Below are 110791 nucleotides of genomic sequence, written 5' to 3' on the forward strand. Positions count from 1 at the left end.
ATCCGGCCGCGGACCGCGCCGGAGTCGGAGGAGCTGATCGCCGCGATCGAGGCCGTCCTGCCGGCCTGACGCCGCCGCACCCAGCCAGCACTGAGGGCCGCCTCCGGGCGGCCCTCAGCCGTTCCGGAGCCCTTCAGCTGTCACAGCAACAGCCGGGTGCCGGGCGGGAGTTCGCCCTCGCGGTCGGCGTCGCGCAGGTGTGCCAGCAGGGTGTCGCGGAGGGCCTCGGCGGCCCGGGTGAGCGGCACTTCGTGGCCGTGGGCGACGGCGATGGTGCGTCCCAGGCCCGGCCCGGCGAAGGGGGTGACGGACAGCCCCGAGCGGGCCGCGACCATGCCGGGCACCACCGCGGGCCCGAGCCCCGCCCGGACGAAGCCCAGCACCGCGTCCATCTCGCCGCCCTCGACGGCGAACTCCGGCTCGAAGCCGGCCGCCCGGCAGGCCGCCAGGGCCGCCTCCCGGACGTCGTAGCCCTCCCGGAACATCACCAGCGGCCGCCCGTCCAGCTCGGCCACCCGCACCGTGCGCCGGGGCCGGCGCCCGCCGCCCAGCCCCTCGGCCGAGACCAGCACCAGTTCCTCGTGGAGCAGTTCGGTGACGGCGAGGGCGGGCTCGGCCTCCCCGCTGGCCGGGGTGATGATCAGCGCGAGGTCCAGCTCCCCCGCCGCCAGCCAGCGCACCAGGTCGCGCGAGCCGCCCTCGCGCACCCCCAGCGCGACGCCCGGGTAGCGGTCCCGGAACACCCGCAGCACGTCCGGCACCAGGCTGGTGCACAGGCTCGGCGGTGCCCCCAGCCGGACCCGGCCGCGGCGCAGCTGCACCGTCTCCTGGACGGCGAGCCGGGCGCTCTCGGTGTCCGCGAGGATGCGCCGGGCGAGCGGCAGCAGGGCGTCCCCGGCGTCGGTCAGGGCGATGTTGCCGCGGGTGCGGTGGAACAGCTCGGCCCCCAACTCCCTTTCCAGTGAACGGATCTGCTGGGAGAGCGAGGGCTGGGCGACGTGCGCCGCCTCGGCCGCGCGGGTGAAGTGGCGGGTCTCGGCGACGGCCAGGAAGTAGCGGAGTTGCTGGAGCTGCACACGACCAGGCTACGCCGCGTCGATAGGCTCCGGCTATCGTCATCAGCCGCAGCATGTCTTGGACGCACCCTTGCGACCGTCCCTACCGTTGCTGCCATGACAACCGCGACTCGGACGGGCCGGCATCCGTCCACCTTGGCGACCCTGTGGCGGTCGACCGTCGGCAAGAAGGCGGTCATGGCCGTCTCCGGACTGGCGATGCTGCTGTACCTGGTCGCGCACATGCTGGGCAACCTCAAGGTCTTCTTCGGCCCCGACGACATCAACGGCTACGCGGCCTGGCTGCGCACCATCGGCCAGCCCTTCCTGGGCCACGAGTGGTTCCTGTGGATCGCCCGGGTCGGGCTGGTGGCCGCCGTCGTGCTGCACGGCGTCTCCGCGTACCAGCTCAGCCGCCGGGACCTCGCCGCCCGCCCGAGCAAGTACGTGCACCAGCGCCGCCGGGCCAGCTACGCGACCCGCACCATGCGCTGGGGCGGGGTGATCCTGGCGCTGTTCATCGTCTGGCACATCCTCGACCTCACCACGCTCACCGTGAACCCGGTCGCCGAGCACGGCCACGTCTACCAGAACGTGGTCGGCACCTTCGGCCGCTGGTACAGCGACGTGTTCTACATCCTCGCGGTGGTGGCCCTGGGCTTCCACATCCGGCACGGCTTCTGGAGCGCCGCCCAGACCCTCGGCGCCAACAACGCCCGCCGCGACAAGGCGCTGAAGCTGACGGCCAACGGCCTGGCGCTGGTGCTGACCGCGGGCTTCCTGTCCGTCCCCGTGGCCGTGATGTTCGGAGTCGTCAAATGAGTTACCTGGACTACACCGTCGGCGAGCCCGTCGCCGACACCAAGGCCCCCGCGGGGCCGATCGAACAGCGCTGGGACCAGCGGCGGTTCGACGCCAAGCTGGTCAACCCGGCCAACCGGCGCAAGCACACCGTGATCGTGGTCGGCACCGGCCTGGCCGGCGGCGCGGCCGGTGCCACCCTCGCCGAACAGGGCTACCACGTCGTCCAGTTCTGCTTCCAGGACTCCCCGCGGCGCGCCCACTCGATCGCCGCCCAGGGCGGCATCAACGCGGCCAAGAACTACCGCAACGACGGCGACTCCGTCCGCCGGCTGTTCTACGACACCGTCAAGGGCGGCGACTTCCGGGCCCGCGAGTCCAATGTGCACCGACTCGCCCAGGTGTCGGTGGAGATCATCGACCAGTGCGTGGCCCAGGGCGTGCCCTTCGCCCGCGAGTACGGCGGCCTGCTGGACACCCGCTCCTTCGGCGGCGTGCAGGTCTCCCGCACCTTCTACGCCCGCGGCCAGACCGGCCAGCAGCTGCTGCTCGGCGCCTACCAGGCGCTCTCCCGGCAGATCGCCGCCGGGAACGTGGAGCTCCACCCGCGCACCGAGATGCTCGACCTGCTGGTGGTCGACGGCCGGGCCCGCGGCATCGTCGCCCGCGACCTGGTCACCGGGGAGGTCCGCTCGTACACCGCGGACGCGGTCGTCCTCGCCACCGGCGGCTACGGCAACGTCTTCTACCTCTCCACCAACGCCAAGAACTCCAACGCCACCGCGATCTGGCGGGCCCACCGGCGCGGCGCCCACTTCGCCAACCCGTGCTTCACCCAGATCCACCCGACCTGCATCCCGCGCTCCGGCGACCACCAGTCCAAGCTCACCCTGATGAGCGAGTCGCTGCGCAACGACGGCCGGATCTGGGTGCCCAAGGCCCAGGGCGACACCCGCCCGCCCGGGCAGATCCCGGAGGAGGAGCGGGACTACTACCTGGAACGGATCTACCCCTCCTTCGGCAACCTGGTGCCCCGCGACATCGCCTCCCGGGCCGCCAAGAACGTCTGCGACGAGGGCCGCGGCGTCGGCCCCGGCGGCCAGGGCGTGTACCTGGACTTCGCCGACGCGATCCGCCGGCTGGGCCGGGACGCCGTCGAGGCCAAGTACGGCAACCTCTTCGACATGTACGAGCGGATCACCGCCGAGGACCCGTACCGGGTGCCGATGCGGATCTACCCGGCGATCCACTACACGATGGGCGGGCTCTGGGTCGACTACGACCTCCAGACCAGCGTGCCGGGCCTGTTCGCGATCGGCGAGGCCAACTTCTCCGACCACGGCGCCAACCGGCTCGGCGCCAGCGCGCTGATGCAGGGCCTCGCCGACGGCTACTTCGTCCTGCCGCCCACCATCAACGACTACCTGGCCCGCAACCCGGTGGCCGCGGTGCCCGCCGACCACCCGGTGCTCACCGAGGTCGAGGCGGAGGTCCAGGACCGGCTCCACCTGATCCTCTCCGTCGACGGCGACCGCACCCCGGACTCCTTCCACCGCGAACTCGGCGAACTGCTCTGGGACGAGTGCGGGATGGCCCGCGACGAGGCCGGGCTCAAGCGCGCCCTGGCCCGGATCCCGCAGTTGCGCGAGGAGTTCTGGCGCCGGATCAAGGTGCCCGGCACCGGCCAGGAGCTCAACCAGTCGCTGGAGAAGGCCAACCGGCTGGTCGACTACTTCGAGCTGGCCGAGCTGATGTGCCTGGACGCGCTGCACCGCGCCGAGTCCTGCGGCGGCCACTTCCGCACCGAGAGCCAGACCCCCGACGGCGAGGCCGCCCGGCGCGACGAGGACTTCAGCTACGCCGCCGCCTGGGAGTTCACCGCCACCGGCGAGGCGCCCGTCCTCCACCGCGAGCACCTCGACTTCGAGCACGTCCACCCCACCCAGCGGAGCTACGCATGAACCTCACCCTGCGCATCTGGCGCCAGGCGGGCCCGGACGCACCCGGCTCGATGACCACCTACCAGGTCAGCGGCATCAGCCCGGACATGTCCTTCCTGGAGATGCTCGACACCCTCAACGAGGAGCTGATCACCCGCGGCGACCAGCCGGTCGCCTTCGACCACGACTGCCGCGAGGGCATCTGCGGCGCCTGCGGCATGGTCATCAACGGCCAGGCGCACGGCCCCGAGCGCACCACCACCTGCCAGTTGCACATGCGGCACTTCCGGGACGGCGACACCATCGACGTCGAACCCTGGCGGGCCTCGGCGTTCCCGGTGGTCAAGGACCTCGTCGTGGACCGCTCCGCCTTCGACCGGATCATCGGCTCCGGCGGCTACATCACCGCCCCCACCGGCAGCGCCCCCGAGGCGCACGCCGCGCCCGTCCCCAAGGAGGCCGCGGACACCGCCTTCGAGCACGCCGAGTGCATCGGTTGCGGCGCCTGCGTGGCCGCCTGCCCGAACGGCTCGGCGATGCTGTTCACCTCCGCCAAGGTGGTGCACCTCAACGTGCTGCCGCAGGGCGCGCCGGAACGCTCCGCCCGGGTGCTCGACATGGTCTCCGCGATGGACGCCGAGGGCTTCGGCGGCTGCACCAACACCGGCGAGTGCGCCACCGCCTGCCCCAAGGGCATCCCGCTGCCCAGCATCGCGGCGATGAACCGGGAGTTCCTGCGGGCCGCCCGCGGCTGACACCCCTCCCCTCCCCCCGAGACGGTCGGCCCCTCGCTCTGGTGCTCAGGCGAGGGGCCGACCCCGTTCTCCGGGGCGTGCGAAGGCAGTTCACGCTCCCCGAACGAGTGGTGGAACGCCGCACGCGGTGCTTCCTGACGGAAAATCGCGCTACGGTGGTGCTCCGCTACGGGAGGTCGGCATATGCCCGAGGTTCAGTCCTGCTCCGGCTGCGGCGGGTCCGGGGGGACCCAGAAGACCGAGGCAACGGTCGAACTGGACGAGGAAGGAAGCATGGTGCCCAGCGTTCACACCTTCTGGTCGCCGTGCGGTCGGTGCCACGGATCCGGGACGGTGATCGTCGGATGAGGTTGTGCTTCGAGTGCGTCGAGTGCGGTGGGCACTACCTGCCGCCGGAGGGCATGGTCTACCCGGACGGGCCGGCCTCGCCGGTCTGGTGCTCCCCCTGCCAGACGTCCAAGCGCACGGCGGGCCTCCAGGAGGACCCGCTGCTCGCCCGGGTCGCCCTCGCCGCCGCCCGGGCCGCGCTGGCCCGGCGCACCGCCGAGGCCGTCGAACCGGTCGCCGCCGGGCGCGGCGACGTCCGGCCGTCCCGCCCCCCGCTGTCCCGACGGGCCCGCTCCGGCCCGGGCGGGGTGCGCGGCAAGCTGGGCTGAGCCCGGCTCCCGGCTGGTGTTCGTCAAGTACTGCTTCCGACAAACGACTTGTGCACGCCCGGAGCGTGCTGGTTTATTGTCGTCGCTCGCTTGACCGCCTTGGGGGAACGCTCATGCAACCGACCGAACCGACGGCGCCCGGCCCGCCGCCGATGCCCTCGTACGACCCGTCCTCCACCCGGGTAGCCGTCACCAACCGCATCCTCTGGATCGGGACGGCCGCGTACCCGCTGGCCACCATCGCCCGGGTCAGCATCACGATCATCCTTCCCGACGTCCTCGGCGCGATCAAACGGTTCCTCAAGTTCCTCGGGATCGTCGTCCTCGCCGCACTGGTCATCGCCGGGCTCGACGCCCTCGCCAACTCCTCCCGCTCCTCGGGCTTCGGCAGCGGCGACAAGAGCTCCAACACGGGCGCGATCGTGGTGATGGCCCTGCTCCTGGTGGTGTTCTACTTCCTGTTCGCCACCCTGCCGGTGCTGCTCCAGCGCCGGCTGCACGCGCTCACCGTCGACACGGCGGGCCCGCCGACCGCGCTGCTGGCCTGGAAGGACCCGAAGTACGCGTACGAGCTCCAGGCCAGGATCACCCACGCGATCGAGAACCCGCAGACCGAGTTCCAGCAGTTCGTCAGCAACGTCACGGTGGACCTTCGGCACTACCAGTTCGGCGACAACGTCAACATCTACGGCGGCCAGGGAAACACGGGGGTCATCAAATGAGCGGCAACGGATCGCAGTTCCAGTTCGGCGACAACGTCACCATGCACGGCGGACAGGGCAACGTCGGCATCCAGCACAACCACGGGCCGGCCGCCGACCAGGCCCTGCCGCCGGAGATCGCCGCGCTGTTCGCCCAGCTCACCGCCGTGGTCACCGAGTTGGCGCGGGACGCACGGCTGCCCGCGGAGGACCGGCAGAGCCTCGAGGAGACCCTGCCGGTGCTCAGCAACCCGGCCGGCCAGGAACGGCGCAGCTGGCGCAACACCCTCCACCTGCTCACCGGCCTGACCCGCGAGCTCGGCGAGGCCGCCGCGCCCGCCCTGGGCCTGGCGACCCAGCTGCTCGCGCTGATCAGCGGCCACTGACCAGCCCCGGGGACCACCGGGGTCAGCGGGTGACCGCGCTCAGAACAGCGCCTCCTGGGTGTCCGGCTCCGGCGGGCGGACCCGTTCCTCCAGGACCAGCCCCTCGGAGGCCCGGCCGGCCACCGGTGTGAGCGTCCAGCCGGTCAGCCGCCGGGTGTCCAGCAGCAGCGGGCCGGAACCGTCCGGCTGGTCCAGGAACAGGTGCCGGCCCACGGGCGGCCGCAGCGTGCCCGCGATCACCGCGCCCGCGGCCAGGCCGGCCACCTCCCGGTAGGTCTCGGGGGCGCCGCCGGCCAGGCCGTAGCGCTCCACGTGGTCCACCACCGGGCGGTCCGCGAGCAGCTCCACGGCGTGCCCGTCCAGCAGCCGGTGCGCCCGGGCCCGGGCCTCGCTGAGCACCGTACGGCGGTGCGGCACGTCGCCGTGCACCCACCAGTGGTCCGTCTTGAGCCGGGACTTGAACCGCTCGCGCGCCATCCCCGAGGCGGCGACCGTGAGTTCGGCACGGCGCACCGCGGGCAGGCCGCCGCGCGCGGTGAACGCGTAGGCCAGCGCGCCCTGTTCGAGCAGCCGACTGTCGCCGCGCTGCTCGGCGGTCAGGCCGACCTTCAACAGGCCCTCGCCGAACCAGGCGAGGTAGAGCAGGTACGTCCGGCCGTCGTCGAGGATCTGGTCCCGGGCGAGGGCCAGGCCGCGGTCCACGCTCTGGCAGGCCGGGCACTGGGTGGCACTGCCGCCCGGGTCGACCACCGCGTGGTGCGGGCAGGACGTGCGCTCCGTCGCCCCCGCCAGCCAGGCCCCCACGCAGCGGCGCGGGCCGCCGAGCAGCCAGCCCACCTCCGCACCCGGCGCGACGGCCCGCTCATGCACCCGCCCGCCGCGCACGGCCCCGAGCAGGGCCCGGCCCTCGTGCCAGCTCAGGCCGGTGGACACCCACCCGGCGGGCCGGTCCGGGTGCTGGGGTGCGGGGATCGTCACGGGCATCCCTTCCTGGGGGTCTTCGATCCGGCCAGGCTACCCGGCACCACCGACAACCCGGCCGGCCAAGGCACCGACAAGACCCGCCCGGCGCCGCCACGACGAACGGACAGCCCTGCAGCTCGCGGGCGCTTGGCCCGGCGGGGCGTCCACGTTCTATTCTGGCGGGCGCGGTCCCACGGTGTCGCCGGGAGGTGGCGCGGGGCGGCCGGGTCGGTGTGAGCGCGAAGGGGTGGCTGGTGGCGGGGCGGCGGAACAGCGGGGTGCTGACGGTCTGGGCGGAGGCGCAGCGGCAGCAGCAGCGCCGGGAGGAGGCCCGTTGGCGTGCCGAGGCGGCGGAGTTGCGCCGGCACGAGCGGGCCCAGCGCGAGGCGCAGCGGGCGGCCGCCCGGGACGAGCGGGAGGCGCAGCGCGCGTACCAGCAGTCGCGGGAGGCGGAGGCGGCCCGGCAGACGGCGGAACTGGACGCCCGGGTCGAGGAGTTGCGCGGGCTGTTGGCGGCCGGGCTGGCCGCGCCCGCGTTCGGGCCGCAGGCCTTGCTGGCGCCGCGCCCGGTGCCGCCGTTCGATCCGGGGCCGTTGGGTGAGCCGGTGCCGATGCCGGACCAGACGTCCGCCGCCTACCACGTGCCGCCGCCGGACGCGGCGCAGGCCCGCAACGCCGGGGTGCGCCGGCAGTACGAGCAGTACCTGGCGCAGGCCCGGGCCCGGTTCGAGCAGGACTGGTACGCCGCGCAGGCGCGGGAGGCGGACCGGCAGGGCCGGTTGGCCGCGTACCACCAGGAGTACCTGGTGTGGGCGGAGCGCTTCCGCCGTCAGGAGGCGGAGCGCGGGGCCGGCACCGAGGAGTTGCTGCGGCGGCTGCGGGCGGGTGAGCCGGAGGCGGTGCAGGAGTACTTCACCGCGGGTCTGTACGCCTCCTCGGCCTGGCCGGAGGGCTTCCCGCACCGGCTGGTGGCGGCCTGGGAGGTGTCGAGCCGTCAGCTGGTGGTGAACTGGGAGCTGCCGGGCCCGGACGTGGTGCCGGCGGCCGGCCGGGTGCGGTACGTGAAGGCGGACGACCGCGAGGCGGAGGTGGCCCGTCCGGCGACCGAGCGCAAGGCGCTGTACCGGGAGGTGCTGGCGCAGTCGGCGCTGCGGGTGGCGGCGGAGCTGTTCCGGGCGGACCGGGACGGGATGCTGGACTCGGTGGTGGTGAACGGCTTCGTGCTGGGCATCGACCCGGCGACGGGCCGGGAGGCCGAGCGCTTCCTGTCGACGCTGACCGCGACCCGGGCCGAGTTCGCGGGGCTGGCGCTGGACCGGGTGGCGCCGGTGGAGTGCTTCCAGGGGTTGGGCGGCAAGCTGTCGGCGCGGCCCGAGAGGCTGGACGAGGTGAAGCCGGACCGGCTGCCGGAGTCGGTGGGCGGGAGCCTGGCCGGGCACTTCGGCGAGGACGACCCGGACCTGTTCGAGATGGACCCGCTGGAGTTCGAGGACCTGATCGCCGAGCTGTTCCGGCTGCGCGGCTTCCGGGTCATGACCACGGCCCGCAGCGGTGACGTCGGGGTGGACGTGGTCGCCGAGGACCTGGACCCGGTGACCGGCGGCAAGATCGTGATCCAGGCGAAGCGGTACAAGAAGACCGTCCCGCCGACGGCCGTGCGCGACCTGGAGTCCACCGTGCGCCACCACGGCGCGATCAAGGGCATCCTGGTGACCACGGCGGGCTTCGGCAAGGGCTCGTACAGCTACATCGAGGGCAAGCCGCTGACCCTGGTGAGCGGGCCGGAGCTGGTGGGGCTGCTCGCCGAGCAGGGGCTGCGCGGCCGGCTCGGCGGCGGTACGGACGGGGCGCCCGAGCCCGCGCCGACCGCCGGGACGACCGCCGGGGCGGGCGCCGATTCCGCCGCCCCGCAGAGCAGGGTCACGGTGAGCTGGCAGAGCCGTACGGCCGGCGGGGATCCGGTGGAGCTGGACGTCACGGCGTTCCTGTGCGCCCGCGGCCGGGTGCTCAGCGACGAGCACTTCGTGTTCTTCAACAACCCGCAGGACCCGGACGGCGCCGTCCGGCTGCACCCGACCCACTCGGTGCCGGGCGAGCCCGCCCGGGCGGCCCGGCTGAGCCTGGACCTGCACCGGCTGCCGGCCGCCGTCGACGAGGTGGTGCTGGCGGTGTCCACCGAGGAGGAGGAGCACCCCGCGCTGCCGCTCGGCTACGTGTACGGGCTGGCCGTCGCGGCGGAGTACGGGCCGGGCGCGGCCGGTCCGGCCAAGTGGCCGGGGGCGAACGGCGGCGTCCCGGACTCGGCGATGCTGCTCGGGAGCTTCCGCCGGGCGGCCGCGGGCTGGCAGTTCGAGCCCTCCGCACGGGCGGTGACGAACGGTCTGGCGGGGCTGGCGACGGCCTTCGGCGTCGCGGTGGAGTGACCGCCGGGGACTTTGGTCCCCCGTGTCGCCCACCGTCTCGGCCCTCAGGGGACATGTCATACCTGAGGAGGAGAGTGCCCCCGCCGCCCCGCCGGGTCGGCGGGGGCCGGTCGTCTTCCCGGCATACGCGTCGGGCGCGAACCGCTTGGAAGGATGGATCGGTAGGAAAATCCGATTCATTCCCAGGAGCCCCCGTGACCTTCCCCGCAACCGCCGTCCGTACCGGCCTGGCGGCCGCCCGCGCCACCGGCCTGAACAAGGTCTACGGGGAGGGGGAGACCCGGGTCGTCGCCCTGGACAACGTCAGCGTCACCTTCCCCCAGGGCGAGTTCACCGCCATCATGGGCCCCTCCGGCTCCGGCAAGTCCACCCTCATGCACTGCATGGCCGGCCTGGACACCGTCTCCTCCGGCTCCACCACCATCGGCGACACCGAACTCGTCGGCCTCAAGGACAAGCAGCTCACCCAGCTGCGCCGGGACCACATCGGCTTCATCTTCCAGGCCTTCAACCTGCTCCCCACCCTGACCGCCCTGGAGAACATCACCCTCCCGATGGACATAGCCGGCCGCAAGGCCGACAAGGCCTGGCTGGACCGCGTCGTCGACACCGTCGGCCTCTCCGACCGCCTCAGCCACCGGCCCTCCCAGCTCTCCGGCGGCCAGCAGCAGCGCGTCGCCTGCGCCCGCGCCCTCGCCGGAAAGCCCGACATCATCTTCGCCGACGAACCCACCGGCAACCTCGACTCCCGCTCCGGCGCCGAGATCCTCTCCTTCCTGCGCAACTCCGTGCGCGAACTCGGCCAGACCGTCGTCATGGTCACCCACGACCCCGTCGCCGCCTCCTACGCCGACCGCGTCGTCTTCCTCGCCGACGGCAAGATCGTCGACGAACTCCACGGCCCCACCGCCGACACCGTCCTGGACCGCATGCGCCGCTTCGACGCCAAGGGCCGCACCAGCTGAGCCCGTTCGAACCCCCGACGCCACCCGCCTCCGAGTACCCCCAGGACTGACGCTCCCTCATGTTCCGCACCGCTTTGCGCAACGTACTGGCCCACAAGGGCCGACTGCTGATGACGATGCTGGCCGTCATGCTCGGCACCGCCTTCGTGGCCGGCACCCTCATCTTCACCGACACCATGGGCAACGCCCTCCGGAGCCAGAACTCCAAGAGCTACGCCGACATCGCCGTCACGGTCAGCGACGGCTCGGCCGTCAGCCGCGGCTACGACCACGGCGGCAACGGTGAAAGCGCCAACGCCCCGACCCTCACCGAGGACGCCCGCCAGAAGGTCGCCGCGCTGCCCGGCGTCGCCGACGCGCGCGGCGTGGTCAGCGGCTTCGCCGGCATCGCCGACAAGAAGGGCGCGCTGATCGGCAACGGCTTCTCCACCACCGGCACCAACTACGTGCCGGGCGCCGACGGCACCGACCCGCGCTACCCGCTGGTCGAAGGCCGCGGCCCCAAGGGCGCCGGCGAGATCGCGCTGGACACCCGGACCGCCGAGAAGGGCGGCTTCAAGCCCGGCGACACCGTCCGGGTCGCGGTCAACGGCCCGGTGATGGAGCTCAAGCTCACCGGCACCCTGCACACCAACGACCCCCGGGTGCGGGCCGGCGGCTCGCTCGCCGCCTTCGACACCGCCACCGCCCAGCAGCTCTACCTGAGCCCCGGCCGCTACGCCGAGCTGGACGTCAAGGCGAAGCCGGGCACCGACGACACCGCGCTGCTGGCGGCCGTCAAGCAGACCGTCCCCCAGGGCGACAACATCGACGCCCGGACCGGCCGCGAACTCGCCGCCAAGCAGGACGAGATGATCGCCCAGGGCACCAAGGTCCTGAACACCTTCCTGATGGGCTTCGCGGGCATCGCGCTGTTCGTCGGGATCTTCATCATCGCCAACACCTTCACCATGCTGGTCGCCCAGCGCACCAAGGAACTGGCCCTGCTGCGCGCCGTCGGCGCCACCCGCCGGCAGATCACCCGCTCGGTGAAGGTCGAGGCCGTGCTGGTCGGCCTGACCGCCTCGGTCGCCGGCCTGCTGGCCGGCATCGGGATCGCCGTCGGACTCAAGGCCCTGGTCAACGGCCCGATGGACGCCAACCTGCCGGACGGCCCGCTGGTCGTCGCCCCGACCACCGTCCTCATCGCGATCGCGGTCGGCGTGCTGGTGACCCTGGTCGCCGCCTGGCTGCCCGCCCGCCGGGCCTCCCGGATCGCGCCGGTGGCGGCGATGAGCGCCACCGAGCAGCCCGCCACCCAGAAGAGCCTGGTGGTCCGCAACACCATCGGCCTGCTGTTCACGCTGGCCGGCGCGGGCGCCCTGGCCGCCGGCGCGGCCGGCAAGGAGGTCAAGCTGGTCGGCCTCGGCGCGGGCGCGCTGCTGATCGGCGTGTTCGTGCTGACCCCGCTGCTGTCCCGACCGCTGATCTCGCTGCTCGCCCCGGTGCTGCGCGCCGTGTACGGCACCCCGGGCAAGCTGGCCCAGGAGAACGCGGTCCGCAACCCGCGCCGCACCGCCGCCACCGCCTCCGCGCTCACCATCGGCGTCACCCTGATCACCTCGCTGACCGTGATGGGCGCCTCGGTGAACAAGGCCGTGGACAAGGCCGCCGCGACCGACCTCAAGGCCGACTACACGGTCGCCATGCAGAACTTCTCGATGCTCTCCCCCGAACTCGCCGGCCAGATCGCCAAGGCGCCCGGGGTCAGCGCGATGAGCGGCGAGCGCAGCCTCCCGGTCACCGTCGGCCAGGGCGAGGACGACGAGTACCTGGTCGCGGTGGACGCGGCGACCATCGACCAGCTGGCCACCGTCAAGGTCAAGGAGGGCTCGGCGGACGCCCTCAAGCAGGGCAAGCTGCTGGTGAGTTCCGCCCGCAGCGAGCACGCCGGGTACAAGGTCGGCAGCGTCCTCGCCGTCACCTACCCGGACGGCACCAAGGGCTCCCTCACCGTCGGCGGCGTCATGGAGGCCAACACCGCGCTGGCCGGCGTGGTCGCCCCGGAGGCCGTGGTCGGCCCGCACGCGAAGCCCGGATCCGGCCTGAACAAGATCATGGTCAAGGGCGTGAACGGCCCGACCGATGAGCTCAAGCAGGCACTGCGCGACGCCACCGGCGGCAACCCGCTGATCTCGGTCAAGGGCGACAAGGACATCAAGGCGGAGAGCCGCCAGTCCGTCACCGACATGCTGAACATGATGTACGGGCTGCTCGGCATGTCCGTCGTGATCGCGGTGCTCGGCGTGGTCAACACCATGGCCATGTCGGTGTTCGAGCGGCGCCGGGAGATCGGCATGCTGCGGGCGATCGGCCTGGACCGGCTCGGCATCCGCCGGATGGTCCGGCTGGAGTCGCTGCTGATCGCGCTGTTCGGCGGGCTGGTCGGGGTCGGCCTCGGCATCCTGGTCGCCTGGGCGGGCATCCGCACGGTCGCGGACAGCTTCAAGGACATCACCACCGTGGTGCCCCCGCTCCAGGTCGCCTGCTACCTGCTCGCGGCCGCCGCGATCGGCCTGCTGGCAGCCCTCTGGCCGGCCCACCGGGCGGCCAAGCTGGACATCCTGGACTCCATCAAGAGCCAGTAGCCCCCTCCCCGCATCACCCGCATCACCCACGGAGCCCCGGACGGTCCCACCGCCCGGGGCTCCGTGCTCGCTCCGCGGGGCGGTGCGGCCGGTCGGCCACAACGGCCGGTGGCGGATTGTCAGTGGTACGTGCAAGGATCACTGACAGCTGACACGACGTCACACCACGGGGGTGGATCATGATCACCAGCCGGATCACGGGGACGGATTCGGACGGATTCACGCACACGGCGAACATCGTCTCGCGTGGCGACGAGCGTTATGTGGAGTGCGAGGGCTGCGACTACCAGCGGCGAGTGTCCTGGAGCGCGCGCGAAGCCGCGGAGTCACATCTTTGGAACGCCCACAACGCGTCCGGGTTCCACCAGCGGCTCACGGTCGGCCCGTTCGTCGCGGTCGGCCTCACGCTGCTGGTGATGTTCTTCCTGATGGCCAAGCTCCACTGACTCCGAGGCCGCTCACACGACACCGCCCCGCCCGGCGGGTGGCCGGACGGGGCGGTGCGGTCAGGTGAGGCGTGCGGGGTGAACTGCCGGGTCAGGCGGCTGGCTTGGCGGTGGCGGGCTTGGCAGGCTTGGCCTTGCCGCCGCCGAGGACGTTGAAGAAGACGGCCAGGGTGGGGACGAGGTAGGCCAGCCAGACCACCAGCTGCAGGACGGTCGGGTCCGGCTGGAAGTTGAAGACGCCCTTCAGCAGGGTGCCGTACCAGCTGTCCTTGGGGATGGTGCTGGAGATGTCGAAGGCCGTGGCGTGCAGGCCGGGCAGCCAGCCGGCCTCCTGGAGGTCGTGGACGCCGTAGGCGAGCACGCCTGCCGCGACCACGACCAGCATCGCGCCGGTCCAGGTGAAGAACTTGGCCAGGTTGATCTTCAGCGCGCCGCGGTAGAACAGCCAGCCGAGCACCACCGAGGTGAGCAGGCCGAGCGCGGCGCCGATCAGCGGGTTCCAGCCGTCGTCGGTGGCCTGCACCGCCGACCAGATGAACAGCGCGGTCTCCAGGCCCTCGCGGCCGACCGCCAGGAAGGAGGTGACCACCAGCGCGGTGGTGCCCATCGCGATCGCCGCGTCCAGCTTGCCGTGCAGCTCGGTCTTGAGGTGCCGGGCGGTGCGCCGCATCCAGAACACCATCCAGGTCACCAGCCCGACCGAGATGATCGACAGCGAGCCGCCGAGCGCCTCCTGGGCCTCGAAGGTGAGCTGCGAGGAGCCGAACTGCAGGACGGCGCCGAAGGCCATCGAGAGCACGACGGCCGAGCCGACGCCGATCCACACCGGCGGCAGCTTGTCCCGGCGGTCGGTCTTGACCAGGTAGGCGATCAGGATGCAGACGACCAGGCTGGCCTCGAGGCCTTCGCGCAGGCCGATCAGGTAGTTGCCGAACACGGCTGACTCCTCGGGGTGGTGGGGGTGGGTGGGATCAACCGAGGAGCGATTGGCCCCACCACTCACCGGGCTTGCGGACACCCGCCGGGCAGGCGAAGTGGGCGGAGCCGACGTGCTGGATGTACTCGTTGAGCTTGTCCGAGGCCGCGAGCCGCTGCTGGAGCGGGACGAAGGCCTTGCGGGTGTCGCGCTGGTAGGCGAGGAAGAACAGTCCGGCGTCCAGGCGGCCGAGGCCGTCGGTGCCGTCGGTGAAGGAGAAGCCGCGGCGCAGGATCTTCAGGCCGTTGTTGGCGTCCGGGTGGGCCAGGGCGACGTGCGAGGTCGCGGGCATCGCCTTGAGGTCGGGGGCGTCGTGCTCCTTGGCCTTGCCGTACGGGGCGCCCTCGCCCTTGGTGCGGCCGAAGGTGTCCTCCTGGTCCTTGAGCGGGGCGCGGTCCCAGGTCTCGATGTGCATCCGGATCCGCCGGGCGACCAGGTAGGAGCCGCCGGTCATCCACTCCGGGCCGTCGCCGGGGGCGGCCCAGACGTGTTCGGCGAGGTTGGCGCCGTCGCTGCCGGCGATGTTGTGGGTGCCGTCCTTGAACCCCATCAGGTTGCGCGGGGTCTGCTCGTCCGGGGTGGTCGAGGAGGTCTTGCCGAAGCCGAGTTGGGACCAGCGGATGTTGACGGTGCCCATGCCGATCCGGGCCAGGTTGCGGATCGCGTGCACGGCGACCTGCGGGTCGTCGGCGCAGGCCTGGACGCAGAGGTCGCCGCCGCTGCGCAGCGGGTCGAGCTTGTCGCCCTTGAAGGTGGGCAGTTCGATCAGGGCGTCGGGGCGCTGGGCCTTGAGGCCGAAGCGGTCCACACCCTCCTTCTCGAACAGGCTGGGCCCGAAGCCGATGGTGAGGGTGAGCCGGGAGGCGGGCAGGCCGAGGGCCTCGCCGGTGTCGTCCGGCGGCGCCTCGGCGGAGCCGGGGACGGCGCCGGTGCCCACCTCGCGGCCGCCGGTCATCGCGGCGGCCGCCTTGGTCCACTCCTTGAGCAGCTTGACCAGGGATTCCCGGGTGGCCTTCTCGGAGACGTCGAAGGCCGCGAAGTGCAGCCGGTCCTGGACGGGGGTGGCGATGCCCGACTGGTGCTCGCCGTAGAAGGGCACCTCCCCGGCGGTCGCCGCCTTGGCCGCCGGGGCGGGGTCGTCGTCCTGGCGGCTCGCCGCGGCGACCGAGCCGACGGCGGCGGCGCCGAGGGCGACGCCCGCGCCGGCCCAGCCGATGACGGCGCGGCGGCTGACCGCGCCCGGGGTGGCGGTGGCAGTGGCGGCAGCGGCCGGGGTGCCGTGCTGCTGCTCGTTCTCGGCGTCCATCGGCGGGCGGGCCCTTCTCACTCTTGCTGAACTACTGAACTACTGACCTGCTGAACTGTGGCTTGCCGCCGGTTACTTGACGACGACAGCCGCGGCCAGCTTCGACAGCGGCTCGCCCAGCGAGTTGACCGCGTCGGAGAAGGTCTTGCGCTCGGCCTCGGTGACCTTGTCGTACGGCGTGAAGGTGCCGTCGGCCTGCTTGTACTTGGCGAGCAGGGTGGTGATCGCGGCGAACTCGGAGTCGAGGGTCTTGGCCAGCTCCGGGTCCTTCTCGGCGGCGACCGGCTTCAGCAGCTCGTAGGCCTTCTGGGCGCCCTCGACGTTGGCCTGGAAGTCCGCCAGGTCGGTGTGGCTGTAGCGGTCCTCCTCGCCGGTGATCTTGTTGGTGGCGACCTCGTCGAGCAGTTCCTTGGCGCCGTTGGCCATGCTGGTCGCGGTGATCTCCGCCGAGGGGATCTTCTTCTGCCAGTCCTTGAGGTCGGTGACCAGCTGGTCGGCGAGGGTCTTCTCCTCGTCGCCGATCTTCGCGTCGGCCCAGAGGGCCTTCTCCAGCCGGTGCCAGCCGGTCCAGGCCTGGCCCTGCTCCAGCTTGTCCTCGCGGGTGTCGGTCTTGGGGTCGACGTCGCCGAAGCTCTCGGCGACCGGCTCGGTGCGCTCCCAGCCGGTGCGCGAGGGCGCGTACAGCGACTTGGCCTTCTCCAGGTCGCCGCCCTTGATCGCGGCGGCGAAGGCCTCGACGGCCGGGATGGTGGCGTCGGCCTGTTCCTGGGCGTACGTGCGGTAGGCGTCGACGGCGGTGGCCAGGCGCGGGTCGGCGGGGGCGGCGCTGCCGCTGTCGCCGGTCACGGTGATCTTCTGGCGGATGCCGTCGCCGACCATGCCGGGCTTGCAGGCGACCTCGTAGCTGCCGGCCTTGATCTCGGCGTTGATGGTGGCCTTGGTGCCGGGGCCGATGTTCTCCCGCTCGGTGACGATCTTGTCGCCGGCGGCGTAGACGTAGACCTCGGTGGTCTTGGAGCCCTTGTTGCTGATGTCGATCACCACATGACCGGCCGGGAAGCTGGTCTTGGAGACCTCGCAGGCGGTGTCGGTGGCGTTCACCTTGACCGCGTCCGCGCCGCCCGCCTTGTCGTCCTTCTTCGAGGCACAGCCGGCCAGGGCGGCGGTGGCCACGGCGAGGCTGAGCAGCGCGGCTGCGGTGGAACGGCGGCGGGCGGACATGGGGGCTCCAACGGAAAAGGGCATGGGGGTGCCAAGGCCTGGTAAAGCGCCGGCCTTGCCGGTGCCTCCTGTTTAGCTAAGGCATACCTTACGTAAGAAGTCTTTACCGTCGACACCCGGGCCCCCGCCCTGCCCGAACCGTTACCTCTCGGCGTACCCCTTCCCCGGCCCCTCCCCGGCCCTTCCCCGCCCCGGCCGCTACCTCCCCGGCGTCCGGCGGGCAGCGGCCCGGGCCGTCCAGCGGCCCTCCTGGCGGCTGATCCGGATCGGGTGGCCGAAGGTCTCGCTGATCAGCTCCGTGGTCATCACCCCGTCCACCGGTCCGGCCGCCACGCACTCGCCCTCGCGCAGCAGCAGCGCGTGGGTGGTGCTCTCCGGCAGCTCCTCCAGGTGGTGGGTGACCAGCACACTGGCCAGCTCTGGGTGCTGGTGGCGCAGCAGGTCCAGGCTGTCCAGCAGCAGTTCGCGGGCGGTGAGGTCCAGCCCGGTGGCGGGCTCGTCGAGCAGCAGCAGCCGGGGGCTGGGCATCAGCGCGCGGGCGATCAGCGCCCGGCCGCGCTCGCCCTGGGAGAGCGTGGTCCACGGGGCGTCGGCCATCGCGGTCATGCCGAGCGTCTCGATCAGCTGCTCGACCCGCTCCAGCGCCTCGGGCGCGGGCTTGCGGTGCCACTCCGGCTCGATGGTGTTGGTGTGGCCGGTGAGCACCACCTCGCGCACGCTCAGCGGCGAGCGCAGCGGGTGGCGCGGGTTGACGTGCCCGAGGTGGGCGCGCAGCTCCCGGACGTCCACCCGGCCGAGCCGGCGGCCGAGCACCTCCACCGTGCCCCGGGTGGGGTGGGAGACCGCTCCGAGCAGGGCGAGCAGGGTGGACTTGCCCGCCCCGTTGGGGCCGAGCAGCGCCCAGTGCTCGCCGGGCTGGATGTCCAGCGTGATGCCGCGCAGCAGGTGCCGGCCGTCGCGCACGACGTCCACGTCCTGGGTGCGCAGCAGCGGGCCGTCGAAGGACGGGTCCATGGTGCAGGTCTCCGATCACGGTGCCGGTCAGGGGGGCGGGGCGCCGCACCGGACCGGCCCGGCGCCGACCGTCCGTGTGCACCGTACAACCGCCGGCCGGGGCGGAGTCCTGCCGTCCGAGGACTGGACTCACCAGAACCCTGTTGCGCGGGGGGAGTTGGGAGGAACATGGTGGATTTCCGAGGGGGACGAGGGGGAGGCGTGATGGTGATGGACGAGGAGCGGCCCCAGACCTTGCACGAGCTGGTCGAGCGGCAGGCCCGCCGGGCGCCGGAGGCGGTGGCGGTGCGCTGTGGCGGCAGCGAGCTGACGTACGGGGAGCTGGACGCGCGGGCCGAGCGGCTGGCCGCCCACTTGGCGGGGCGCGGGCTCGGCCCGGGCGGTCGGGCGGCGGTCGCGCTGGGCCGGGGCACCGAGGTGTACGTCGCCCTGCTGGCGGTGCTGAAGACCGGCGCCGCCTTCGTGCCGCTGGAGCCGACCGCCCCCGACGCGCTGCTGCGGCACGTGCTGGGCGACGCCGCGCCCGAGCTGGTGGTGACGGAGCAGCGCCACCGGGTGCGGCTGGCGGACGCGGGCGGGTCGGAGCTGGTCTGCGTCGACGAACTGGCCCTGCCGCAGCGGGACTTCGTACGGCCGGAGGTCTCCTCGGGGGACGTCGCCTGCGTCTTCTACACCTCCGGCTCCACCGGCCTGCCCACCGGCGCCCTGGTCGAGCACCGCAACCTGCTGGCCGCGTACGCGGGTTGGCACGAGGTGTACGGGCTGACGGCCGAGGACCGGATCCTGCAGACGGCGAGCCTGGAGTTCGACGTCTTCACCGCCGACTGGGTGCGCGCGCTGGGCACCGGCGCCACCCTGGTGGTCACCGCGTTCAACCTCACCCTGGACCGCACCGCCGACCTGGCCGCGCTGCCCGCCCTGGTGGCGGAGGAGCGGATCACCGTCCTGGAGCTGAACGTCCGCACCGCGCGCCGGCTCACCGAGTTGCTGACCGCGACCCGCGTCCGGCTGCCCGGGGTGCGACTGCTCACCGTCGGCGCCGAGAAGTGGTACCTGGACGAGCAGTTGGGCCTCCAGCGGCTGCTCGGCGGCGACACCCGGGTGCTGAACGTCTACGGCCTGGCCGAGGCCACCGTCGACAGCACCTGGTTCGAGGTGCGCGGCGCGGCCGCCGCCGACGGCGCGGAACGGGTCTCGCTGGTCGGCCGCCCCTTCCCCGGCACCCGGGTGTACGTCCTGGGCCCGCAGGCCACCCCGGTGGCGCCCGGGCGGGTGGGCGAGATCGCGATCGCGGGCTCCGGCCTGACCCGCGGCTACCTCAACCGGCCGGTGGACACCGCCCGGCGCTTCGTCCGCGCCGACTACGACCCGGACGGTCGGGTGCTGCTCACCGGCGACCTCGGGGTGATGCGGGCCGACGGCGTGCTGGAGTTCGTCGGCCGGGCCGCCACCGTGGTCGGCCCGCTCGGCCCGAACCGGGCGACCACCGTGACCACCCGGGTCAAGGCGGCCGCCCGCGCCGAGGGCGCGCTGCGCGCCCACCCGGCGGTGCGGGAGGCCGCCGTGGTCGAGGTGCAGCCCGTGCCGGGGCGGCGGGTGCCGGTCGGCTACGTGGTGCCCGTGCAGGGCGCGCCGGGGGGAGTGGACGGCTGGTCGCTCACCCAGTACCTGCTGACGGAGCTCAACGGCTACTCGGCGCCCGCCGCGGTGGTCGTCGTCCCGGAGCTGCCGCGCACCCGCGCCGGGAAGCTGGACCGCTCCGCGCTGCCGTTGCCGGCCCCACCGCAGCACACCGCACCGCAGCACACCGCACCGCGCTCGGCCAAGGCGGGCGGCAGCCGCAAGGGCGGCGGCAAGGCCGGGGGCGGAGCAAGCCCGACGCCGGGCTCGCTGGGCTGCGGGGTGATCGCCGTCCTGCTGTTCGGCACGTTCCTCGCCTGGGTGTTCACCGCCGCCTTCTTCAGGGGCGCGACGGACCTCTCGGCGGTGCCCTCCGGCTACCACTTCTGGTTCGAACTGCTCTACCTGTGCGAGAACCTGGCCTTCGGCGCCGGGATGTCCTTCCTGTTCTTCGGCCTGCCGTCCATCCTGCGGCAGGGCCGGTCGCTCACACTGTCCCTGCTCACCTACTTCTCGGTGTTCTGGCTGCTCGCCTCCTGGTGGCCGCAGGACAACCTCTACCGGCTCACCGCCGCCACCGACTGGACCCGGGAGACGGTGCTGGTCTACCTCTTCAACATCCCGCTGATGCTGGCCGCAGTGGTGGTCGTGACCTTCCTGCTGCGAAGGCCGACCACCACGGGGAAGTAGGTCTCAGCGCAGCGCCTCGAACATCCCGGTCAGCGCGTGGTTGGCCGCCGTGAGCAGGGCCTGGGCGGCGTCCAGCGCCTCGGCGTCCGGCCCGGCCAGGGCGAGGCCGACGGCGGGCTCCGGGTCGTGGGCCGCCGTCGGGATCAGCGGCAGCAGGGTGACGCCGAGCCGGGCGCAGCGCGGGCGCAGCCGGTCGAGGTGGTCGTGCAGCGCCTCGGGGGCGAGCCGGGCGCCGAGCGGCAGCGCGTCCAGGGTGCGGACCAGGTGGCCGGGGCCGCGCACCCGGTCCAGCCGCTCGCGCAGTACGAAGGCGACGGCGGGGCCGGTGAGCCGCAGGTTGATCTCGGTGGGGGCGAGGCGGCGCTGCCGGTCGGTGACGAAGTCGACGTCGTACCAGCCGCGGTAGCCCTCGGCGGCCAGCCGCTCCCCCACCGCGAGGGCGAACCGGCGGGCGATCTCGTCGGCGGCCCGCGGGACGACGCCCGGTCCGACGGTGACGCCCTGGTAGCGGGTGCCGGCCACCTCCATGACGCCCGCCCCGACCGGGTGCACGGTGCCGTCGCGGCCGATCACGGCGTCGTAGGTGAGGTCGCGCAGCCGGGCGGCCGGGCCCGGGTCAACGTACTCCTCCAGCAGCAACTCGCCCTGGGGCGGCAGGACTTCGGTGCGCACCAGGCGGCGCAGCAGGGCGCCCCCGCCGCCCGCGGCGAACAGCTCGGCGGGCTCGACCACGACGGTGCCGTAACCGCCCACGCCGTGCGGGCTCTTGAGCACGGTGGTCAGGCCGCGGGCGGCGCGGACGGTCAGCCGCAGGGCGGCGCGGCGGCGGCCTTCGACGCGCTCCTGGCCGGGGACGACGACGCCGGGGTGCGCGGGGGCGAGGGCGGCGAACAGCCCGTGCGCGGCGGCCTTGGACTCGTAGCGGCGGACGGCGGCCAGGTCGGGCCCCTCGCCCTGGGCCGCCGTTCGGCCCCAACTGACCACCGGGTGACCGGAGTCGGCGATCCGGGCGGCCAGCGCGGGCCGGTCGGCGAGCGCCTCGGCGAGGGTCCGGCCGGCCGCCAGCCCGCTGTGCACCTCGACCGGACCCCAGGCCAACTCCCGGCCCAGCCAGTCGATCCAGGCCCGGTCGACCTCGGCGGGCAGCACCAGCACGGCCGGCTCGGGGCTGTAGCCGACGGCCAGGCAGGCGTAGTGGTGCGCGTGCCGCAGCCGCCGCTCCCGCTGCGCGGCGTCCATCCCCGGCGCGAAGAACTGCGCGTTGAAGTCCGCGACGTTGCCGATGTGCACCGCCGCCCGCCCGCCGGTCCAGGCCCCCACCCATCCGTCCATGGAGCGGAAGCGTAGGGCCTCGGGCGACCGGACCGACAGCCTCGCGCCGCGCTACCGGCGGTCGTCGTCCGGTAGTCGATCGTCACGACGGCAGTGTGGACGGCTTGTTAAGTCCCGATCATTTTTGATTGACCAGGACACAACTTGGCAAAGTTATGACCTTTCCTCTAGCTGAACCTGACTGATCGCCGTCAATCTCGGTCGCAGCTCTTCGCGCCGCAGCTCATTTCCCCGCACCTGCAGCTACCCCCACTGGAGCCAGCGTGACCCCCACCTCCTCCGCCCGCCGTGTCCGCACGGCCGGAGCGATAGCCGTCGTCGCCGCCCTCGCCGCCGTGGCCGTCCCCACCACGGCCGCCGCCGCCCCCGCCACCCGCGAGGCCGCGATCGCCCAGGCCCGCGCCAACGTCACCCACAACCCCGGGGTGTTCGGCTACGGCACGGGCCAGGACCTCGTCCTCAAGGACGCCGTCCTCGACGCCGACGGCACCTCGCACATCCGCTTCGACCGCACCTACCAGGGCCTTCCCGTGGTCGGCGGCGACCTGGTCGTCCACCAGGACGCCCGCGGCCGGCTCAAGGACACCTCCCGGGCGGCCGCCCACGACGCCGCCGTGAAGTCCACCGTCCCCAAGGTCCCCGCCCAGGCCGGCGCCGCGAACGCGCTCTCCGCCGCCCCCGGCGTCAAGGACGCCACCAGCAGCCCCGAGCTGGTCGTCTGGGCCGCCGACGGCACCCCGCGCCTGGCCTGGCGCACCGTCGTCGAGGGCACCGGCGACCACGGCCAGCCGGCCGGCAAGGTCGTCGTCACCGACGCCACCACCGGCGAGCAGATCGAGTCCTACGACGCCGAGCACCAGGCCGCCGGCACCGGGAACTCCGAGTACACCGGTCAGGTCACCATCGACACCACCGCGGCCAACGGCGGCTACACCCTCACCGACCCGGTCCGCGGCCACGTCACCAAGGACGCCGGCAACCTCTCCGCGAGCTCGATCAAGGCGAGTTCCGGCACCCCGTTCACCAGCACCACCAACGTCTGGGGCGACGGCAGGAAGTTCTCCACCGACCGCGCCACCGCCGCCGTCGACGCCCACGCCAACACCGCCTGGACGTACGACTACTACAAGAACGTGCACGGCCGGAACGGCATCAAGAACGACGGCAAGGGCGCGACCGTCTTCGTCCACGTCGGCACCAATTGGGACAACGCCCAGTGGTCCGACAGCTGCTTCTGCATGATGACCGGCGACGGCAACGGCAACACCGACCCCGAGCAGGTCGACCTCGACACCATGGGCCACGAGATGACCCACGGCGTCACCAGCGCCACCGCCAACCTGCGCTACAGCGGCGAGTCCGGCGGCCTCAACGAGTCCACCAGCGACATCTTCGGCACCATGGTCGAGTGGTACGCCAACAACAAGATCGACACCGGCGACTACCTGTTCAGCGACCAGTCCACCCCGCCGTGGCTGCGCCGCTTCGACAAGCCCTCGCTGGACGGCAAGTCGGCCGACTGCTGGAGCAGTTCGGTCGGCAGGCTCGACGTCCACAACTCCTCCGGCGTCGGCAACCACTGGTTCTACCTCGCCAGCGAGGGCAGCGGCAGCAAGAGCATCAACGGGGTCACCTACAACAGCCCCACCTGCAACAAGTCCACCGTGACCGGCATCGGCAACCAGAAGGTCGCCAAGATCTGGTACCGCGCGCTGACCGTCTACATGACCTCCACCACCAACTACAAGGGCGCCCGCGCCGCCTCGCTCAACGCCGCCCGCGACCTCTACGGCGCCGGCAGCACCGAGTACAGCGCGGTCGCCGCGGCCTGGAGCGCGGTCAGCGTCAACTAGGCTTGCGTTTACAGCAGTTCAGCTGTTGAAGCCGATGTGGACGTGATCGTGGTGAGTGTCATCGGTGAAGTACTGGTTGCCGACCCCCGCGATCGCCACCGGCCCGCCCACGTTGTACGAACCGGCCGCCGCCGCGTCCCGCATGAAGGACTCGATCAGCTGCCGGGGCGTGGCCGGGTCCACCACCGCCCGGCCGTCGATCCGCCAGACGTCGAAGGCCCGGCCCAGCGGATGGTCGCTGGGCCGGGTCGTCCCGAAGACGTCCAGGGGGTGGCCGGTGCGCACCACGCTCACCGACAGCGAGTACGGGCCGGCCAGCCGCAGCATCGCCGCCAGGACGGTGTCGTGGACCGCGCCGCTGCGCAGGTCGGCGGCCGCCTCGGGCGGCAGCTCGATCCTCGGCTCGGCCAGCACCTTCACCACCGCCGGGGCGGGCGAGGCGGCGGCCGGGCCCGGGTCGCCGGGGTTCACCGCGGTGACGTCCCAGCGCGGCGCCGCCCGGCTCAGCCGGACGTCCACCGTGATGCCGCCCGCCGCCACCGAGCCGTCCGGCTGCCTGGTCCACTGGCGGCAGACCACCAGCACGCTCGCCGAGTCGGCGAGGATCCCGCCGTACTGGGCGTCGACCACCTCCAGGCTCGCCTCCGGCGCCGCCGGGGCAAGCCGCCCGGCCTGGTCCGCCAGCCCCGGCGGCAGGCCCAGCGCGGCCACCCGGGCCCGGGCCGGCTCGGCCCCCTGGCCACCGGGCGGCCAGGCGCCGAGGGCGGCGACCAGCTCGACGGCGCGGCGCTTGACGTCGGGCTGGATCTCGCCGGGGCCGGGCTGCCAGAGCGGCGAGGCGGGCAGCGGGGGCGGGGTCGTGGGGGTCGGGGTTGTCGTGACGGGGGTCGGGTTCGTCTGTTCGGGTGAGGTGGTGCTCGAGCTCGCGCTCGAACTCGCAGGCGCCACGGCGGACTTCGCCCCACTCCCGCACCCCGCCGCCCCCAGCAGCAGTGCCGCCGCACCCGCCCGCAGCACCCCGCGTCGGCCCGTACCCCGGTCACCGTCTCCGCTCGTCATGCCGTCAGTATGCGACCGGGGGCCGTGCCGGGGGCGCGGGCGTCAGCCCAGACGGCGGATCGGCTCACCCGCCAGGAAGGCCGCGATGTCCTCCACCGCCTCGGAGAAGTACCGGCGGTAGTTGTCCTGCGAGACGTACCCCAGGTGCGGGGTGGCCAGCAGTCGGGGCGCGCGGCGCAGCGGGTGGGCGGCGGGCAGCGGCTCGGTGTCGAAGACGTCCACGGCGGCGCCCGCGATCCGGCCGCCGTTGAGCGCGGCGAGCAGCGCCTCCTGGTCGACGATCGCCGCCCGGGAGGTGTTCACCAGGTAGGCCTCCGGCTTCATCAGGGCGAGTTCGGCGGCGCCGATCAGCCCCCGGGTGCTCGCGTCGGACGCGAGGTGGATCGACACGAAGTCGCTCTCCCCGAGCAGTTGCTCCTTCGACCCGGCCCGGCGCACACCGGCCCCGGCCGCCCGCTCGTCGGTCAGGTTCCGGCTCCAGGCGAGCACGTCCATGCCGAAGGCGAGCCCCACCCGGGCGACCGCGCCGCCGATCCGGCCGAGGCCGAGCAGCCCGAGCGTCCGTCCGTGCAGGTCCGCCCCGACGGTGCTCTGCCAGGGCCCTCCCTCGCGCAGCGCGGTGTTCTCCTGGACGATGCCGCGGGCCAGGCCGAGCAGCAGCGCCCAGGTCAGCTCGACCGGCGGGGTGCCGGAGCTGGCCGTGCCGCAGACCGTGACGCCGTGCTCCTCGGCGGCCGCGAGGTCGATCACCGCGTTGCGCATGCCGGAGGCGACCAGCAGCTTGAGGCGGGGCAGCCTGGCGAACAGCGTGGCGGGGAACGGCACCCGCTCGCGCAGGGTGACCACGATGTCGAACCCGGAGAGCACGGCGGCCAGTTCGGCCTCCGAGCCGTGGTGCTCGCGGAAGGCGGTCACCTCGACCCGGTCGGCCACCGGGGACCAGTCGGCGGAGCTGGTGGCGACGCCCTGGAAGTCGTCCAGGACGGCGCAGCGAAGGAGCGGAAGCGTCATGCCCGCAGCTTCCCAGACGGCGGCGGGCCGGGGGGCCGCAGACCGTAGCGGTCCCGCTCCCGGTCCCGGACGATCCACGGGGGCTCGCCGAGCTTGGCCCGCAGGACGGCCATCGGGTGTCGCAGCTCCCGGTGGTCGAACAGGCCGTCCCAGCCGTGCAGTTGGATGTCCACCAGGTCGTGCATCCCTTCGCCCAACTCGATCAGCGTGCGCAGTGCCCGGGTGTCCTGGTGGGTGAGCCGGACCTGCCGGCCGTCCACGGTGACGATCCGGGCGTCCAGGTCGAGGACGAGGCGTCCCTCGAAGGTGGTCAGCGCGCCTCGCGGTTCGCCCACGGGCTGTTCCTGCTCCATACCCGGCAGCCTATCCAGTGCGGCTCCGCACTGAACTCCTCCTCGGGACGTAGAGCCGGCCCCGCTCGGTCCCGCTCGGCTCCGCTGGGATAGACCTGCCACCAGTCCCATATGCTCGACCGGAACGCCGAGTTGCGCTTCCCCTCCCTGGTACGACGGTGTCTCCTCCCATCCGGCCGAGGGGCCCTGAACGCCGACTACCGCCACGCCGCCCCCTGAACACCGTGCCGACCGCACCCTCAGCCGTCCGGGTTCAGCAGCGCCTCCGCGGTGGCCGTCCGGGCGTACAGCACCCAGCGCCCCGCTCGGTGGGCGCTGACCAGGCGGGCGTCCCGCAGCGCCGTCAGGTACTGGGAGACGGCCGAGGGCGACAGGCCGGTGCGGCAGGCGAGTTCGGTGGTCGAGGCTGGCGCGGCGAGTTCGGCGAGCAGCAGAGTGCGGGAGCGGCCGAGTACCGCGGCGAGTGCCGCCGTGCCGGGGGCCGTCGCCTTCGCCGCCCAAAGGCCGCCGATCCCCCTTGCCGGGTAGGCGAGTTGGGGCGGGGCCGGCGGGGAGAGCAGGGTGTACAGGCCGGGGCCGGTGAAGGCGGAGGGGATCAGCAGCAGGCCAGGCCCGGCCGTGCGGCGGGGCATCGGGCGGGGCCTGCGGCTCAGCTGCAGGGCGCCGTCGGTCCAGCGCAGTTCGGCGTGCAGGTCGTTCAGCACCCGTTCGGCGCCGTGCTCGGCGGCCTGCCGGGCCCGGTGCAGCACGTCGGCGTCGAGCACAGCGCGGATCCGCGCCCAGTACGGGGCGAGGGCCAGCTCCCAGTACGCCTCGATCGCCTCGGCGAGCCGCGCCAGCCCGGCTTCCGGGTCGGCGTGCAGGGCCCGCAGCCTCGGCCCGAGTCCGCCCCGGTCCGCCTGGTCCGCCTGGCCCGCCCGGTCTACCCGGTCCGCCCGGTCCGCCTGGTCCGCAGCCAGCCGGTCCAGGTCGCGCCGGACCTGCCCGGCGGGGGTGGCGCGGATCGCGGCGAGTTCCCCGGCGAGGGTCGGCGCGGGACCGGTCGGGGCCGGGTTGAGGAAGTCCGGCACGTAGCCGGCGGGCGGCACGAGTTCGGCGAGCAGCCCGTACGCGGGGCCGAGCGCCGCCAGCCGGGGCCGGACCTGCTCCACCCAGGGGCCGTGGACGGCGTGCGGCAGCCCCGAGCGCAGCAGGCGCAGGCTCGGCCCGACCTCCCACATCGGTGCGACGACGAACCGCATCCGTGCCAGGTCACCCGCCGTGAACAGCAGCTCCGCCAACACCCGCCCCCGTGGATTCACACATGTCCGAATCAGTGGCGCTCAGGCTAGTGCAGTGCCGATCATGATCGGCATGACCTCCGACACCACCCTCACCGCCGCCTCGGCCGGCACCTGGCAGCTCGGCGACCGCGCCGTCCACCGGATCGGCTTCGGCACGATGCGCCTGCCGCAGACCGGCCCGGCCCTCGTACCGGACGCCGTACCGCGCGACCGCGACCAGGCCCTGCGGGTGCTGCGCCGCGCGGTCGAACTGGGCGTCAACCACATCGACACCGCCGCCTTCTACTTCTCCCCGCTGCGCTCCGCCAACGAGCTGATCAACCGCGCCCTCGCCCCGTACAGCGACGACCTGGTGATCGCCACCAAGGTCGGCCCCGCCCGCGGCACCGACGGCCGGTGGACCGAGCACGCCCGCACCCCCGAGGCGCTGCGCGCCCAGGTCGAGGAGAACCTGCGCCAGCTCGGCCGCGACCACCTCGACCTGGTCAACCTGCGCATCCTCGGCACCGACTCGATCGCCGAACGCTTCGGCGCACTCGCCGAGTTGCAGCAGGCCGGGCTGATCCGCCGGCTCGGCCTCTCCAACATCCACCCGCACCAGCTCGCCGAGGCCCAGACCATCGCCCCGGTCACCTGCGTGCAGAACCCGTACGGCATCGGCGCCTCGCCCGCCCAGGACGAGCTGCTGCGGCTCTGCGGCGAGCAGGGCATCGCCTTCGTCCCCTTCTACGCCATCGCCGGCGCCGGGCGGGAAGGCGGTGTCGGCAGTGCCGGTGGCGCCGAGCCCGGCGAGGTCCGGACGGTGGCCGAGGCGCGCGGCGTCAGCACCGCCCAGATCCGGCTGGCCTGGACGCTCCACCGGGGCCCGCACGTCCTCGCCATCCCGGGCACCGGCGATGTGGCGCACCTGGAGGACAACATCGCCGCCGGCGCCCTGCGGCTGACGACGGAGGAACTGGCCCTGCTGGACCGGGCCCACGCGGGCTGACCCGGAACCACCACCCGGCGCACGGGCGTCACTCCGGGCACCGACGTCACCGAACGCCTCCCGGAGCCCGCCCGTGCCCGACACCGCCACCCGCTACCTCTACCTCGCCCGCCACGGCGAGGCCACCCGCGGCGGCCAGGACGGCCCTGGCGGCCCGAACAGCCCGGACAGCCCGGCCGGCGGCGGCCTCACCGCCGCCGGCCGCCGCCAGGCCGCCCTGCTCGGGCGCCGACTGGCGAACCGCCCCCTCACGGCCGTCCACCACGGGCCGCTCCCCCGGGCCGCCCAGACCGCCCGGCTCATCGGCGAACAGCTCGACGGGGTGCCGGTGTCGGCCTGCGAGGAGGCCGGCGACTACGTCCCGTACGTCCCGGCCGCCGACGAGCTCCCGGCCGACAGCGCAGAGTTCCTGTTGCGCTTCCTGGCCGGCGCCTCCGAGGAGGAGCGCTCCCGCGGCCCGGAACTGGCCCGCCGGGCCGTCGACCGCTTCACCGGACCGGTCGACGGCCCCGAGGACCGGCACGAACTGGTCGTCACCCATGCCTTCCTGATCGGCTGGCTGGTCCGCCACGTCCTGGACGCCCCCGCCTGGCGCTGGCTCGGCCTCAACGCCCCCAACGCCGCCCTCACCGTGCTCCGCTTCGCCCCCGGCCGTCCCTCCGCCGTCCTCCTCCTGAACGACCAGTCCCACCTGCCCGAGGACCTGCGCTGGACGGGCTTCCCACCCGAGCTGCGGGTCTGAAACCCTCCGGCGAGTCGTCTCCCGAGGTTGTCGACAGGAATATGCAGACCGGTCTACAGTCTCTTTCCATGGGAGCCAAGGGCGAGGAGACCCGGGCCCGGCTGATCGCCGGCACCCGGGAACTGATCGAGCAGCAGGGGTACTCCGGCACGGGCCTGAACCAGGTCCTGGCCGTCACCGGCGCGCCGCGCGGCTCGCTCTACTTCCACTTCCCCGGCGGCAAGGACCAACTGGTCGCCGCCGCACTGCTGCAAGCCGGCCAGGAGGTCGCGGACCTGCTGACCGGCCTGGCCGCCGACGGGGCCGACGCCGCCGCGCTCAGCCGGCACCTCACCGAGGTGTTCGCGGAGCGCCTGGCCCGGTCCGACTACACCAAGGGTTGCCCGATCGCGACCGTCGCCCTGGAGGTCGCCGGCACCAACGAGCCCCTGCGCGCCGTCTGCGCCGAGGTGTACGACGGCTGGCAGCGCATCCTGGCCGACCAGTTGACGGCCGGGGGCTTCCGACCGGCCGAGGCCGCGGTGGCCGCCGGCCAGGCGCTGGCCCTGATGGAGGGCGCGGTACTGCTCGCCTCGGTCAGGCGCAGCCGCGAGCCCCTGGACGACGCCCGCCACGCCGTCCTCCACCTCCTCGGCGCCAAGGCCCCCGGCCGTCGGTAGCCGGTGGCCGGTAGCCGGTAGCCGCCCGCGGTCGCCGCTGCGGAGCGCCGACCCCACACCGACACATATGCAGACTGGTCTATAGAGAACAATCTGCAGACCGGTCTACAGATCACTGAGCCACCTGCGCCACTCACTCCTCCACCCCGTCGACCCGGCCACCCCCAGTCACCCATAACCCCCAGAGCGCGCCACCGCCTCGGCAGAGCACCACTTCACGCCCCAAAAATATGCAGACCGGTCTACAGAAAGACAGCTACCGCCCATGCCACTCACGCCCCCACCCCCGCACACTCTCGTCCTGGGCGCCGGCGGCTTCCTCGGCCGCTGGCTACTCCTCGAACTCCTCCGCCACGGCGAGCCCGTGGCCGCCGCCGTCCGCACCGGCGAGAGCGACGCCGCCCTCCGCACCTGGCTGCGCGAGCACGATGCCGACCCGACCCCGCTGACCACCGTCACCGCCGACCTCACCCGCCCGGGCCTCGGCCTCTCCCCCGAGGACGACGCCCGGCTCGCCGAGGTGCGCGACGTCCACAACCTCGCCGCCCGCTACCGCTTCGGCCTCACCCGCGCCCAGGCCGAACCCGCCAACGTCGACGGCGCCCTGCACGCACTGCACTGGTCCGCGACCCGACCCCGGCTGCGCCGGCTGGTCCACCTCTCCGGCTACCGGGTCGGCCGCGACCCCCACCCCCGGTACCCGCTCGACCCCGGCACCACCGCTGCCCTCTACTCCCGCCTCGGCGCCTACGAGGCCTCCAAGCAACTCGGCGACGCCGCCGTCCGGGTCACGGCACCCCGGCTCGGCGTCCCGCTCACCACCGTCAACCCGAGCAGCGTGATCGGCCATTCGGCCACCGGCGAAGCCGGCCAGTACCTCGGCCTCGCCCAACTGGTACGCCAGCTCCACCGCGGCCGCCTCCCCCTGCTGCCGGGCACCCGCCGCACCTTCCTGCCCGTCGTCACCGTCGACCACCTGGCCCGGTTCCTGGCCGCCGTCCCGGCGCACGACCACGCCCCGACCGCCGCCCACACCGTCCTCGACCCCGCCACCCCCGTCCTCCCCGAGCTGATCGCCCTCCTCGCCACCCACCTCGGCGTCCGCCCACCCCGCGGCCTGGTCCCCGTCCCGCTCGTCCGCCGGCTCCCCCGCGCCCTCACCGGAGCCGACCCGGAGACCCTCACCTTCCTCTCCGAGGACCGCTACGACACCTCCTCCGCCGACGCCCTGTCCGCCGCCGCCGGCCTCACCCACCCACCCCTCGCCCCCGCCCTCCGCCACTGGGCCGACCACCTCGTCCTCGACGCCTTCGGCGACCACTGACCCCGCCCCGCCCCGCACATGAAGTCGCCCCCACCGACTTCCCGCGCAATCGCCCCTCCTGTATCGAGCAGGCGATTCGGGTTCAGCCACGGATTCCGTGAGGATGATCAGCACGCCCCTCCCGGTTCCCGCATGAACGGGGCGCTACCTTGCCACCATGTGCATCTCGACCAGTGAGGCCGCGTTCTCCGGCACGATCGTGTACTGCGGTCGGCAGCACCACCCCGAGCACGGCCTCATCCATGTCCTGGGCTACCAGAACACCGCCGTCAACCTCGCGAGCGGCCCGAACGCGCTGATGCTGCACCTGCCCACCGAGCAGCTCACCCCAGGGCAGTTCCTCTCCGTCGGGCGCAGCACCGACGTCCTGGAGCGCATGGTCGACGCCGTTCGCCCCATCGCCGTCGACATCGACGGGATCGACTGGATGAGCGCGCAACCGGCCGCCGTCCAGGTCTTCGAACACGACGTCTACACGGTGCTCCTGGCCGACGACCCCACCGCGATCCCCACCGCCCTGCACCAGGTGCCGGCCCACCGGCGCCCGTCCCTCAACCCGGACCTCCTCCGCTTCTACGCCGACCACTTCCCCGACCACACCGTCGCCGTCTGCTGCTTCGACAACGCCGACGCACAACGGGCCAAACCCCTGCTGCTGTGGTACCCGCCCCTCGACCCCGACCAGCTGACCGTGCCGGCGCTGGACAGCCACACGGGAGCAGCACCGGATCTCGACGCCCTCGTCCCCGTGGACCACTGGGTCCTGCTGTCCACCGACGAGGCCCCCTCCGACTGGGGCGAGACCGTCGACTACCCCAACGGCATGCGCCACAGCCTGCGCTCCTACCTCCCCACCACCGTCATGGGCGAGTACTACGGCGACGGAGACACCCTGCCCAACGGAGACTTCACCATCAGCCACCTCGACCTGCTCGCCGGCGACCTCGACCGCATCAAGCGCCGCCAACCGGCCCGCCGCTGATCCGGAGCGTGGTAGCGCTATCGATCCTCGAACCAACGCACCCGGTCACCGTGGTCGTCGGCTGGCTGCGGTCGGGCGAGGGCGTCGAGCCGGGCGAGCGCCTCGGGGTCGCGCTCGGGTGCGTCGAGCGGGAGCAGGACGGCGATCCCGCCGGAGCCCCGCACATAGAACTCCTAACGAAATGATCTCCGAGGTGATTGGATCACTCCGGTATCGGTGATCCGGAGGTGTGGGGTGGCGCGGCCGAAGCCGTGAGAGGTCGATGACGAGCTGTGGGTGGTGATCGAGCCGCTGTTGCCCAAGGTGGAACGTCGCACTCGGCGCCCAGGCCGCAAGCGGCATCCGGACCGGTTGGTGTTCCAGGGGATCTTGTTCGTGCTGCACACCGGAATCTCCTGGGAACACCTCCCGCAGGAACTCGGCTTCGGTTCCGGCATGACCTGCTGGCGGCGCCTGGCCGAATGGGCCGAGGCGGGTGTCTGGCCCCAGCTACACCAGGTCCTCCTCGCTCAACTCCGCAGCGCGAACGCCCTGGACTTCTCCCGCACGGCGGTCGACGGATCCCACGTCCGCGCGCTAAAAGGGGCCCCAAGACAGGACGAAGCCCTGTTGACCGGGGCAGAACGGGCAGCAAACACCATCTGATCACCGACGCCACTGGCATCCCACTCGCTGCCACTCTGACCGGCGGTAATCGCAACGACGTCACGCAGCTGATCCCACTGCTCGAGGCAGTTCCGCCGGTTCGGGGCAAGCGCGGCCGACCCCGGCGCCGCCCGGACGTGGTACTCGGCGACCTCGGCTACGACCACGACAAGTACCGCCGTCTGGTCCGGAACCTCGGCGTGAAGCCTCAGATCGCCCGACGGGGCACCGAACTCGGATCCGGACTCGGCGCCCAACGCTGGGTCGTGGAGCGTGCGTTCGCTCACCTGCACTGGTTCCGTCGCCTGCGGATCCGCTGGGAGATCCGCGACGACATCCACGAAGCCTTCCTCAGCCTCGCTTGCAGCATCATCTGCTGGCAGCGGCTGAAGAAGCTCCAACCGTGTTAACTGTCAGTGCCCTGGTCGGCCTTGAACCCGCGATCCTGGATCACGGGGAAGACATGTTGGGTGGTGGCAACCCAGGCATCGATCTCGGCATGGGACGACCTGATGGCACTGACCAGCGCTTCGATCACGTCCAGCTTCGGCTTGCCGATGTACCGGCTGAGCTCGTCCATCGACACCTCTTGGTACGACATGACCAGTTGCCACCAGAACCGCATGAGGAAGCGGCATTCCTGCGGGTCACGGTCGTCCGCGAGGCGATCATGAATGACCCTCTGGACGCGCCGCCGCTGCTCGTCATCACGAAAGCCGGTGTTGAGGTCAGTCAGGGTCACGTCTGGACACTAGCAACCGAGTTCGTTCACCTCCGGCGCGGGCCTCAAGACCAGTTGGGGCATTCCGTTAGAGGTTCATAGGCGGTGTGACGTCGGCGATCCAGTGTCGTAGCCGGCTTCCTTCGCGGTTGGTCACGATGGTCGCGAAGGTGCGGACGTGGCCGGCGGCGGCTGTGGGCTCGGGTGAGCGGGCCGGCAGGGTCTTGAGGTGCTGCCGGTCGTTCTCACGTAGGTGGTCCGGGTGGCGCATGATCCAGCCGGTGGCCTGGCGGGGCGAGGGCGGTCGAGCGATCGGCGGCGAGCTCCCGACAGCCCGACGGCCAGCACGGAGCGGTCGGACGTAGTCGCGGGCCCCGCGTTCTTGCAGCTCGTGGTGGAGCCTCGAGACGTTCGTGCAGCCCTTGGCGATGCGCTGGTCGAGGTAGGGCTCGAACCGGTCGAGCTTGCTGGTCCGGTTCTGCCACTGGCCGTGCAACATCATCTCCGGGCTGCCCGCGCGGGCGTACTTGCGGACAGTGTTGCACCCCAGGCCGAGGCGTCGGGCGATCTCGCGCAGACTCAGGCCCTGCTCGACCTGGGCGCGGACCGCGGTGTGGCTGTCGCGGAGCCGGTCGAGGAACGTCCCCTGCGGGTACGGCTCGGGCGACGCTTCGACGGCTTCGGTTGGCTCGACCGGGCCTGAACCCGTTCATCCTGCCGAAAACACTCCTCCCGGCCCAAGACCGGCCACTCCACCCTCGGAGCTCCCGGCGAACGGCAATCGCGGCCCCGCACGAAAAGTCGACCGAGCCGACTTCCCGTGCAGCCAGCCACACACGCCTGCCCTCGCCGAAGGGCTGGCTCACTCACCGCCCACGGCAACCAGCAACCACCGCCCCACACCGACCACCTCGCCCACCGCCACGCACCAGAAGTCGACCCAGCCGACTTCCTGTGCGGCTGGGGCTGGTGCTGCGATCGGAAGCGATCACCGGAATGAGTGCTCGGCGCCCAACACCCGGTCTGTGGACCATGATGAGGAGATGACTGCCAGCGCACGTGCTCGTTCATTCAACTCGGCGGCCGTCCAGTACGAGGCGAGCCGCCCGTCGTATCCGCCCGCGCTTTTCGACGCCGTCGAGGAGTTCATGGGCCGTTCGCTGGTGGGTGTCCGGGCCGCGGACATCGGTGCGGGCACTGGAATTGCGACCAGGCTGCTGCGTGAGCGGGGTGCTGAGGTGATCGCCGTCGAGCCTGGGGACGCGATGGCGGTCGAGTTTCATCGGGTGCTCCCGGATGTGCCGGTCGTCCGGGGTGACGGTAACGCCCTGCCGCTTGCCGATTCCTCGCGCGACCTCATCACGTACGCGCAGTCATGGCAGTGGACCGACACCAGCCGTTCGGTCCCCGAGGCGCTGCGCGTTCTGTGCCCGGGTGGCGCGCTGGCGATCTGGTGGAACACCACGGCCTTCGACGTGCCGTGGCTCCGTGCCCAGCACGAGCGCATCGCGCGCCACTGTGGAGTGCCTGCGCGTTCCGCGGTGCGTCCCGATGACGACGAGGCCATCCGGCTTGCGGGGCTGAGCGGATTGCGGGTCACGCGCCGACGGATCCGCTGGCAGCGGACGGTCTCCCTCGACACACACCTCGCCAATATCAGCAGTCGCTCGGCGTTCCTCGTCCTCGGCCAGGCCGCGACTCGGGCCTTTCTTGCCGAGGAGCGCGGGCTCCTGAGGGAGGCCTTCCCTGCTGAGGTCGTGGAGGAGGTCTACGTGGTTGATCTGCTGGTGGCCGCTCGTCCGTGAAGTCCGCCTGTCCGTCACGCTGCCGGGGATGTGGAACGTGTACGCGGCGCCTGGGGCGTTACCCCCGCGGCACTCCGCGCGCTGCAACGGACCATGGACAACGCCGCGGTGACCCGGATGTTGGAAGAGGAATGGCAGGAGCATGGGCGGCCGAGGGGGCGACAGGATCCATGTCCGCACGGGTGGCATCTCCATCGCGGACGGGAACCACCGCCTGGCCGCGGCTGCCCAGTTGGGCCACGCCTACGCACCCTGCAAGATCGCCTGAGCTCCGGAGGGCCAACTCCCGTGCGCTGTGGGGTGGATGGGTGCTGGCCTGGGTACCGCCCCGCGCCTACCCCCGCCCGCCCGCGGGCCGCAAGTGCCGACTGACATCGCCCACGAGGGTGATCCGGACCCGGCGCTCCACGAACCGCCACCGCCCATCGGCTCGCGCGAAGCGGTCGTGGTAGCGCCCGGCGGCGATGGGTTGCAGGGGCAGTTCGGGGAGCGCCTGGAACACGGTGACGTACGACCGCGCCGCCGCCGTGCCCGCCTGCTCGTCGACCTCGACGGCGAGGTTGGTGGTGACGTGCTGGGTGCGCGGTGTGCCGTCCTCGTGGACGATCACCGTCTCCCGGAACATCCGCTCGATCGCCTCGCGCCCGCGCACCGGCTCGCCGCTGCCGGTGAACTCGGCGTCGGCGAGGAGGTCCCCGAGCCCCGCGAAGTCCCCGTCGTCCACCAGCTCGGCGTAGCGCGCGATCAGGTTCTTGACCGCCTGGTGGCTGGGTGCCGGGTCCCCGGTCATGTGGTTCGTCATGGTCATCAGGCTCTCAGAGGACGGTACGTGGCCTGTTCTCCGTTCTGGTGACGCCTGGTTGTGTGACAGTTCCGCTCTCGATCGCCGAGACACTGCCTGGAGCGACTTGTCCGACGTGCGCCGGGCGCGCTTCGGCTAGGCGATCTCGTCAGCCGATCGGCCCGTGATCAGGGCGGTGAGCTCGTCGAGGAGCTCGGGAAGTTCCGACTGTGCCTCCAGGCCGCGCAGCGAGTCCAGGTGCTCGGCGAGCTTCGTCCAGGCCCGGCCGTCGCCGTTCAGAGCTGCCGTGGTGCGGCCCTCCAGCGTGAGTGCCGACTGGTAGCGACCGCCCTGCTCGCGCAGGATCCAGGAGGCGTGATACGCCGTGGTGAAGATGTCGATGCGGCTGTCCTGTGCCCAGGTCGCCAGGTCGTGCAGAGTCCGGTCCAACTCCTGCTGGGGCCCTGGCCGGTCGGTGTAATCGGGCAGGGTCACCCGTCCGTTCAGGTCGGACTGCAGGTACCTCCGGAACCCGGCGCGGGCTCGGGCTCCGCCCTTGAACATGGCGTCGACCTGTCGCCCCAACTGCTCCGCCCGAGCCCGATCGCGTTGGTCGGGCAGTCGGGCGCCCTCGCGGGCCGCCCAGAACAGCGTCGCCATGCTGCGGTAGAGCTCGCCGCGGACCTGCCCCGGCGTCCCGCCCGCCGCGGTCACCGCGAAGGCCTCGTCGGGATCCTGGTTGCCGCACGTGCGGCAGAAGATCAGGACCCTCCCCGTCTCACCCGCCAAGGTGGACAGGGGTGTCCGCGGGTCCAGGTGGTAGCGCAGCTCGCCCGATTCACGGGCGATGACCGCGACCGCCGTGGTCGTTATCGCCTCCCGACCGGAGGGGAAGCCCTCGGACGGATGCTCGGCGCCGAGCACTTGGTACACCGCCCAGGTACTGCGGGTCGGCACGAAGCGGGGATACGGCAGCCACTCGACGAGATCCCCCAGCGTCAGGTGACCCTGCATGGGGAACTCCTGCCAGTGTCGTTGCCCGTCGTCGCCGGCGTGGACGCTGTCGCGGTCCACGATCACTCGGATGTCCATGTCCCTTACCACCAGAGGGGTTGTCGGCGCGAAGGCCGAGGCCGGTTCGTCGTGACGAGCCTAGCCCACTTTTCGTCAAAGTGACGACAACGCCCTCGGGTGCCGGCAACCACGCACGGAACCGGCCTGCACTCCGGCAGTTGACCTCAAGTCGGCTTGAGCTTCTACCTTGGGGGCCATGAACGTCGCCGACGCCGAACTGGCGTGTGGCGTCGGAGTCGTCGTCACCCAGACAGGAGAGTGATCAGCATGCGAATGGTGCAGGCGGTGCGTTTCGGGGGTCCGGAGGTTCTGGTTCCGGGCGAGGCGCCGGAGCCGGTCGTCGGACCGGGGCAGGTGATGGTGGAGGTGTCCGTCGTGGGCATCACGTTCGTCGAGACGCGGATTCGCCAGGGCGTCGACGAGTGGCACGTCAGACCCGAACTGCCGTACGTGCCGGGCGGTATGGTGGCCGGCCGGGTGGGCGCGGTCGGGGAAGGGGTGGATCCGGGCTGGATCGGCCGGTTCGTGCTGGCTGACGCCGGGCCGACGGGTGCCTTCGCCGAGCGGGTGGCGGCCGGTGCGGAGGGACTGGTGCCGGTGCCCGACGGGCTGGGCCTGCGTGAGGCCGCGGCCTTGCACACGGACGGCAGCACCGCGACGGGCCTGGTCGAGGGGGCCCGGATCGCTCCCGGGGAGTGGGTGCTGGTCGAGGCGGCGGCCGGCGGTGTCGGCAGCCTGCTGGTCCAGTTGGCGCGGGCGGCCGGGGCCAGGGTCGTCGGCCTCGCCCGTGGGGCGCGCAAGCTCGACCTGGTCCGCGGCCTGGGGGCGGAGGCCGCGGTCGACTACTCCGCACCGGACTGGACCGAGCAGGTCCTCCGGGCGACCGGCGGCGCGGGGGTCGACGTCGTGTTCGACGGCGTGGGCGGGGAGATCGGCCGGGCCGCGTTCGAGCTGACGGCCCGCCACGGCCGGTTCTCCGTGCACGGCGCCTCCAGCGGTCGGCTGACGGCGATCGACCCCGCCGAAGCGGAGCGGCGCGGGGTCGAGGTGATCGGGATCGAGCAGTTGTACGGGTTCCGGCCGCGGATGCACCAGTGGGCCGAACAGGTGATGGCGGAGGCCGTCGCGGGCCGGGTCCGGCCGGTCATCGGACAGACCTTCCCGCTGGAGCAGGCCGCGGACGCGCACGCCGCGATCGAGAGCCGAAACGCCCTGGGCAAGACCCTGCTCCTGGTCTGACAGCCCCCGCAGCCCGGGCCCGCCGTTGATTGTTTGTCTACCAGCTTTTGTTGTCCTGCTCTTCGTCCGCCTGCACAACCGCACGCGGTCCACCGAGAGTAGGAGATCCCCGTGTCCCAGCCGTCCCGTCGCACCCTCCGTCCGGGCACCACCCGCCGCCGCACCCGGCTGGCGGCCCTGGCGCTCGCCGTCTCCGCGATATCCGCGAGCGGCGTCACGATGCTGGCGGCCCCGGCGAACGCCGCGACCGCGAGCGTCGTCGAGCAGATGGTCACGATCCAGGACCACCAGAACCACCACTCGCTGGCCAGCTCCGACGGCGAGGGCTCGCGGATCATCGCCCGCGGCTACCAGGACGCCTCCACCTCGTTCTGGATCTCCAACAAGCCGGGCGACCGGGTCGACTTCGCCCGCAACGTCAACGGCACCGAGCGCGTGCTGGAGATGGACACCCGGGACGGCCGCTCCACCCAGTTCATCCACTGGTGGGCGGGCGACAACCAGCAGTGGACCCTGGAGTCCGCCGCCGAGGGCGGCACGTACCTCCACAACGCCAACAACAACGGCTGTCTGACGTACCACGGCCTCGACCAGGAGGTCACCGTCGAGGGCTGCAACGGCAGCATGTCCCAGCGGTTCGACCTGGTCGGGTCGGGCACCGGCACGAACCCGGGCCCGAACCCGGGCCCGGTCACCTCCGACCAGCAGCGGTTCCTGGACCGGCTGAACGCCCTCCGCGCCCAGTACGGCAAGGCGCCGGTGCGGTTCAACGCGACGCTCGCCCAGGCCGCGAAGTGCAATGCCGACCAGATGGACCAGCGCCGGGTCTCCGGGCACTTCTGCGACTCGGGGCGCGTGGCGGCCGGTCTCGGCTACACCGGGCGGGGCTTCGGCGAGATCGCCTTCTACGGGCCCACGAACATCGACGCGGCCGTGGACGGCTGGATCAACTCCTCGGGCCACCTGGCGATCATGATCGGCGACTACAACGAGGTCGGCCTGGCGCGTACGAACGCGGCCTCCTGGAACGCTGACTTCAGCACCCGCTGACATCAGCGCCGGTGGACGTCAGCACCTGCTGACGTCCACCGGTTACCGGTTTCCGGGTAGGGCCTACCCGACGTGTCCCCAGTGGACGGCGATGATCAGCAGTACCCCGGCGGCGGCGAAGGCCGCCCCCGCGACGACCGTCCGGGCAGTCGAGTGCCGCAGCCGGGTCACCTGGGCCGCGACCAGCCAGACCCCGCCGAACACCAGCAGCAGGCCCGCGACTTGGGCGAGGATCAGGCCGGTGTGGTGCGCCAGCGCAAGGCTCATGTCCGGATCGTCCCGCCGGTGGGGGCCGGTGTCAAAAGATCCGGTGCCAGAAGGTCGGGCGCCAAAAGGTCGGGTGCCAAAGATCGGGCGCCAAAGATCGGGCGCCAAAAGATCCGGTGTCAAAAGATCGGCGGAGCCCCGTCAGGAGCGGCCGAACCAGCGGCGCTTGGCCCGGGGCGGGGGCGCGACGCCGTTCGCCCGGACCACCGCCGGGTCGTCGTACTCGCGGGAGATCACCTGGACCTGGCCCGACCGGAGGTCGTGGCGCACCGTGTCCAGGCCCTGGCTGTCCAGTTCGGCGATGGCGTCGGCGTGGGTGACGGTGTTCAGGGCGATCATCCCGAGCTTCGGGTGCTCCGGGCCCAGCCGCACCTCCTCGCGGAGCAGGACCTGCACCAGGCGGCCGGCGGAGGCCGAGGGCAGGTCCTCGTCCACGGCCACGTGCAGCATCAGGTGCTCCTCCCCGCCGACCCGCCACCGGACCTGCGCCACCCACACCGAGCGGACGGCCGGGAACTCGCGGATCCGCCGGGCCAGCGCGTCACGGAGGGCGACCGCCACCGGGTCGGTGGACCAGTCGAGCTGCATCTCCGCTCCCGGCCCGTGGGTCAGCCAGTCCCGCGTCACCTGCTCGGGAAGGATCGCCTGCCCGTTCGCGGAGCGGATCCCGAGCACGGCGACGCCGGTCGTCTCCAGGATGTCCCTCAGCCGCGCCACGTCGCAGTGCACCATCCCGGCGGCTTCCGGAAGCAGTTGCGCGCCGAGTGCCGCGCCGGTGAACGCGAGCAGCGTGGGCGGCTGCTCCTCGTCGGGCAGGAACATCACCGATCCGCCGTCGGTGACCGGAACGAACACCCCGCCCTCGAACAGCGCGTCGAGGACCGCCTCCGGCGCGGGCTCGTGCCCGTCCGCGCGGCGGTCGAGGAGGTCGGCGAGGCGTACGTTCGAGTTCTCGATCACGCGTGCAGCCTAGTGCCAGGGCCCGCCACCACCGGTCCAAAAACCTCCCTGGCCTCAACGGCCCGGGCGGCTACCGCCCGCGCTCGAGGATCAGTTCGGTCCAGGTCACGCCCTCGCGGGCGTGCGGGTCGGGGTGGGTGCCCTGGTGGAGGAGGTGGAGGCCGTGGGCCCGGGCGTGGGTGATGGTGTCGGCGGCCGGGAGGTCGAACATCCGGCGGCCGGGCGGGACGGGACCGTGGCGGAGGGTGAGGGAGAGGCGGCCGCCGGGGGCGAGGAGCCGGGCCACGGCGCCCATGGCGGGCGGGCGTTCGGCGGGGGTGAGGTGCATCCACACGGCGGTGAGCAGGATCAGGTCGTACTGCTCGCCCTCGGCGCTGAGCGTCGGCAGTGCGGGCAGCGCGTCGGCGATCCAGCGGATGCCCGCGCGGGGGTGCAACCGGGCGGCGACGGCGCGTAGTTCGGGGGTCGGCTCGACGGCGGTGACCCGGTGGCCGAGGGCGGCGAGGGTGGCCGCGTCGCGGCCGGTGCCGGCGCCGATGTCGAGGACGGCGGCGGGCGCGGCCGGGTAGAGGTGCAGCCGGGCGCGGTGGATGTCGGCGAAGTCCACGCTCTCGTACTGGACGGCGAGTTGCTCGGCCGCTTCGCCGTAGCCGGCCGTGCCGGGGGCGCGCGTCTGATCGGTCACCTGGTCGGTCATCTGGTCGGTCATTCGGACTCCCGGACGATGATGGCGTCGCCGGCGGCGGCCGCGACGGCGAAGAAGTCCCGTAGTTCGCGCAGGTCGTGGACGACGCGGGCGGCCCAGGACTCGGACCAGGGCGGCTCGGAACCGAGTTGGGCGACCCGGCGGGCGAGCACCGTGTCCTGTTGGCGGACGAGTTCGCCGAGTGCCGAGTCGCGCAGGAAGGTGAACGCGGCGGCGACCTGTTCGGGGCGCAGCACCAGCATCCCGGCGTCTCCGTGCTCTCCCGCGTCTCCGCGGTCTCCGGTGTCCCCGCGGCCTCCAGCGCCTCCAGCGTCTCCGCGGTCTGCGCGCGTGCCGCCGTAGACGGGGAGCCGGGCGGCCGGGTCGGGGTGGAGGCCGTTCTCGGTGAGGGCGAGTTCCATCAGGACGGCGGTCTGCCGTACGCCGAGGGCGAGTCCGGCGGCGACGAGCCGGTCGTAGCGGACGTCGCGGCTCCGCGGCACGAGTTCGCCGAGTTCCTCGGGCGAACAGGCGTCCACGGCCTGGCCTGGCAGGCGGCGCCAGAAGTGATCCACGCTCACCCGGAAAGCGTAGCGAACGCGGGGGCCGGTTGATCAGTGGCTCAGGCCTCGCCGGGGTGCCAGACCGGCCATTCCCAGGGGCGGTCGGCCCAGTGCACCTTGGCGGGGTCGCGTGGGTCGAGGTCGGGGAAGAGCTGGTGGAGGCGGGGTTCGAACTCCTCGGGGGCGAGCGGCTCCCAGCCGTGGCCCTCGAAGTGGACGAGGCGGTAGCGGCTGTCGGTCCGGAATTCGGCGACTTCGACCAGGTGTGCGGACGTGCTGTTGGTCTCCATGACCCCCAGCATGTGGCGCGGTGGCAATCAGCGCCCGTTCAGACCCCTCTTCCGGGTCATGTCCCGGCGTCGGCGCGCTCGTTGAGCACGGGAAAGGTACGACGGGGGGCGGCGCTGGAAGGACGAGCACATGACTGGGCAGCCCACCGGAGGACAGTGGCAGTGGCCGTCGAACGCCTGGCAGCCGCCGCCCGTCCCACTCCCACCTCAGGCGATCCCGTCCCAGGCGGTCCCGTCGCGGGCGGAGCCGTTCCGGGCGGAGCCGCCGCAGACCGGCCCGCCGACGGGGCCCGTGCCGGAGCCGCCGGTGCCGCCCCGGCGGTCGCGGAAGGCGTGGGCGGTGGCCGCGGGCGGGACGCTGGTCCTGCTGGCCGCGGTGCTGGTGATGTGCGGTCCGGGTTCGGGCGATGACCTCCGGGTGGTGGCCTTGCCGGGGGCCTCGCCGTCGGCCACCCCGTCGGGCCGGCTGTCGGTCGTTCCGTCGGCCGGCACGCCCTCGCCGTCCCCGGGCCCCTCCCCGGCGCCGGAGGGCGCCGCGCCGGGCGGCGGCGATCCGGCCTCCGCGGCGGCCGCCCCGGGCGGGGCGGACCAGGTGGACGCCCAACACGCCTCGTCCGCGCCGCACGCGAAGTCGGGCCGCAGTCCGCGTCCGAGCCCGAGCGGCCACCGGGCCCCGAACACCGCTCCGGGTGCGCCGGGGGTGCCGTCGCTGGGCCCGGGGACGATCTGCGACCAGGCCGAGCGGGTGGGCCGCTGGCCGGCGGGCTCGGAGCAGGCGCGGCTCTGCCGCGGCCTCTACGGCTGACGTCTACAGGAGCGTCCTGACCGCGACCCGACGGCCGGGCGAGCAACCCCGAAAGCCCGACAGCCCCACCCCCCGGCCGTATACCACGGCGAGGTCGCGCCCGCCCCGGGAACGCCGGTTGTTCCCGAGGATCGGTGCTCTGCGCGGTGTCGCGCTCGGCGTTGTGCGGCCCGGTGCACCAGCATGGTCGACGAGAGGACCGTCGGGAATCAACGGTCTTGCGGGTGCGAGGAGTTGCTCGGATGCAGATGCTGGCCGCATGCCTGTGGGGGCTCGGTGGTGCGGCTGCCATCGAGGCGTGGACCCTCCATGAGCGGATCACCTCGGTCGGCGGCTTCCCCTGGACGTACCGGGGGCAGATGCGGCTGGCCCCGTACGTCGTGGCGGTCGTGATCCGGCTGAGCGTGGGGGTGATCGTGACGGCGGCGTCCACGGCGTCCAACCAGGTCGCGGGCCCGGTGGGCGCGTTGGCGATCGGGATCGCGGCGCCGCAGATCCTGAAGCAGATGTTCGCGCGCGGCCCCTCGCGCCCGGAGCTCCCGTCGCGTCCGGAATTCCCCTCACGTCCGGAGGTCCCCTCCCCACCCGGGGAGCCCGGGCCCGGGCCCCGGCCCGGGCCGCTGCGGGCCCCGATCGTCCCCCGGGTGGACACCAGGTACGGCGGTCCCGCCGACGGGGCCGACCAGCGGAGGAGGCGTCGTGGCCGGTGATTCCGTACGGGGCGGACGGGGGTCGGTGACGCGCGGGCCCCAGGAGCCGCCGAAGGACTGCTTCCGGACCTGGCTGCGGGCCGCGCTGGCCTTCGAGCCGCTGCAGGTGCCCGGCCCGGGCGCGGTGCTCCACAACGCCGAGCTGGCCGGCGTCGACCTGCGCGGGGCGGACCTGCGGTCGGCGGACCTGACGGGCGCGAGCCTGGCCGGCGCGCGGCTCCACGACGTGGACCTGAGCTCGGCGATCATGACCGACATCAACCTCTGCCAGGCCGAGCTGTGGCGCGCCGACCTGTCGGACGCGACCCTGGACGACGCCAACCTGTACGCCGCCGACCTGTCCGGCGCAAGCCTGGTGCGGGCCCAGCTGTTCAACGCCCACCTGGCGGGCGCCCGGCTCCAGGACACCCGGCTGCCGGACTCCGACCTGCGCTACGCCCTCCTGACCGGCGCCGCCATGGACGGGGCTGACCTGAGCCGGTCCCAGCTGTGCGGGGCGGTCCTGGCCGGGGCGACGCTCCGCGGCGGCGCCCTGACCAGGGCCGATCTGAGCCAGGCCTACGTCACCTCGGCCGACCTCACCGGGGCCGACCTGTCGCGCGCCACCCTGGACCACGCCTGCCTCGCGGGCGCCGTCCTGGTCGACGGGGACTTCACGGGCGCCGGACTGGCCCACGCCGATCTGACCGACGCGGACCTGACCGGCGCCCGGCTGGACGGCGCCGATCTGATCGGCGTCAGCTGGTCGCTGCGGACGGAGTGGCCGGCCCACCTCTACATGGACATCCGCAGCCGCTCCGAGGAGGTGGGGCCGGGGGTGTTCCTGATCGTCGGGGCGGACGCCCGCCTGGAGGAACTGCCCCGCGAGCCGGTGCTGATCTAGCCACCCTGGCCCGGCCCCCGGCGTCACGGCGCGCCCAGCACCCCCTTGTCGATCCGCGGCGCCAGCACCCGGGCCAGGGTGTCCGTGATGTGCCCGGTGTCCCGGTAGAGCACCACGCCCTCCAGGACGGCCGGGCAGCTCGGGCCACTGCCCGGGCAGAGCACCGGCCCGAGGTCGAGGGTGCGGACGCCGTAGCGGGCCGCGAGGCCGCCGTCGAGCAGGGGGTCGGGCTCGAAGGCGGTCTCGCGGGGGAAGAAGCAGGCGTCGGAGCGGCCGTCGGAGGCGGCCAGGCAGGTGGGGATGTCCTTGCCCGGCATCGGGGTGTCGCCGAGGTAGGCGAGCGGGGCGCCGAGGGCGGTGAGGCGGTCCAGGGTGCGGGTCCAGCCGGCGGCGCGTTCCTCCTGGCTGCCGTAGCGGTTGAGGCCGGCCATCAGGACCAGCCGGGGCTTGGGCCCGGAGGTGAGCCGGGTGAGGGTGTTCTCGCGCCAGCGGTCGCATTCGTCGTAGGTGCGGCCGAGGACGTCGTTGCGCACGGTCAGGGTGGCCAGCGGGCAGCCGGGCTTGACCAGGACCTCCAGGGCCCAGTGCCGCTGTTCGGCGAGCGCGAGCCCGGCGGAGATCCACTGTCCGGCGTGCGAGTCGCCGAGCAGCACGATCCGGTCGGGGCTGTCCTGGTTGCCGAAGAGGCAGCGGGGGCTGCTGTCGGCGTTGAGCGGGATCTCGCAGCCCTTGCCGGGCGGGAAGTCCTCCCGGGCGCGGGCGAGCGAGGGGGTGAGGCCGAGCACCCGGGCGCCGGGGGCGAGCAGGGCGGGCCCGTCGACGGCTCCGGCGGGGGCGCCGGCCTGGGCGGACGCGGTGCCGCCGAGCGCGCGGACGGTGCCGCCGCCGAGGGTGAGCGCCGCGATCAGCGGGATGACGAGCGCGCTGGCGCCGACGGCGAGGCCGCGCCGGGGCGCCGGGCTGCTGCCGTACCGCAGGGGCTGTTCGACGAGTCGCAGGGTGAGCCAGGCGGGCAGCGCGCTGGCGGCGGTGAGGGCGAGGAGCACCGTCCAGGACAGCTGGCCGTAGCGGGCCTGGGCGATGGTCAGCACCGGCCAGTGCCACAGGTACCAGGCGTACGAGAGGCGGCCGGCGGCGCGCAGCGGGCGGGTGGCGAGGAGGCCGCCGACGATCCGGTCGGCGGGGGCGGCGAGCAGCAGGGCGGCGGTGCCGAGGACGGGCAGCAGGGCGGCCGCGCCCGGGAAGGGGGTGGTGCGGTCGTACAGGAGGATCGAGCCGAGGACGGCCGCCAGGCCGGCCCAGCCGAGCAGCCGCAGCGCCCCGGTCAGCGCGCGGCCGGGGGTGCGCCCCGGCGTGCGGGCGGCGAGCGCGCTGCCCAGCAGGGCCGCGCACGCCCCTGCTGCGAACTCCCAGAGTCGGCTGCCGGTGGAGAAGTAGGCGAGCGGCGCCGAGGTCGCCGTCCAGCGCAGGCAGAGGGCGAGTGAGAGCCCGCCGACGGCGAGGGTGGCGAGGGTGATCGCCACGGTGCGGCGTCGCCCGTGCAGATAGCGGGCGAGGCCGAGCAACAGGACGCCCCAGAGCAGGTAGAACTGGTTCTCCACCCCGAGGGACCAGAAGTGCTGGAGCGGGCTGGGGTCGTGTTCGGCGGCGAGGTAGTCGGTCTGCTGGCCGACGAAGCGCCAGTTGGCGAACTGTCCGGCGGCGGCGATCAGGTCGTGGGCGAGGTCGGTGCCGCGCAGCGGGTCGAGCAGGGCGCCGCCGGCGGCGGCGGTGGCGACCAGGACGGTGGCGGCGGCGGGCAGGATGCGGCGGGCGCGGCGGGCGGCGAAGTCCCACAGGCCGATCGGGCGGCCGGTGAGCAGGCCGGTGATGAGGAAGCCGGAGATGACGAAGAAGATGTCGACGCCGACGTAGCCCCCGGTCGGGCCGGGGACGGCGGCGTGGTAGGCGAGGACGGAGAGCACGGCGATGCCGCGCAGTCCCTCGATGTCGGGGCGGAAGGCGGTGCGGCGGCGGGGTTCTCCCGTCGACGCCACGACGGCGCCGGAGGCGGAGGTGGCGGAGGTGGCGGAGGTCGAGGTGGTTCCGGCGGCGGCGGCCTGCCGGTCCACCCGGACGATTCCGGGCAGGATCTCGTTCGTGGACACCTCGTCGTCGGACGTGGACGGCGACGGCGGTACGGCCGTTGACACGGCGGTGCTCCTTGCTGGGCTGGCATCGGTGGTCGGGGGCCCGCCGGGCCGTTGGGGCGGCCGAGCGGCGGGTTCCGCGCCGGTGGGGCGACGCGCAAGGAAACGCAGCGGGGAAAGCGGTGAAGCGGTGAAGCGGGCAAGCGGGTGGGTCAGAAGATCAGCGGGTCGGCCCAGCCGGAGGCGAGCACCCCGCAGAGCAGCAGCACGGCGGTGACGGCGACGGCCTCCGCCCGGCCGAAGCCGAGGTCGGAGCCGAGGTCCGAGCCGACACCGGAACCGAGGTCCGAGCCGACACCGGAGCCGACTCCGGAGCCGACTCCGGAGCCGACACGGGCCCGGCGCCGCGCCGGTGCGGCGACCTCGCCGACGGCGGCGCCCTTGCCGCCGTTCCCGGCCCCCGCGCCCCGGCCGGTGCCGACCAGCGGCCACAGGGCCCTGATCAGCGGGACCATGGTGTACGCGGTGAGCCCGAGCAGCGCGGTGAGCGCCCAGAACGGCCGCCAGCCGTACTCCAGTCCGGCGCGTACCAAGCCGGCCGCGCCCGCGAGGACGACGAACCCGAGCCAGCCGACGCCGAGTCGGGCGACGCTACGGGCCAGGGCGGTCCCGCCGGAGACGGCGCCGGTGGGCACCCAGTCGGCGGAGCGGCGGCGCAGCGCGTGGGCGATGGCGATCACGTGGCAGAGCCCGCCCAGGAGTTGGACCCGGGTGACCTCGAAGCGCCAGCGGGTGCGGGACATCGCGGGCAGCAGCACCAGGGCGACCCAGATCGGCGGCAGGAAGGGCAGCACCTGCCAGGGCTGGATCTGCTCGGGGGCGAAGAACAGCATGATCAGCGCGGGCAGCGGCACGGCGAAGACGTTCACCGCGCTGGTGACGTAGCCGAGGATGCCGTTCCAGAAGCAGAGCCGGGCCGACCGCGGGAGCGGGCCGCTGCGGAAGTCCGGGTCGCGGACGAGGGCGAGCGAGCCGAGGCACCAGCGGTACTGCTGGCTGATGAAGGCGGGCAGGCCGGTGGGCGACATGCCCTTGGCGACCAGCGCGGGGACGTACCGGGTGCTCCAGCCGGCCCGGGCGAGGGCGAGGCCGGTGTAGAGGTCCTCGCTGTGGTCGATCTCGGCGAAGCCGCCGATCCGCTGCAGGGCGGCGCGCCGGTAGAGCGCGTTGGTGCCGCAGCAGACGGTGCCGTCCTGGGCGTCCCGGGAGGGCTGGATCCAGCGGTAGAAGATCTCCTGGGTCGCTCCCGCGGCGCGTTCGAGCCAGGACATGTCGGCGTCGGTGTCGAAGCACTGCGGGCTCTGCACGATGCCGACCTCGGGGTTGTCGAGGTAGGGCACCAGGTGGTGCAGGAAGTCGGGGCGGGGGCAGAAGTCGGCGTCGAGGACGGCGATGATCTCGCCGGTGCCCTCGGCCAGGCCGTGGTTGAGGTTGCCGGCCTTCTTGAAGCGGCCGCGGTCGGGGCGGGCGCGGTACTGGAAGCCGTAGGAGCGGGCGAGTTCGCGCACTTCGGGGCGGTCGGCGTCGTCGAGGACCAGGACGGTCAGCTCGCCGGGCCACCGGACGGCGGCGGTGTGCCGGTAGGCGTTGTCGAGGACGGCGAGCGGTTCGCCGGCGGTCGGCAGCAGCAGGTCCACGCTCGGGTGGCGGGCGGGGCTCCAGGCGCGCAGCAGCAGGTCGTGCGAGTCGCGGGTGAAGCGGCGGGCCCGCTGGCCGTCGGTGAGCGAGAGCAGCCAGGTGGCGGCGTTGAGCACGGTGAGCAGCAGGAACGGCCAGAGCAGCGGCTTGCTCAGCGCGAACAGGCCGAGGGTGGCGGTGGCTCCCGCGTAGGAGAGGGTGGCGCAGAGCAGCACCCAGCGGCGCTGCGGGCCGAAGTACCAGTAGAGCTCCTCGTCGTCGGGCGGGCTCGGCAGTCGGAGGTCGGGGTCCGCGGGTTCCGGGTGCGGACCGGTGTCGGGTGCGGGCATGGCGGTGCCATGGAGTACGGGCATGCGGAAATGGCCCCCCTGGGCATCGGACGGAACTTCGCCGTACGGGCTTCAGCCTCTCACATTGGTCTGGACCAATCATGAACGAGGTATGACATCTCCGCATCGCTCCAGCTCAGCGACTTGACGGTGCATCAGTAGGACGACAGACCATCAAACGATCAACAGAACAGCCCCTCCTTCAGCCCTCCTCCAGCCCTCCTCCAGCCCCTCCCTCAGGCCGACTTGAGCTCCTTCACCAGCTGCTCGAACCGGAGGTCCGGCCGACGCGGGACGCCGAACCGCTCGTCCCCGTACGGGAACGGGCTGTACACGCCGGTCCGCCGGAAGCCGCGGCGCTCGTACCAGGCGATCAGCTCGGCGCGCTGCTCGATCACCGTCATCTCCATCGAGCCGACCCCCCACTCCTCGCCCGCCAGCCGCTCCGCCTCGGCGAGCACCAGCCGCCCGATCCCGCCGCCCTGGAGGCCGGGGCGCACCGAGAACATGCCGAAGTACGCCCGGTCGCCGCGCCGCTCCAGCTGGCAGCAGGCGAGCAGCTCGCCGTCCCGCTCGGCCAGCAGCACCAACCCGTCGGCGTGCCCGACGGCCTCGGCGACACCCGCCGCGTCGGTGCGCTGCCCGCCCAGCAGGTCCGCCTCACTGGTCCAGCCGGCCTTGCTGGCCTCACCCCGGTAAGCGGACTCGACCAGTTCGACCAGCGCCGGGACATCGGCGAGGGTCGCAGGGCGGAAGGTCAGCTCACCGGCGGTCCTGGCTGCGGTCTCGGGCATGGCGCCACCTCGTTCTCGTGAATGTCGACTTTCACGCATCGTGCCACATTGCCCTGACAGCGGGAGCCGGGGATCGACACCGGCCCCGGAGCGTAGCGACCCGCACCACCGGACCCCCGGTCCTCGACGGGGCGCGGACACCTGGCGCAGCTGGCGGGTACATGGCTACCCTGCTCCCCGGTCGGACCAAGTTCCGTCCGCACCAAGCCCGTTGGGCCATTCGTACCGGAACCAGAGGAGTGTCCATGCCCCGCTCTTCCCGCTCCGCCCGCCCCACCGGTACCACCAGAAGACCTGGAACCCGCCGTCGGCTGTCCGTCCTCGCCGTGCTCGCCGCCGCGACCGCCCTGGTCACCGGCGTCACCGCACCCGCGTACGCGGCCGACCCCGCCCCTCTCACCGCCTCCCCTACCGCCGAGGCCCGGCCGGCCTTCCACCCCGACCGCGACTTCGCCGGCTCCACCGTCGCCGCCCACGAGGGCCGCACCGACGCACCGGCCCTGGCCACCCTCGCCGCCACCCAGACCCCCGGAATGGACGTCGCCAGCTACCAGGGCAACGTCGACTGGTCCACGGCCGCGGCCAACGGCGCCCAGTTCGCCTACGTCAAGGCCACCGAGGGCACCAGCTACACCAACCCGTACTTCGCCCAGCAGTACAACGGCTCCTACAACGCCGGACTGATCCGCGGCGCCTACCACTTCGCGCTGCCGAACAACTCCTCCGGCTCCGCCCAGGCCAACTGGTTCGTCGACCACGGCGGCGGCTGGTCAGCCGACGGCGCGACCCTGCCGCCTGCACTCGACATCGAGTACAACCCGTACGGCGCCAGCTGCTACGGCCTGGGCCAGAGCGCGATGGTCGGCTGGATCAGGGACTTCAGCAACACCGTCCTCAACCGCACCGGGCGCTACCCGACGATCTACACCACGACCAACTGGTGGGCGAGTTGCACCGGCAACTACGGCGGCTTCGGTGCCACCAACCCGCTCTGGATCGCCCGCTACTCCTCCACCGCCGGCACCCTGCCGAACGGCTGGGGCTACCAGACCTTCTGGCAGTACGCCGACTCCGGCACCTTCCCCGGTGACCAGGACCTGTTCAACGGCGCGGCCGACCGGCTGAGCGCGCTCGCCCTGGGCTGACCGGGCACACCGGGCACACCGCTGCTCCCCGCACCGGACCGACGGCGCGGGGAGCAGCGGGCTCAACGGTCAGCGAGCAACCGGCTCAACGGTCGGTGAGCTCCGGCGCGTACACCGTGCCCAGCGGCTCCGGGCCCACGTACTGCTGGCAGTTGCAGGGGCGCGGCTCGTAGCTCACCGGGCGCCGCTCGGCGTCCCAGGCGGTGGGCGCCTCGACCACCTCGTGGCAGCGGCCCTGCTTGTCGTGCTTGGCCAGGTGGTGGGTGCAGCCGCAGACCGGCTCGGGCGGGCGGCCGGCCGCCTCCAGGGCGACCCGCTGCCGCTCGGTCGCCTCCAGCACCTCCAGCTTGCGCTTGTGACGGGTCTTCAACGCCTTGCGGGCGAGGTCCGATCCGCCGTAGATGACCATGGGCAGCAGCCACCACAGGTTCCACAGGTTGTCCATCGGCTTCCCCCCGTTGCTCCGTCGACTGATCCGACCGATCCGTCGTCCGGTCCACCGTCCGGTCCGTCGTCCGATCCGCCGTCCGATCCGCCGTCGGCCCCGATCATACGACTGACCAGCGCGAACGCCCCGCCGGGGTCAGCGGATGACCGGCAGCACCAGCTCCGAACTCCGGCCCGCCGCCGCCTCGATGAAGGCCACCGGGTCGGCGACCTCGGCCAGCAGCGCGCGGGTGAAGTGCAGCGCCCCCTCGGCCGGCGCGGGCCCGCCGACCGCCGCGACCAGGTCCAGCAGGTGGACGGTCGCCTCCATCAGCGCCACCTCGCCGAGCGCCCCGACCGTGACGCTGCCGAGCAGCGGGTGCGCCACCACCGTGCTCGGCGGCAGGTCCGCGAGCCCGGCCAGGGCCTCCGGGCCCTCGGTGCCGAACCGGGCGATCAGCACGGCCGGTTCGTTCGCCCCGGCGGCCTCCTTGGCCAGCTCGGCGACCTGCCCGGCGGCGGTGTGGGCGAGCCCGCCGGGCCGGTTGAAGGTCCGCAGGATGTCCGCCCCGCGGGTCAGTTCGGCCGGCCCGTCCAGGACGGCCCCGCGCAGTCCGGTGAACATCTCCGGCACCGGCGCCACGTGCGCGTAGAGGTCCCGGACGGTCCACTCGGTCAGCCGGGTGGGCCGGTCCCAGTCCGCCGCGTCCAGGGCCGCGCCGCGTTCCGCCCAGGACTGCCAGGCGTCGGCCAACAGCTCGCGCACGTGGTCGTTCTGACTGTTCATCGGGGCCTCCTCGAAACGGTGTTCACGGAGCGGTCCACGCTACCCGTCCTCACACGGAAAACCGCTTGCACCCCCGGCGCCCGGGCCGCCACCATCGCCCCATGACCACCGCACCCGCCCGCCCGCTGCCCGTGACCGCCGCCGCCCGCCCGGCCGCCGGTCAGCAGCAGCCCGGCCGCCCCCGGAGGCCCGACCGCGCCCGCGCATGAGGGCCGCGCTGCTCGCGGGGCTGCTCGCCGGGTACGGGGTCGCCGTGCCGGTGGGGGCCGTCGGGGCCTACCTCGTATCCCTCACCGCGCGCACCTCGCTGCGCACCGGCGCCGGTGCCGCCCTCGGCGTGGCCACCGCGGACGGGCTGTACGCGCTGCTCGCGGTGCTCGGCGGCAGCGGCCTCGCGCCGCTGCTGGCGCCGGTCGCCGGGCCGCTGCGGATCGGCTCGGCCCTCGTCCTGCTCGCCCTGGCCGTCCGCACCGCCGTCACCGCCCTCACCGCCCTGCGCGCCCGCCACTCCGCCGCCGATCCCACCCGGGCCCCGGTGACGCAGACCCCGCCCGGCCCCGCCCGGGCCTTCCTGACCCTGCTCGGGCTCACCCTGCTGAACCCGCTCACGGTGCTCTACTTCACCGCCCTGGTCCTGGGCGACGGCCGTGGCAGTCCGGCGGACCCGCTCGCCCGAGCGGTCTTCACCCTCGCCGTGTTCGCCGCCTCCGCCAGCTGGCAACTGCTGCTCGCCGCCGGCGGCGCCCTGCTCGGCCGGGCCCTGACCGGGGCCCGCGGCCGACTGCTGACCGCCCTCGGCTCGGCGGCCCTGGTCGGCTGGCTCGCCGTCCGGCTGCTGCTCGACTGACCCGGGCCCCCATCCACCGACGACCGCACCCGCCGCCCCTGCCGCCAACGACCGCACCCGCCGTGCCTGCCGCCCCTGCCGCCCCTGCCGCCCCTGCCGCCAACCACCGTCCCGCACCGCCGTCGATTGCGCTCCGTCACCGATCGAGGCGCCTTCGAGGCCTGTTTTCCACCGATTCGTACCTTGTATCCTGGTTCTGTATCCGCTGCGTAACCTGCCCCCCGTCCGGCCCCGGCACGGCCGATGACGCCGGCACCGACTCGGAGGAGTGCGGACATGGCTGAGCGGGACGGCCCCGAGAAACGCGGGCGCCTGAGTCGCCCTCTGGTGCTGGAGGCCGCCGTCGCCCTGGTGGACCGCGAGGGGCTCGCCGCGTTGACCATGCGCAGGCTGGCGGCGGAGCTCGGCGTCGAGTCGATGGCGCTGTACCGCTACACCCCCGGCAAGGAAGCCCTGCTGGATGGCCTGACCGAGGCCTACTTCACCGAGATCAACACCAGGCTGCGCACCGCCGCCGCCGGCGACGGCCCGCACCGGACCGGGTGGCGGACGGAGCTGCGCCGGATCGCCCAGGCCTTCGCCGTCGTGGCGCACGCCCACCCCGAGATCCTGCCGCTGGTCGCGACCCGCCCGCTGGCCGTCCCGGTGTCCCGCCGGCCGGCTCCGGCCCTCGCGCTCACCGAGCACATCCTGGCGGTGCTCGGCCGGGCCGGTTTCGACGACGCCACCGCCCTGACGATCTACCGCACCTTCGTCGCCTGGAACCTGGGCTGCCTGCTGGTGGACAAGCGCCAGGTGGTCGACAACCCGGACGAGCCGGACCCGGTGCTGCGCCTGGGCCTGCACCGGCTGCCCGCGGCCGACTACCCGCGGTTGCGCGCGCTGGTCCCCCGCTTCGCCGACTTCGACGACCGGGCCGAGATGCTGGCCGGACTGGACAGTCTGCTGGACGGGATGCCGGAGCCTCCCCTTGACGCCTTCTACGAGGACGGCGGATCCTGAGGATACGAGGTACACGTCGGACATATCCGTACTCATCACCAGAGGTCGTCATGTCCGCCGTCCCAACCGCACCCCCTACCCCACCCCGGCCCGACATCCTCAAGCTCCGCGTCACCGCCCGCGACGCGGACACCCTGCGCGCCCTGCTGCGCGAAGCACGCCCCGACACCGGCGGACGCCCGCAGCCGGAACCGGACGGCAGCGTCGGCATCGACGTCTTCGCCCCGGACGACCAGGTGGCGGCCCTCGAACGCGAGGGCGTCACGGTCACCAGGATCGGTAACGCCAGCGCGGACGGGCGGGCCGCCCAGGCCGAGGTCGGCACCGGCGACCGGTTCGCCGCCGCCGACGCCGTCCCGCACGGCCTGGCCGTCAAGCTCGCCGGCTGAGCCGGGAGGCCCGTCATGTCGTACCTGAACATCACCGAGGTCGAATCCGCCGTGACCAGCCTGGCCACCGCCTACCCCGGCACCGCCCAGCTGATCACCCTGCCCGATCCCTCGATCGAGGGCCGCACCGCCCACGCCCTGCAGATCGGCCGCCCCGCGCCGGTCCCCAAGGACTGCGTCATGCTGATCGGCGGCGTGCACGCCCGCGAGTGGGGCAGCTGCGAGATCCTCGTCCACTTCGCCGCCGACCTGCTGGAGGCTCTCCAGGCCGGTACCGGCCTCGGCTACGGCGGCATCTCCTTCACCGCCCAACAGGTGCAGGACCTGCTGCTCCGGCTGGACCTGGTGGTCTTCCCGCTGGTCAACCCGGACGGCCGGCTGCACAGCCAGACCGTCGACGCGATGTGGCGCAAGAACCGCAACCCGGCGAACTCCGGCGGCAGTTCGAACCCCGACTGCATCGGCATCGACCTCAACCGCAACTACGACTTCCTCTTCGACTTCCCCACCGCCTTCGCCCCGACCGCCACCCCGCAGGTCTCGACCAGCCCGTGCGACCGGTACGTCTACGAGGGCCCGAGCGCCTTCTCCGAGCCCGAGACCCGCAACGTCCGCTGGCTGCTGGACCGTTACCCGAGGACGCGCTGGTTCGTCGACGTGCACAGCTACTCCCAGGACATGCTCTACAACTGGGGCGACGACGAGAACCAGTCGGACGACCCCGGCATGAACTTCCGCAACCCGCAGTACGACGGCAAGCGCGGCCTGCCCGGCGACGCGTACGCCGAGTACATCCCCAAGGACGACGCCGACACGGCGCTCGAACTCGCCACCGCCTTCTGCCAGGGCGTGCAGGGCGTGCGCGGTACGGCGTACAAGCCGCTGACCGGGTTCCACCTCTACCCGACCAGCGGGACCAGCGACGACTACGTCTACTCCCGCCACTTCGTCGACCCCGGCCGGGGCAAGGTGCTCGGCTTCACCGTCGAGTGGGGCGTGAAGAGCTTCCACCCGCCGTGGGCGGAGATGGAGAAGATCGTCCTCGACGTGGACGCCGGGCTCGTGCAGTTCTGCCTGGCCACCGCCTGAACACCGGGCACCGCACGAACACCCCCGAACACAACACCCCCCGAACCACAGTGCCCGACAGCAGGGGCGCCCGCCACGAACGGTCGTGGCGGGCGCCCCGATGAACGGGCGGGGTGAACGGGCGGCTCAGGCGGCTGCCCGATGGAAGAAGAACGGGTCGATGGACGGGTCCACCGGGGTCACCCCGTCCGTGTTGAGCAGTTGGTGGGTGGTGAAGTTGGCATTGCGCTGGTACGTCACGCCGACCGGGAAGTTGGCGTTGTCGGGGGTGTTGTTGCCCGCGAAGATGCCGTAGAAGTCCGGGCCGACGGTGATCAGCCGGATGTAGTCGCCCAGGTACGGCAGCGCGCCGCCGGAGGGCGGTACGTCGCCCGGGGCCTGGTGCAGCACCTGCTTGTCCACGGTCTGCCAGACGTCGGAGGTGAGCTCCAGCGCCGTGGTCCACTGGTTGTCCGAGAGCTGCTGGTAGACCAGCCCGACCAGGCCGTCGGAGTTGACCGCCAGCGAGGGGTTCTTGCCGTTGACCAGGTCCCCGCGCGCCTCGGCCCAGCTCTGGCCGTGGTCGGTCGAGTGCTGGACGTGCAGCACGTAGTCGGTGGGGGCGCGGCCGCCCAGGTTGTCGCACCAGGCGATGTAGACGTTGGCGGAGTTGGTGGGGTCGACGGCGATCGACAGGTCCGCGCCGGTGCGCTCCTGGCCCAGCGAGGCCGCCTGGGTGTTGAAGACCACGGTGCGCCCGCTCACGACCCGCTGGCCGACCTCGCTGTCGGCCGAGTCCTTGAGCGCTTGGAAGGGGTCGGCCCCAAGGGCGCCCTTGTCGTCGCGGGTCACCACGACGTCGAAGGTGACCACCAGGCTGGTCTGGTCGAAGTTGGTCCAGCTCTCGAAGGCCGCGTAGACGGTGTCGTCCGGGTGCACGGCGATCCGGATCGGCGGACCGTCGTGGACCACGTTCGGCCGCCGGTCGACCTGGACCGGGACGAACCCGGCCGGGGCGGGGTCGGTGGCGGCGTTGCCGGAGACGTCGACGGTGGCGGGCCTGGGCTCCTTGGCGGCGTCGTTGTTGCCGACGTACACCCGGTCGGTCGCGCCGCCGTTGCCCGTGACGGTGTCGGCGACCACCCACGGCTGGTCCTCCCTGGGCCGCTCCACCAGGACGGTCATCGGGTCGGCCGAGGTGGCGTCCGGGGCCCGGAGGATCTGCAGGGCCGAGCTCTGCCCGTTCAGGATGCCGGTGTAGAGCGTGCCGCCCTGCAGCGCGAAGCCGACGCTGATGTCGCCGGTGCCGCTCCGGGGGTTGTTCCCCGGCAGCACGCTGTTCAGCACCCAGGTGTCCCCACCGTCGGTGGAGACGTAGACCGGCGCGAGCGGGCCTCCCATCGGATCGGGGGTGAAGGCGGTCGCGACCAGTTCGTTCGGCTGCGCGGCGTTGACCGCCACGCTGGGCTCGCTGTCCAGCCCGGTCTCACCGCTCAGCGACTGGGGAGTGATGTCCACGACCTTGATGGTGGGCATGTCGGCTCACCTCCGTTCCCTCAGCACGGCGAGCTTCTGCGCCGGCTGGTAGTCGTCACGGTCGAGCAGCTGGTACGGCGCCTGCGCGGTCAGATCGGCCTGCGCGGTGTGCAGCAGCCACAGGCCGTGCTGTCCGGCGCGCGGTTTGGGGACGTGGCGCCAGCGGATGTCCGTGCTGCCCGGGTAGAGCACACCGGTCCGCCCCGGGGCGAGGCCGCCGGACTCGACGAGCGAGACGTCGAGCGTGGCGCGCCACCAGTGCGGGGCGTGCTCGGAGAAGTCCCGCAGGCCGAGGTCCTCCAGGGCGACCACGGCGCCGAGCACCACGGCGTCCGCCGCCCGGGCGTGGGCGGCCACGTCCTGGTCGCGGATCGCGCGCTGGACGGAGGAGAAGGGCATCTCGTCGGCGGTGGTGGCGGCCAGCGCGACGTGGTGCTGGACGGCGGAGGCGGGCAGCCGGCCCACCTCGACGAGGCCCAGGCCGGTGCCGTAGACCAGCCCCCGGGTGAAGAAGGCGGCCGTGTCCCCGACCGCCAACAGCGCGGCCGTGGGATCCAGTTGGACGGTGACCTCGCTGCCCGCGAGCCGCGCGAAGGCGGGCGGGGCGTGCAGCACCTCGGTCACCTTGACCACACTGGTCCGCGCGTCGCGCAGGTCGGCCGGGAAGGCCGCGAGTGAGGTGCCGCCGACCCGGGTGACCGTGCCCAGGAAGCTCAGCGGAGCCTTCCGGACGAGCGCGGCCAGCTGCTCGGGGGCGGCGGGCGTGGTGGTGGTGTCGGTCATGACGGCTCTCCTCTCCGCTCACCGCGCGGCGCGGGCCGGGGCGGGGTGCGCCCGGCGCCACTCGATCCGCGCGCCGAGCAGACAGGCGGCCGTGACGGCGGCGGCCAGGGCGACCACCAGCCACTCGGCCGCGCCGCTGCCGGCGTCCGGGTCGACGCCGAGGAGCGCCTCGATCCACTGCGGCCACACCAGGGTGAGCAGGAACAGCAGGCCGGACAGTCCGCCGAGGGCCGTCTCCAGCCAGAAGCGGGGTCGGACCGGGCTCAATCGTCGCTGGGGGTTTGCTTGCCGGGAAGGCATCGCTTGCGCCTCCCCTCTCCCTCCGCCCGGGCCGCTCCCGGCGCGCCACGCGCACGACCGGTCCGCCGGCCGGCCCGGGTCGGGGTCTGCTCCCGGCGGCGCCGCCGGTCGGGGCACGGCCGCCGCGGGAGGTTCTGCTGGGGTGCGCGGCGACGGAGGCCGCGCCGGGGTCCGTCTGACCGGGCCGGGGATACGGATACGGATACGCCGGAAGTCGGCGTTGTACGCCTACGAGGCACACGTACGTCGTATACGAGTCTCCTCGCACCCCCGGAGTTTGGTCAAGGGCGTGCCGCGGGCCTTAACGGTGTGCCGCGGGCCTTCCGGTCAGACCCGGGCGCCGAGCATCCGCAGCACCAATTCGCCGTACCGGCGGCCGAGTTCCTCCGGCGTCCCGGAGGAGCGCTCGGTGTACCAGCGGGAGACGTCGATGCCCAGCGAGGTGACGGCGCGGGCCGCCGTGCGCACCTCCGAGACCTCGAACTCCCCGGCCGCCACGCCCGCCTCGATCAGTGCGCTGACCTCGCGCTCGATGTCCAGGCGCAGCCCCGCGACCACCGCGTAGGCGTCCTCGGGCAGGGCGTGCAGCTCGTAGTTGACCACCCGGCCGACCGTCCGGGCCCGGGCGTGCCAGGCGGTGAACTGCTCGACCACGCGCCGCATCCGCTCCGCCGGTCCGCCCTCGCCGGCCGCCGCCGTCCGCACCAGGGCGAGCGTCGCGGCGTGCCCGGCCTGGCTGATCTCGGCGAGCAGCGCGGCCTTGGACTGGTAGTGGATGTACAGCGCGGCGGGGCTCATGCCGGCCGCGGTGGCGATGTCCCGGGTGGTGGTGGCGTGGAAGCCGCGCTCCGCGAACGACTCGACGGCCGCCTGGAGCAACCGGTACGCCGCCTCGGGGCGGGTGTCGGCGCCGGGCATGGTGGGCCAGAGGTCGGCGATGGGCGTGCTGGTCATGGCGCCATCCTCCCAGAGAACTCGTACAGGCATTCCCGCCGACGACCGGGTGGGGCCCGGTCCGACCCGGTAGGGCCCGGTCCGGCCCGGTCCGGCCCGGCGGACTGTTGACAGGCTCCCGCACCGACACCATGCTGAGCAAGCGCTTAGTCAGCCACTGGCCGGCCGTCGGTCAGCCGTCAGTCAGCCGTCCGGCCGGCCGGCGATTCCGAACTCCGGATCCGCAGATCCTCGCGGGAAAGGCAGGACCCTCCGTGGTGCACTCCTTCAAGGGCCGGGTGGCCGTCGTGACCGGATCGAGCCGGGGCATCGGCCTCGGCATCGCCCGCGAACTGGTCGACCGCGGCGCCAAGGTCTGCCTCACCGCCCGCAACCCCGAGCCGCTCGCCGAGGCCGTACGCGACCTGGGCGGCCCGGACAACGCGATCGCCGTCGCGGGCAAGGCCGACGACCCGGCCCACCAGGAGGAGGCGGTCGCCCGCACCCTGGAGGCCTTCGGACGGCTCGACCACCTGGTCAACAACACCGGCATCAACCCGGTCTACGGTCCGGTCCTGGAGACCGACGAGGCCGCCGCCGCCAAGATCTTCGCCGTCAACGTGCTCGGCCCGCTGGCCTGGACCCGCCGGGCGCACGCCGCCTGGATGGGCGAGCACGGCGGCTCGGTCGTCAACGTCGCCTCGATCGCCGGCATCCGCGCCTCGCTCGGGATCGGCATGTACGGCGTCAGCAAGGCCGCGCTGATCCGGCTCACCACCGAGCTCGGCGCCGAGCTGGGGCCGCAGGGCATCCGGGTCAACGCCGTGGCCCCCGCCGTGGTGAAGACCAAGTTCGCCGAGGCGCTGTACGAGGGCCGGGAGGAGAAGGTCGCCAAGGCCTACCCGCTGGGCCGGCTCGGCGTCCCCGAGGACATCGCGGGCGCGGTCGCCTTCCTGCTCTCCCCCGAGGCCGGCTGGATCACCGGCCAGACCCTGGTGGTCGACGGCGGCGTCACCCTCGGCGGTGGCCTGTGACCGGGCCGAGCGGGCAGAGCGGGTCGGCCGAGCCGGCTGAGCTGAGCGGCCAGGGCATCGTGGTCACCGGCGCCGGGCGCGGCATCGGCGCCGCCCTGGCCCGGGCCTTCGCCGCGGCCGGGGCCCGGGTCGTGGTCAACGACCTGGACGCCGACGCCGCCCACGCGGTCGCGAAGGAGCTCGGCGGCACCGCCGTACCCGGGGACGCCGCCTCCGCCGAGGGCCTCGCCGCCCTGGTCGGCCGGGCCCGCGCGGAGCTCGGCGAGATCGACGTCTGGTGCGCCAACGCGGGCGTCGCCCCGGTCGGCGGCGCCGACGCGCCGGCCGCGGCCTGGGCCGGCGCCTGGGAGGTCAACGTGATGGCGCACGTGCGCGCCGCCGACCTGCTGCTCCCCCGCTGGCTGGAGCGCGGCCACGGCCGCTTCCTGGCCACCGTCTCCGCCGCCGGGCTGCTCACCATGCTCGGCTCGGCCCCGTACGCGGTCAGCAAGCACGGCGCGCTCGCCTTCGCCGAGTGGCTCTCCGCCACCTACCGCCACCGCGGTGTCCGGGTGCACGCGCTCTGCCCCCAGGGCGTGCGCACCGACATGCTGGCCTCCACCGGCGCGGTCGGCGCGGCGCTGCTCGCGCCGACCGCCCTGGACCCGGCGGACGTCGCCGAGGCCACCCTGGCCGCGCTGCGCGAGGAGCGGTTCCTGATCCTGCCGCACCCCGAGACCGCCGAGTACTACCGCGTCCGGGCCACCGAGCCGGACCGCTGGATCGCCGGGATGAACCGGCTCCAGCAGAGCCTGGAAGAGGGTGGGGCGCTGTGAGGGCCTGGCAGGTGGGTGAGCTCGGGGAGCCGGCCGCGGTGATGCGGCTGGCCGGGGACGTCGCCCGGCCGGTGCCGGGCCCGGGGCAGCTGCTGGTCCGGGTCCGGGCCGCGGCGGTGAACTTCCCCGACGCGCTGATGGTGCGCGGGCACTACCAGGTCCGCCCGCCGCTGCCGTTCACCCCGGGCGTGGAGCTGTGCGGCGAGGTCGCCGACGGCGCCCGGCGCGGCGAGCGGCTGATCGGCAACCCGGTGCTGCCGCACGGCGCCTTCGCCGAGTACGCGCTGCTGGACGCCGCGGCCGCCTTCCCGGCGCCCGAGGCGCTGGACGACGCCGAGGCGGCGGCGCTGCACATCGGCTACCAGACCGCCTGGTTCGCCCTGCACCGCCGGGCCCGGCTGCGGGCCGGCGAGACCCTGCTGGTGCACGCGGCGGCCGGCGGGGTCGGCAGCGCGGCCGTCCAGCTCGGCCGGGCGGCCGGGGCCCGGGTGGTCGCCGTGGTCGGCGGTCCGGCCAAGGCGGAGGCGGCCCGGGCGCTCGGCGCCGACCTGGTGGTGGACCGGACGGCCGGGGACTTCGTCGCCGCCGTCAAGGAGTTCACCGGCGGGCGCGGCGCGGACGTGGTCTTCGACCCGGTCGGCGGCGACGCCTACACCGGCTCCACCAAGTGCGTGGCCTTCGAGGGCCGGATCGTGGTGGTGGGCTTCGCCGCCGGGCAGATCCCGGCACCGGCCCTCAACCACGCCCTGGTGAAGAACTACGCGATCCTCGGCCTGCACTGGGGCCTCTACAACACCCACGACCCACGCGCCGTGCGCGCCGCCCACGACGAGCTGACCAAGCTCGCCGAACAGGGCGTGGTCCGCCCCCTGATCAGCGCCCGGGTGCCCCTCGCGGGCGCGGCCGAAGCCGTCCAGCTGGTCGCCGACGGCCGCAGCACCGGGCGGATCGCCGTCCTGGGCGACTGATTCGCGGGCGGCCGGGTTCAGGCGTTGCGGCGGGCGGACTCGTTCTCCTGGGCGAGCCGCCGCAGGGCGAGCAGGGCGGGTTCCAGGAGGACGGTGCGCAGCAGGGCCCGCTCGGCCTGCTCGAGCGGGTCGGCGTCCGGGTCGAGTTGGTCGAGGTCGAGGACGGCGGTGCGCTCGGCCAGTTCGGCGTAGCCGCGCAGGGCGGCGGGGTCGAGTTCGGCGCCGAGTGAGCGCAGGGTCTCCAGGGTCTCGCCGAGTACGGCGCGGGCGGGGGCGTGCTCGGAGACCTCCCAGCCCAGTGCGCCGATCAGCGCGTCCACTTCGGCGGCGCCGGGCGCCGGTTCGGGCTCCTGGGCGTCCTCGTCGACCGGGCGGGCGCCGAGCACCAGGCCGAGCACCTGGTGGCGCTCGCCCGCGTGCTCGACCACCGCACCGAGGACCTCCCGGGTGGCGCTCACGCTCAGCCCCCGCACGCCGATCAGGGCGCGCACCAGGCGCAGCCGGCGCAGGTGCCCCTCGTCGTACTCGGCCTGGGTGGCGGCGGTGGCCCGGCCGGGCGGCAGCAGGCCCTCGCGCAGGTAGTACTTGATGGTGGCGGTCGGGACGGCGCTGCGGCGGCTCAGTTCGGAGATGCGCACGGCTGACACCTCGGGCTTTCCTCTGGGGGCTTCCTCTGGAGGACTTTCCCCTGGCTTTTGGATACCAGCACTGTCTAACATAGATAGTGCCACTACCCAATGTGGCGTCCTCCGCCGACGAGGAGAGTCAGCCATGCCCACCCTGCCCTGGATCACCCCGAATCCCCCCGCCCCCGGCACCCGGGCGGTCGTCATGGCCTCCCGCTTCGAGGTGCGCTCGCTCGCCGACGTCCCGCGTTTCTTCCTCCGCTCGCTCGCCGTCTGGCGCCAACTCCGCAGCACCCCGGGGGCGTTGGGTGCCTCGCTGATCGCCCGGCCGCTGCGGCGGACGTTCTGGACCCTCTCCGCCTGGGAGAGCCGCGAGGCCCTGAACGCCTTCGCCGCCGCCGAGCCCCACCGCAGCACCATGACCGGACTGCGCTCCACCATGCGGGAGTCCACCTTCACCTTCTGGGAGACCCCCACCGACCGGCTCCCGATCGCCTGGCCGGACGCCCACGCCCGGATCGACGCCCAGCGCGCCGCCGACCGGAGCGGCTCTAACGCCCCGCGATGACCTCCAGGGCCGGGCGCGGCGGGCGGCCGAGCAGCGCCGCCAGGTCGCCCGGCCCGCCCGGACCGGCCAGGAAGCCGTGCGCGATCGCCGAGTAGGTCCCCACCACCATCGGCACCTGGAAGTCGAAGGCGTCCGAGGCCGCCAGCGCCGTCCGGACCGCCGCGAGCCGGCCCGGACGGTACTCGGCACCCAGCACCCCGGCCACCTCCGCGCCGCCCACCGCCCGCTCCCCCACCAGCTCGTACGTCCGCCCCACGTGCCCGGCGGGCGCCAGCGCCACGTTCACCGCCGCGTCGGCGAGGTCCGCCCGGGCCACCGCCGCCAACCGCCCCTCCCCCAGCGGCGCGGTGATCACCCCGTCCGGGCCGGGCGCGGCGATCGCGGCCAGCAGCTCCGCGTAGAGGCCGTTGCGCAGCACCGTCCAGCGCAGCGTGCCGGACTCGCGCAGCCGCCGCTCCGTCCAGCGGTGCGCCAGCGCGTACGGCAGGTGGTCGCCGTCGCCGGCGAGGCTGGTGTAGACGACGTGCTCGACGCCCGCCCGCTCCGCCGCCTCGATCGCGGCGCCGTGCCGGGCGATCACCACGTCGTCCTCGGCGGCGCCGGCCGAGATCAGCAGCAGGGTCCGGACGCCCGCGAAGGCCTCGGCGAGGGTGTCCGGGCGGTCGAAGTCCACCAGCCGGACCGGCACCCGGGCCTTCACCGCCCCGGGCGTCCGACTCCCGGCGACGACGCCCTCGCGGGCGCCGAGCCGCTCCAGCACGAGAGTGCCGAGACCTCCGTTGACACCGGTGACGAGCAGCATGGTTCTCCTCCTGATGGCCGATCCTCGGGGACGGGACCATCCTCGATAGCCTGGGCGTCCGGCGTAAGGAGGCACTCTCATGTCAGTAGGGCACACCGCGGTACCCACCCCCCGCCCGGTCGTCTGGTGCGAGGACGACGTGGACTGCGGGATCCGCGACCTGCTGACCCGGCTCGGCGACAAGTGGTCCGTCCTGGCCGTGGTCGAACTCGCCCAGGGCGTCCCGCGGTTCCGCGAACTGCAGCGTGCCCTGCCGGGGCTCTCCCAGCGGATGCTGACCCTGACGGTGCGCCGGCTGGAGCGCGACGGGCTGGTGTCCCGCACCGTCCACCCGACCGTCCCGCCGCAGGTGGAGTACGAGCTGACGCCGCTCGGCCACAGCCTGACCCACCTGGTGCGGGCGATGGCCGACTGGTCGTACTCCCACCACGACGCCATCGTCGACTCCCGCCGGCAGTGGGACGAGGCCAACCGTTCCAATTAAGTGATCAGGAGTGGGTCTTGGACCCAGGTCTGATCACTGCGGGCATCCCGAACGGTGGTGGATGCCCGACTGGTCGCCCGCGTTCTCGTGGTCCCCGCTCGGGCGCGCGCATCGTGTGCGCGATCCGTGACGGGGCGGCGGGTCTCCTCACGCCCCCGGCTACCCGTTCCGGCCTGGGCGGTCCGATGCCCACGACGATCACTCCGGTCGTCATGGGGCGGTGCCGTCCGTCGCCGGATCGGGTGTCCGAGGGCGCGTCGCCCGATGGCGACAGCGGCGCTGTCGTGTCGGGTGGTCTTACGGGTGGGTGTCGCGAGCGGCTTCTGCCAGTGCTGTGCGCCCCATCGGGAGGTGTAGGCGGGGTCCACGGCGACGATGACGAGGTCCAGCTCGGCGGCCATGGACACGAGCCGGGCGCGGAGCCTGCCGGTGGGGATGCCGGAGACGATCTGCCGGAAGCGCTTCCTGCGGCCGTGTTTCTCGCGGGTGGTCTCGGCGGTGAAGTCCAGGTTCTCCAGGCCGATCGCCCTCACCCCACACTTCTGGGCCCAGTGGAGGAGGCGGGTGATGGCGTGGCGGACCTGGGCGTCGCGGTGGGTGGCGGTGCCGGTCAGGTCGTAGCGGAACCGGTGGGGGTTGCCGACCGGGTTGCCGTGGCGGTCGAGGTGCCAGGCGGCGAAGTGGTCGGCGTTGGTGTCCACGCCGACCATCCCGGCCGCGCGGGCCGCCTCCAGCAGCATCGTCCGCACCACCGGCCTGGTCCAGGAGGCGTCCAGGTACCAGCGCCCCCGGGCCACGTCGTAGTGGATGCGGTAGGCCACCGCCCGGTTGCCCCCGATGCGGTCCCGCCATTCCTCGCCCCGGTGCGGGAACGCCACCCTGGCGGCCAGGGCGTACCGGCCGTGGCGGGCGTTCGCCAGGTCCGCCATCGGGCCGGGCAGCTTGATGCTGATCCCGCCGTCGGGGGTCACCCGGATCGTCTCGTTGCCGAACCGCTTCCCGGACTCCCCGTCGGCGGACAGGAAGCGGCGGGACGCCTCCCAGCGTTCCCGCCACCGGGCCTCGGTCAGGTTCGCGGCGGCCAGGTGGTGCCGGGTGTTGAGCAGCTTGCGCCCGCCGCGCACGACATGCATGCGTCCTGCCTCACGATCGGCCGCGACCTGTGCCCGCCGTTCCTCCAGTGCCGCGAGCCGGCGGGACTTGACGAACCACTCGTGCCGGGAACGGTATCCGCCGGGTACGCGCTTGGTGCCCCTCTCCCCGACCGGCAGCGACAGACGGTGCCGCAGCATCCGGATGCCCGCGTCCAACGAGTCCAGGTGCGAGGCCTGCCCACGGCGCGACAGTGCCCACTGGTCGTGCGTGGCCTTCGTGATCGAACCGGCCCAGCGCGACGAGGACCCCACCGTCAGGTCGCGCTTGCGCGCGGCCCACGTCTGGTTGCCGTGTTCCAGGCCGTCCGCGCAGCGTGCCTTCAGGTCCTTGGACGCCAGCGCCCCCAGATGCCCGCCGACCAGCCGCAGCACCCTCTCGTCCTCCGGCGTGAGGCCCTTGAGACGGTCACGGACCGTCACACCCGACGGGCCGAGGGAAACGAACGGCGCGTCGATCCGCCGGAGTTCCCTCTTCGGCCCAGTCACGTCGTCCCCCCTCACCGGTCGGTGCCACCAGCCTCACACATGCCACTGACAGTCGTCTCATCCACCCGACAAGCCACAATCGAAAACGCACTCGTGGCCACTTACGTGCATCAAAACGACCTCGATCCGAAGCAGTTCACAACCCTGACTCGGAGATCCGCTGAGCCGTGCGGTTCTCCTCCGGGCCGGCGCCCGGGCGGGTGCTACCTGCCGAGGTGGTCGGCCAGCGTCTCGACGGTGCGGCGGCGCATCGTGTGCATCGACACCGCGGAGCCGTCCGCGAAGTGCAGCCGGAACCGCGCCATCGCCTGCAGTCGCGGCCGCCGCTCCACCCGCAGGACGGCGCTGCGCGGGACGTGCCAGTGCAGCCGGCCGACCTTCCGGACGTCCGGGCCCGAGGTGACGTACGCCGTCCGGCGGTCGGTGACCACCAGCAGCTTGGCGATCGCCGCGCCCTCCACGTGCGGGAAGCTCCGCGCGATGCTGCCCGCCTCCCCGGAGACGGCGCCGATCCGCGCCAGCCTGTTGCCGATCGCCGCCCCGGCGCCGTCCCCGATCCCCTCGGCCCCGGCCACCGGGACCACCCTCGCCACGTCCACCAACTGCTCCCCCGCCTCCAACAGCGGGGCCACGGCCTGGCGGTAGCGGTTCATCAATGCTTCGGTCATGGCGGCCAGAGTAGGGCCTCCCCGGCCGGGGTTCGCCGGAAGGGCCCGCTGACGGACCGGCCGCTGCGGGTCCGTCATACTGGACCTGACCAGGGCGTTCGAGGCCGTGCGCCGGACCGGCCCCGGTGCGCGGGTGGGTGGGTGAGTGGTCCTCGGGAGGGAAGCAGCTGTGGCGGATTCCGGCACGCCCGGGCCCGGGTGCCCGCTGATCGGACGTGAGGGCGACCTGCGGCTGCTCCGCGAACGGCTGCGCCTCGGTGCCGGCGGGGGTGCCCTGCTGCTCTCCGGGGAGGCCGGGGTCGGCAAGAGCGCCGTGCTGGACGCGCTCGCCGCGGCCGCACTCGGCGACGGCGCCCGGGTGCTCCGGGCCTCCGGTGTGGAGTTCGAGGCGCACTGCGGCTACTCGGGCCTCAACCAGCTCCTCTACCCGCACCTGGCCGCCCTGGAGCGGCTGGACGCCCCGCTGCGCGACACCCTGCGGGTGGCGCTCGGCTTCGACACCGGTCCGGCCCCGGAGCACCTCGTGGTGTCCAACGCCGTCCTGCGGCTCCTCCAGGCCGTCGCCGACGGGAGGCCGCTGCTGCTCGTGGTCGACGACCTGCACTGGGTCGACCGGGCCAGCGCCGCGGTGCTCGGCTCCGTGGCCCGGCGGATCCCCGGCCTGGACGTCGGCTTCCTCGCCGCGGCCCGCCCCGGCGAGCTCGACCTCCGGGACGACGGCGCCCTGGCCCTGCCCGTCCACGACCTGCCGCCGCTGGACGACGGGGCCGCCGGCCGGCTCCTCGGCAGCCGCTTCCCCGGTCTCTCCCGCAGCGCGCACCGCCGGGTGCTGGCCGAGGCGGGCGGCAACCCGCTGGCCCTGCTGGAGCTGCCGACCGCCCTGCCGCCCGACGCCGTGGACTGCCCGCCCGTACCGCCCGTCCCCGTCACCCCCCTCGCCGTCTCCTCCCTCGGCCACCGGCTGGAGCGGCTGTTCGGCTCCCGGGTCAGCGGCCTGCCCGCCCCCTCCCGCCGGCTGCTGCTGCTCGCCGCCCTGGAGGGCACCGGCGACCTCGGGGTGCTGCAGGCCGCCGCCCGCCGCGCCGCCGAGGGCGGCGGCCCGGACGACCTCGCGCCGCTCCTCTCGCCGCTGGAGGACGAGCGGCTGGTCCACGTCGAGGAGGGCGGCCGACGGCTGGCCTTCCGTCACCCGCTGATCCGCTCCGCCGTGGTCGGGCAGGCCCCGAGCAGCGCCCGCCGCGCCGCCCACGCCGCGCTGGCCGGCGCCCTGGCCGGGCAGCCCGAGCGCCGTGCCTGGCACCTGGGCAAGGCCACCCTCGAACCGGACGAGGAGGTCGCCGCGCTCCTCGAGCACGCCGCCGGCCTCACCCTGCGGCGCGGCGACGCCGCCGGGGCCATGCGCACCCTGGTCCGCGCGGCCGACCTCACCCCCGAGGGCCCGGACCGCGGCCGCCGCCTCGCCGAGGCGGCCTACCTCGGCGCCGAGTCCACCGGCGCCCTCACCAGCGCCCGCCGGCTCCTCGACCACGCCCGGCAGGCCGCCCCGGTCGGCGACGGCTCGCTGCACTCCGCCACCGCCGCCGCCCTGCTGCTCCTCAACGGCGACGACGACGGCGACCGCAGTGGCCACGGCGACGTGCCCACGGCCCACCGCCTGCTCACCTCCGCCGTCGAAGCGGCGGCCGCCACCCACGGCTACCGCGCCGACGACAAGGCGCTGGTCGACGCCCTGCACGTGCTGGCCGTGCTCTGCTTCTTCGGCGCCGACGAGGCCCTCTGGCAGTCCTACTACCGGGCCGTGGAGCGCCTCACTCCCGGCCCTCCCGCCTTCCTGGCCGTCCTCGGCCGCACCTTCTCCGACCCGGCCCGCACCGGCGCCGCCGCCCACCCCGCGCTCGACGCCCTCACCGCGACGCTGGCCGGCGCGGCCGACCCGGTGCTGACCACCCGGGTCGGCACCGGGGCCCTCTACCTCGACCGCCTCGGCGACGTCCGCGCACCCGCCTGGCAGGTGGTCCGCGCCGGGCGTGACGGCGGCCCGGCCCGGCGCTACCTCTCCGCCCTCATCCACCTCTGCCTGGACGACTACCTCACCGGCGCCTGGGACGAGGCGCTCGACCTCGCCCGGGAGGGCCTGCGCGCCTGCCGGGAGCACGGGTACGACGCCTTCGCCTGGTACTTCCAGTACATCGACGCCATCGTCCTCGGCGCCCGCGGCCGCACCGCGGAGAGCCTCGCCACGGCCCGCGCCGTCATCGACTGGGCCGCCCGCCACCGCGCGCCCTGCGCCGCCCACTACGCGCACCACGCCGCCGCCGTCGCGGCCCTCGGTGCCGGGGACCACGCGCTCGCCCACCGCCACGCCGCCGCCGTCAGCCCGGCCGGCACCCTCGCCTCCCACGCCCCGCACGCCCTCTGGGTGGCCGCCCACCTGGTCGAAGCCGCCGTCCGCGGCGACCGTCTCGAGGAGGCCGCCGCGCACGTGCGCGCGATGCGCGAGAACGGCATCGCCGCCGTCTCCTCCCGGCACGCCATGCTGGTCGAGGCGTCCGCCGCCCTGTGCACCGAGGACGACGAGGAGGCGCTGCGCCTGTTCGCCCGCGCCCTCGACACCCCCGGCGCCGACCGCTGGCGCTTCGACCACGCCCGGGTCCGCCTGGCCCACGGCGAACGGCTGCGCCGGTCCGGGGCCGTCGCCGAGTCCCGGGCGCCGCTGCGCGCCGCCCTCGCGACCTTCGAGGATCTGGGCGCCACGCCCTGGGCCGAACGGGCCAAGTCCGAACTGGGCGCGGCGGGTTGAGCCGTGGACGGACCCGGTACGGCCGTCCCGGTTTGTTCGAAGGCGAGGCAAGGGTAGTCACGGGACGGATCACCCTGAGTGAGCAGCCCACCGCACCCGAACAGCGAGGACCGCGCCATGGCCCCGACCGCCCGCCCCCTGCTCCGCCACCCCCGGCCACCGGGCGTCGACACCCTCCGGCAGACCACCCGCAGCGGCCTCGCCGCCATCCCCGACCCACAGCACCGCGCGATGATCGCGAGCGTGCTCGACTCCGGACTGGTCGACGCGATCATCGCCCGCACCGATGACTTCGACCCGCCCGTCGACCACGCCCAGGCCGCCCGCGACGCCGCCCTGCTCACCGCCGAACTCGCCGCCTTCGGCGTCGACTTCCCGGCCGCCACCATCCGGGACCTCACTCAGATGCGCACCCTGATGGTGCCCATCGCCGACGACGCCCTGGCCCTCGCCCTCGACCGCGTCTGGGTGTTCACCACCAACGTCGACGACGTCTGCTGCCACGACCCGGCCGAGGCGGCGGCCATCCTCCGGGCCGGCCTACTGCCCGGGGAACCGCCGAGCTCGCCCAACACCCGTTACATCCGGCACATGTTCGACGAGCTCGCGCCGTTCTGCGACCCGACCGTGCTCGCCGTCCTCAAGACCTTCTTCCACAATGCGGTCACCGGCCAGTTGATGGAGGCCGAGTTCACCCCGGAGGCGTCCGACGGAGTCGACAGCGACTTCGTCCGCGCCTTCAACGGGTTCTCCCAATTCTGGTTCGCGATGCTGCAGTTCACCGATCCCTGCCTGGCGGCCCAGCATCACCGGGCGTTCTGGGCGGCGGCGCTCAGCTCGTGCGTCGCGTTCCTCAACGACATCAACGACGTGCTGTCCTGCTACAAGGAGGCGGTGCACGGCGCGGACTTCGCCGCCAGTCGGCCGTACCGGCAGGCGGTGAATGAGGGCATCCCCTACCTCACCGCCTACCGGCGCAGCCTGGACGGCGGCCTGGCCGCCCGCCGCCGGATCCTGGACCTCGCCGATGAGCGGCAACGCCCGCACCTGGAGCGGTACATGACCGGCTACGCGTACTGGCACCTGCACTGCCCGCGCTACCGCTGGCAGGACCTCTACCCCGGCCTCAGCGGTAGCGCTTGAGCTCCCGCCGGGCCAGCGAGCGCTTGTGCACCTCGTCCGGGCCGTCCGCGAGGCGCAGGGTGCGGTTGCCGGCCCAGAGTTGGGCGAGCGGGGTGTCCTGGCTGACCCCGGCCGCGCCGTAGGTCTGGACGGCCTTGTCGAGGATCCACTCGACCGTGCGCGGGGTGGCGATCTTGATGGCCTGGATCTCGGTGTGCGCACCCCGGTTGCCGACGGTGTCCATCAGCCAGGCCGTCTTGAGCACCAACAGCCTCAACTGCTCGATGCGGACCCGGGATTCGGCGATCCAGTCCTGCACCACGCCCTGCTCGGCGAGCGGCTTCCCGAAGGCGACCCGCTCGCTCGCCCGGCGGCACATCAGCTCCAGCGCGCGCTCGGCGATGCCGATGGCCCGCATGCAGTGGTGGATCCGGCCCGGCCCGAGCCGGGCCTGGGCGATGGCGAAGCCGCTGCCCTCCTCGTCGATCAGGTTCTCGACCGGGACCCGGACGTCCTCGAACAGCACCTCGGCGTGGCCGCCGTGGTCGGCGTCGTCGTAGCCGAAGACCGTCATGCCGCGCTTGACGGTGACGCCCGGGGTGTCGCGCGGCACGAGCACCATGCTCTGCTGGCGGTGCGGGGCGGCGTCCGGGTTGGTCTTGCCCATCACGATGAACAGCTTGCAGTCCGGGTTCATCGCGCCGGTGATGTACCACTTGCGGCCGTTGATCACGTACTGGTCGCCGTCGCGCTCGATCCGGGTGGCGATGTTGGTGGCGTCCGAGGAGGCCACCTCGGGCTCGGTCATCGCGAACGCGGAACGGATCTCCCCGTCCAGGAGGGGGCGCAGCCAGCGCTCCTGCTGCCCGGCGCTGCCGAACTGGGCGAGCAGCTCCATGTTGCCGGTGTCGGGGGCCGCGCAGTTGAGGGCGGGCGGGGCGAGGTGGATGCTGCGGCCGGTGATCTCGGCGAGCGGGGCGTACTGGAGGTTGGTAAGGCCGGCGCCGTGCTCGCCGGGGATGAACAGGTTCCACAGGCCCTGCTTGCGGGCCTCCGTCTGGAGGTCGGCGACGACGGGCGGGACGGTCCAGGGGGTGCGGTCCGGGTCGGCGAGCTGGGCGGCAAGGACGGGCTCGGCCGGGTAGACGTGGTCGGCCATGAAGGCGAGGAGCTGCTCGCGCAGTTCCTCGGTGCGGGCGTCGTAGGCGAAGTCCATGGTGGTTAGCCCTCCTTGAGGGTGCTGAGGCCGTGCCGGGCGAGGATCGGGGCCATCTCGCCCGCGCGCTCGAAACCGGCGCCCAGGGTGCGGCCCTGCTGGAAGCGGTAGTGGATGCCCTCGGCGATGACGGCGAGCTTGAAGGAGGCGAAGGCCACGTACCAGTCCAGATCGGCGGCCTGACGGCCTGTCAACTCGGCGTAGGAGGTGACGATCTCGTCGGCCTTCGGGAAGCCGGGGGCAGTCATGGCGTCGGGGATGATGCCGCCGCCGACGCCGGCCAGCTCGGTGTACATCACGAGGAGGCCGATGTCGGTGAGCGGGTCGCCGAGGGTGGACATCTCCCAGTCGAGGACGGCGGTGATCGCGTCGGTGTCGTCGACCAGGACGTTGTCGAGCCGGTAGTCGCCGTGGACGAGCGCGGGGGCGGGGGAGGTCGGGAGGCGGTCGGCGAGCAGGGCGTGCAGTCGGTCGAGTGCGGGGAGGTCGCGGCTGCGGGACTTCTCCAGCTGGGTGGACCAGCGGCGCAGCTGGCGCTCCAGGTAGCCCTCGGGGCGGCCGAAGTCGGCGAGGCCGACGTCGGCGGGGTCGATCCGGTGCAGGGCGGCGAGGGTCTCGACGAGGCGGCGACCGAGGGCGGAGACGCGGTCCTCCCCGAGGGCGGCGAGGGCCTTGCGGGAGCGGTGCGCGACGCCGTCGACGTGCTCCATGAGGTACCAGGGGGCGCCGAGGACGTCGGTGCCGTGGTCGATCAGCAGCATGTGGGGGACGGGGACGTCGGTGTCCCGGAGGGCGGACATCACCCGGTGCTCGCGGCCCATATCGTGGGCGGTGGCCAGGACGTGCCCCAGCGGCGGGCGCCGGAGGACCCAGCGGGAGTGCCCATCCGTGAGGACGTAGGTGAGGTTGGAGCGACCCCCCTCGATGAGTTCTGCCCGCAACGGCCCCCGGACGAGACCGGGCAGCTCCCCGTCCAGGTGGGAGCGGAGGCGGGCCAGATCCAGACCGGGCAGGTCAGCGGGGGTCTCGACCATCGGGCGGCTCCAGGGTGGATGGGGGAATCGATGACTAAGCGCTTGCTTAGCATTCAAGAGAAGGAGGGGCCTGTCAATGCCGTGAGCCCCCGGACCAAGATCGGACCGGGGGCTCACGGGAGGCGAAGATCAGATGTCGCCGAACTCGCCGGCGACGGTCGCGGCGATGAAGGACGCCCATGCGGAGGAGGGGAGGATGAGGACTGGCCCCTCCGGATCCTTCGAGTCACGGACGGGAACTACGCCGGCAAGCCCAGAGGCCACCTCGACACACTCACCACCATTGCCGCTGTAGCTCGACTTCACCCACCGAGCCACCTCGACGCAGTTGCCGCCGTTGCCGCTGTAACTGGAAGTCATCCAGACTGCCCCGGTCAGGTTCGGGTAGTCAGTGCCAGTCATGATCGGAACCCCTTCCGGGCCACGCGATTCACCGAGAGCTGTTCGAGGTCAGACCTCGCCGAACTCTCCGGAGACAGTGGCGGCAATGAAGGCCCGCCATGCGTCGACCGGGAAGGCGAGCGCCGGACCCACCGGGTCCTTCGAGTCACGGACCGGGACGATGCCGGGAAAGTCGGGGGAGACCTCCACACAGGAACCGCCGTTGCCGGAGTACGACGACTTGAACCAGGAAGCGCAGGAGAGGTCTAGGCGGGTCATGAGTCAAAGTTCCTTTCGGGCCTTGTGAATCCGGTCGAGGGTCGCAGCTCTGGTCAGCGCTTCCACCTGCAACCGATCGTAGGCCCTTTCCCACATCCTGACCGTGCTCTCTTCCCTTACCACGTAACCCTGAGCAGCGGATTCCGTGTAGCCGATCACAGAACGATCGGCGAACGTCAACAAAGTGACGAAGGAAACGAATGGGGCATGCTCGGCCAAGCTGAACGGGGCGATCTGGAAGATCACATGAGGCCTGGACGCCATGTCAGCCAAGTGGTCGAGCTGCGCAAGCATCGTCTCGACCCCGCCCACCGGGCGCCGAATGGCACTCTCGTCTATCACCGCGTGGATGACGGGCGGCTCCGCCCGCTTGTGTAGCCGCTGCCGCACCAAGAGGAACTTCACTCGCTCCTCAGCCTGGTCAGGCGTGCTGCTTCCTCGCTGGACAGCTGCCGCTTCGATCGCCGACGCGTAGGCCTTCGTCTGGAGGAGCCCAGGAATGACGTTCGGTTCGTAGATCCTGATCTTCGCGGCACGAGCCTCCTGCGCAGCATGCTCCGGGAAGCCCTCCAAGAAGCCCCTCTTGCGCATCCCGACCCAGACCAACTCAAGCGTCTGCCCCGTCCCGAGCGCCCGGTCAGCCTCCCTGACGAACTTTCGGCTGGTGGATTTGCGGCCCGTTTCCACCGCCGAGATGTAGCTGTCCGAGTACCCCATGGCCGCCGCCAGGTCCTGCTGGGTCCAGCCCAGCGCCTCGCGCGAACTGCGGAGCAGCGCGCCGAAGGAGTGTCGCGGAGAGGCCGTTGGATCGAGTTCCCTGCGGTTCACAGCTCACGCCCAATTCCACTTGCAACGCAGACAAGTTGAACGATTCCCGAGCTTAGCGGACAGTGGGCACTAGCGGTAGTCGCAGCACTACAGAGAGGCATGTCCGTTGAACGCCCCCACTGCCCCCGCCATTCCCAAGACCCTGCAGCGGCTCCAGGTGGTCATCTACCTGGCCAAGACCAACTCCGCCTTCCCCGAGCGCGAGTTGAACTCCTGCGAGGCGTACGCCCGCGCCTTCAACTGGGGGATCTCCCTCATCGTCGTGGACGACGAGGCCAACGTCCGCGCGCCCGAGTACCGGCCCATGCTCCAGGCCGCCTTCCGGCAGGTCCTCGACGGGCAGGCCGGGGCGATCCTCATCCCCAGCAAAGCCACCATCTCCCCCATCGACGGGGAGTTCAACGAGTTCGCCCAGCGCGTCGAGAAGGCCGCCGGCTTCATCCAGGTGGCGACCGGCCGATGAGCGACCGCTACGCCATCCTCCCCGCCGACTCCCCGCGCGGCACCCACTACCAGGCCTGGGTCATCCGCGACCGCGCGACCACCGAGTGCGTCAAGGCCCTCCCCCCGGCCGACGAGCCGCTCCGCTTCTACTCCTACGCCCAGGCGCAGGCCTGGGTCCGTACGAACACCCCCGCCGCCTTCGAGGTCCGTCTGATCGACTCCTCCAGCCCCCACTTCCTCCAGATCGACTCCTGGGGCCTCTGGAACCCGGCCCGCCACGAGTACCTCCGCTCCCCCGGCTCCTCCGCCCGCATCCGGCGCTTCTACAGCCCCGAGGACGCCGAGGCCTTCCGACGAACCATCGGCTGATCGGCCGAAAGCCAGGGTGAGCCGACCCCGATCGTGGGCACCCACAACTGCGGGTGCCCACATCGACGACCGCCTCGCCCAGCCGGAAGGGACCACTCATGGTGTCCAGGTTCACCACAGCCATCGCCGCCGCCCTCCTCTCCACCGTCGGCCTCGCCCCGACCGCCACCGCCACCGCCGCGCCCCCACCACCCACCAGCACCGCCGCACAGCTCAGCGCCTACTGGACCCCTGCCCGGCTGGCCGCCGCACTCCCCCTCGACGCCAAGGCCGCCGCTCCCACCGCCGACGGCCCCGGGCCCGGCGAGTTCATCCCCCCGAGCCGGAGCTTCGACGGCATCCCCCAGGCCGGCGCCTTCTTCTGGACGGACGCCACCGGCACCGGCCGCACCTGCAGCGGTTCCGTCGTCCACAGCCCCGGCCGCAACCTGGCCCTGAGCGCGGGCCACTGCCTCAAGGGCTACGCGGGCGGCTCCCCCAAGCGGCACCTGGCGTTCGTCCCGCAGTACCACGACGGGCTCACGCCCCTCGGCGTCTTCCCGGTCCGGACGAACGGCGTCTACGTCGCGCAGGAGTACTACGACCGTGGCGAACACGGGGGCGCCGCCTACGACTTCGGCTTCGCCGTCACCGAGCCCAACCAGGAAGGCGAGTCACTGGAGGACGTCGCGGACTCAGTGCAGCTACTCACCGGCACCGGGTACGTCCACGCCCCTGTCCTCATGATCGGCTACCCGGGCGGCGCCCAGAAGCCCGTGGAGTGCCTGAGCTGGACCACCCGCTGGGCCAGCGACGACCCCGCCGACCCGGGCACCTTCGAACGCATCGCCTGCGAGGGCTTCACCGGCGGCACCTCCGGCGGCCCCATGCTGATCCCCTGGTTCGGCGGCTGGGCCGTGATCGGCCTCATCGGCGGCTACCACACCGGCGGCAACACCCCCCAGGTCTCCTACAGCGCCCCCTTCGACGCCGCCACCCGCGCGCTCTACCGCGCCGCCGTCACCGGCGCACCCCCGGCCGGCCCGGCATCCTGAGCCGAGTCCGGCGCCGGACGGGAGCCTCAGCCCGAGCACCCGTCCGAAAAGTTGTACGACTTCCCGTGCAACCTTTCTTCCTCCCCAGGTCATCGATCAAGGAAGAACCCTGTTCGATCGAACTGTCAGCCGAAGGAAAGGGAATCCGTGCGGACTGCTCGCGGTGCGGTCGTCCTGTTGGCCGTGGGGGTCGTCGCGTCCCTCACGCTCACCACGGGGGACTCCTTCTCGCGGGACAGACCGAACGCCGCCGCCCCCGACCCGGACCCCACCGCCGCCGAGACGAGCGCCGACGGTGCCCCGGCTCCCGCCCCCACCCCGACGCCGACGCCCACCTGGGACGGCCAGGTCCACGTGCTCGGGGACGGCTCCACCTCCTACACCGGCCCGCAGCCCAAGCAGCCGAAGCCGGAGAAGCTGAAACCGGGTGAGAAGCCGCCGCAGTTCGTCGTCTTCTCCTGGGACGGCGCCCTGGAGGGCGACGACCACCTGTTCTCCCGCTTCCGCAAGCTGGGCGCGGACAACAACGCCCAGATGACGTACTTCCTGAGCGGCCTCTACACCCTGCCCAAGTCCAAGCGCACGCTCTACCACCCGCCGCAGCACGACCCCGGCGCCGCCTCGATCGACTACGCGACCGACGCCCACATCAAGGACACCCTGGAGCAGCTGCGCCTCGCCTGGCTGGACGGCAACGAGATCGGCACGCACTTCAACGGGCACTTCTGCGGTTCCAAGGGCGGCGACGACTGGAGCACCGAGGAGTGGAAGAGCGAGCTCGACCAGGCCGTCTCCTTCGTCACCAACTGGAAGACCAACACCGGCTACAAGAACGTGCCGCCGCTGCCCTTCGACTACACCAAGGAGCTGGTCGGCGGCCGCGCCCCATGCCTTCAGGGGCAGAAGAACCTCCTCCCGGCCGAGAAGGCCGCGGGCTTCCGCTACGACGCCAGCTCCCCGGGCGAGTTCCAGGTCTGGCCGGTCAAGAAGGGCGGCATCTGGAACTTCCCGCTCCAGCTGCTGCCCTTCCCGGCCAGGTCCTCCCAGGGCCTGTCGATGGACTACAACTTCCTGGCCGGCCAGTCCGGGGACACCACCAAGGGCGACCCGAAGAAGTACGCCGACTGGGAGAAGGAGGCCCGGGACAGCTACCTCGCCGGCTTCAACCGGGTCTACAACGGCAGCCGCGCCCCGCTGTTCATCGGCAACCACTTCGAGGACTGGAACGGCGGCATCTACATGGACGCCGTCGAGGAGGTGGTGAAGAACGTCTGCCACCAGGACGGCGTCCGCTGCGTCTCGTTCCGCCAGGTCGCCGACTGGCTGGACGCCCAGGACCCGAAGGTCCTCGACAAGCTCCGCCAACTCGACCCCGGCCAGCCGGGCGACTGGTCCCGCCTGGTCAAGTGACCCGCGCTCAGCCCGTACGGCGCGCCAGCGCCAGCACGCTCAGGCCGAACATCAGCACCCCCAGCGGCAGGTGGACCGCCGGGACGTGGGCGATGCCGAGCACGACCTGGACCGAGGCCAGGACCAGGAACCCCGCCGCCTCCCCCACCGGCCGCACCGGCCCGCCGCCCGGCTTCCAGGCCAGCACCGCCGCGAGCAGGTACAGCATCGACGCCCCGTACATCACCCGGGCCCCGACGCCGTGCAGCGTCTCCCCGTAGGAGGTGGTCAGCAGCAGGCCGGCCGAGACCGCCTGGAGGAAGATCGTCAGGGTCTGCAGGGCGATCGCGGCCCGCAGGAGCGGGAAGCCGTGCTGTGTCGTCGTCGGGGTGGTCATCTCGCGGTCCTCTTCTCCGCCCGTGGGCAGTGGATCGGTAGGGTCTCACCAACCCGACGACGCGGGCTCGGGAAAGGTAAGGCGGACGGATGGCGACGGCAGCGGCGGACACCGACGGGGCGGCCGGCGAGCGGCGCCAACTGCTCAACGTCGCCTACCGGTTGCTCGGATCGCTGACCGAGGCCGAGGACGCCGTGCAGGAGGCGTACACGCGCTGGTACGCCCTCCCGGCGGGCCGGCGGCAGGAGGTGCTGGCCCCCGGCGCCTGGCTGACCACCGTCACCGGCCGCGTCTGCCTGGACGTCCTGGGCTCGGCCCGGGCCCGGCGGGAGCGCTACGTCGGCGCCTGGCTGCCCGAACCGCTGCCCGGTCCCGGCCGCCACCCCTCCAGCGCCTACGCCACCGGCTCTGCCGACACCGCAGACCTCGCCGACCGGATCGTCCTGGACGAGTCCGTGGAGATGGCCTTCCTGGTCGTCCTGGAGTCGATGACCCCCGCCGAGCGGGTGGCCTTCGTCCTGCACGACGTCTTCCGCTACTCCTTCGCCGAGATCGCCGCCGTCCTCGACCGCACCCCGGCGGCCTGCAAGCAGCTGGCCTCCTCCGCCCGCCGCCGGGTCGGCGCCGCACCGGCCCCGGTGACGCCGGCCGTGCGGGCCGACACCGTACGGCGGGTCAAGGAGGCCTGGCAGAGCCGGGACATCGCGGCCCTGGTCGCCGTCCTCGACCCGGCCGCCGTGATGACCGCGGACGGCGGCGGCCTGGTGGGCACCGTGCTGCGCCCGGTCGAGGGCGGCGCGCTGATCGCCCAGTACATGCTGGCCGTCGCCGACCGGGCCCCGGGCATGGAACTGCTGGAGTGCCCGGTCAACGGCGCGCCGGGCCTGGTGGCCCGACGCGCCGGCGCCGTGCTGACGGTGGCCTCCTTCTTCCTCGCCCCGGACGGCCGGGTCGCCCGGATCTGGGTGGTCCGCAACCCGGAGAAGCTCCGCCCGTGGGCCCGCTGAGCGGCGGTCGGGCGGCTACTGGCCGGCGGTCTTCATGAACGACGCCCAGACCCGGCCCGGCAGTTCGGAGTCCAGGGTGTCCGGGGCGGCTCCGCCGACCCCCTCCAGCGACAGCAGCTTCATGTCCTTGAGGTCCGCCCGGAAGACGGTGACCGCCGTCGACAGCTGCCCGTTGTAGCCGACGGTCCAGCCCGCGGTGCGGTCCGGGGTGGTGCCGGGCTTCGCGGCCAGGCCCGGGCCGGCCGCCGCCAGCGCCTGGGCGCTGCCGCCGCGGACCGCGCCCTTGAGCGCCGTGTCCACGTCGGCCGCCACGGCCGCGGGCAGGGCCTGCACGGCGGTGGGCAGGCGCAGGTCGACGGGGGCGCCGTTGCGGGTGACGCCCAGGACGGAGTACGGGTCGGTGTGGCTGCCGCCGGCGGCGAAGGCGGCGAAGGCGTCGGCGGCGCGGATCGGGCTCGGGGTGGAGTTGCCGACGCCGAAGGCGGGCACCAGTTCGCCCATGCTGTCGGGGAGCAGCCCGAGGGCCGCCGCGGTCTGCTGCACCTTGTCGAGGCCGACGTCCATGCCGAGCTGCATCATCGGCCCGTTGACGGACTGTTCGACCGCGCTCCGCAGGCTGACCTGGCCCCAGTTGCGCTTGCCGTCGTTGGCGGTCTTCACGATCTTCCCGTCCCGCCCCCAGTACGGCCCCTCCGGGGTCATCACGTTGACGCCGTTGTCGCCGTCGTAGGTGGTGCCGGGCGTCACCGGGGTCCGGTTGCCGCCGCGCCGGCGCTGCACGCCCTGGTCGAGCCCGGCGGCGTACACCAGCGGGGTGAAGGCCGAACCCATCGGCACGGTCGAGGCGTTGGCGTTGTTGAAGCCCTGCTTGCGGTAGTCGGGGCCGCCGTAGAGCGCGACGATCCGCCCGTCGAGGGTGACCGAGGCGGCGCCGACCTTGAGGAGCTTGTCGGCCTCGCGGTTGTCCGGGTCGAGGCCCTTGGTGGCCTCCTGGACGGCCGCGGCCAGGGCGTTGACCTTGGCCTTGTCGAAGGTGGTGCGGATCTGGTAGCCGCCGAGGTCGAACTGGGCCGGGGTGATGTCGCTGTGGCTCTCCACGAAGCTCCTGGACAGGTCGACCAGGTACCCGATCTGCCCGCTGAGCCCTGCCGCCTTGGGCGGCGTCCGGGGCTCGGGGAACACCGTGTACCGGGCCCGCTCGGCGGCGGAGAGCTTGCCGGTGGTGACCATCCGGTCCAGGATCCAGGACCACCGCTCCACGGCCCGGTCGTGGTTGTCGGCGCTCAGCGCCGGGTCGTACTGCCCGGCCCCCTTCAACAGGGCGGCCAGGAAGGCCCCTTCGCTGGGGTCGAGCTGCGACACGTCCTTGCCGTAGTAGGCGGCCGCGGCGCGCTCGATGCCGTAGCTGCCGCGCCCGAACCAGCTGGTGTTCAGGTAGCCGGCCAGGATGTCCTGCTTGCTCATCCGCTGGCCCAGCTTGACCGCGATGACCATCTCGCTGAGCTTACGGGAGACGTCCTGGCGCTGGTTCAGGTAGATGTTCTTGACGTACTGCTGGGTGATGGTCGAGCCGCCCTGGGTGTCGCCGCCGGTGGCCATCTCGTAGACGGCGCGGCCGATGCCGCTGACGGAGACCCCCGGGTCCGAGTAGAAGGTCTCGTTCTCGGCGGACAGCACTGCCCACTGCACGGACTCCGGAACCTGGCCCAGCGGCACCTCCTGCCGGTTGGTCTCGCCGATCCGGGCCATCTCGGTGCCGTCCGCCCAGTAGTAGACGTTGTTCTGCTGGGTGGCGAAGGCGTTCAGGTCCTCCGGGACCTCGGTGGTCGCGTAGAACCAGCCCATCAGGGCGGTCAGCGCCGCCATCCCGAGACCGGTCGTCAGGAGCAGCTGCCGCCACGAGGGGAGCCAGCGGCGGACCCCGCGCCGCCCGCGCCGCGGGTAGTCGATCCGCCGCAGCGGACCCCACCGTCGGCGTCCGGGCTTCTCCTCCTCGGCCTGCCCGGCTTGCCCGCCCTGCCCGGCTTGCCCGCCCTGCTCGGCTTCGCCACCCCGCTGTGCACGCATCCGGTCTCCGATCTCCTGGGACGTCCCCCTCCACTCCGTTAGACGCCTTATCGGCCCTCCTCCGGACGGGCGAAACGGGTGTGATCATGCTCATATCGGGAAGGGGAACCCTTTCAGGTCCGATCCAGAGCACGGACACCGCAGCGTCCAACGGGCCGTCCGACGGGCCGTCCGACCCCGCGCCGCCTGCGGCCTACCGCCACAATGTCGCCATGAGGTTGATCCACACCCTGCTCGGCGTGCTGCTGCTCCTGCTCGTCGTGGGCAGCATCCTGCGCACCCTGGTGGTCCCCCGGGGGCTCTACTCGGCCCTGGTGTTCCGGCTCTGGGCCGTGCTGCGCACCACGCTGCGGCTGTGGGCCGCGCCCTTCGGCACCTACCGGGCCCAGGACCGCGCACTGACCTGGCTGGCGCCGCTGGTGCTGCTCGGCATGCTCACGGTGTGGCTCAGCGGGATGCTGGTCGCCTACACCCTGCTGCTGCACGGCACCTCGGAACTCAGCTGGTCGGTGTCCATCCGGGAGGCCGGATCCAGCCTCTTCACCCTCGGGTACGCGAGCGGCGAACGGCTCCAGCTCTCCGCGATCGACTTCATGGCCGCCGCCAGCGGCCCGCTGGTGATCGCCCTGCAGATCGCCTACCTGCCCACCCTGTACGCGGCCTACCAGCGGCGCGAGACCGAGGTGACGCTGCTGCAGTCCCGGGCCGGCGAGCCCGCCTGGGGCCCGGAGCTGCTCGCCCGTCAGTCCCTGGTCGACACCGAGACCGCGCTCCCCCAGCTCTACCGCGACTGGGAGCGGCTGGCCGCCGACATCGGCGAGAGCCACTCCAACTACCCGGTGCTGCTGGCCTTCCGCTCCCCCCAGCCGAACCGCAGCTGGGTGGTCGGGCTGATCGCGGTGATGGACGCCGCCGCCCTCCACCTCGCCCTCTGCCCGCGCTCGGCCCCGCCCGAGGCCCGGCTGGTGGTCCGGGCCGGCTTCACCGCGATGCGCGACATCGGCCGCGCGCTGCGGATCGACTTCGACGCCGACCCGGACCCGGACACCCCGATCCGGCTCACCTACGCCGAGTACCTGGGCGCCGTCGCGATGATCACCGCGGCGGGTTTCCCACGCGAGCGCCCGACCGAGGACGCCTGGCGGCACTTCCGCGGCTGGCGGGTCAACTACGAGGCGCTCGCGTACGAGCTGGCCCGGCGCGGCGACGCCGTCCCTGCCCTGTGGACCGGCCCGCGCGACTTCCACGCCCCGGTCATCCCCCCGGCCCGGCCGACCGACCGCCGGCCGGAGTCCTCCGCGCCCGGGCTGCCGCCCGCCTGAAAACAACTGGAGCCGCCGGAACGGGTCGGGTACGCTCGAACGCAGTACGTGCCGATCAGAGCAGTCAGAGCAGAGAGAGTGGGGAGGTGGGGTCGATGACCGCGTCCAGAGCCGCCGTGCGCAGCGTCCGGGTCTCCCTCACGTCCCGGGCCGCGGCCTGACCTCGCCCTGTCCTGCCCCGCCGGGAGCGTGAGCTCGCGGGGCGTCACACGTACCCCCTTCAGGAACGGAACCCCCGTACCGCCATGCGCAACTGGATCACCCGCGCCGAGACCGGCGCCGACATCCCGACCGTCCACGCCCTCAACGCCGCCGCCTTCGGCACCCCGGCCGAGGCCGACCTCGTCGACGCGCTGCGCGCCGACCCGGCCTGGATCGAGGGCCTGTCCCTCGTCTCCACCGACGCCTCCGGCACCGTCGTCGGCCACGCCCTGCTGACCCGCTGCCACATCGGCGACGTCCCGGCCCTGTGCCTGGCCCCGTGCGCCGTCCTCCCCGCGTACCAGCGGACCGGCGCCGGCTCCGCCGCCGTCCGGGCCGCCCTCGCGGCAGCGCGCGAGCTGGGCGAGCGCCACGTCGTCGTCCTCGGGCACCCGGACTACTACCCCCGGTTCGGCTTCACCCGGGCCTCCGCCCACGGCATCGGCCTGACCATCGACGTCCCGGACGAGGCCCTGATGGCCCTCGCACTCGACGCCGACCACCCGCTGCCCGCCGGCACGGTCCGCTACGCGGCACCGTTCGGCATCTGACCCACCCCCTGCCGTCGGCCGGCCGGCGCTCAGCCGAGCGTCGGCCGGTCCGGCAGGGCCCAGCCGGCGGGCGGGGTGAAGTCCCGGTGGGTCCCGTCGAAGGGGAACGCCCCCGCCTCGACCAGCCGTGCCACCGCCTCACCGGCCGCCCTGACCGCACGGGCCTCGGCGGCGCTCCAGTACGCCGGGTGCCCGGTCTTGGCGGCGAAGGACTCCTCGTCCTTCCAGCGCCACCGACGTTCGGCGTCCACCTCCAGGTCCAGCTCCAGGTCGTGGACGTCGATCTCCTCACCCCGGTACTCGCGGCGCTCCAGGTTCACGTACCAGTGCGAGAAGCCGGTGCCGGGCTTGAAGATCCACCAGATCGCGTACGGCTCGCCGGCCGGCTGGTGGATCAGCGCGCTCACCGCGTCCCACTCGCCGGGCACCAGCGGATAGCCCCTGACGGGGTGGCTCTCCGGTGGGATGTCCCGGATGTGCCGACCGCCGGGCAGCTCGGCCTTCCACAGTGGTGAGCCGGCCGCCAGCCAGAGCAGCAGCCCGTCCGGACCGCATTCGACCACCCGCATCGGCAGGCAGCTGGTCAGCTGCCCGCCGAAGTGGAAGTTCCAGCGCAGCACCGTCCCCGGGGCGTGGTCCACGGGCCTCACACCTCCACCGGGCCGCCGACGGCCAGGGAGCGCTCGGCGCCCGCCAGGATCTCCACCACGCGCAGGCCGAAGTCCGCCCCGCAGGGGTGCGGCTCGCCCGTGGCGGCGGAGGCCAGCAGGGCGTCCACCGCCCGGTGCAGGGCCGCCGTCGGGCCCTCACCGCGCTCGGGCAGCTGAGCCACCCCGTGCTCGCCGCGCAGCTCCATCGCGACGCCGCCGCCCGCGCGCGGGGCGGTGAGGCTCAGCGCCAGCGTGCTGGAGGCGCCGCCGGTGTGCCGGAGCACCAGGTGGACGGTGTCCAGCGGCCCGGCGACGGCCGTGACCTCGGTCGCGTCGCCCAGCACCGGCAGCAGGACGGACAGCGCGTGCGGGCCGACGTCCCACAGCGCGCCCTTGTCCCGGCGCCAGGGCGAGGCCGCGTACGGGCTGGTGCTGCCCGGGGCGAAAACGGAGCCGAGCCAGTCGGAGCGGCCGGTGAACCAGCCGCCGAGCTCCGTGTGCCGCTCGATCCACGGGATCTGCTCGCCGCCGAAGCGGACGGTGAAGAACACCACGGAGGCGACGCCGTGCCCGCGCACCGCCTCGGCCACCGCCCGGGCGTCCGGCACGGTGAACGCGACCGGCTTGTCCAGCAGCAGGTGGCAGCCGGCCCCGGCGGCCCGGACCGCGAGCCCGGCCTGGACGGACGGCGGCAGGGCGATCGAGACGGCGTCCACCTCGGCCAGCAGTCGGTCGAGGTCGCCGTACCCGGGCACGCCGTGGGCGGCGCCGAGCGCCTCGGCGGCCTCCGGTCGGCGGCCCCAGACGCCGGTGAACTCCAGCCCGGGGTGCTCGGCGAGCACGGGTGCGTGCACCCGCTCCGCCCAGGTGCCGGTGCCCAGCAGTCCGATCCGCACGATGTCTCCGTTCCTCGGTGTGCCGCGCGGGCCGAGCGCCCGGCTGCCGCAGCCGGGCGCGTTCCCGCAGGTCGGCCCCGAGCGTATCGGCCGGTCGGCTCCGCCCGCCGGGGCCGCTCCACGGCGGAGCCGGCCGTGCCGCGGACATCGTGACGCGGAAGAGCCGACCCGCGGCCAGGCCGCGGGTCGGCTCGTGCACGGCCGCTCCCGGTGGGCGGCCCTGCGGTGTCACTCGGCGGCGGGAGCCTTCACGGCCGCGCCGGCCTCGGCGGCGGCCTTGGCCGCCTCCTCCGCCTCGATCTTGGCGTGGGTCTTGGCCGCCCGGCGCTTCATCACCCAGGCCGAGATCGCCCCGATCACCACGGCGGCCGCCAGGCCCGCCCAGGAGAACCGGGACAGCCAGGGCTCAATGGCCTTGCCGACCTTGTAGACCAGCAGCGTCGTACCGCCGGCCCAGATCACGCCGCCCAGCACGTTGGCGATCAGGAACTTCCAGTACGGCATCTTCAGCGCGCCCGCGAGCGGGCCGGCGAAGATGCGCAGCAGGGCGATGAAGCGGCCGAAGAAGACCGCCCACATGCCCCACTTCTGGAAGGAGCGCTCGGCGGTGGCCAGGTGGGCGGGCCCGAAGTGCTTGGGGAACTTCCGTCCGAGCTTCTCGAACAGCGGCTTGCCCCCCTTGCGGCCGATCGAGTAGCCGATCGAGTCGCCGATGATCGCGCCCGCGATCGCGCAGGCCGCGATCCCCCACGGGCTGACCACACCCTTGACCGCCATCAGGGACGCCGTGACCAGCGCGATCTCGCCGGGCAGCGGGATGCCCAGCGATTCGATCCCGATGATCAGGCCGATCAGGGCGTACACCGCCGTCGGTGGGACGCTCTCGATCCAGGCGTCGATGTGCAAGGCCAGTACCTCCGTGGCAGGTCGGGCCGGGGCCGGCTCCCCGTGGAGCCGCACGCCCGTCCCGGCGGTTGTCCGATGGCGGCACCCTGGCCGCTCCCCCCGGGGCGCAGCCTAACGTGCCGGGCGGCCCGTCCCCCTGGCCGATCACCCGTCGTTACGACGTACGTCCCGGCACCCATAGTTCCAGGCTGACCAGCATTTCTTCAAGATTCGGTAAAACGCAGTGCGACGACCGACGGTCGCTGCTTGATCGCGCGCGCGAGCGGCAGCAGGGCCCGCAGCAGTCCGCGCCCGCCCTCCGGGTACACCTCGCGCACGTCGGTGACCGCCGAGTGCGCCTGTGCCAGCTGGTCCAGCTCGTCGGCGTCCATGCCGAAGGGCATCGGCGGCGTCTGGTAGTACCGGTCCCGCAGCTTCCCCGCTACCGCCCGGCGGCCGGCCCAGCGCGGCACCGCGTCCAGCACCAGCGCGCCGCCCGGGAAGCGCTCGGCGCAGGCGGCGATCAGCTCGCGGACCTCGGTCGGCCGCAGGTACATCAGCAGGCCCTCGGTGGTGATCAGCACGCCGCGGGCCGGGTCCGGGTCGACCTCGTCCATCCAGCGCGGGTCGGTGGCCGAGCAGGCGAGGATCCGGTGCCGCTCGTCCGGCGGCAGCAGCCGCTCCCGCAGCCGCGCCGTCTCGGGCAGGTCGACCGACAGCCAGCTCGCCCGGCCGTTGTCCACCCGCCAGGCCTGGGTCTCCAGCCCGTCGCCGAGGCCGACCACCGTGCCCCGCGGGTACCGGTCCAGGAAGTCCGCGACCTCCCGGTCGAAGCAGGCCGCCCGCAGCGCCTGCAGCTGGCTCACCAGCGGCGCCTCCCCGAAGCGCTCCGCAAACGGGAAGTCGATCCGCCCCACCAGCCCGACCGCCACCGGGTCGTGCAGCACCGCGTCGGGCCGCCGGGCCTCCACCGCCCGGTGCCACAGCGTCCACAGCGCCGTCTCCGGCACCTGCCCCAACTCCGGCCGTTCCCCGCCGCCGCTCATTCGCTCACTCCTTCGGACGTGCACCGCGCTCCGGCATGAACCCGCCGATTCTGACACCCGCCCCGCACCGCCTTCTCCGGCGACGCGCCGCGCGGCGGCGGCCCGTCCGCGGCCCGTCCGCGGCGCTGCGTCAGTGGCGTCAGTGGCGGAACACTCCAAGATCGACTCGTGATCGTTGTGCCCGGTGACGGCCCCGGGGCCGGTCCGTGCTGTCCCAGACTGGCAGCACGCGGCGGCCCGACCGGGCGCCGCCCCGCCTTCCGGCCCACCCAAGGACTGCCATCGTGAGCGAGCGCGTTCTCATCCCCCGCAACCGGGGGTTCCTGTTCCTCGACTCCCACCCGGCGGGCTGCGAGCGGCTGGTGGCCGACATGTGGCGGGACTGCCCGGAGCCGGCCGACCCGGCCGCCCCGGCCGAACTGCCGGACGGCGAGGGGCCGGTGGCCCTGATCATCGGCTCCTCGGCCGGGTACGGCCTGGCCGCCGCCGTCGCCGGGCTGAAGCGGGCCGGCATCCGCGGCGTCCTGGTCTCCTTCGAGAAGGCCCCCACCGGGCGCCGCACCGGCACGGCCGGCTGGTACCGCACCGCCGCCACCGCCGAACTCGCCCGCGCCGCCGGGCGGGACCTGGTCTTCCTCAACGGCGACGCGTTCTCCGACGCGATGAAGGACCAGGTCGCCGACCTGATCGAGCAGCGCTTCGGCGGCCGGCTGGGCCACCTGGTCTACTCGGTGGCCGCGCCCCGGCGCACCGACCCCGACACCGGCACCACGTACGCCTCCGTCCTCAAGCCGATCGGCCGGACCGACCGCACCAGGACGCTGGTCTTCGACGACCAGGGCCGTCCCGAGGTGCGCGAGGTCGAGACCGCTCCTGCCGAGGGCGACGACATCGAGCAGACCGTGGCCGTGATGGGCGGCGCGGACTGGGAGCGCTGGATCGACCACCTGGCGGGGCGCGGACTGCTCGGCGAGGGCTTCACCACCGCCGCGCTCTCGTACATCGGCTCCCCGCTGACGGCGGCGATCTACCGGCAGGGCACCATCGGCGCGGCCAAGGCCCACCTGGAGGCCACCGCCCGCACCCTGGACGAGCGGCTCGGCAAGGCGGTGGGCGGACGGGCCGTCACCTCCGTGAACGGCGCCGCCGTCACCCAGTCCTCCACCGCCGTCCCCGGCATCGCCCTGTACACCGGGCTGCTGCGCGGCGTCCTCGGCGCGGGCATGGTCCCGCCGGTGCACCAGCTCGCCGCCCTGTGGGACCAGCTCACCGGCGCCGCCCCGCTCGTCCTGGACGACGAGGGCCGGGTCCGCCTGGACGGCTGGGAGCTCGCCGACGGCGTCCAGGCCGCCGTCGGCGAACGCTGGGCGGCCGCCACCACCGACACCGTGGCCGAGCTCGCCGACCTCGACTGGTTCCACGCCGAGGTGCAGCGCCTGTACGGCTTCGCCGTCCCGGGCGTCGACTACACCGCCCCGGTGGCCACCGACGTCCCCTGGCCCAGCCCCGCCTCCTGACCGGAGGCCGCCGGGCCCGGGGCCCCGGCGGTGGCGTCCGGCTCGGGGGCGACCCGGCGGATGCTCAGCAGGGCGAGCAGGGCGACGGCCCCGCCGACCACCGGTACGGCGGTGGGGCCGACGCCCGAGAGCGCGAGGCCGCCGAGCGCGCCGCCGAGCGCCACCCCGAGGAACTGCGCCGAGAAGTGCAGTCCGAGGGCCTGGGCGCGCTGGGCGGGGGCCAGTCCGGCCAGCCGGGTCTGCTGGCTGATGCCGCCCGACCACCAGGCGGCGCCGAAGGCGAACACCAGCGGGAACACGACCACCGTGGAGACCAGCGGGGTGTCGGTGACGGTGAGTACGGCCAGTACGGCGAGCAGCCCGGCGATCAGGGTGAGGGCTGCGCGCAGCACCGCGGCCACCCCGCGCCGGGCGATGAGCCCGCTGACGGTCCGTCCGGCGAGTAGTCCGCCGGTCCCGAACACGATCATCAGCGCGGCCACCCCGTTGCTGCCGAGCCCGGCCGCCCGGTGCGCCACCGGGTCGAGGTAGGTGTAGACGCAGTAGGCGGCGAGGAACAGCCCGAAGGTGGTCGCCAGGCCCCAGCGGACCGGGGCGCGGCGCAGCAGGCCGAGCCGCCCGGCGGCGGTGTTGCCGCCCGGTGGGACGTCGGGCAGGCCGGTCCGGACGGCGACGGCGGTCACCACGGCGAGGAGCGTCACGAACCAGAAGGACGCGCGCCAGCCGAGGGCGGAGCCGATGACCGTCCCGATCGGGGCGCCGAGGGTGAGGGCGACGGCGTTGCCGCCGGCGGTCACCGAGATGGCCCTGGGCAGTTCCTCGGGGGTGCAGAGCGCGGCCGCGGTCGCGGCGGCCGGAGCAGCGAAGAGGGCGGCGCCGAGGGCGGCGAGCACCCGGGCGACGGCGAGCACGGTTAAGTCGGGGGCGACCGCGGCGAGGGCGTTGGCGAGGGCGAAGAACAGCGCGGCGCCCGTCAACAGCCGCTTGGGCGGCACCCGGTGGAACAGTCCGATCAGGGGCGGCCCGGCCAGGGCGTAGACCAGCGCGAACACCGTGACCAGCTGGCCGCACACGGAGACCGAGCTGTGCAGGTCGTGCGCCACGCTCGGGAGCACTCCGGCGATGACGTAGCCCTCGGTGCCCACGGTGAAGGTCCCCAGGGCCAGGAGGTGGATCCGTGGATTCATGGTTTGACGGTACAACATCCGTTGAACCTTTGGAACGGGCTCCCCGCGAAGGCGACATGACGACACCTCACCGCCGCACCCACCGCACCCGGGGGCCCTGGGGCGCACGCCCGAAGCGCCGCGGACGGCGAACGTAGAATCGAGCCATGCGAGATGCGTTCCACGCCGAACTGGCCGCCGTCAGCCTGGCCGAGGCCATGCACGGCCTCAGCGATCCACTGCGGCTGCGGATCGTCGACCTGCTGGCGCGGGAGGGCGAGACCGAGTGCTCGGTGATCTACAACGCCCTGGGCATCAGCAAGTCGAACGCCTCGCACCACTTCCGGGTGCTGCGCCAGTGCGGCCTGATCCTCCGCACCGCCCAGGGCCAGCAGCAGAGCGCCCGACTGCGCGCCGACGAGTTCGAGGAGCGCTTCCCCGGCCTGCTCCGCGCCGTGCTGGACAACATCGACGGCGCAGCCTGAGTCGGGAAGGCGGGCCACCGCGTCGACCACCGTGCGCCGGCCAACTGTTTGGCCGATACGGATCGAACTTTCTCCCCCCTCACCGCGATCCTGACATGTTCGTGCCCGTGCGATGCCCAACCCTCCACCCCCTTGCCATGGAAGCGGCAGGTCCGATTCCTCTTTAAGTGGAATCACCAACTCCGAATCCGTTTATCGATGTTGACGATGAAATGGACGAGGCGCACGATCAGCGAGGCATCTCGTGGGGCTCATGTGGCCCCCGCCAAGCACGGGGAGAAATTCATGTTCGGTATGCGAAGGTTCGCCGCTGCGGGTGCGGCCGCTGTCGTCATCGCAGGGCTCGGCACGGCCGGCACGGCCGTCGCCGCCCCGGCTACGTCCCACTCACCGTCCCTGTCGTCGTGCAACCTCCACGTCGGCCAGCCCTACCGGGACGGCAACGGCACGGTCCGGGTCAACGGTGGCGGTGACAACTGCGGCGGCGCCGTCGACAAGATCTGCATCTGGCTCCAGATCAACTCGCTGGGCAACGTCTACACCGAGGACGTCCAGTGCTCGCCGGTGGACCAGTACGACAGCACCTGGGCCGCCACGTCCGCCTACGTCCCCGGCATGTGGGGCGGGAAGGCCGTCGCCATGAAGAACGGCGCGTACGTGCAGACGGTGCAGAACGGCGCCTGGCTCTGATCACGGGTCTGCCGTACAGCAGGTAGCACGACGGCGGGGAGCCGGCCCGGACAGCTCGTCCGGGCCGGCTCCCCGGCTGCGCCACCACTCCGACGTGGCCTCAGCCCACGCTGAAGGCGCCGTCCGGCGGGGGCGGGGAGTCGGTGGCGTCCGCGTCGGTGACCGGGGCGGTCCGGCCGACCAGGGCGGCCAGCTGCTCGCCGTCGGTGAGCCGGGCCGGGAAGACGTCGCCCGCCAGCAGCCGGGTCAGCTCCGCCACCGGCAGCGGCGCCGTGGAGCCGGCCAGCAGGATGTTGCCGTACCGGCGACCGCGCAGCACCGGGGCCTCCGCCACCAGGCAGACGTACGGGAACACCGCCCGCACCGTGGCCGCCTGGGCCTTGGCGAAGGCCAGCGGCGGGCCGTCCGCCAGGTTGGCCGCGTAGCAGCCGCCGGGGCGCAGCGCCGTCGCCGCGAGGCGCAGGAACTCCACCGAGGTGAGGTGCGCCGGGGTGCGGGAGCCGTGGAAGACATCCGCGATCAGCAGGTCCTGCGAGTCGGCCGGGGTGGCGGCCAGCGCCTCCCGGGCGTCGCCGACCGTCGCCGTGACGTCCGCGCCCGGGCCCTGCCAGGGCAGGTGCTCGGCGACCAGCTCCAGCAGCGGCCCGTCCACCTCCACCACCCGCTGGCGCGAGCCGGGCCGGGTGGCGGCCAGGTAGCGCGGCATGGTGAGCGCGCCGCCGCCCAGGTGCAGCACGTCCAGCGGGCGGCCGGCGGGCGCCAGGGCGTCGGCGAGGTGGCCGAGCCGGCGGGTGTACTCGAACTCCAGGTGGGTCGGGTCGGCGAGGTCGACGTAGGACTGCGGGGTGCCGTCCAGGGTGAGCAGCCAGCCGCCGTCCCGGTCGATGTCGGGCATGAGCTTGGCGAAGCCGAGGTCGGTGCGCCGGCCGACCGGCACCGGCTCGTCCGCCTCTGCCTCTGCCTCCGACTCGTCCCGCACCGGCTCGTCCGTCACGCGGGCTCCCCCACCGGGCGCACGTCCAGGTAGGCCTCGAGCCAGCGGTCCAGTTCGGCGAACACCTCGGTGCGGGCCTTCTCGCCGGAGAGCACCAGGTCGTGCATGCCGCCCTCGATCCGTACCACCGTGACGTGCCCGCCCAGCCTGGGCCCCTGCGCGGCGATGTCGTCGGCGCGCAGCACCCCGTCCGCGTGGTGCAGGGCGTTGTGCCACTTGGTGGTGGAGACCGACTTCGTCGAGGCCATCAGCAGCACCGGCACGTCGATGCCCAGCCCGTGCCGCAGCTGCCGGTGCCCCTGGTGGATCGCGGCCAGCCAGCCCGCGTACAGCGGGAAGCCCTCGGCGGGCTTGAGGGCGAGGTCGAAGTCCCACTCGCCCTTGTGGTCCTTGTGCAGGCTGTGGGTGTAGTGCGGGTTGAGCGAGGAGGGCAGGATCCGGGTCGGCTTCATCCGCCCGAGCGCCGTCACCACCGGCCCGCCCGCGGTCCGCACGGCCGCCCCGGCGGGCATCGACAGGAACGGGCTGTTCAGGAACAGCCCGTCCACCACCCCGCGCCCGGCCCGGCGGCCCGCCCACAGGGCGCCGACCAGCCCGCCGGTGGAGTGCCCGTTCAGCAGCAGCTGCCGGTGCCCGTCCACCTCCCGGATGATCCGGACCGCCTCGTCGATCTCCTCGTCGTACTCGGCGAGGTCGCGGACGAAGTTCGGGGACTGGTGCGGGCGCAGCGAGCGGCCGTACTTGCGCAGGTCCAGGCCGTAGAACGAGAACCCGAGCGCGGTGTAGTGGTCGGCCAGGTTGGTCTGGAAGAAGTAGTCGTTGTACCCGTGGACGTACAGCACCGCCCGCTCCGCCCCCGGCACCACCCGCCGCACCAGGGTCGCGCAGACCGCCCCCTCCTCGTCGGGCCGCAGCGTCAGCTCGGCCGCCTCGTAGGGGGCACCCAGGATGTCTTCCCGAAACTCCATCTGCCGCCGCACCCGTCCCTCTGCTCCGCCCGCCCTTTTCGGCAGGTCACCACCCGTTCCGCCCCCGACCATACCGGCCGGTAGCCCCGCCCCGCGCGGCGGAGGCCGGGCACCCGCCCGGGCGGCGCGGCCGCGGCGCCCGTCCGCGCCTCCCGGCCGCCTCCCGGCCGCTTCCCGTGCGCCTGCTGTGCGCCGGTGGTCATGTGGAACGCTTCCCGGACAGACACGGCGAGTTGGGGAGTTTGCATGCAGCACGGGCATACCGATCCGTCGCTCTACCGTTCGGCCGCCGAGGCGATCGCGGCGCCGCCGGAGCGGCTGGCGTACGTGGCCGGGTTCGACCGATCGGCCCGGCGGCCGGATGCCCTGCTCACCGTGGACACCGATCCGGCCTCGCCGGACTACGGGAAGGTCCTCAACTTCGCCGAACTGCCGACCCTCGGCGACGAGTTGCACCACTTCGGGTGGAACGCCTGCTCCAGCGCCCTGGCCCACGCCTGCCACGAGAACCCGGAGCGGCGGTTCCTGCTGCTGCCGGGGCTGCGCTCCTCGCGGCTGCACGTGATGGACACCCGCCCGGACCCGGTGCGCCCCCGACTGGTCAAGACGATCGAGGCGAAGGAGCTGGCGGCGAAGTCGGGCTACTCGCGGCCGCACACCCTGCACTGCGGCCCCGAGGGGGTCTTCCTGTCCTGCCTGGGCTCGGGCGAGGGCGGGGACGGGCCCGGCGGGGTGGCGCTGCTGGACCACACCACCTTCGAGGTGCTGCGCCCCTGGGAGACGGAGCGCGGGCCGCAGCACTTCGCCTACGACGTCTGGTGGCACCTGGGCACGAACGTCGGGGTGACCAGCGAGTGGGGCACCCCGTGGATGGTCGAGGACGGGGTGCTGCCCGAGCAGCTGCTCGCCCGCAAGTACGGGCACGCGCTGCACTTCTGGGAGCTGGGCACCGGACGGCACCTCCAGCGGGTCGACCTCGGGGACCAGTACCAGATGGTGCTGGAGCTGCGCCCGGCGCACGACCCGCAGGCCGAGTGGGGCTTCGCCGGGGTGGTGGTGAACGTGGAGGACCTCTCCTCCTCCGTCTGGCTCTGGTACCGGGACGGCCCGGCGTTCACCGCCCGCAAGGTGATCGAGATCCCCGCCGAGCCCGCCTCCGCCGATCAACTCCCGCCCGCGCTGCGGCCGTTCGGGTCGGTGCCGCCACTGGTGACCGACATCAACCTGTCGGTGGACGACCGCTGGCTGTACGTGTCGGCCTGGGGCACCGGCGAGTTGTTCCAGTACGACGTCTCGGACCCCTTCCACCCCCGGCTGGCCTCCTCCGTCCGCCTCGGCGGCATCGCCGCCCGGACGCCGCACCCGGCCGAGCCGGGACGACCGTTGAGCGGGGCGCCGCAGATGGTGGAGATCAGCCGGGACGGGCGGCGGCTCTACCTCACCAACTCCCTCTACGGCGCCTGGGACGACCAGTTCTACCCGGACGGCATCGAGCCCTGGCTGGTGAAGCTGGACGCCGACCCGGTGGCCGGCGGGCTCAGCATCGACGAACGGTTCTTCCCACACGGCGCCGACTTCCGGGGGCTGCGCGTCCACCAGACCCACCTGGCGGGCGGGGACGCCTCCTCGGACTCCTACTGCTACCGGTAGGCAGTGCCTACCGGCCCTGCCCGGTGGTCCTCCCGGCCGGGTCGCCGGCCTCGGCGCGCAGCTCGGTGGCGTCCCAACTCGCCAGCAGCCGCAGGGATTCGGCGGAGGATGAGCCCGGCTCGGCGTGGTAGACGACCAGCACCTGGTCGCTGTCCCCGGCCGGGCGGAGCGTCTCGTACTGGAGGCTGAGGGGGCCGACCACCGGGTGGTGCAGCCGCTTGGTGCCGTGGCCCTTGTCCTGGATCCGGTAGGTGGCCCACAGGCGCCGGAAGTCCTCGCTCTTGAGGGAGAGTTCACCGATCAGCGAGGCCAGCCCGGGGTCGTCCGGGTAGCGTCCGGCGTCCAGCCGCAGCAGGCCGACGATGTCGCTGGCCTTGGCCTCCCATTCCTCGAAGAGCGTCCGGGCGGCCGGGTCGAGGAAGACGTGCCAGGCCATGTTGCGCTGTTCCGGCGGCATCACCGCGAAGTCGCCGAGCAGGGCGGTGCCGAGCCGGTTCCAGCCGATGATGTCGAGCCGTCGGCCGAGCACGTACGCGGGCACGGCGTCCATCGAGTCCAGCAGCTGCTGCAGCGCGGGTCGCACCCGCTGCGGGCGGGCGCTGGCGGCGCGGCCGGGGCGGCGGCGGGCGGGTTCGGTGAGCCGGCCGAGGTGGTCGCGCTCGGCCGGTCCCAGCCGCAGCACCCGGGCGATGGCGTCCAGGACGGCCGCGGAGACGTTCTCGCCGTGGCCCTGCTCGAGCCGGGTGTAGTAGGCGGTGCTGACTCCGGCGAGCTGGGCCAGCTCCTCGCGCCGCAGTCCGGGCACCCGTCGGCGGCTGGTGCCCTCCGGCAGGCCCACGTCCTCGGGCCGCAGCCGGGCGCGGCGGGATCGGAGGAACTCGATGAGTTCGGTGCGCTGGTCCATGACTGCAGTATGCGGACGGGGTGGGCCGCCGGGGGGCGGGCGAGGGTGATACTGCCGTGCGTAGGTTGCCCGGTCGTAGGCTCGGCCTTCCTACGTCCAGCCTTCGTATGCTCCGCCTGCGTACGCTCCGCTTTCGTACGACGGGCTCGGGTCTGGTTGGGCCCCGCGCCCCGCCGCAGGCTGGTGGGCATGACGAACGAGACGACACCGAGCACGACCCGCACCGTCGCCGCCTACGCCGCCCAGCGGCCCAAGGCCCCGCTGGCGAAGACCACCGTCACGACGCGCACCGTCGGCGAGCACGACATCCTGATCGACGTCCGGTACTCCGGCATCTGCCACTCCGACATCCACCAGGTCGGCGAGGACTGGGGCGACGGCATCTTCCCGATGGTCCCGGGCCACGAGATCGCGGGCGTGGTGAGCGAGGTCGGCCCGGGCGTCACCCGCTGGCGGGTCGGCGACCGGGTCGGGGTCGGCTGCTTCGTCGACTCCTGCCGGGAGTGCGACAACTGCCGGGCCGGGCTCCAGCAGTACTGCACCGGCGAGGGCGGCATGGTCTTCACCTACAACGCCACCGGCAAGGACGGCCGGCCGACCTACGGCGGCTACGCGGCGGAGCTGGTGGTCGACGAGGCGTACGCGCTGCGCATCCCGGACGCCCTGCCGCTGGACGCCGCCGCACCGCTGCTGTGCGCGGGCATCACGCTGTACTCGCCGCTGGCGCACTGGGGCGCCGGCCCGGGCAAGAAGGTCGCGATCGTCGGCCTGGGCGGGCTCGGCCACATGGGCGTGCAGCTGGCCCACGCGATGGGCGCGGAGGTCACCGTGCTCAGCCAGTCGCTGCGCAAGCGCGAGGACGGCCTTCGGCTCGGCGCGGACCACTACCGGGCGACCTCCGACCCGGCGACCTTCGAGGAGCTCGCGGGCAGCTTCGACCTGATCGTCAACACGGTCTCCGCCGACCTCGACCTGACCGCCTACATCGGTCTGCTGCGCGTCGACGGCACCCTGGTGCAGGTCGGCGTGCCGGAGAAGCCGATCACCCTGCACCCGTTCCCGCTGGCCATCGGGCGCCGCTCGCTGGCGGGTTCGGCGATCGGCGGGCTGCCGGAGACCCAGGAGATGCTGGACTTCTGCGGGGAGCACGGCATCGCCGCGCAGATCGAGCTGATCCGGGCCGACCAGATCAACGAGGCGTACCGGCGGGTGCTGGACGGCGACGTCCGGTTCCGCTTCGTGATCGACGCCTCCACCATCTGACCGGCACCGCCCGGGCAGGGCGGAACGCCCCGCGCACCTGGTGCTCTCCCACCACCGGTGCGCGGGGCGCCGCCGATGACTCCCGGCGGGCCCCTGCCCTCAGGCCCCTGTCCTCAGACGCGTGTGCTCAGACCCATGTGCTCAGACCCCGGCCGTCTCCGCCCCGGCGCCCGCCCCGGCCCGGCGCTCGGCGCGCCGGTCCTCCCGCCGCTGCCTCCCACGGCGCAGCGGCTGGTCGGGCAGCCATCCGAAGGTCAGGCAGGCGCCCACGATCCCGAGCAGCATCCCGATCAGGAAGCCGCCCAGGTTGGAGGTCACCCAGCTGCCCAGCGAGGCGAGCACGGCGAGGACGGAGTAGAACAGCCGCTGCGTCGGGTTGAAGAGGATCAACAGGCCGCACAGCAGCATCACCGACGGCACCAGGTACCCGGCCAGGCCCACCAGCGAGATGTGCAGCAGGAGGGGCAGCGGGGCCCACAGCGTGAGCAGGATCTCGGCGCCGCCGAGCGTCACCAGCAGCCCGCCCCAGAACGGCCGCTTCCCCCGCCAGTCGCGTTTGACCGGGCCCGCGGGGCTCGCGGGCGCAGCGGTCGCGGCGGCTCCGGTGGGAGCGACGGCTCCTGCGGGAGCGGCGGCGGGGCCGGCGACGGGGGCGGCGGTCGCGGAGGGGGTGGCGGCCGTCCCCGCGGCCGCCACCTCCTCGGTCCGCGCAGCGGCGCCCTCACCGGTCGCGGTCGGCTCCGGTACGGACTCCGTCATGTTCAGCAGCCCTTGGAGCTGAAGCTCAGCCGGAGGTTGGGCAGCTTGAACCCGACGGCGGTGCTCGCGTAGTTGTGCTGGTTGAGGTGGGTCAGCGTGATGTGGTCGGCCTGCTGGCCGAAGACGCCCTTGCCGCCCACGCCGACCGGGCCGGCCTTGGTGTAGGTGCTGGCGTCGCCGCCGATCTCGATGTTCTTGAACTCCGCGTCGCCGGACAGCAGATCGGAGTCGGTGGTGAGGTCGGAGGCGGCCACCGGGGTGCCCTTGTCGCCCGCGCGGATCACCAGGTTGACGCCGCCGAGGTCCACGCTCTGGCACAGGCTGGTGATCTCGGCGGTCTTGATCGCCGACACCGCGACCAGCACCTGACCGCCGGTGTGGCCCTGGTTGGGGCTGCCGGGGATCATGTGGTCCAGCGAGCCGAACTGGGCGAAGCCGTCACCGTCGAGCTTGTCGGCGGTGATCGTGAACGGCATGCCGGAGATGGAGAACTGCGCGGCGAGCACGCCCTGGGCGGTGAGGGCCATCAGGATGCCCCCGGCCGCGACGGCCGGTACGGCCATCAGGGCGGAGCGCTTCATCCGGACCCGGCCTCTTCTGGTCCCGGTCGGCGGCTGCGGGGTTTCCGCCGCGGCGGCGGCTTCCTCGGACATGGCCATGTGTGCTCCCTGTGGATGGATTGGGTGTGCAGGCACTGGCACGTTGTCCTGGCGCGGACAGCGTTCCGCGCTCCGACCGGGCGGTCCGCCCCTCGGCAGCGGGGCGGATCCGGGCGGAGCGCGTTGAGTAACTGGGAAGCTACTGCCCGGTATTCGCCGGGTCAATACGGGTGCACGAAGGATCTTCACCGATCCTCCGGACCGAGCCGCCCAGCCGACGGTCCGCCTCGGCCGGCCCGAGGAAGGGCGCCAGGCAGAACATGCTCAACACCGGCAGCAGTTCCGGCAGTTGATCGGTACGGCCGGAGGAGATCCGCCGGTAGACCGCGCTGTAGACGCCGCCCACCACGGCGTCGACCGTCTCCTGCACCCCTACGCCGCCAGGGAGTTGGGGCACCTCGGCGAAGAACGCCCGGAACCTGATCAGGAGTTGCTCCCGCGCCCGCCGCCCGGCCGGGCCGACCGCCTCGATCTCGATCACCGCCATGGTCGCGAAGGACGGTGTCCCGGCGAGGAGTTGGAGCATCGCTTCGAGCGCCTGCCGGATCCCGGCGCACCAGTCGGATTCGGCCGCGAAGGCCGCCGCCATCCGCCGGATCACCACGCCCGTGCCGTGCCGGTGCGCGGCCAGGAAGGCGTCCTCCTTGCCGCTGAACAGCTCGTAGAAGACCGGCCTGGTCACCCCGGCCGCGCGGCAGATGTCGCTCACCGTCGCGTGCTGGTAGCCGCGTTCGGCGACCGTCCGGACCAGGCCGTCCAGCAGCCGTTCGCGCTGGGTCGCGGCGACCACTCCGGCGGGCTGCCGGCGCGGCCCCGGCTTGATCGACCTGGCCGGATCCCGGCCGGTCCGGGCACCCGGCAGCAGGATCAGGTCGGCACTCCGGAGGCGTTTGGGATCCATCACCAACTCCTGTGTCCTGTATTGACATTGACGTAACGTCGGGTTTACAACACTGCCAGGTTTCCAATCGCTCGGCGCGCAGGCCGCCACCGGTCGGATCCAGGGGTTCCGACGACCCCGGGCGAGCCGCCCGGGCCGCCGGACCAGGGCGGGAGCCGGGCCCGCGGTGGTGGCAGCCGCCGACGTGCACCCCGCGAGACCGCACGTCCGCACGGCTCCGCGCCGTGCCGCCGTGCCCGGACCGCCCCACCGCCGCACCGCTGCACCGCCGCACCGCATGAACACCGTCGTACCGCATGAGCGGGCCCGTGGCGCCGGGCCCGCCCGCACCCGTGGTCCGTCGGAGCTCCCGGTACGCCAGGCACCTCCCCCGTCGTGCACACCACCACACCCGCACGCGGGGATTCCCCCACCCGTCCCCGGACGGAGAGAGGCACCCTCATGCGCATCCGTCGCACGCTCGCAGCCGCATCCCTCGCCGCCATCGCCCTCACCGGCGCCGCCGTCGCACCCGCCCAGGCCGACGCCACCGCCGTCCTCACCCAGGGCAGCGCCGGCGGCGCGGCCATCGCCGTCGGCGACACCCTGGTCGCCAACCTGGCCTCCGGCACCGCCGCGACCTTCACCGACGGCCCCGGCAGCAGCAACGGCGTCAGCTGTGCCAACTCCTCCTTCTCCGCGACCGTCACGTCCAACCCCGCCGCCCCCGGCAGCGCGACCGAGCAGCTCAACAGCCAGTCCTTCGACTCCTGCACCTCGAGCGTCTTCGGCGTCATGAGCGTGCAGAGCGTCACCGCCACCAGCCTGCCGTACACCAACACGGTCACCTCCGGCTCCGGCAGCAACGTCTCGCTCAACGGCACCAGCGCCGGCCCGGTGGGCATCACGGTCGTCCTGAACACCCTGCTGGGCCAGGTCAGTTGCGTCTACCAGAGCCCCAACGGCATCAGCGGCTCCACCTCCAACACCGACAACAGCATCGGCTTCGCCAACCAGCCGGCCAACCTGGTCTCCGGCCCCGGCCTGTGCTTCTCCACCGGCTACTTCAGCGCCACCTACGGCCCGGTCACCGACAGCTCCGCCGCCGGCAGCCCGGTCCTCTGGGTCAACTGACCCCCCGGGCACACCGGAACGCACCACCGGAACCCACCGGAACCCACCGGAACGCAGGAGCGGCGTACGGCCCCGGGCCGTACGCCGCTCCACCGCGACCGCCCCCGGGCGAACCCGGGACAAGCAAGTGACCGGCCGGTAGGGTGGCGCCGCACGGGCCCGACGGGACGGGTGCGGCGGAGCGGAACGGGGCGGGTCGGATGGCCAGCGGCAGCAGCGACGGCAACAACGACGACACGGGCTTCTTCGCATCGGTGGCGGACACCGCCGAACGGCTCGCCGCCACCGGCTACCTCGCCTCCACCGCCGTGGCCACCACCGTCTTCCTGGCCGACCGGCTCGGCAAGCCGCTGCTGGTCGAGGGCCCCGCCGGGGTCGGCAAGACCGAACTCGCCAAGGCCGTCGCCGAACTGGGCGCGGCCCGGCTGGTGCGGCTGCAGTGCTACGAGGGCATCGACGAGGCCCGCGCGCTCTACGAGTGGAACCACGCCAAGCAGCTGCTGCGGATCACCGCCGGCCGCGACGAGGGCTGGGACGAGGCCCGCGGCGACATCTTCGGCGAGGAGTTCCTGCTCAGCCGCCCGCTGCTGACCGCCATCCGCGGCGAGGAGCCGACCGTCCTGCTGATCGACGAGATGGACAAGGCCGACGTCGAGGTGGAGGCGCTGCTGCTGGAGGTGCTCAGCGACTTCCAGGTGACCGTCCCCGAGCTCGGCACCATCACCGCGCGCCGCCGCCCCTTCGTACTGCTCACCTCCAACGCCACCCGCGAGCTCTCCGAGGCGCTGCGCCGCCGCTGCCTCTTCCTCCACCTCGACTACCCGGACGCCGAGTTGGAGCGCCGGATCGTCCGGCTCAAGGTGCCCGGCCTGGACGAGACGCTGGCCGCCTCGCTGGTCCGGGTGGTCGGCGCGCTGCGCGCGATGGACCTGCGCAAGGCGCCCTCGGTCGCCGAGACCATCGACTGGGCCCGCACCCTGCTGGCGCTGGGCGCCGAGACCCTGGACGACGCGGTCGTCCAGGACACCCTCGGGGTGATCCTCAAGCACCAGGACGACGTCCGCAAGGCCGCCCAGAAGCTCACCCTCGCGTGACCACGCCCCCGTCGGGCGCCGACACCGCCGCGGGCGCAGCCGACACCGCCGCGCGGCTGACCGGCCTGGTCCGCGCGCTGCGCGGGCACGGCCTGCGGATCGGCCCGGCCGAGACGGTGGACGCCGCCGCCGTGCTCGACGTGCTCGGCTTCGCCGACCGCGAGCAGATGCGGGCCGGACTGGCCGCCGCCCTGCTGCGCTCGGACGGCCAACGGGCGGTCTTCGACGCCTCCTTCGACCTGTTCTTCCCGCTCGGCGTCGGCACCCCCGAGGCCCTGCGCGGCTCGGAACCCACCGACGACACCCAGGACCCCCCGCGCTTCGGCCGCCCCGACCCGCTGCGCGACCGGCTGCGCGAGCGCCTCGCCACCGCCCTGGCCGCCGACGACCGGGCCGCCCAGGCCCGCCTGGCCGGCGAGGTGGTCGAGGCCTTCGGCCGGTACGGCACCGGCAGCACGCCCGGCTCGGACGGCTGGTCCGCCCACCAGGCCCTCGGCCGGCTCGCCCCCGAGACCCTGCTCGCCCGGATCCTGGCCGGCCTGCGGGAACAGGGCACGGACGACCTCTCCGACCGCGTCCTCGCCGACGAGATCCGCCGCCGCATCCAGGACTTCCGCGCCCAGGTCTCCGCCGAGGCCCGCCGCCGGGTCGCCGAACTGCGCGGCGCCGAGCGGATCGCGGAGCGCGCCGTCGCCCCCACCGTCGACCGGATCGACTTCCTGTTCGCCGGCCGCGAGCAGCTCGCCGAACTGCGCCGCACCGTCCACCCCTTGGCCCGGAAGCTGGCCACCCGGCTGGCCGCCCGGCGCCGCCGGGCCGCCCGCGGCCGGATCGACCTGCGCCGCACCCTGCGGCGCTCGCTCGGCACCGGCGGGGTGCCGCTGCGCCCGGCGTACCGGCTGCGCCGCCCGGCCCGGCCGGAGCTGGTGCTGCTGTGCGACGTCTCCGGCTCGGTGTCGGGCTTCGCCGACTTCACCATGCTGCTGGTGCAGGCGATGAGCGAACAGTTCAGCAAGGTCCGGGTGTTCGCCTTCGTCAACCGCACCGCCGAGGTCACCGACCTGCTGCGGCGGGGCCAGGGCGACCCGGCCCACCTCGCCGCGCGCATCCTCGCCGAGGCGAAGGTCATGGGCTACCACGGCAACAGCGACTACGGCTCCGCGCTCGGCGAGTTCGCCGAGCACCACCTGGACGCCGTCGGCCCCCGCACCTGCGTGCTCGTCCTCGGCGACGCCCGCAACAACCACCGCGACCCCAACCCGGAGGCCCTGCGCCGGATCGCCGCCCGGGCCCGCCGGGTCTTCTGGCTCAACCCCGAACGCCCCGCCCTCTGGACGACCGGCGACTCCGCCGCCCTGACGTACGCGGACGTGGTGGAGATGCACTCCTGCCGCAACGCCCGCCGCCTCGGCGAACTGATCGCCCGCCTGCTGCCGGTCTGAGGGCCGGAGCAGACGGGCGACCGGGGTCGCCGGTAGGGTCACCCGGACAGCACGGAGGCCGTCAGGCGGGGTGGCCTGCGGTCAGCGGGTGGTGGGGATGAGGTACCCGCACTCCTCGATCCGGGCGAGGTTCCCCGACTTGTCGATGGCGGGGCCCTTACTTGTCCAGGCCGGCGATGAAGTCCAGCAGGGCCTCGGTCACCTCGGCCGGGCGCTCCTGCTGGGTCCAGTGGCCGGTGTCCGGCAGCCGGACGTGCCCGCGCAGCTGGGGCAGCCGGCCCAGCAGGTAGGCCAGGGCCTCCGGCGGCACCATCGCGTTGACCAGGTCCCGCTCGCCGGCCACGTACAGCGCGGGCACGTCGACCGTCACCCCGGCGAAGGCGGCCAGCAGTTCGGCGTTGCGGTCCAGGTTGCGGTACCAGTTGAGGCCGCCGGTGAAGGCCCGTTCGCCGTGGGTCGCGTAGTCGGCCTCGAAGACGTCGAGGTCGGCCTCGGTGAGCCAGTCCGGCAGCCGCTCCGGCTCCGGGACGGTGTCCAGCAGCTTCTTGCCCTCGGGGACGATCCACGCGCGCGGCTTGCCGTCCGGCTGGATGCCGCACAGGATGCGCCGCAGGCTGGTCCGGACGTCGGCGGCCAGCTCGGCGTCGGCCCGGCCGGGCTCCTGGAAGTAGATCTGGTAGAAGCCCTCGCCGAAGTTCTCCCGGGCGGCCGTGAGCGGCGGCGGCCCGCCCACCGGCAGCGGCGGCACGCTCAGTCCGGCGACCCCGCGCACCAGGTCCGGCCGCAGCGCGGCGGTGGCCCAGGCGACCGGCGCGCCCCAGTCGTGCCCGACCACCACGGCCCGCTCGGCCCCCAGCGCGCCGATCAGCGCGGTGACGTCACCGACCAGGTGCAGCAGGGTGTACGCGTCCACGGCCTCCGGCTGCGCGCTGCGGGCGTACCCGCGCTGGTCGGGGGCGACGACCCGGTACCCGGCCTCGGCGAGCGGCGCGAACTGGTGCCGCCAGGAGTACCAGCTCTCCGGGAAGCCGTGCAGCAGCAGGACCAGCGGCCCCTCACCCTGTTCCGCGAGGTGCAGCCGGACGCCGTTCACCTCGACGTGACTGTGCTTGATCGCCTCGAACAACTCCCGCTCCCGGTCCGCTCCGCAGGGCCCGAACGGCCCCCCTGCGACCCTCCTGCCCGGCTCCACCGGCCGCCAACCCCGGCGGTTCCGCCTCCGACCGGAAGCAGGCAACCGACGCGGAGCGGAAAGCAGCCGAGGCCGCCCCGGAACTCCGGGACGGCCTCGGCCTCAGGCTCGCGCGCTGAACTGGTTGAGCGTCAGTTCACCGTGTAGCTGTAGGGGATCGCCGCGAGCACCGCACCGGTGGTGCCCACGCTGTTGTTGGCGGTCGGCACGAAGGTCGGGCCGGACACCAGGTAGAGCACACCCTTGACCGTGCTGCCCTTCGGGCCGGTCGGGGTGACGGTCACCTGCAGCGAGCCGGTGGCGCCGGGGGCGACGGTCACCGGGGTGGCGGCCGCGGCCGTGGCGTTCACCGCGGCGGCGTACGGGTCACCGGTGCTGGAGGTCAGCGCCGGGTCGAACGCCAGGGTGTGCGCGGTGGCGGTGATGGTGGAGGTGCCCTTCGGCGCGCCGGCGGTGCCGAACGGGCCGATCTGCTGGACGAAGGTGCTCCAGGAGCCGGGGACGATCGGCTGCTCCGCCGAGCCCTTGGAGGTGGCCACCGAGATGGCCGAGCCGTCCTGGGCCTTCTTGAGGTCACCGAAGAGGTCCGGCGAGGCGGTGGTGGCGCTCAGCTCGATCTGCGCCGGCGTCGAGGACGCCGCCACGGCCTTGAGCTGGTCGGTGCTCGGCGGCACCAGGAAGCTCGGCACCGAGGAGGTCAGGCTCAGCGGCAGGTTGACGCTGGCCGAGGCACCCTGCGGCACCAGCGGCAGGTCGACGCGCTTGTCGAGGCGGCCGTCGGCCGCGATCGACTGGGTGGCGACCGTGTTGTTGGTGTAGTTCACCGTGACGCTGACCGGCTTGCCGGCGGCGAGCTTGGTCTTGCCGTCGTTCGGCAGCCCGGCCGCGGTGGCCTGGTTCTGGTTGAACGCGATGGTGCCGGCGAAGTCCTGGGCGAGCTCCTGGCCGCTGACCGGGCCGAGCACGTTCAGGACGAAGCGCCAGTGGCCCTCGGCCGGGTTGACCGTGGTGGCCGAGACGCCGTTGGCCGCACCGGTCAGGTTGCCCTGGGCGTCGAACAGCGTGTTGCCCTCGATGTCGATCGGGGTGCCGTTCGGGCTGATCAGGGCGCCCTGCATGAACAGGTTCGCGTCCTTGGCGACGGTGACGCCGACCCGGAGGTCCTTCTGGCCCTTCGGGACGTCGAAGCCGTAGGCGAACATCTGCGTCGGCGAGGAGCCGCGGCCGTTGCCACCGGTGATGGTGCCGGTGAAGGTGCCCTTGCCGTCCTTGACCGGGACGAGGCTGCGCAGCACGACCGGAACGCTGGTGGTGTTGCCGTTCGAGCCGGAGACGAGGACCGCCTCGCTGCTGTCACCGCTGGTGGCCGGGGTGGTGAGCTGGACCTTGAGGGTCTTGGTCTCACCGGGCTGCAGGTCGGTGGTGTTCGGGCTCACCGCGCCGGCCGGGACCGCGCGCTGGGTGGAGGTGCCGAACTGGACGTCGCCGGTGAAACCGGCCTTGCCCGCCGGGGTGTAGAAGACCGCGGTCCAGTCGCCGGCGACCGGGTGCGGGACGTCCACCAGGCCGAAGTTGGCCGGGGTGGCGCCGCCCTGCGGACGGGTGTTGGTCTCGAAGCGGCCCGACGGGTCGAGCAGCGTCATGCGGACCACGGGGCCGTTGGTGACCGGGTTCGGGCCACCGTGCCAGGCGATCGACGCCGCGAGGCGGTCGGCACCGGCCGGAACCGTGAACTTGACCTGCTTCTGCACCCAGTCGGCACCGTTGGTGGCGTACTTGAAGGTGTCGGTCGAGGCCGAGTCCAGCTTGACGACCTGCTGGTTGTTCGCCAGCGGCGCGAAGCTGCGGGTGGTGGCGCTCACCGACTGCGGCTCGTCACTGGTGTTGGTGACGGAGACGTCGGCGGTGTGGGTCGAACCGGGGGTGCCGGAGATGTTCAGCTGGCCGGTGTTGACCACGACGGTGCGGGCACCGTCGGTGCCGTCGCCGTCGTCGTAGCCGCGGGCGGCCTCGACGGCGGCCCGGACGTTCAGCAGACCGGCGCCCTGCTCCTCGGCGGGGACGCCGAGGTCGGTGGCGGTGCCGGTGATGAACTTCTTCACCAGCGCCGGGGACGGCGAGTCGCCGCCGTGGGTGTCGCGGTAGGCCTGGATGACCAGGGCCGCGGCACCGGTGACGAACGGGGCGGCCTGGCTGGTGCCGCCGAAGGGCTGGATGTTCGTGCCCTTGCCGTTGTAGTTGGTGCAGTCCGCGTACTTGGTGGTGTCCGCGGTGCACAGCGCCCAGTCCGACTCGCCCGGCGCGACCAGGTCGAGGGTCCGGCCGGCCATGGTGAAGCCGCCCGAGGAGAGCGCGGAGATCCGGCTGTTGCTCCAGGTCCCGTTGGAGAACTTGGAGGCCGCGTAGCCGGTCTGCTGGTAGTTCTGGTTGTCCGTCGACGCGCCGACCGAGATCACGTACGGGTCGGTGGCCGGGGTGCCGATGGTGCCGCTGAGGCCCGCGTCACCGGTGGAGACGGCGACGGTGACACCGGCCTTGACGGCCTGCTCGTTGAAGAGCGCGATGGTGTCGTGGGCGCCGCTGTCCGGGGTGACGTTGCCACCGAAGGACTCGTTCAGCACGTCCACGTGGGCGACCCGCACCGCGTAGTCGATGGACTGCAGGATCGACGAGTTGGACATCATCTCGCCGCCGGCCTTCAGGGCGACCAGGTCGGCGTCCGGGGCGAGGCCGCGGATGTGGATGTTGCAGCCGGCCGGCAGCGGGTGCGAGGCGTTGACGAACTGCGAGACATCGTAGGTCTGACGGCCCTGGGCGATGACCGCCGAGGCGTCGCCGAAGGCCTCGGCGCCGCCGCTCGGCGCGTTCCAGCCCTCACCCGAGAAGTCCTGGTAGTCGACCACGGCGTGCGAACCGTCGGCCCGGATGAAGTCCGGGTTGTTCGGGTCGAGCGCGTCGGCGATGTAGGCGACCTTGACACCCTTGCCGGTGGAGAGGTTCTCCACACCGGGGTTGCCGTTGCCGCTGTAGGCGCGGACCGAGTAGAGGCCCTCGGGCTCCAGCAGCGGCTTGGACGGGTCGGAGGGGCAGACCGTGTTGGTCGCGTTCTCCTGGGAACCCTGGCCGTTACTGCCCGAAACGGCCTGCGAACCGTCGCCGGACTTGCCGGACGCCGCGGCCGCGGTGTCCGCCTTCTTCGCGGTGGTCGAGGCGACCGGGGCCACCTGGACCTGGGTGTCCGCAACCACGGCGGCGACCGCCGGGTCGGACTGCAGCGACGCGCGCTCGGCCGGGCTGACCGTGGCGGAGAAGGCGTTCCCGACCACGAAGCTCTTGACGTTGGTGCCGCCGTTGGCCTTGACCTTGTCCAGCAGCGGCTTCTGCGCGCTGGCGGTCTTCTGCTCACGGGCGCCGAGGTGACCGTGGTCGGCCGGGGCGTCCGCTATCTGGTCCTTAAGGATCACGATCACCGGTGCCGGCGACCCGTCCGAGGACGCCGCCTGGGCGTTCTGCGGATCCTGGGTCGGGGCGGCGCTCGCGATGGTCCCGATGCTCAGGACCATGGACGCGGCGGTGACGGTGACGGCGGCTGCTAGCTGGGTCTTGCGCCAGCCGATCAATGGACATCCTTTCGTCTGATGCGACGTCAGGTTGCACGGTCCAGCCTACGCGGATCCTGGTCGGACGCGTGGTTGCTCCGGACCACGCGTCCCGACAGCGGTCGCATTCCAGCGCATCCGACACGACCACGACAAGGGGTTAAAACCCCATCAGAAAGTAAAAATGACCATCAGAAAGTAAAATACACAGTATAAATCCGGCGTCATCCGCCCCTTTTTCACCGATCAGAGCCGGTCAGGGACGGTCAAAACAGCCCGCCGCAGCAGCAAAAACGTCAGTGGCGAACTCTGGACACTGGCGAAACATCGCCACCCCTGCCCACCCACTGCCTCTTTGTCGACACCGCGACACTTCTTCCCCGTCGACGGCCGTCGAAACAACGCACGGCAACCGGATCGACAAGCAGAACGAACGGAGCGGCCGGAGAGTTCATCCGTCCCCCTATTCCGGCCGCCCGCTCCGAACGGGCCCTCCGGAAAGGCCCGTTCGGAGACGATCGATCAGGACGAGGCGGCCAGCCGCTCCCGGGCGTCCGCCAGGTCCTCGGCCGTCGGCGCGTCGTCCTGGGTCAACCGGTGCCGCCAGTAGCCGGTGAAGTCGACGGACTCCTTCGGCACCCCGTACTCCTCCACCAGGCACCGGCGCAGCGCCCGCACCGCCCCCGCCTCCCCGGCCAGCCAGACGAACGGCCGCCCGGCCGGGCGCCCGGCGCGCCGGAACTCCTCGACCAGCAGGCTGCCCGGCGCCGCGCCGTCGCGGTACAGCCACCGCACCTCCAGTGCGGCCCGGCTCACCAGTTCCTGACGCTCCGCCCGGTCCGCGACCTCGATCCAGGCGCGCGCCCGCACCCCCTCGGGCAGCGCCTCGACCAGCGTCGCGATGGCCGGCAGCGCGGACTCGTCGCCGGCCAGCAGCACCTGGTCGGCGGCGGCCGCGACCTCGGCGAACGGGACCGGCGGGGCGTACAGCGCGGAGGGGCCGACCATGCCGAGCCGGTCCCCCGGCGCGGCGCGCAGCGCCCAGGAGGCGGCCGGGCCGGTGTCGCCGTGCAGCACGAAGTCGACCTCGATCCGCCGGGTGCCGGGGTGCCGGCGGCGCAGGGTGAAGCTGCGCAGCACCGGGCGCTCGGCCTCGGGGACCGCCAGGTAGGCCTGGTACCAGCCCATCGGGTCGTCCTGCCGGGCGGGCAGCACGGGCTCGCGCTGCCCGGGGCGCGGAAAGCAGAGCTTGAGCTGCTGGTCGGGCGTGGTGCCCACGGTGTCGTCCAGGGCCTGCGCCTCGAAGGCGACCCGGGCGGTGCGCGGTGTGATCCGCTCGACCGCGACGACCTCCAGGAGGGTGACGGGCAGTGTCATCGTGAAACCCCTTCGCTGCGGAATCCTGATAACTTACGGCATAAAGAGTTGCCGCCGCGAGGATACTTTACGCCATAAGGAGATGTCGGGATGACCGTCTACGCCGGGCAGGGAGACGCCCACCGCTCGCTCGCCCTGCTGTGGGGCCGCCCCGCCGAACCGCGCACCGGGCGCAGCGGCCCGAAACCGGGCCTGAGTGTGGACGCGATCGTGTCCGCCGGAATCGCGGTGGCCGACGCCGAAGGGATGTCCGCCCTGTCGATGCGCGCCGTGGGCGAACGGCTCGGCCGCACCGCGATGGCGCTCTACACCTACGTGCCCGGCAAGGCCGAACTGCTCGACCTGATGCACGACCGGGTGCTCGCCGAACTCCCCGCCGCACCGGCGGCGTTCGACGACTGGCGGGCCGCCGTCACCGCCTGGGCCGAGGAGTTGTACGCCTGCTACCTGCGCCACCCCTGGGTGCTCCAGGTCTCGCAGGCCCGCCCCGTCCTCGGCCCGGCCGAACTCGCCGCCATGGAGCACCTGTTGACCGCCCTGCAACCGGCCGAACTGGCCCCCGGGCGGCTGCGCGGGGCCGTCGCCGCGCTCTGGCAGTTCGTCCGCGGCACGGCCGCCACCACCGCCGACGCCCGCGGCGCGGCGGCCGCCACCGGCGTCACGGACGAGGACTGGTGGACCGCCCGCTCCGCCCGGCTCGCCGAGCTGGCACCGGACTTCCCCCGGCGCTTCCCCCTGCTGACCGCCCTGCAGAGCGCCGCCGGCGGCAGCCCGGAGGACAACGGCGCGGACGCCTTCCGCACCGGCCTGGCCGTCCTGCTCGACGGCGTGGCCGCGGGCGCCTAGCCGCGCCGGGCGGAGGGGATGGCGAGCAGGGCGCCCAGCACCAGCAGCACGGCGTACCCGGCGGTCTCGTGGCCGTCCGGGACCAGGAAGCGGACGAAGCCGAACAGCCGGAAGCCCCCGAGGTGGTCGGCCAGCAGGCCGGTGCCACCGCCCAGGATCAGGACGAAACCGAGGTAACCGAGCAGGGTCTTCATGCCCCCGAGCCTAGGAAGCCGCGGGCCCGCGCCCAACCGACTTTCGGCGCGACCGGCGTTGACCAAAGTCGCGCCCGAGGCCGCGCCCGAAGTCGCACAAGCAGTCGCACCCCGCCCTCCCTCCGGACGGAGCAGCAGGCGCGGCGGCCCGACGGCGGCGCCGGTACGTTCGCGGTGTGCAGCCAAAGCGTGTGCAGCAGAAACCACCGTCCGTCGCCAGGGTCGCGGCCGCCTCCGCCGCCTCCGCCCTGGTGCTCGCCGCCGGCGCCCCCGCGGCCCTGGCCCAGGACGCCGCCGCCTCCACCGTCGGCGGCGAGCGGCTCGGCCGCCCGGCCGTCCAGGTCGCGCCGCTGGCCGGGGCCCCCGCCCTGCCCGCCGAACTGACCGGCCGCTCCTGGCTGATCGCCGACGCCGGCACCGGCGAGGTGCTCGCCGCCAAGGACGTCCACCGGCCGATGCCCCCGGCCAGCACCCTCAAGATGCTGTTCGCGGACACCGTGCTGCCCAAGCTCGACCGCGCCACGGAACACCAGGTCACCCCCGCCGAACTCGCCGACCTCGGCGTCGGCAGCAGCCTGGTCGGCGTCAAGGAGAACCTGCCGTACCGGGTCGAGGACCTCTGGCGGGGCGTCTTCCTCAGCTCCGGCAACGACGCCGTGCACGTCCTCGCCCACATGAACGGCGGCGTCCAGCAGACCGTCGGCGAGATGCAGACCCGCGCCCAGTCCCTCCAGGCCCGGGACACCAAGGTGGTCTCCCCCGACGGCTACGACATGGACGGCCAGGTCTCCTCCGCCTACGACCTCACCCTGTTCGCCCGCGCCGGGCTGCGCAACGCCGACTTCCGCTCCTACTGCGCCACCCGCACCGCCCGCTTCCCCGGCGGACTCGACAAGGCCACCGGGCAGCGCACCGCCTTCGACATCGCCAACACCGACCGGCTGCTCGGCAAGTACCCCGGCCTGATCGGCGTCAAGAACGGCTACACCACCAACGCGGGCGCCACCTTCACCGGCGCCGCCGAGCGGGGCGGCCGCACCCTGCTGGTGACCGTGATGCACCCCGAGGCACAGGGCAAGGTCTACGACGAGGCCGCCAGCCTGCTCGACTGGGGCTTCGCGGCCGCGGGCAAGGTCCAGCCGGTCGGACAGCTGGTCGAGGACCTCGGCGCCCCGAAGGGCGCCAAGGGCTCCGGCGGCGGCGCGGGCGGTACGGGCGGTGCGGGGGGCACCGACGGCACTCCGGCCGACGGCGCCCCGCAGGCCGCCGCCGAGGCCGACCTGCCGCCCTGGTCCCGCACCCCCGCCTTCGGCAACGACTCCGTCCTCGCCCCCGCCCTCTGGACCGGCGCCGCGGTCGCCACCGGCCTCGCCGTCTGGGGCACCGCCCGCACCGCCGCCCGCCGCCGCACCACCCCGTCCAGCTCCCCGTCCACCGCCCGCACCGCCACCACCGCGCCCGCGGCCGCCACGCCTGCCGGTGGCCGCACCGGCGCCCGCCGGATCGGCGCCACCGGCGTCGGCGGCCGGGCCGGCCGCCGCCTCACCCGCCGCGCCCGCGCCCTCCTCCGCGGCACCCGCCCCCGCCGGGACGGCTGACCCCGGTTCCGACCATGGAGCTGTGGCTGCTGAACCACCTGTCCACCGCCTGGCTCGGTCTGCTGGTGGTCGGCGGGTCCGT

Annotated in this window: 111 protein-coding genes (2 of these 111 running past the window's edge); 54 read left to right on the forward strand and 57 right to left on the reverse strand. The window is 73.2% G+C overall.

Annotated elements, in window-relative coordinates:
- A protein-coding gene (locus ACFVXG_RS13990; RefSeq protein ID WP_387927262.1) for a glutathione peroxidase crosses the window boundary here: on the forward strand, window positions 1–69 show its 3' end. 420 nt of this gene lie to the left of the window's left edge; only the last 69 of its 489 coding nucleotides appear in the window; the start codon falls outside the window, past its left edge; the stop codon is at window positions 67–69.
- 71 nt (window positions 70–140) lie between these two features.
- Here the strand turns inward: ACFVXG_RS13990 and ACFVXG_RS13995 are convergent, their stop codons facing one another.
- Entirely contained in the window at window positions 141–1076 is a 936-nt protein-coding gene (locus tag ACFVXG_RS13995) for a LysR family transcriptional regulator (RefSeq protein ID WP_387927264.1), read from the reverse strand.
- A 96-nt stretch (window positions 1077–1172) separates the two neighbouring features.
- On the opposite strand from ACFVXG_RS13995, the gene ACFVXG_RS14000 reads away from it, so the two are divergent.
- The 6 genes from ACFVXG_RS14000 (at window position 1173) to ACFVXG_RS14025 (ending at window position 6294) form a co-directional block, all read left to right on the forward strand.
- The gene (locus ACFVXG_RS14000) at window positions 1173–1877 is read left to right on the forward strand and encodes a succinate dehydrogenase cytochrome b subunit (protein WP_387927266.1); all 705 of its coding nucleotides are present in this window, start codon (window positions 1173–1175) and stop codon (window positions 1875–1877) included.
- Window positions 1874–3817, forward strand: a complete 1944-nt coding sequence (locus ACFVXG_RS14005) for a fumarate reductase/succinate dehydrogenase flavoprotein subunit (protein ID WP_387927268.1) — start codon at window positions 1874–1876, stop codon at window positions 3815–3817. The genes ACFVXG_RS14000 and ACFVXG_RS14005 overlap by 4 nt, the downstream gene beginning before the upstream one ends.
- On the forward strand, window positions 3814–4551 hold the full coding sequence (locus ACFVXG_RS14010; protein WP_387927270.1) for a succinate dehydrogenase/fumarate reductase iron-sulfur subunit: 738 nt from the start codon (window positions 3814–3816) through the stop codon (window positions 4549–4551). The genes ACFVXG_RS14005 and ACFVXG_RS14010 overlap by 4 nt, the downstream gene beginning before the upstream one ends.
- 344 nt (window positions 4552–4895) lie before the next feature.
- Entirely contained in the window at window positions 4896–5207 is a 312-nt protein-coding gene (locus ACFVXG_RS14015) for a hypothetical protein (protein WP_387927271.1), read from the forward strand.
- A 113-nt stretch (window positions 5208–5320) separates the two neighbouring features.
- A complete protein-coding gene (locus tag ACFVXG_RS14020) occupies window positions 5321–5929 on the forward strand; it encodes a DUF6232 family protein (RefSeq protein ID WP_387927273.1) in 609 nt (202 codons plus the stop codon).
- Window positions 5926–6294, forward strand: a complete 369-nt coding sequence (locus ACFVXG_RS14025; RefSeq protein ID WP_387927275.1) for a hypothetical protein — start codon at window positions 5926–5928, stop codon at window positions 6292–6294. Before ACFVXG_RS14020 ends, ACFVXG_RS14025 begins: the two co-directional genes overlap by 4 nt.
- 39 nt (window positions 6295–6333) lie before the next feature.
- Here the strand turns inward: ACFVXG_RS14025 and ACFVXG_RS14030 are convergent, their stop codons facing one another.
- On the reverse strand, window positions 6334–7272 hold the full coding sequence (locus ACFVXG_RS14030; protein WP_387927277.1) for a DUF2797 domain-containing protein: 939 nt from the start codon (window positions 7270–7272) through the stop codon (window positions 6334–6336).
- Between the two features lie 218 nt (window positions 7273–7490).
- Between ACFVXG_RS14030 and ACFVXG_RS14035 the strand changes: the two genes are divergently transcribed.
- The 4 genes from ACFVXG_RS14035 to ACFVXG_RS14050 all read left to right on the forward strand — a co-directional run bounded on the left by ACFVXG_RS14035 (window position 7491) and on the right by ACFVXG_RS14050 (window position 13718).
- Window positions 7491–9680 (forward strand): restriction endonuclease, encoded by a 2190-nt coding sequence (locus ACFVXG_RS14035; RefSeq protein WP_387927279.1) that lies wholly within the window; start codon window positions 7491–7493, stop codon window positions 9678–9680.
- 194 nt (window positions 9681–9874) lie between these two features.
- Complete coding sequence (locus ACFVXG_RS14040; protein ID WP_387927280.1) at window positions 9875–10645, forward strand: ABC transporter ATP-binding protein; 771 nt, start codon at window positions 9875–9877, stop codon at window positions 10643–10645.
- A gap of 59 nt (window positions 10646–10704) precedes the next feature.
- Window positions 10705–13272: an ABC transporter permease gene (locus ACFVXG_RS14045; RefSeq protein ID WP_387927282.1), complete on the forward strand. Its 2568-nt coding sequence runs from the start codon at window positions 10705–10707 to the stop codon at window positions 13270–13272.
- Between the two features lie 179 nt (window positions 13273–13451).
- Window positions 13452–13718, forward strand: a complete 267-nt coding sequence (locus tag ACFVXG_RS14050; protein ID WP_387927284.1) for a hypothetical protein — start codon at window positions 13452–13454, stop codon at window positions 13716–13718.
- A gap of 91 nt (window positions 13719–13809) precedes the next feature.
- On the opposite strand, the gene efeU is transcribed toward ACFVXG_RS14050, so the two are convergent.
- The 4 genes from efeU to ACFVXG_RS14070 form a co-directional block, all read right to left on the reverse strand.
- On the reverse strand, window positions 13810–14655 hold the full coding sequence (gene efeU, locus ACFVXG_RS14055) for an iron uptake transporter permease EfeU (RefSeq protein WP_387927285.1): 846 nt from the start codon (window positions 14653–14655) through the stop codon (window positions 13810–13812).
- Between the two features lie 34 nt (window positions 14656–14689).
- Window positions 14690–16000, reverse strand: a complete 1311-nt coding sequence (gene efeB / locus ACFVXG_RS14060) for an iron uptake transporter deferrochelatase/peroxidase subunit (protein WP_387927287.1) — start codon at window positions 15998–16000, stop codon at window positions 14690–14692.
- A gap of 72 nt (window positions 16001–16072) precedes the next feature.
- The gene (gene efeO, locus ACFVXG_RS14065; protein ID WP_387927289.1) at window positions 16073–17221 is read right to left on the reverse strand and encodes an iron uptake system protein EfeO; all 1149 of its coding nucleotides are present in this window, start codon (window positions 17219–17221) and stop codon (window positions 16073–16075) included.
- A gap of 198 nt (window positions 17222–17419) precedes the next feature.
- Window positions 17420–18235: an ABC transporter ATP-binding protein gene (locus tag ACFVXG_RS14070; protein WP_387927291.1), complete on the reverse strand. Its 816-nt coding sequence runs from the start codon at window positions 18233–18235 to the stop codon at window positions 17420–17422.
- Between the two features lie 204 nt (window positions 18236–18439).
- On the opposite strand from ACFVXG_RS14070, the gene ACFVXG_RS14075 reads away from it, so the two are divergent.
- Window positions 18440–20545, forward strand: coding sequence for an amino acid adenylation domain-containing protein (locus ACFVXG_RS14075; protein WP_387927293.1), 2106 nt, complete (start codon window positions 18440–18442; stop codon window positions 20543–20545).
- Window positions 20546–20548: 3 nt separating this feature from the next.
- On the opposite strand, the gene ACFVXG_RS14080 is transcribed toward ACFVXG_RS14075, so the two are convergent.
- Window positions 20549–21877, reverse strand: coding sequence for a hypothetical protein (locus ACFVXG_RS14080; protein WP_387927295.1), 1329 nt, complete (start codon window positions 21875–21877; stop codon window positions 20549–20551).
- 263 nt (window positions 21878–22140) lie between these two features.
- Here ACFVXG_RS14080 and ACFVXG_RS14085 point away from each other — a divergent pair, with 263 nt between their 5' ends.
- Window positions 22141–23730, forward strand: coding sequence for a M4 family metallopeptidase (locus ACFVXG_RS14085; protein ID WP_387927297.1), 1590 nt, complete (start codon window positions 22141–22143; stop codon window positions 23728–23730).
- Window positions 23731–23748: 18 nt separating this feature from the next.
- Here the strand turns inward: ACFVXG_RS14085 and ACFVXG_RS14090 are convergent, their stop codons facing one another.
- The 4 genes from ACFVXG_RS14090 to ACFVXG_RS14105 all read right to left on the reverse strand — a co-directional run bounded on the left by ACFVXG_RS14090 (window position 23749) and on the right by ACFVXG_RS14105 (window position 27436).
- Complete coding sequence (locus ACFVXG_RS14090) at window positions 23749–24789, reverse strand: hypothetical protein (RefSeq protein WP_387927299.1); 1041 nt, start codon at window positions 24787–24789, stop codon at window positions 23749–23751.
- 42 nt (window positions 24790–24831) lie between these two features.
- Window positions 24832–25800 carry a D-2-hydroxyacid dehydrogenase family protein gene (locus ACFVXG_RS14095; RefSeq protein ID WP_387927301.1) on the reverse strand — a complete coding sequence of 323 codons (969 nt, stop codon included), beginning with the start codon at window positions 25798–25800 and terminating at the stop codon, window positions 24832–24834.
- Window positions 25797–26135, reverse strand: coding sequence for a hypothetical protein (locus tag ACFVXG_RS14100; protein WP_387927303.1), 339 nt, complete (start codon window positions 26133–26135; stop codon window positions 25797–25799). The genes ACFVXG_RS14095 and ACFVXG_RS14100 overlap by 4 nt, the downstream gene beginning before the upstream one ends.
- Window positions 26136–26392: 257 nt before the next feature.
- Entirely contained in the window at window positions 26393–27436 is a 1044-nt protein-coding gene (locus ACFVXG_RS14105) for a DUF5937 family protein (RefSeq protein ID WP_387927833.1), read from the reverse strand.
- A gap of 70 nt (window positions 27437–27506) precedes the next feature.
- Here ACFVXG_RS14105 and ACFVXG_RS14110 point away from each other — a divergent pair, with 70 nt between their 5' ends.
- From ACFVXG_RS14110 to ACFVXG_RS14130, 5 genes are all read left to right on the forward strand, one after another.
- On the forward strand, window positions 27507–28424 hold the full coding sequence (locus tag ACFVXG_RS14110) for an aldo/keto reductase (RefSeq protein WP_387927305.1): 918 nt from the start codon (window positions 27507–27509) through the stop codon (window positions 28422–28424).
- Between the two features lie 73 nt (window positions 28425–28497).
- Window positions 28498–29166, forward strand: coding sequence for a histidine phosphatase family protein (locus ACFVXG_RS14115; RefSeq protein ID WP_387927307.1), 669 nt, complete (start codon window positions 28498–28500; stop codon window positions 29164–29166).
- A gap of 68 nt (window positions 29167–29234) precedes the next feature.
- Window positions 29235–29825: a TetR/AcrR family transcriptional regulator gene (locus tag ACFVXG_RS14120; protein ID WP_387927309.1), complete on the forward strand. Its 591-nt coding sequence runs from the start codon at window positions 29235–29237 to the stop codon at window positions 29823–29825.
- Between the two features lie 265 nt (window positions 29826–30090).
- Entirely contained in the window at window positions 30091–31149 is a 1059-nt protein-coding gene (locus tag ACFVXG_RS14125) for an SDR family oxidoreductase (protein ID WP_387927311.1), read from the forward strand.
- 157 nt (window positions 31150–31306) lie between these two features.
- On the forward strand, window positions 31307–32131 hold the full coding sequence (locus ACFVXG_RS14130; protein WP_387927313.1) for a hypothetical protein: 825 nt from the start codon (window positions 31307–31309) through the stop codon (window positions 32129–32131).
- 17 nt (window positions 32132–32148) lie between these two features.
- Here ACFVXG_RS14130 and ACFVXG_RS14135 read toward each other — a convergent pair whose 3' ends face one another.
- A complete protein-coding gene (locus tag ACFVXG_RS14135; RefSeq protein WP_387927315.1) occupies window positions 32149–32295 on the reverse strand; it encodes a hypothetical protein in 147 nt (48 codons plus the stop codon).
- A gap of 106 nt (window positions 32296–32401) precedes the next feature.
- On the opposite strand from ACFVXG_RS14135, the gene ACFVXG_RS14140 reads away from it, so the two are divergent.
- Window positions 32402–33186 (forward strand): IS5 family transposase gene (locus ACFVXG_RS14140; protein WP_387927835.1). Its coding sequence is split into 2 segments (ribosomal slippage): window positions 32402–32701 and window positions 32704–33186, totalling 783 coding nucleotides; the frame shifts between segments, so codons are not numbered across the junction.
- On the opposite strand, the gene ACFVXG_RS14145 is transcribed toward ACFVXG_RS14140, so the two are convergent.
- Window positions 33183–33518, reverse strand: coding sequence for a hypothetical protein (locus ACFVXG_RS14145; RefSeq protein WP_387927317.1), 336 nt, complete (start codon window positions 33516–33518; stop codon window positions 33183–33185). The genes ACFVXG_RS14140 and ACFVXG_RS14145 overlap by 4 nt on opposite strands.
- A 67-nt stretch (window positions 33519–33585) precedes the next feature.
- Window positions 33586–33999, reverse strand: a complete 414-nt coding sequence (locus ACFVXG_RS14150; RefSeq protein WP_387927319.1) for a hypothetical protein — start codon at window positions 33997–33999, stop codon at window positions 33586–33588.
- Window positions 34000–34540: 541 nt separating this feature from the next.
- Between ACFVXG_RS14150 and ACFVXG_RS14155 the strand changes: the two genes are divergently transcribed.
- Window positions 34541–35302, forward strand: a complete 762-nt coding sequence (locus ACFVXG_RS14155; RefSeq protein WP_387927321.1) for a class I SAM-dependent methyltransferase — start codon at window positions 34541–34543, stop codon at window positions 35300–35302.
- A gap of 334 nt (window positions 35303–35636) precedes the next feature.
- Here the strand turns inward: ACFVXG_RS14155 and ACFVXG_RS14160 are convergent, their stop codons facing one another.
- Together ACFVXG_RS14160 and ACFVXG_RS14165 are read right to left on the reverse strand one after the other, a co-directional pair.
- The gene (locus ACFVXG_RS14160) at window positions 35637–36104 is read right to left on the reverse strand and encodes a nuclear transport factor 2 family protein (RefSeq protein ID WP_387927323.1); all 468 of its coding nucleotides are present in this window, start codon (window positions 36102–36104) and stop codon (window positions 35637–35639) included.
- A 135-nt stretch (window positions 36105–36239) separates the two neighbouring features.
- Entirely contained in the window at window positions 36240–37175 is a 936-nt protein-coding gene (locus ACFVXG_RS14165; RefSeq protein WP_387927325.1) for a hypothetical protein, read from the reverse strand.
- Between the two features lie 249 nt (window positions 37176–37424).
- Here ACFVXG_RS14165 and ACFVXG_RS14170 point away from each other — a divergent pair, with 249 nt between their 5' ends.
- Window positions 37425–38396, forward strand: a complete 972-nt coding sequence (locus ACFVXG_RS14170; RefSeq protein WP_387927326.1) for a zinc-binding dehydrogenase — start codon at window positions 37425–37427, stop codon at window positions 38394–38396.
- Between the two features lie 111 nt (window positions 38397–38507).
- Window positions 38508–39446 (forward strand): CAP domain-containing protein, encoded by a 939-nt coding sequence (locus tag ACFVXG_RS14175; RefSeq protein ID WP_387927328.1) that lies wholly within the window; start codon window positions 38508–38510, stop codon window positions 39444–39446.
- Window positions 39447–39509: 63 nt separating this feature from the next.
- Here the strand turns inward: ACFVXG_RS14175 and ACFVXG_RS14180 are convergent, their stop codons facing one another.
- From ACFVXG_RS14180 to ACFVXG_RS14205, 6 genes are all read right to left on the reverse strand, one after another.
- Window positions 39510–39713: a hypothetical protein gene (locus ACFVXG_RS14180; protein WP_387927330.1), complete on the reverse strand. Its 204-nt coding sequence runs from the start codon at window positions 39711–39713 to the stop codon at window positions 39510–39512.
- 141 nt (window positions 39714–39854) lie between these two features.
- Window positions 39855–40673 carry a hypothetical protein gene (locus tag ACFVXG_RS14185; RefSeq protein ID WP_387927332.1) on the reverse strand — a complete coding sequence of 273 codons (819 nt, stop codon included), beginning with the start codon at window positions 40671–40673 and terminating at the stop codon, window positions 39855–39857.
- 70 nt (window positions 40674–40743) lie between these two features.
- Window positions 40744–41382: a class I SAM-dependent methyltransferase gene (locus ACFVXG_RS14190; protein WP_387927333.1), complete on the reverse strand. Its 639-nt coding sequence runs from the start codon at window positions 41380–41382 to the stop codon at window positions 40744–40746.
- On the reverse strand, window positions 41379–41939 hold the full coding sequence (locus ACFVXG_RS14195; RefSeq protein ID WP_387927335.1) for a hypothetical protein: 561 nt from the start codon (window positions 41937–41939) through the stop codon (window positions 41379–41381). Before ACFVXG_RS14195 ends, ACFVXG_RS14190 begins: the two co-directional genes overlap by 4 nt.
- Before the next feature lie 41 nt (window positions 41940–41980).
- On the reverse strand, window positions 41981–42211 hold the full coding sequence (locus ACFVXG_RS14200) for a hypothetical protein (protein ID WP_350509968.1): 231 nt from the start codon (window positions 42209–42211) through the stop codon (window positions 41981–41983).
- A 207-nt stretch (window positions 42212–42418) separates the two neighbouring features.
- Window positions 42419–42892 carry a hypothetical protein gene (locus ACFVXG_RS14205; RefSeq protein WP_387927337.1) on the reverse strand — a complete coding sequence of 158 codons (474 nt, stop codon included), beginning with the start codon at window positions 42890–42892 and terminating at the stop codon, window positions 42419–42421.
- Between the two features lie 366 nt (window positions 42893–43258).
- Between ACFVXG_RS14205 and ACFVXG_RS14210 the strand changes: the two genes are divergently transcribed.
- Both ACFVXG_RS14210 and ACFVXG_RS14215 read left to right on the forward strand, forming a co-directional pair.
- On the forward strand, window positions 43259–43726 hold the full coding sequence (locus ACFVXG_RS14210; RefSeq protein WP_387927339.1) for a hypothetical protein: 468 nt from the start codon (window positions 43259–43261) through the stop codon (window positions 43724–43726).
- Window positions 43716–44609: a pentapeptide repeat-containing protein gene (locus ACFVXG_RS14215; protein WP_387927341.1), complete on the forward strand. Its 894-nt coding sequence runs from the start codon at window positions 43716–43718 to the stop codon at window positions 44607–44609. The genes ACFVXG_RS14210 and ACFVXG_RS14215 overlap by 11 nt, the downstream gene beginning before the upstream one ends.
- 23 nt (window positions 44610–44632) lie before the next feature.
- Here ACFVXG_RS14215 and ACFVXG_RS14220 read toward each other — a convergent pair whose 3' ends face one another.
- The 3 genes from ACFVXG_RS14220 to ACFVXG_RS14230 form a co-directional block, all read right to left on the reverse strand.
- Window positions 44633–46801 (reverse strand): acyltransferase family protein, encoded by a 2169-nt coding sequence (locus ACFVXG_RS14220; protein ID WP_387927342.1) that lies wholly within the window; start codon window positions 46799–46801, stop codon window positions 44633–44635.
- A 149-nt stretch (window positions 46802–46950) separates the two neighbouring features.
- The gene (locus ACFVXG_RS14225; RefSeq protein WP_387927343.1) at window positions 46951–48789 is read right to left on the reverse strand and encodes a glycosyltransferase family 2 protein; all 1839 of its coding nucleotides are present in this window, start codon (window positions 48787–48789) and stop codon (window positions 46951–46953) included.
- 212 nt (window positions 48790–49001) lie between these two features.
- Complete coding sequence (locus ACFVXG_RS14230) at window positions 49002–49559, reverse strand: GNAT family N-acetyltransferase (RefSeq protein WP_387927344.1); 558 nt, start codon at window positions 49557–49559, stop codon at window positions 49002–49004.
- A 245-nt stretch (window positions 49560–49804) separates the two neighbouring features.
- Between ACFVXG_RS14230 and ACFVXG_RS14235 the strand changes: the two genes are divergently transcribed.
- Window positions 49805–50704: a lysozyme gene (locus ACFVXG_RS14235; RefSeq protein ID WP_387927345.1), complete on the forward strand. Its 900-nt coding sequence runs from the start codon at window positions 49805–49807 to the stop codon at window positions 50702–50704.
- Window positions 50705–50789: 85 nt separating this feature from the next.
- On the opposite strand, the gene ACFVXG_RS14240 is transcribed toward ACFVXG_RS14235, so the two are convergent.
- Both ACFVXG_RS14240 and ACFVXG_RS14245 read right to left on the reverse strand, forming a co-directional pair.
- Entirely contained in the window at window positions 50790–51113 is a 324-nt protein-coding gene (locus tag ACFVXG_RS14240; RefSeq protein WP_387927837.1) for a hypothetical protein, read from the reverse strand.
- A gap of 174 nt (window positions 51114–51287) precedes the next feature.
- The gene (locus ACFVXG_RS14245) at window positions 51288–51917 is read right to left on the reverse strand and encodes a maleylpyruvate isomerase N-terminal domain-containing protein (RefSeq protein ID WP_387927347.1); all 630 of its coding nucleotides are present in this window, start codon (window positions 51915–51917) and stop codon (window positions 51288–51290) included.
- Between the two features lie 205 nt (window positions 51918–52122).
- Between ACFVXG_RS14245 and ACFVXG_RS14250 the strand changes: the two genes are divergently transcribed.
- The 4 genes from ACFVXG_RS14250 (at window position 52123) to ACFVXG_RS14265 (ending at window position 55244) form a co-directional block, all read left to right on the forward strand.
- Complete coding sequence (locus tag ACFVXG_RS14250; protein WP_387927349.1) at window positions 52123–52764, forward strand: LysE family transporter; 642 nt, start codon at window positions 52123–52125, stop codon at window positions 52762–52764.
- 276 nt (window positions 52765–53040) lie between these two features.
- Entirely contained in the window at window positions 53041–53766 is a 726-nt protein-coding gene (locus ACFVXG_RS14255; protein ID WP_387927351.1) for a TetR/AcrR family transcriptional regulator, read from the forward strand.
- Window positions 53767–53816: 50 nt separating this feature from the next.
- A complete protein-coding gene (locus ACFVXG_RS14260; protein WP_387927352.1) occupies window positions 53817–54155 on the forward strand; it encodes a hypothetical protein in 339 nt (112 codons plus the stop codon).
- A gap of 15 nt (window positions 54156–54170) precedes the next feature.
- The gene (locus tag ACFVXG_RS14265) at window positions 54171–55244 is read left to right on the forward strand and encodes a M14 family metallopeptidase (RefSeq protein WP_387927353.1); all 1074 of its coding nucleotides are present in this window, start codon (window positions 54171–54173) and stop codon (window positions 55242–55244) included.
- Between the two features lie 126 nt (window positions 55245–55370).
- Here the strand turns inward: ACFVXG_RS14265 and ACFVXG_RS14270 are convergent, their stop codons facing one another.
- The 4 genes from ACFVXG_RS14270 to ACFVXG_RS14285 form a co-directional block, all read right to left on the reverse strand.
- Window positions 55371–56759, reverse strand: a complete 1389-nt coding sequence (locus ACFVXG_RS14270) for a hypothetical protein (RefSeq protein WP_387927355.1) — start codon at window positions 56757–56759, stop codon at window positions 55371–55373.
- Between the two features lie 6 nt (window positions 56760–56765).
- Window positions 56766–57542, reverse strand: coding sequence for a hypothetical protein (locus ACFVXG_RS14275; RefSeq protein ID WP_387927356.1), 777 nt, complete (start codon window positions 57540–57542; stop codon window positions 56766–56768).
- Between the two features lie 18 nt (window positions 57543–57560).
- On the reverse strand, window positions 57561–57809 hold the full coding sequence (locus ACFVXG_RS14280; protein WP_387927358.1) for an ABC transporter permease: 249 nt from the start codon (window positions 57807–57809) through the stop codon (window positions 57561–57563).
- A gap of 360 nt (window positions 57810–58169) precedes the next feature.
- Entirely contained in the window at window positions 58170–58796 is a 627-nt protein-coding gene (locus ACFVXG_RS14285) for a TetR/AcrR family transcriptional regulator (RefSeq protein WP_387927360.1), read from the reverse strand.
- Window positions 58797–59050: 254 nt separating this feature from the next.
- On the opposite strand from ACFVXG_RS14285, the gene ACFVXG_RS14290 reads away from it, so the two are divergent.
- Genes ACFVXG_RS14290 through ACFVXG_RS14300 form a run of 3 tightly spaced genes read left to right on the forward strand, consistent with a single transcriptional unit; the run spans window position 59051 to window position 61592 of the window.
- Window positions 59051–59809, forward strand: a complete 759-nt coding sequence (locus ACFVXG_RS14290) for an SDR family oxidoreductase (RefSeq protein WP_387927361.1) — start codon at window positions 59051–59053, stop codon at window positions 59807–59809.
- Complete coding sequence (locus tag ACFVXG_RS14295) at window positions 59806–60624, forward strand: SDR family oxidoreductase (protein ID WP_387927363.1); 819 nt, start codon at window positions 59806–59808, stop codon at window positions 60622–60624. Before ACFVXG_RS14290 ends, ACFVXG_RS14295 begins: the two co-directional genes overlap by 4 nt.
- The gene (locus tag ACFVXG_RS14300; RefSeq protein ID WP_387927365.1) at window positions 60621–61592 is read left to right on the forward strand and encodes an NADPH:quinone oxidoreductase family protein; all 972 of its coding nucleotides are present in this window, start codon (window positions 60621–60623) and stop codon (window positions 61590–61592) included. Before ACFVXG_RS14295 ends, ACFVXG_RS14300 begins: the two co-directional genes overlap by 4 nt.
- A gap of 17 nt (window positions 61593–61609) precedes the next feature.
- Here ACFVXG_RS14300 and ACFVXG_RS14305 read toward each other — a convergent pair whose 3' ends face one another.
- A complete protein-coding gene (locus tag ACFVXG_RS14305) occupies window positions 61610–62230 on the reverse strand; it encodes a MerR family transcriptional regulator (RefSeq protein ID WP_387927367.1) in 621 nt (206 codons plus the stop codon).
- A 133-nt stretch (window positions 62231–62363) separates the two neighbouring features.
- On the opposite strand from ACFVXG_RS14305, the gene ACFVXG_RS14310 reads away from it, so the two are divergent.
- Window positions 62364–62786 carry a DUF3291 domain-containing protein gene (locus ACFVXG_RS14310; protein ID WP_387927369.1) on the forward strand — a complete coding sequence of 141 codons (423 nt, stop codon included), beginning with the start codon at window positions 62364–62366 and terminating at the stop codon, window positions 62784–62786.
- Here the strand turns inward: ACFVXG_RS14310 and ACFVXG_RS14315 are convergent.
- On the reverse strand, window positions 62770–63588 hold the full coding sequence (locus tag ACFVXG_RS14315) for an NAD(P)H-binding protein (protein WP_387927370.1): 819 nt from the start codon (window positions 63586–63588) through the stop codon (window positions 62770–62772). The two genes, ACFVXG_RS14310 and ACFVXG_RS14315, sit on opposite strands and share 17 nt — an antisense overlap.
- 79 nt (window positions 63589–63667) lie before the next feature.
- Here ACFVXG_RS14315 and ACFVXG_RS14320 point away from each other — a divergent pair, with 79 nt between their 5' ends.
- Window positions 63668–64072 carry a winged helix-turn-helix transcriptional regulator gene (locus tag ACFVXG_RS14320; protein WP_387927372.1) on the forward strand — a complete coding sequence of 135 codons (405 nt, stop codon included), beginning with the start codon at window positions 63668–63670 and terminating at the stop codon, window positions 64070–64072.
- Here the strand turns inward: ACFVXG_RS14320 and ACFVXG_RS14325 are convergent.
- Both ACFVXG_RS14325 and ACFVXG_RS14330 read right to left on the reverse strand, forming a co-directional pair.
- A complete protein-coding gene (locus tag ACFVXG_RS14325; RefSeq protein ID WP_387927373.1) occupies window positions 64069–65712 on the reverse strand; it encodes an IS200/IS605 family accessory protein TnpB-related protein in 1644 nt (547 codons plus the stop codon). The genes ACFVXG_RS14320 and ACFVXG_RS14325 overlap by 4 nt on opposite strands.
- 203 nt (window positions 65713–65915) lie before the next feature.
- A complete protein-coding gene (locus tag ACFVXG_RS14330; protein ID WP_387927375.1) occupies window positions 65916–66380 on the reverse strand; it encodes a hypothetical protein in 465 nt (154 codons plus the stop codon).
- Window positions 66381–66549: 169 nt separating this feature from the next.
- On the opposite strand from ACFVXG_RS14330, the gene ACFVXG_RS14335 reads away from it, so the two are divergent.
- A complete protein-coding gene (locus ACFVXG_RS14335) occupies window positions 66550–69180 on the forward strand; it encodes an AAA family ATPase (RefSeq protein WP_387927376.1) in 2631 nt (876 codons plus the stop codon).
- Window positions 69181–69258: 78 nt separating this feature from the next.
- Window positions 69259–70323, forward strand: a complete 1065-nt coding sequence (locus tag ACFVXG_RS14340; protein WP_387927378.1) for a hypothetical protein — start codon at window positions 69259–69261, stop codon at window positions 70321–70323.
- Here ACFVXG_RS14340 and ACFVXG_RS14345 read toward each other — a convergent pair.
- The 5 genes from ACFVXG_RS14345 to ACFVXG_RS14365 all read right to left on the reverse strand — a co-directional run bounded on the left by ACFVXG_RS14345 (window position 70307) and on the right by ACFVXG_RS14365 (window position 74040).
- Window positions 70307–71518: an acyl-CoA dehydrogenase family protein gene (locus ACFVXG_RS14345; RefSeq protein ID WP_387927380.1), complete on the reverse strand. Its 1212-nt coding sequence runs from the start codon at window positions 71516–71518 to the stop codon at window positions 70307–70309. The two genes, ACFVXG_RS14340 and ACFVXG_RS14345, sit on opposite strands and share 17 nt — an antisense overlap.
- Window positions 71519–71523: 5 nt before the next feature.
- Window positions 71524–72552, reverse strand: coding sequence for a phosphotransferase family protein (locus ACFVXG_RS14350; protein WP_387927381.1), 1029 nt, complete (start codon window positions 72550–72552; stop codon window positions 71524–71526).
- A gap of 129 nt (window positions 72553–72681) precedes the next feature.
- Window positions 72682–72954: a DUF397 domain-containing protein gene (locus ACFVXG_RS14355; protein ID WP_387927383.1), complete on the reverse strand. Its 273-nt coding sequence runs from the start codon at window positions 72952–72954 to the stop codon at window positions 72682–72684.
- Window positions 72955–73002: 48 nt separating this feature from the next.
- Window positions 73003–73212 carry a DUF397 domain-containing protein gene (locus ACFVXG_RS14360; protein ID WP_387927385.1) on the reverse strand — a complete coding sequence of 70 codons (210 nt, stop codon included), beginning with the start codon at window positions 73210–73212 and terminating at the stop codon, window positions 73003–73005.
- 3 nt (window positions 73213–73215) lie between these two features.
- Complete coding sequence (locus tag ACFVXG_RS14365) at window positions 73216–74040, reverse strand: Scr1 family TA system antitoxin-like transcriptional regulator (protein WP_387927387.1); 825 nt, start codon at window positions 74038–74040, stop codon at window positions 73216–73218.
- Window positions 74041–74146: 106 nt separating this feature from the next.
- On the opposite strand from ACFVXG_RS14365, the gene ACFVXG_RS14370 reads away from it, so the two are divergent.
- The 4 genes from ACFVXG_RS14370 to ACFVXG_RS14385 all read left to right on the forward strand — a co-directional run bounded on the left by ACFVXG_RS14370 (window position 74147) and on the right by ACFVXG_RS14385 (window position 77297).
- Window positions 74147–74503, forward strand: coding sequence for a hypothetical protein (locus ACFVXG_RS14370; RefSeq protein ID WP_387927389.1), 357 nt, complete (start codon window positions 74147–74149; stop codon window positions 74501–74503).
- A complete protein-coding gene (locus tag ACFVXG_RS14375) occupies window positions 74500–74853 on the forward strand; it encodes a hypothetical protein (protein ID WP_387927391.1) in 354 nt (117 codons plus the stop codon). Before ACFVXG_RS14370 ends, ACFVXG_RS14375 begins: the two co-directional genes overlap by 4 nt.
- A gap of 98 nt (window positions 74854–74951) precedes the next feature.
- The gene (locus ACFVXG_RS14380) at window positions 74952–75887 is read left to right on the forward strand and encodes a trypsin-like serine peptidase (RefSeq protein WP_387927392.1); all 936 of its coding nucleotides are present in this window, start codon (window positions 74952–74954) and stop codon (window positions 75885–75887) included.
- A 147-nt stretch (window positions 75888–76034) separates the two neighbouring features.
- The gene (locus tag ACFVXG_RS14385) at window positions 76035–77297 is read left to right on the forward strand and encodes a hypothetical protein (protein ID WP_387927393.1); all 1263 of its coding nucleotides are present in this window, start codon (window positions 76035–76037) and stop codon (window positions 77295–77297) included.
- 7 nt (window positions 77298–77304) lie between these two features.
- Here the strand turns inward: ACFVXG_RS14385 and ACFVXG_RS14390 are convergent, their stop codons facing one another.
- Window positions 77305–77673: a hypothetical protein gene (locus tag ACFVXG_RS14390; protein ID WP_387927395.1), complete on the reverse strand. Its 369-nt coding sequence runs from the start codon at window positions 77671–77673 to the stop codon at window positions 77305–77307.
- A gap of 89 nt (window positions 77674–77762) precedes the next feature.
- On the opposite strand from ACFVXG_RS14390, the gene sigJ reads away from it, so the two are divergent.
- Complete coding sequence (gene sigJ / locus ACFVXG_RS14395; protein WP_387927396.1) at window positions 77763–78680, forward strand: RNA polymerase sigma factor SigJ; 918 nt, start codon at window positions 77763–77765, stop codon at window positions 78678–78680.
- Window positions 78681–78695: 15 nt separating this feature from the next.
- Here the strand turns inward: sigJ and ACFVXG_RS14400 are convergent, their stop codons facing one another.
- Window positions 78696–80747, reverse strand: coding sequence for a transglycosylase domain-containing protein (locus ACFVXG_RS14400; RefSeq protein ID WP_387927398.1), 2052 nt, complete (start codon window positions 80745–80747; stop codon window positions 78696–78698).
- A 212-nt stretch (window positions 80748–80959) separates the two neighbouring features.
- Here ACFVXG_RS14400 and ACFVXG_RS14405 point away from each other — a divergent pair, with 212 nt between their 5' ends.
- Both ACFVXG_RS14405 and ACFVXG_RS14410 read left to right on the forward strand, forming a co-directional pair.
- The gene (locus tag ACFVXG_RS14405) at window positions 80960–82069 is read left to right on the forward strand and encodes a hypothetical protein (RefSeq protein ID WP_387927399.1); all 1110 of its coding nucleotides are present in this window, start codon (window positions 80960–80962) and stop codon (window positions 82067–82069) included.
- A gap of 245 nt (window positions 82070–82314) precedes the next feature.
- On the forward strand, window positions 82315–82821 hold the full coding sequence (locus tag ACFVXG_RS14410) for a GNAT family N-acetyltransferase (protein ID WP_387927401.1): 507 nt from the start codon (window positions 82315–82317) through the stop codon (window positions 82819–82821).
- 29 nt (window positions 82822–82850) lie between these two features.
- On the opposite strand, the gene ACFVXG_RS14415 is transcribed toward ACFVXG_RS14410, so the two are convergent.
- The 4 genes from ACFVXG_RS14415 to ACFVXG_RS14430 form a co-directional block, all read right to left on the reverse strand.
- On the reverse strand, window positions 82851–83462 hold the full coding sequence (locus tag ACFVXG_RS14415) for a DUF402 domain-containing protein (protein ID WP_387927403.1): 612 nt from the start codon (window positions 83460–83462) through the stop codon (window positions 82851–82853).
- A 5-nt stretch (window positions 83463–83467) separates the two neighbouring features.
- The gene (locus tag ACFVXG_RS14420; RefSeq protein ID WP_387927404.1) at window positions 83468–84367 is read right to left on the reverse strand and encodes a Gfo/Idh/MocA family protein; all 900 of its coding nucleotides are present in this window, start codon (window positions 84365–84367) and stop codon (window positions 83468–83470) included.
- A 228-nt stretch (window positions 84368–84595) separates the two neighbouring features.
- Window positions 84596–85273 (reverse strand): DedA family protein, encoded by a 678-nt coding sequence (locus tag ACFVXG_RS14425; protein WP_387927405.1) that lies wholly within the window; start codon window positions 85271–85273, stop codon window positions 84596–84598.
- A 203-nt stretch (window positions 85274–85476) separates the two neighbouring features.
- Window positions 85477–86298, reverse strand: coding sequence for a class I SAM-dependent methyltransferase (locus tag ACFVXG_RS14430; RefSeq protein ID WP_387927407.1), 822 nt, complete (start codon window positions 86296–86298; stop codon window positions 85477–85479).
- Between the two features lie 284 nt (window positions 86299–86582).
- Here ACFVXG_RS14430 and ACFVXG_RS14435 point away from each other — a divergent pair, with 284 nt between their 5' ends.
- The gene (locus tag ACFVXG_RS14435) at window positions 86583–87815 is read left to right on the forward strand and encodes an enoyl-[acyl-carrier-protein] reductase FabV (protein WP_387927408.1); all 1233 of its coding nucleotides are present in this window, start codon (window positions 86583–86585) and stop codon (window positions 87813–87815) included.
- Here ACFVXG_RS14435 and ACFVXG_RS14440 read toward each other — a convergent pair.
- Complete coding sequence (locus ACFVXG_RS14440; RefSeq protein WP_387927409.1) at window positions 87764–89002, reverse strand: MFS transporter; 1239 nt, start codon at window positions 89000–89002, stop codon at window positions 87764–87766. The genes ACFVXG_RS14435 and ACFVXG_RS14440 overlap by 52 nt on opposite strands.
- Before the next feature lie 146 nt (window positions 89003–89148).
- Here ACFVXG_RS14440 and ACFVXG_RS14445 point away from each other — a divergent pair, with 146 nt between their 5' ends.
- Complete coding sequence (locus ACFVXG_RS14445; RefSeq protein ID WP_387927411.1) at window positions 89149–89466, forward strand: ArsR/SmtB family transcription factor; 318 nt, start codon at window positions 89149–89151, stop codon at window positions 89464–89466.
- Between the two features lie 285 nt (window positions 89467–89751).
- Entirely contained in the window at window positions 89752–90156 is a 405-nt protein-coding gene (locus ACFVXG_RS14450; protein ID WP_387927413.1) for a hypothetical protein, read from the forward strand.
- Between the two features lie 100 nt (window positions 90157–90256).
- On the opposite strand, the gene ACFVXG_RS14455 is transcribed toward ACFVXG_RS14450, so the two are convergent.
- Both ACFVXG_RS14455 and ACFVXG_RS14460 read right to left on the reverse strand, forming a co-directional pair.
- Entirely contained in the window at window positions 90257–91051 is a 795-nt protein-coding gene (locus ACFVXG_RS14455; RefSeq protein ID WP_387927839.1) for a spermidine synthase, read from the reverse strand.
- A 95-nt stretch (window positions 91052–91146) separates the two neighbouring features.
- Window positions 91147–92118 carry an alpha/beta hydrolase gene (locus tag ACFVXG_RS14460; RefSeq protein WP_387927415.1) on the reverse strand — a complete coding sequence of 324 codons (972 nt, stop codon included), beginning with the start codon at window positions 92116–92118 and terminating at the stop codon, window positions 91147–91149.
- 246 nt (window positions 92119–92364) lie between these two features.
- Here ACFVXG_RS14460 and ACFVXG_RS14465 point away from each other — a divergent pair, with 246 nt between their 5' ends.
- Window positions 92365–93768 carry a selenium-binding protein SBP56-related protein gene (locus tag ACFVXG_RS14465; protein ID WP_387927417.1) on the forward strand — a complete coding sequence of 468 codons (1404 nt, stop codon included), beginning with the start codon at window positions 92365–92367 and terminating at the stop codon, window positions 93766–93768.
- A gap of 7 nt (window positions 93769–93775) precedes the next feature.
- On the opposite strand, the gene ACFVXG_RS14470 is transcribed toward ACFVXG_RS14465, so the two are convergent.
- Window positions 93776–94672 (reverse strand): helix-turn-helix domain-containing protein, encoded by an 897-nt coding sequence (locus ACFVXG_RS14470; RefSeq protein WP_387927418.1) that lies wholly within the window; start codon window positions 94670–94672, stop codon window positions 93776–93778.
- Window positions 94673–94861: 189 nt separating this feature from the next.
- Between ACFVXG_RS14470 and ACFVXG_RS14475 the strand changes: the two genes are divergently transcribed.
- Entirely contained in the window at window positions 94862–95935 is a 1074-nt protein-coding gene (locus tag ACFVXG_RS14475) for an NAD(P)-dependent alcohol dehydrogenase (RefSeq protein ID WP_387927420.1), read from the forward strand.
- Window positions 95936–96076: 141 nt separating this feature from the next.
- Here the strand turns inward: ACFVXG_RS14475 and ACFVXG_RS14480 are convergent, their stop codons facing one another.
- From ACFVXG_RS14480 to ACFVXG_RS14490, 3 genes are all read right to left on the reverse strand, one after another.
- Window positions 96077–96694, reverse strand: a complete 618-nt coding sequence (locus tag ACFVXG_RS14480; RefSeq protein WP_387927422.1) for a DUF6114 domain-containing protein — start codon at window positions 96692–96694, stop codon at window positions 96077–96079.
- A 2-nt stretch (window positions 96695–96696) separates the two neighbouring features.
- Complete coding sequence (locus tag ACFVXG_RS14485) at window positions 96697–97353, reverse strand: DUF6230 family protein (protein WP_387927424.1); 657 nt, start codon at window positions 97351–97353, stop codon at window positions 96697–96699.
- Between the two features lie 139 nt (window positions 97354–97492).
- Window positions 97493–98254 carry a TetR/AcrR family transcriptional regulator gene (locus ACFVXG_RS14490; protein ID WP_387927426.1) on the reverse strand — a complete coding sequence of 254 codons (762 nt, stop codon included), beginning with the start codon at window positions 98252–98254 and terminating at the stop codon, window positions 97493–97495.
- A gap of 441 nt (window positions 98255–98695) precedes the next feature.
- Here ACFVXG_RS14490 and ACFVXG_RS14495 point away from each other — a divergent pair, with 441 nt between their 5' ends.
- The 3 genes from ACFVXG_RS14495 (at window position 98696) to ACFVXG_RS14505 (ending at window position 101903) form a co-directional block, all read left to right on the forward strand.
- Entirely contained in the window at window positions 98696–99367 is a 672-nt protein-coding gene (locus tag ACFVXG_RS14495; protein WP_387927428.1) for a Tat pathway signal sequence domain protein, read from the forward strand.
- A gap of 200 nt (window positions 99368–99567) precedes the next feature.
- On the forward strand, window positions 99568–100461 hold the full coding sequence (locus tag ACFVXG_RS14500; RefSeq protein ID WP_387927429.1) for an AAA family ATPase: 894 nt from the start codon (window positions 99568–99570) through the stop codon (window positions 100459–100461).
- Complete coding sequence (locus ACFVXG_RS14505; protein ID WP_387927430.1) at window positions 100458–101903, forward strand: VWA domain-containing protein; 1446 nt, start codon at window positions 100458–100460, stop codon at window positions 101901–101903. Before ACFVXG_RS14500 ends, ACFVXG_RS14505 begins: the two co-directional genes overlap by 4 nt.
- 157 nt (window positions 101904–102060) lie before the next feature.
- Here the strand turns inward: ACFVXG_RS14505 and ACFVXG_RS14510 are convergent, their stop codons facing one another.
- From ACFVXG_RS14510 to ACFVXG_RS14520, 3 genes are all read right to left on the reverse strand, one after another.
- A complete protein-coding gene (locus ACFVXG_RS14510; protein ID WP_387927431.1) occupies window positions 102061–103029 on the reverse strand; it encodes an alpha/beta fold hydrolase in 969 nt (322 codons plus the stop codon).
- 197 nt (window positions 103030–103226) lie between these two features.
- Window positions 103227–106715, reverse strand: coding sequence for a S8 family serine peptidase (locus ACFVXG_RS14515; RefSeq protein WP_387927433.1), 3489 nt, complete (start codon window positions 106713–106715; stop codon window positions 103227–103229).
- 501 nt (window positions 106716–107216) lie between these two features.
- Window positions 107217–108071, reverse strand: coding sequence for a siderophore-interacting protein (locus ACFVXG_RS14520; RefSeq protein WP_387927435.1), 855 nt, complete (start codon window positions 108069–108071; stop codon window positions 107217–107219).
- Window positions 108072–108161: 90 nt separating this feature from the next.
- On the opposite strand from ACFVXG_RS14520, the gene ACFVXG_RS14525 reads away from it, so the two are divergent.
- Window positions 108162–108917, forward strand: coding sequence for a TetR/AcrR family transcriptional regulator (locus tag ACFVXG_RS14525; protein WP_387927437.1), 756 nt, complete (start codon window positions 108162–108164; stop codon window positions 108915–108917).
- Here ACFVXG_RS14525 and ACFVXG_RS14530 read toward each other — a convergent pair.
- Window positions 108914–109111 (reverse strand): hypothetical protein, encoded by a 198-nt coding sequence (locus ACFVXG_RS14530; protein WP_387927438.1) that lies wholly within the window; start codon window positions 109109–109111, stop codon window positions 108914–108916. The genes ACFVXG_RS14525 and ACFVXG_RS14530 overlap by 4 nt on opposite strands.
- Window positions 109112–109287: 176 nt before the next feature.
- On the opposite strand from ACFVXG_RS14530, the gene ACFVXG_RS14535 reads away from it, so the two are divergent.
- Together ACFVXG_RS14535 and ACFVXG_RS14540 are read left to right on the forward strand one after the other, a co-directional pair.
- Window positions 109288–110709, forward strand: a complete 1422-nt coding sequence (locus tag ACFVXG_RS14535) for a D-alanyl-D-alanine carboxypeptidase family protein (protein WP_387927440.1) — start codon at window positions 109288–109290, stop codon at window positions 110707–110709.
- 14 nt (window positions 110710–110723) lie between these two features.
- Window positions 110724–110791 carry the start of a DUF4239 domain-containing protein gene (locus tag ACFVXG_RS14540; RefSeq protein WP_387927442.1) on the forward strand. Its footprint extends 718 nt past the window's final position, so 68 of the gene's 786 nt are visible here — the first part of the coding sequence; its start codon is at window positions 110724–110726; its stop codon lies off the right edge, out of view.

Source organism: Kitasatospora sp. NPDC058162, assembly GCF_042884005.1.
In the GTDB taxonomy this organism is placed as follows: Bacteria; Actinomycetota; Actinomycetes; order Streptomycetales; family Streptomycetaceae; genus Kitasatospora.

Bases quoted from the DNA above. Each gene is read 5' to 3' on its own strand.
- ACFVXG_RS14000 (WP_387927266.1), top strand. From the start codon at position 1,173: ATGACAACCGCGACTCGGACGGGCCGGCATCCGTCCACCTTGGCGACC.
- ACFVXG_RS14005 (WP_387927268.1), top strand. From the start codon at position 1,874: ATGAGTTACCTGGACTACACCGTCGGCGAGCCCGTCGCCGACACCAAG.
- ACFVXG_RS14010 (WP_387927270.1), top strand. From the start codon at position 3,814: ATGAACCTCACCCTGCGCATCTGGCGCCAGGCGGGCCCGGACGCACCC.
- ACFVXG_RS14015 (WP_387927271.1), top strand. From the start codon at position 4,896: ATGAGGTTGTGCTTCGAGTGCGTCGAGTGCGGTGGGCACTACCTGCCG.
- ACFVXG_RS14020 (WP_387927273.1), top strand. From the start codon at position 5,321: ATGCAACCGACCGAACCGACGGCGCCCGGCCCGCCGCCGATGCCCTCG.
- ACFVXG_RS14025 (WP_387927275.1), top strand. From the start codon at position 5,926: ATGAGCGGCAACGGATCGCAGTTCCAGTTCGGCGACAACGTCACCATG.
- ACFVXG_RS14045 (WP_387927282.1), top strand. From the start codon at position 10,705: ATGTTCCGCACCGCTTTGCGCAACGTACTGGCCCACAAGGGCCGACTG.
- ACFVXG_RS14050 (WP_387927284.1), top strand. From the start codon at position 13,452: ATGATCACCAGCCGGATCACGGGGACGGATTCGGACGGATTCACGCAC.
- efeB (WP_387927287.1), bottom strand. From the start codon at position 16,000: ATGGACGCCGAGAACGAGCAGCAGCACGGCACCCCGGCCGCTGCCGCC.
- efeO (WP_387927289.1), bottom strand. From the start codon at position 17,221: ATGTCCGCCCGCCGCCGTTCCACCGCAGCCGCGCTGCTCAGCCTCGCC.
- ACFVXG_RS14070 (WP_387927291.1), bottom strand. From the start codon at position 18,235: ATGGACCCGTCCTTCGACGGCCCGCTGCTGCGCACCCAGGACGTGGAC.
- ACFVXG_RS14075 (WP_387927293.1), top strand. From the start codon at position 18,440: ATGGTGATGGACGAGGAGCGGCCCCAGACCTTGCACGAGCTGGTCGAG.
- ACFVXG_RS14080 (WP_387927295.1), bottom strand. From the start codon at position 21,877: ATGGACGGATGGGTGGGGGCCTGGACCGGCGGGCGGGCGGCGGTGCAC.
- ACFVXG_RS14090 (WP_387927299.1), bottom strand. From the start codon at position 24,789: ATGACGAGCGGAGACGGTGACCGGGGTACGGGCCGACGCGGGGTGCTG.
- ACFVXG_RS14095 (WP_387927301.1), bottom strand. From the start codon at position 25,800: ATGACGCTTCCGCTCCTTCGCTGCGCCGTCCTGGACGACTTCCAGGGC.
- ACFVXG_RS14110 (WP_387927305.1), top strand. From the start codon at position 27,507: ATGACCTCCGACACCACCCTCACCGCCGCCTCGGCCGGCACCTGGCAG.
- ACFVXG_RS14120 (WP_387927309.1), top strand. From the start codon at position 29,235: ATGGGAGCCAAGGGCGAGGAGACCCGGGCCCGGCTGATCGCCGGCACC.
- ACFVXG_RS14125 (WP_387927311.1), top strand. From the start codon at position 30,091: ATGCCACTCACGCCCCCACCCCCGCACACTCTCGTCCTGGGCGCCGGC.
- ACFVXG_RS14130 (WP_387927313.1), top strand. From the start codon at position 31,307: ATGTGCATCTCGACCAGTGAGGCCGCGTTCTCCGGCACGATCGTGTAC.
- ACFVXG_RS14150 (WP_387927319.1), bottom strand. From the start codon at position 33,999: ATGATGTTGCACGGCCAGTGGCAGAACCGGACCAGCAAGCTCGACCGG.
- ACFVXG_RS14155 (WP_387927321.1), top strand. From the start codon at position 34,541: ATGACTGCCAGCGCACGTGCTCGTTCATTCAACTCGGCGGCCGTCCAG.
- ACFVXG_RS14160 (WP_387927323.1), bottom strand. From the start codon at position 36,104: ATGACGAACCACATGACCGGGGACCCGGCACCCAGCCACCAGGCGGTC.
- ACFVXG_RS14165 (WP_387927325.1), bottom strand. From the start codon at position 37,175: ATGGACATCCGAGTGATCGTGGACCGCGACAGCGTCCACGCCGGCGAC.
- ACFVXG_RS14170 (WP_387927326.1), top strand. From the start codon at position 37,425: ATGCGAATGGTGCAGGCGGTGCGTTTCGGGGGTCCGGAGGTTCTGGTT.
- ACFVXG_RS14180 (WP_387927330.1), bottom strand. From the start codon at position 39,713: ATGAGCCTTGCGCTGGCGCACCACACCGGCCTGATCCTCGCCCAAGTC.
- ACFVXG_RS14190 (WP_387927333.1), bottom strand. From the start codon at position 41,382: ATGACCGACCAGATGACCGACCAGGTGACCGATCAGACGCGCGCCCCC.
- ACFVXG_RS14200 (WP_350509968.1), bottom strand. From the start codon at position 42,211: ATGGAGACCAACAGCACGTCCGCACACCTGGTCGAAGTCGCCGAATTC.
- ACFVXG_RS14210 (WP_387927339.1), top strand. From the start codon at position 43,259: ATGCAGATGCTGGCCGCATGCCTGTGGGGGCTCGGTGGTGCGGCTGCC.
- ACFVXG_RS14225 (WP_387927343.1), bottom strand. From the start codon at position 48,789: ATGCCCGTACTCCATGGCACCGCCATGCCCGCACCCGACACCGGTCCG.
- ACFVXG_RS14230 (WP_387927344.1), bottom strand. From the start codon at position 49,559: ATGCCCGAGACCGCAGCCAGGACCGCCGGTGAGCTGACCTTCCGCCCT.
- ACFVXG_RS14235 (WP_387927345.1), top strand. From the start codon at position 49,805: ATGCCCCGCTCTTCCCGCTCCGCCCGCCCCACCGGTACCACCAGAAGA.
- ACFVXG_RS14240 (WP_387927837.1), bottom strand. From the start codon at position 51,113: ATGGTCATCTACGGCGGATCGGACCTCGCCCGCAAGGCGTTGAAGACC.
- ACFVXG_RS14245 (WP_387927347.1), bottom strand. From the start codon at position 51,917: ATGAACAGTCAGAACGACCACGTGCGCGAGCTGTTGGCCGACGCCTGG.
- ACFVXG_RS14250 (WP_387927349.1), top strand. From the start codon at position 52,123: ATGAGGGCCGCGCTGCTCGCGGGGCTGCTCGCCGGGTACGGGGTCGCC.
- ACFVXG_RS14255 (WP_387927351.1), top strand. From the start codon at position 53,041: ATGGCTGAGCGGGACGGCCCCGAGAAACGCGGGCGCCTGAGTCGCCCT.
- ACFVXG_RS14260 (WP_387927352.1), top strand. From the start codon at position 53,817: ATGTCCGCCGTCCCAACCGCACCCCCTACCCCACCCCGGCCCGACATC.
- ACFVXG_RS14265 (WP_387927353.1), top strand. From the start codon at position 54,171: ATGTCGTACCTGAACATCACCGAGGTCGAATCCGCCGTGACCAGCCTG.
- ACFVXG_RS14270 (WP_387927355.1), bottom strand. From the start codon at position 56,759: ATGCCCACCATCAAGGTCGTGGACATCACTCCCCAGTCGCTGAGCGGT.
- ACFVXG_RS14275 (WP_387927356.1), bottom strand. From the start codon at position 57,542: ATGACCGACACCACCACCACGCCCGCCGCCCCCGAGCAGCTGGCCGCG.
- ACFVXG_RS14285 (WP_387927360.1), bottom strand. From the start codon at position 58,796: ATGACCAGCACGCCCATCGCCGACCTCTGGCCCACCATGCCCGGCGCC.
- ACFVXG_RS14310 (WP_387927369.1), top strand. From the start codon at position 62,364: ATGCCCACCCTGCCCTGGATCACCCCGAATCCCCCCGCCCCCGGCACC.
- ACFVXG_RS14315 (WP_387927370.1), bottom strand. From the start codon at position 63,588: ATGCTGCTCGTCACCGGTGTCAACGGAGGTCTCGGCACTCTCGTGCTG.
- ACFVXG_RS14320 (WP_387927372.1), top strand. From the start codon at position 63,668: ATGTCAGTAGGGCACACCGCGGTACCCACCCCCCGCCCGGTCGTCTGG.
- ACFVXG_RS14330 (WP_387927375.1), bottom strand. From the start codon at position 66,380: ATGACCGAAGCATTGATGAACCGCTACCGCCAGGCCGTGGCCCCGCTG.
- ACFVXG_RS14345 (WP_387927380.1), bottom strand. From the start codon at position 71,518: ATGGACTTCGCCTACGACGCCCGCACCGAGGAACTGCGCGAGCAGCTC.
- ACFVXG_RS14350 (WP_387927381.1), bottom strand. From the start codon at position 72,552: ATGGTCGAGACCCCCGCTGACCTGCCCGGTCTGGATCTGGCCCGCCTC.
- ACFVXG_RS14355 (WP_387927383.1), bottom strand. From the start codon at position 72,954: ATGACTGGCACTGACTACCCGAACCTGACCGGGGCAGTCTGGATGACT.
- ACFVXG_RS14360 (WP_387927385.1), bottom strand. From the start codon at position 73,212: ATGACCCGCCTAGACCTCTCCTGCGCTTCCTGGTTCAAGTCGTCGTAC.
- ACFVXG_RS14375 (WP_387927391.1), top strand. From the start codon at position 74,500: ATGAGCGACCGCTACGCCATCCTCCCCGCCGACTCCCCGCGCGGCACC.
- ACFVXG_RS14380 (WP_387927392.1), top strand. From the start codon at position 74,952: ATGGTGTCCAGGTTCACCACAGCCATCGCCGCCGCCCTCCTCTCCACC.
- ACFVXG_RS14390 (WP_387927395.1), bottom strand. From the start codon at position 77,673: ATGACCACCCCGACGACGACACAGCACGGCTTCCCGCTCCTGCGGGCC.
- sigJ (WP_387927396.1), top strand. From the start codon at position 77,763: ATGGCGACGGCAGCGGCGGACACCGACGGGGCGGCCGGCGAGCGGCGC.
- ACFVXG_RS14400 (WP_387927398.1), bottom strand. From the start codon at position 80,747: ATGCGTGCACAGCGGGGTGGCGAAGCCGAGCAGGGCGGGCAAGCCGGG.
- ACFVXG_RS14405 (WP_387927399.1), top strand. From the start codon at position 80,960: ATGAGGTTGATCCACACCCTGCTCGGCGTGCTGCTGCTCCTGCTCGTC.
- ACFVXG_RS14410 (WP_387927401.1), top strand. From the start codon at position 82,315: ATGCGCAACTGGATCACCCGCGCCGAGACCGGCGCCGACATCCCGACC.
- ACFVXG_RS14430 (WP_387927407.1), bottom strand. From the start codon at position 86,298: ATGAGCGGCGGCGGGGAACGGCCGGAGTTGGGGCAGGTGCCGGAGACG.
- ACFVXG_RS14440 (WP_387927409.1), bottom strand. From the start codon at position 89,002: ATGAATCCACGGATCCACCTCCTGGCCCTGGGGACCTTCACCGTGGGC.
- ACFVXG_RS14445 (WP_387927411.1), top strand. From the start codon at position 89,149: ATGCGAGATGCGTTCCACGCCGAACTGGCCGCCGTCAGCCTGGCCGAG.
- ACFVXG_RS14450 (WP_387927413.1), top strand. From the start codon at position 89,752: ATGTTCGGTATGCGAAGGTTCGCCGCTGCGGGTGCGGCCGCTGTCGTC.
- ACFVXG_RS14455 (WP_387927839.1), bottom strand. From the start codon at position 91,051: ATGCCCGACATCGACCGGGACGGCGGCTGGCTGCTCACCCTGGACGGC.
- ACFVXG_RS14460 (WP_387927415.1), bottom strand. From the start codon at position 92,118: ATGGAGTTTCGGGAAGACATCCTGGGTGCCCCCTACGAGGCGGCCGAG.
- ACFVXG_RS14465 (WP_387927417.1), top strand. From the start codon at position 92,365: ATGCAGCACGGGCATACCGATCCGTCGCTCTACCGTTCGGCCGCCGAG.
- ACFVXG_RS14470 (WP_387927418.1), bottom strand. From the start codon at position 94,672: ATGGACCAGCGCACCGAACTCATCGAGTTCCTCCGATCCCGCCGCGCC.
- ACFVXG_RS14475 (WP_387927420.1), top strand. From the start codon at position 94,862: ATGACGAACGAGACGACACCGAGCACGACCCGCACCGTCGCCGCCTAC.
- ACFVXG_RS14480 (WP_387927422.1), bottom strand. From the start codon at position 96,694: ATGACGGAGTCCGTACCGGAGCCGACCGCGACCGGTGAGGGCGCCGCT.
- ACFVXG_RS14485 (WP_387927424.1), bottom strand. From the start codon at position 97,353: ATGGCCATGTCCGAGGAAGCCGCCGCCGCGGCGGAAACCCCGCAGCCG.
- ACFVXG_RS14490 (WP_387927426.1), bottom strand. From the start codon at position 98,254: ATGGATCCCAAACGCCTCCGGAGTGCCGACCTGATCCTGCTGCCGGGT.
- ACFVXG_RS14495 (WP_387927428.1), top strand. From the start codon at position 98,696: ATGCGCATCCGTCGCACGCTCGCAGCCGCATCCCTCGCCGCCATCGCC.
- ACFVXG_RS14500 (WP_387927429.1), top strand. From the start codon at position 99,568: ATGGCCAGCGGCAGCAGCGACGGCAACAACGACGACACGGGCTTCTTC.
- ACFVXG_RS14520 (WP_387927435.1), bottom strand. From the start codon at position 108,071: ATGACACTGCCCGTCACCCTCCTGGAGGTCGTCGCGGTCGAGCGGATC.
- ACFVXG_RS14525 (WP_387927437.1), top strand. From the start codon at position 108,162: ATGACCGTCTACGCCGGGCAGGGAGACGCCCACCGCTCGCTCGCCCTG.
- ACFVXG_RS14530 (WP_387927438.1), bottom strand. From the start codon at position 109,111: ATGAAGACCCTGCTCGGTTACCTCGGTTTCGTCCTGATCCTGGGCGGT.